Below are 115,343 nucleotides of genomic sequence, written 5' to 3' on the forward strand. Positions count from 1 at the left end.
CCGCGTCGAGCCCCACCCCGAGGTGAGCTGTCTTGAGAACCCTGCTGGCCATGAGTGTCTTCTTCGCCGTCGCGCTGGGCTGTTCCCGCGGCGTCCGCCCCACCGGTCCGGGCACCCATCCCGTGGCAAAGGGCACCGTCTACTCCGCCCCCAGCGGCGAGTCGGTGAGCGTCGTCCCGCTGCTGCCCCTGGAGGAGCGCAAGTACCTCATCCAGTTCCAGGTCCCCGGTGATGACCATGACGGGAAGGTGCTCCTCCACACCGCCACCGAGGACGGGACGGAGTTCTGGGCGCGCTGGCGCGGCCGGAACATGCGCCTCTTCCAGGAGCGCAAGAGCTTCCGGAAGAAGAGCGGCGACTTCATGATTTCGCGCGTCCTGAAGGACGACGTCATCCACGTGAAGCCCGACGCGGAGCGCACCGCCGCGCTGAAGTCCGAGGACGTCCAGGAGCTGTACCTCCGTCAGTTCGCGGACGGCACGCTCGCCAGGGGCGAGGCCTTCGACAAGGCCTTCTGGTCCAGGGACCACGACCGGCGGCTCGCCGAGGCGCTGAAGGCCCTCAACACGTCGTGCGGCGCCTCGGTGACGGCGGCCATCACCTGGGACGCCGTCCCCCAGAAGCTGCTCGATGACGGCGAGGCCATCGGCGACTACTGCGCCAGGCCGCTCGAGGCGCTCAAGTCGCTGTGCGACGAGTCGGAGGAGGCGCGGCGCACCGTGCAGGCGAAGGTGAAGCGCGTGGACTGCCGCGCCGGTGAGCGCTTCTCCGGCCACCTCGAGGCGGACACGGTGCAGTGGAGCATCGCCCCCGGCGCGGACAGCATGGGCGCCGAGCAGATTTCCCAGTTCTTCATGGACACCCTCTAGGCGGAGCCCGCGCATGTCACCCTCACGAGTCTTCGCCCTGGCGGTCCTCCTCTTTTCCGGCGTGTCCCTGGCCATGGAGCCGCCCTGGGGCCCGGGGAAGAACCTGGGTCAGCGCATGGTCCTCGAGCGCACCGCGCTGTGCACCGACGGCAGCGGCCACTACGTCACGGCCACGCCCTCCCCGGGGAAGTCCAACGTCCAGCTCTTCTACGGGGACGGGAAGCGCTTCAACGAGATGCCGCTGGCGCCCAACAGCCTCTGGATTCCCCCGGGCGCGTTCCTCGATCCACGCTTCGAGAACCCCGAGGCCAACAGCAATGTGAACAACAGCGGCCTCGACCTGCGGCCGTACTCGCGCGTCGAGGTGGACCCGAAGGCGAACACCTGTGCCGTCACCTGCGGCCGGCGCACCACGCCCTTCACGCTGGTGGCCCCCGCCCAGGCCCGCGAGCTGCTGCTCAAGGCCACGTACGAGCCGAGCCCGCTGAAGTACGAGCCGTATGCCCTGCTGCGGGACACGAAGGGCGCCTACTACCTCGTGGAGAAGAGCACGCCCACGTCCGGAGAGAAGGGCTACCGCGTCTCCATCGGCCCTCGCGGCCGGCTCAAGCCGCAGCGGATGCTCAACGTCGTCGCCGACTCGAAGGGCGAAATCTTCTCCACCAAGGGCGGGGACTTGCAGCTCGTGCTGGACCGCGAGCAGCCCTCCTTCTGGATTGTGAAGAAGCAGCGCAGGGAGCTGCGCCCCGTGCCCGTGGAGGACAACCGCCTGCTCATCTTCAACGAGCTGGGCGTCTACACCGGCGCGCGCCTGGGCACGCCCTGCGACGACCTGTAGCCAACCTCCGCACTGTCTGAGCCCGGACCTCACCCGACCTCCTGAGTCCGCCCGTGGACACCCCACGTGCGAACCGCTCGGGAGGTTGGTGCATTGCGTCAGTGATGACCTATCCTGATAGAACCGAATAGGATGGTTTACGCAATGTCCACCACCTCGCAGTCCAGGTCGGAGCCGACGCCGGGGGGCTTGCCTCCCATGGCGCCTCCGGGGCCGGGGCTCGTGGGGGTGGTGGGGATGCGCCCGTCGTACGGCCGCGCTCCATGTGGCGAAGGGTCGTCCGGGGCCCGGTCCCAGCCGGGACGGGGGGCCCGGCTGGGACCGGGGACCCCGTCGTGAAGTAGCATCTTCAACAGTCTGTGCCGGGGGGAGGGGAGCTGAGCGATGGTGATGGAGGCACCGGAACCCAGGAAGCTATGCGCCATCCTGTTCACGGGCATCGAAGGCCCGGGGCGGGACTCGTGGCGCGATGATGCGCTCCAACAACTCTTGCGGGACGAGCACGCCTCGCTGGTGCGCGAGCTGCTGCCTCGCCATGGTGGCCGCGAGGTGAAGCGGCTGGAGGACGGCTTCCTGCTGGAGTTCGAGGGCGGGCTGGCCGCGGTGGACTTCGGATTGGAATTGCAGCGCACGCTGGCGGCGCGCAACGGCGGCGTCGGGGCGGAGCGCCGCATGGTGCTGCGCGTGGGCGTGCACCTGGGCATGGTGGTGCACCGCGACGGCGACGTGTTCGGCGAGGGCGTCAACCTGGCGGCCCGCATCGAAGCGCTGGCCCGGCCCGGCACGCTGTACGTCAGTGAGACGGTGGCGCGGCAGGTGGAGGGCCGGCTGCCCAGGCCGCCGGTGCGGCTGGGGCGCGGAGAGATGAAGAACATCCGCCTGCCGGTGGCCGTCTACCGCATCGACCCGCCCGAGCGCCGCAACCGGGTGACGCTGCTGACACGGATGCGCTCGTTCCTGGGCCGCATGGGGCCGGCGAACTGAAGCGCGCGCGCACCGGGCCGGACGGCGTTAGGGTGCCGCCATGCCCCAGTCCCACGCCCCGCTCACGCTCGTCGTCGGTACGAAGAACTACTCCTCCTGGTCCCTCCGCCCCTACCTGGCGCTGGCCCACACCGGGCAGCCATTCCAGGAGGTGGTGATTCATCTCGGGGAGCCGGACTCCACCCAGAAAATCCTCCAGTACTCGCCCAGCGGGCGCGTGCCGCTGCTCAAGCACGGGGAGCTGTCCATCTGGGACTCGCTGGCCATCTGCGAGTACCTCGCCGAAACGTTCCCCGAGGCGCGCCTGTGGCCCGAGGACAAGGCGGCCCGCGCGGTGGCTCGCTCCGTGACGGCGGAGATGCACTCGGGTTTCGCGGCGCTGCGGCAGCACATGAACATGAACATCCGCGCCCGGAAGCCGGGCCAGGGCCGAGGGCCCGGCGTGGCAGAGGACATCGCCCGCATCCAGGCCATCTGGAACGAGTGCCGCGCCCGCTTCGGCAAGGGCGGCCCCTTCCTCTTCGGCGCCTTCTCCATCGCGGACGCCTTCTACGCGCCCGTCGTCACCCGCTTCGTGACGTATGACGTGACGCTGGACGCGGTAGGCGGCGCGTACCGCGACGCGGTGCTCGCCCTGCCGTCCTTCCAGAAGTGGCTCGAGGCGGCGCAGCACGAGAAGCCGGTGGCGAAGTACGACTGACGCGCCCGGCCTGGCGCGGGCGAGCGTGGCGGGCACGTCGCGGCGGCCCCTCGCGCGAGGCCCGTGCCGGCTTCAGCCGAGCGAGCCCTCGCGCACGCGCATGAAGAGCTCATCGTAGCGGCCCTCCGTGTAGGCCCGCGCCAGCTCCGGGTAGCGGCCCTGGCGCAGCTCGCGGAGGTACGCGTACTTCGCGGCGTGGTAGCCCGCCACGGCCCACGCCAGACGGGACGCGTCCGTGCCGCCGCGCCACAGCGCGCCCTTCAACACGCAGTCGCGCACCCAGGACGCCACGCGCTGCACGCCCACGGGCTTGAGCCGCCGGTGCTCGGCATGGGCGCGCAGGGCCCAGAGCAACGCGTAGCGCTCCTCCTTCACCGAGCGCCGTGCCACCGACGTCGCGAAGCGGTGCTCAATCGGCGCGTGCACCCGGCCGCCCGGCATCTTCGGCAGCGCCTCGTGGACAATCTGTTCCGCCCGCCACACCGCCCTGTCCCGGCGCACCAGGCGCGCGCGCCACTGCGTGCGGAAGAGGAAGCGGTGGCCGTCCAGCTCCGCCCAGTCCCGCCGGGGCAGCCGGTACACGGCCTCGGTGGGGGAGGACGCCTTCCACGCGCGCAGCGTCTCCACCGCCTCCGGCGCCAGCTCCTCGTCCGAGTCCAGGAAGAAGACGTAGTCGCACGGCTGCAGCGCCGCCACCGCGGCCTCGCGCGCCGCCCCGTAGCCACGCCACGCATGCGGCACCGAGCGTGCGCCCAGGGAGCGTGCCAATTCCACGGAGCCGTCCGTGGCCCCGGAGTCCAGCGCCACCACGTCGTCGCAGAGGGCCAACAGCCCCCGCAGGCAGGGCTCCAGCGTGTCGCGGTTGTCGCGGTGCAGGACGTAGCCGCCGAGCCTCACAGTCCCAGCCCCATCAACTGCGCGTCGAACGCGTCCGCGGTGGTGAAGAGGTGGCCGCGCAGGCCGAGCGCATTGGCCGTGTCCACGAACTCCTGGAGGTCGTCGAAGAAGGCGGCCTCGTGCGGGGCGCAGCCCACGCCCTGCAATGCGAGCCGGTAGATTTCCGGCTCCGGCTTCACGTGGCCCACCTCGCAGCTCATCACCACGCTGTCGAAGCGCTTCAGCAGCGGCAGCAGGGGCTTCAGGTACGCGGCGTGGAGCGCGTTGGTGTTGGAGACGAGCCCCAGCTTCACCCTGCCCACCAGCCCCTCCACGCGCGGCAGCACCGCCGTGTGCAGGGTGAAGTGGCTGCTCCACAAGGGCGCGAACTCCGCCATGGGCACGTCCACGCCGAGCGCGCGGCACACGTCCTGGCGGATGCCCTCGGCGTCCAGCAGGCCCCGGTTGGCGGCCGTCCAGCCCGCGCCGGTGAGCCGCTGGCCCACCTCCGGGCCGGTGAGCCCCGCGCGCGCCGCCAGCCGCGCGAAGAGCAACGCGTTGTCATGGAAGACGAGGACGTTGCCCAAGTCCAACAGCACCGCCTTCACCGCCGCCATGCAGCCTCCTTCAGATTCGGTAGGCGCGTGCCACGACCTGCATCTGCTCGGACACCTCGCGCAGGAGCGTCGCCGCCTTGGTGGTCGCCGCCAGGCCCTGCTGGGTGTCGTTCATCATCGAGGACAGGTCCGTCACCGCGCCGAAGATTTGGGCGATGCCCGCGTTCTGCTGGGCCACCGCGCCGGCAATCTGCCTCACCGCGGACGCGTTGTCCTGGATGATGGTGGCCAGCTCCTTCAGTCTGTCGCCGCTGCTGCGCACCTGCTCCAGGCCCGCCTCCACGCGCGAGTGGCCCGCCTCCGTCATCCGCGCGGTGGAGAGGATGGCGTTGCCCAGCTCGTTGAGGATGTCGCGCACCCGCACCGTGGAGTCGATGGACTGGTCCGCCAGGCTGCGGATTTCGCGCGCCACCACGCCAAAGCCCTTGCCGTGCTCACCCGAGCGCGCCGCTTCAATCGCCGCGTTGAGCGCCAGCATGTTGGACTGGTCCGCCAGATCTTTCACCGTCTGGGTGATGCCGCCAATCTGGCGCGTGCGCTCGTTGAGCTGGGTGATGCGCTCGGTCATCTGCCGGGACTGGTCCAGCAGGGACTGGAAGCCGCCGAGGCTGTCGCGGATGTCCTCCTCGCCCGCCTGGCCCACCTTTTCCGCGCGCACGGCCACCGTCAGCACCGCGTCCGCCTTCTCCGCGGCCAGCAGCGACGTCTGCTTGATTTCCTGCGCCGTCACCTGCGTCTCCTGCAGGGCGGCGGCCTGGCGCGCCACGTTGCGCTCCTGCTGGGCGGCGGCGCTCTGCAGCTCCGCCACCGTGTCGCTGAGCACGCGGGTGCCGCGGTGCAGGCTGTGCGCCGTGTCGCGTAGCTGCTTCACGAGCTGGCCGAAGGCGCCCGCCAGCTCGCCCACCTCGTCGTCGCCCGCCTTCACGTCAAGGGCCTGGGTGAGGTCGCCCTCGCGGACGAGGCGTGTCACCGCGTCGCGCAGGGCCAGCACCGGCCGGGTGACACTGCGCGCGAGCAGCCACGCGCCCGCCACACCCAGCGCCAGGAAGCCGGCGGCCAGCAGCAGCGCCTCCGTGCGCGCGCGGCTCACCGGCGCATAGGCCTCGTCCGGGGAGACCAGCGCCTCGAAGCGCCAGCCGTCGCCCACGTCCTTCACGTCCGTGCCGTTGACGGACGACACCGCCAGCAGCCCCGCGTCCGTGCCCCCTTCCGCGCCGCGCGAGTCGTACAGCACCGTGCCGTCCGACTGCCGCAGCGCCAGGGCGAAGCTCTTCAGGTCGCGCTGGCTCGCGCGGGTCAGCGAGGGGCGCACCAGCTCGTCCACCTGGGCCCAGTCGAAGGCGGCCATCAGCACGCCCAGGCGGTGGTTCGACGCCGGGTCGATGACGGGCACCGCCAGCGACAGCACGCGCACGCCGAGGATGGGGTCCTCCGCGGTGACGCCCTCGCCGGTGGTGCGGCCCTGCCGGGCCTCGCGGAACCAGGCGCTCCTACGCACCAGCTCCGGGTCGGCCGCGTAGGCGTCGCGCAGCGCCGGCATGCTGGCGGACACGGCGTGGCCCTCGTCGTTGAAGAGGACGATGCCGTTGAGGGTGAGGTAGCGGCGCTGGAGCAGCGCCAGCAGCACGTCCGCGGACTGGGTGTTGCCGGTGCGCAGCGCGGAGCGCACGTCCGAGTCCTCCGCCCAGTTGCGCAGGCTCGACTCGCGCTCGGCGAGCGTCGCCTCCAGCAGGTCCTTCACACCCTCGGCTTCCCGCAGCAGCGACGCGTGAATCTGCTCCTCCAACATCCGCCGCGCGTTGCGCGTCTGGAGCCAGTTGAGCGTCAGCAGCGGAACGACGGACAGCAGGGTGACGTACAGAGTCAAGCGCCCGCGAAGCGAGAGGGTGCCGAGGAGGCGAGGGGACATGTGTCTCGGGGCTCGGAGGACGGGGGCCCTCCGAGGAGGTTGCCCCCGCCCTATACACCAGAGCCCCGCGCGCGCGGGTGCCTTCCGCGCTTCCCTGCCTAGAGGACAGGCACCCGGTCAGGCAGGTCCCTGGCCGGCACGTTGGAGTAGTCCGCGTCCACGTCCAGCAGCACGCGCTGCTTTACCCGTGAGCTCAGCAACCGCCGCACGCGTCCGAGGAAAACGGGAGGCGCCGCGATGACGAGTTTGTCGAAGGCCTGGCGATCATGCCCCTTGTCCAGGTAGTCGGACAACTCGCGGGCGAAGCGGTCGTGCTCCAACTCCTTGCGGCCGTTGGGCTCGTTCTCCGGGGGCGGGCCGTGGAGCGTGCCCGCGTTGGGGTTGTCCGGCTGATTGAGCAGCTCGAAGGCCTTGGCGCGGCTCTCTTCGTGTTGGAACTCCTCCACCAACTGCCAGTCCCCCTGCGCCTTCGCGTCCGTCGCGAAGAGCCGTGCACGGCTCGCGTTCCCCACGAGAATCCAGAGCGTTCCATCCGCCATGTCGTTTCTCTCCTTTAGGAAGGGAGATGAGGACAGGCATGGCGCCCGGCAAGCTTCCGTCACCGAGCCGCGCCCCTGTCGTGCGCAGGGCAGGCGGCCATGTCCCACCCCGGTTGACAGGGTTTGCTCCCCGGTACGGAAGGCCGTGCCCGAGGATCATTCCGTTGTGGGGGGTGACAGGGTAGAACGTTCAGTATGCGTATTCCCGCCGCCTCCTCCGTCGCCCTGCTGGCGCTCGCGCTGTGGGTCCACCCCGCGTGGGCCCAGGAGCAGGGCGGACTGGGCCTGGACCTCAGCAGCGACACCTCGACGCAGGAGCAGCCGCCGGGCGACATGGGGCTGGACCTGCGCGCCGACGACCCGAAGACGGAGCTGATGCCGCGCTTCGTGCTGCTGGGGCTGGACACGCCCGAGCGGGCCGGCGCGCAGCAGTCGGCCGTCTGGCTGAAGGCGCTGGCGCGCGGGGCCATGTCCTCCGGCATGGTGACGCTGGGGGCCAACCTCCAGGATGCGCGCGAGCGGCTGGCGGACGGCTACGACGCGGCGGTGCGCTGCACGGAGGCCGCGTGCCTTTCGGAGCCGGCCGAGTCGCTGGACGCGGACCTGCTCACCACCGCGCGCCTGTCCCTGGAGGACGCGGGCTGGACGCTGCGGGCGTGGACGTATGACCGCGACCGGCGTGTGGTGCATGAGGACGTGGTGACGGGGCGCAACCCCAAGGACGCCGCCTTCCAGAAGGAGGCCACCACCAAGCTGTCCAACCGGATGATGGCCCTGGCCCGGCCGCGCGCGGTGCTGAAGGTGAGCGTCAACGTGTCGACGGCGGTGGTGAAGGTGGGCGAGCGCATCCTCGGCGTGGGCAGCGTGGAGGCGCGCCTGCCGCCGGGCACCGCGCAGCTCGAGGTGTCCGCGGACGAGTACAGCACCTTCACCCGGACGCTGAACCTCAAGCCCGGCGCGCGCGAAGAGGTGGAGGTGCGGCTGGAAATCTCCGGCCCTGCGCCGGAAGGCCCCGGCGACGACGCGGTGGCGAGGGCCTCCGGTCGGAGCGGCGGCGGCGCTTCCGTCTTCAAGCGGCCGGCGCTCTACACCGCGCTGGTGGGCCTGGCGGCGGTGGGCGTGGGCATGGTGATGGGCAAGAGCGCCAAGGACGTGGAGGCTCGGGCGGGCGACGCGGACGGGGACGGCATCTACGACGTGAGCCGCAAGGAGCGGCTGGACGCGCAGTCGCAGGCCAACCTCGCCACGGCGCTCATCGTCGGCGGCGGCGTGGTGACCGCGGGCAGCGTGGTGTGGCTGGTGGTGGTGCCCGCGCGCAGTGCCCCTTCTTCTTCCTCGCTGGAGCCGGGTGGGCGTGGCGGCGCCGCGTCCTCCACGGCGCTCCACCTCGTCGTCGGCGGGAGCTTCTGAGCCTCTTATGAAGACCTTCAATCCCTGGCTGCGCGCGCTCTGCGCCCTGCTGCTCCTGTCCGGTGCGGCGGGCTGCAAGGTGGAGTTCCCCAACGACGTGCCCTACACCTGCGACGCGGACGCGGACTGTGGCGGCGACGGCTACCTGTGCACGGCGCTGCCCAACGACGGGCCGAAGTACTGCTGCCTCCCCGAGGAGGGCGAGCGCTGCAACAACGTGGACGACGACTGCGACGGCGCCGTCGATGAGCTGGACACGCCCTGCTACACGGGCCCGGCGGGCACCAGCGGCGTGGGGACGTGCAAGCCCGGCCAGTCCGTGTGTGACCGCAACGGCGCCATCATCTGCGTCAACCAGGTGGTCCCGCGCAACGAGGAGTGCAACGGCAAGGACGATGACTGTGACGGCAGCAGCGACGAGGACTTCGACCTGCAGACGGACCCCGGCTACTGCGGCCGCTGCGAGACGGCCTGCACCCTCCTGCAGAACTGCGTGAATGGCGAGTGCGTCCGGCGCGGCGAGCTGGACTGCGGCAACGGCGTGGACGACAACAACGACGGCCCGGCCGACTGCGCGGACCGCGACGACTGCGACAACCAGGCGTGCGGCGAGGGCTGCGTGTGCCGCAACGGCCGGAAGACCGAGGCCAACTGCGGCGCCGGTGGCGACGAGGACAACGACGGGCTCACCGACTGCGCGGACCGCGACGACTGCGACAACAAGGCCTGCGGCACGGGCTGCGCGTGCGTGAATGGCCGCAAGGAGGAGACGGAGTGCGGCAATCAGACCGCGCAGAGCGCTCCCATCGACGATGACGGCGACGGTTCCGCCAACTGCGTGGACTCGGACTGCGACCGGCAGTCGTGCGGCGACGGGAAGATCTGCCAGGTCAATGCGTGCGTCGAGGGTGACTGCGCCAACGGCGTGGACGACGACGCGAAGAACGGCATCGACTGCGCGGACACCGCGGCCTGCACCGGCGAGCCCTGCGGCCAGGGCTGCACGTGCGGCGGCGGCAAGCGGACGGAGACGGACTGCACCGACGGCATCAGCAATGACGGCGACCCGGAAATCGACTGCGCGGACCCGGACTGCAACACCAAGGTGTGCGTGGCCGGCGAGTCGAACACCGCCTGCGTGTACTCCGCCACGACGCCCCGGTGCGCGGAGACCAACTGCCGCGACACCCGCGACAACGACGGCGCCGACGGCGCCGACTGCGCCGACCGTCTGGACTGCGACTACACCATCATCGTGCAGCCCTCGGGTCAGGTGCCCTCGCAGATGTGCATCGGTGGCTCGGCGCAGGAGACCAACTGCTCCAACAACGCGGACGACGACGGCGACGGGAAGATTGACTGCGCCGCCGGCAACTCGGACGAGAACTGCGTGAGCGGCGAGTGCGGCCTCGGCTGCAATCTGACCAACTGCGTCCGCAGGGAGACCCTCTGCGGCGATGGCCGGGACAACGACGGCAACAACGGCACCGACTGCGCGGACACCGCGGACTGCGACAACCAGTCTTGCGGCACCGGGTGCGTCTGCGCCGCCGGCGGCAAGAAGGAGACCCTCTGCGCCGACCGCGTCGACAACGACGGCAACAACGGCACCGACTGCGCGGACAGCGCGGACTGCCCGCAGGGCACCGCTTGCACGCGCAGCAACGGCGCGGCGGGCACGTGCCAGCCCAACAAGTCGTGTGGGTGACCGTCTGACGCGCGGCGGGGTCCTCTCCCGAGGCCCCACCGCGCACCCCCGCTGCCCACCCTGTTTCGACTTCCGAGCCCCCGCGTCGTGAATCCGTCACTCCCGCACTGTTCGTTGGCCGTCAGTCACCGGTGGGCGGACGCGGCCCCGGCATGGCGACTGGCGAACAGCCCCGGCGGGACGGGTGGGTGTTCCTCCGAGGGCGTTCCCTCGGAAACTCGCCGCATGAGGCATCGCGAATTCTCACAGCCCGACAAGTTCGCCGTCCCTGGGAAGACAGACTGTCGTGAGAGGGTTGCCGTTGGACCCGATCATGGAAAGTTCTTCCCATCATGGGCTCCGATGACCTCTTCGCACAGACCGTCCTGTCTACCGCCGGGGGCGCCGTGGCTGGCGTCGTGAACCGGTCCGACGTGGAGCTGCGGGAAGGCTCCACGCTCGGGAACTACCAGCTCGAGCGACTCCTCGGAGAGGGGTCCATGGGCAAGGTGTTCCAGGCGCGCCATGTGCGGCTGGGACGCCAGGTGGCGCTCAAGGTGCTCAAGGCCGAGCACGCGCGGGACAGCAGCTTCGTGCAGCGCTTCTTCCAGGAGGCGCGCACCGTCAATCAAATCAACCACGAGCACATCGTCGAAATCTTCGACTTCGTGGACGAGGGCGCGGGCGGGCACGTCTACTGCGTGATGGAGCTGCTGCGCGGGCAGAGCCTGTCGTCGCTCGCCCTGGAGGAGAAGCTGACGCTCGCGCGCATCCAGCGCATCGTCGTGCAGGTGTGCGCGGCGCTGGGCGCGGCGCACCAGGTGGGGGTGGTGCACCGGGACATCAAGCCGGACAACCTCTTCATCATCCACCGCGCGGGCCAGCCGGACTTCGTGAAGGTGCTGGACTTCGGCGTGGCGAAGCTCCTCACGGCCGAGGGCAACACCACGGGGACGATGGACGGCACCATCATCGGCACGCCCGCGTACATGGCGCCGGAGCAGGCCGCGGGCCTGCAGGTGGACCCGCGCGCGGACGTCTACGCGGTGGGCAACATCCTCTACGAGCTGCTCTCCGGGCGGCCTCCCTTCCAGGCTCCGGCCTTCGGCCAGCTGGTGGTGCAGATCATCACCCAGCCGCCGCCGTCGCTGCCCACGCACCTGCCTTCCGGCGAGCCGCTGCCGGCGCAGCTGTCCGCGCTGGTGATGCGCTGCCTGGCGAAGGAGCCGGAGGCGCGGCCGCAGAGCCTGGCGGAGGTGACCACGGCGCTGTTGCTGCTGCCCACGACGCCCGCGCAGCTGGCGGCCGCCGCCGAGGCGGTGGACCTCTCTGAGCGGCCCACGCAGCGGATGCGCGCGGCGGTGGGGCGTCTGCCTCCCCGCGTGGCGCTGGCCGCGGGCGCGGCGGTGCTGGCGCTGGTGTCCGGCGTGCTCACCTGGTCCGGGCTCCGGTTCGCGCGCGAGCCCTCGCCCACTCCGCTGATGGTGGGAGCGACGGCGATGGTGGCGGCGGCGGACACGACGCCCCCGGCCGCGGCGCACGGGCCCGTCACCCTCACGGTGCGCTCGTTCCCGGAAGGGGCGCAGGTGCTGCGCGCGGACACGGGTGAGGTGCTGGGCGTCACGCCGCTCATCAAGGAGTTCCCGGGGAGCAACGCGCCCATCGGCCTGCGGGTGGAGCTGGCCGGCTATGTCCCGCTGGAGCGGGTGGTGCGGCTGGACCAGCACGCGGAGCTGGTGGTGCCGCTCGCCAAGGCCCAGACGGCGCCGCGGCACACGCCGGGCTCCTCGCGGCCGGCGCCTCGGAAGGGAGGGGTGCGCGATGCGGTCATCGACCCGTTCGCCGCCCCGTAGCCGGCTGTCGCTGCTCCTGCTGGGACTGCTGCTGCTGGGGGCGCCGTCGTCCGCGTGGGCGGAGGAGCCCGCGGCGGTGTCGCCCGAGGTGGAGGAGCAGGCGCGCGCGCGCTTCGCGGAGGGCAACCTCGCGTATGACGTGGGCGACTTCGGCAAGGCGCTGAAGTCCTTCAGCGAGGCGTACCGGCTCAAGCCGCTGCCGGGCTTCCTCTTCAACATGGCGCAGTGCCACCGGCAGCTCGGCCAGTTCTCCCGCGCGGCCTTCTTCTACCGGCGCTACCTGTCGCTGATGCCGGACACGGCGTCCGCACCCGTGGTGCGCGAGCTGGTGCAGGAGATGGAGGCCCGCGCCCGCGAGCAGGAGGCGCGGCGGCTGGAGCGCGAGCGCGCCGAGCAGGACAAGCAGGTGCAACACGCTCGCGCGGAAGCGGCGAACGCCGAGGCCGAGGCCGCCGCCCGCCGCCGCGCGGAGCTGGAGGCCGAGCAGCGCGCGCTGGAGGTGCGCACCGCGCAGTCGCTCACCGGACCCGGGCCGCGGGGTCAGGCCCAGGGGGGCGCGAAGTGGACGCGCAAGTGGTGGGTGTGGGCCGGGGCGGGCGCGGCGGCGGCGCTCGTCACCACCGGCGTCATCCTGGCGACCAGCGGTCCGGACGCGCGACCCACCTCGCTGGGTAGTGTGGGGCGTCCCCGGTAGGCCCACCTCGCCGGGCGGCGTGAGGCGTTCGGCCAGGCCCGCTCCTACGGGTACGGCTCGGGGTCCGACGTCGGGGCTTCAGCGGGGCGCGACGGCCTGCGCCAGGACCTGCGCGGCGATGCGGCCGATGCGCTCGTTGAAGCCCTCCGCGTCATGGAAGGTGAGGCGCACGTCTCCCACCTGGAGCTGAAGGCCCGGGCGGAGGACGACAGGTTGCTCCGGCTCCAGCGATACGCCCTCCAGCGACACGGGGCGCGAGCCGGGCAGGCGCGTCACCTGCCACTGCCCGTCCGGCGTGGGGGCCAGGACGAGCTGCTCGCGGGACACCGTGGCGTCGTTGACGACCATGGCGTTGTGCGAGGAGCGCCCCAGGCCGATGGGGCCCCGCTCGGCCATGGCCACCAGCTCGAAGCACATGGCGTCCCCGGCAGGCAGGCAGTCGCGGAGGTCCGTCAGCGGCAGCCGCGTGGCGGCCACGTTGCCTTCCACCGTCTCAGGGACGTTCCAGGCGCCTGCCTCCCACACCAGCCACGGGTGTGGGTACTTGGCGCGAAACCTTTCCTTCAGTGCCATGTGCTGACGCACGAGCAGCGAGAGCAACAGAGCGCGGGCCATGAGGACTGCATAACCTCCCTCAGGGCGGCGTGCGGCACAAGGCGCAACAGGTTGTCCACGGGTCCACGAATGGGCGGAAGCGGGCCCGGGGACCCCCACTCGCGCGCGAGCCGGGGCCTGTAGTACACCTACCCCCACATGCTGTCGCAGGTCCCATGCGGCGCCTGCTGATCGCCCCTCCGTCAAGGCCCCCCAGCCTCCTGGAAACGTGATGCGCCGTCTGTCCGCCGTCCTGCTGTGCGCGGCCCTGTGGGCCGCCTGTGATGATTCCCCGGCTTCCGGAACCCCGCCGCCCCCGCCCTTCACCCAGACGTTCCCCGACGGAGGGACGGTGGACGCCGGGCCCCAGGAGCCCTCGGCGTGCCAGCGCGACACGGTGGTGCACGGCGCGCCCATGTCGCTCCTGTCGCAGCTGCAGTTGGAGATGAGCCGCGCGACGACGGGCGAGGCGCGCGTGGCGGCCATCGACCGCTTCGTGGCGGCGGTGGCCGAGCAGGGCGGCGCGCCGCTGGTGAATGACACCCGCTCCATCCGTCCCCGGGTGGCCTTCTTCGTGCGCGGCGACGCCGGGCGGGACACCTTCGTGGCGGGCGCCTTCAACGAGTGGTCCGCCACCGCCACGCCGCTGGTGCAGGTGCGGGACACGGACCTGTACGTGGCGGAGGTGGACATCCCCCGCACCGGCCCGCAGCCGTACAAGCTGGTGAAGGCCGGCAACTACTTCCAGGACCCGGCCGCGCACCACGTGGTGTGGGACGGCCTCAACCGCAACGACGTGGGGCAGTTCAACTCGCTGGTGTACCCGGGCCTGCAGGACACGACGAAGGGCCGGCTCACCGCGTGGTACGGAGTGCACGCCACCGCGCTGAACGATGCGCGCGACGTCTTCGTCTACACGCCCGCCGCCTACGACGGGGAGGACTGCCCGGCGCTGCCCGTCATGTACTTCCACGACGGCAACGAGAGCCTCACCCGCGAGTCCTTCGCGGACGCCGCGGACGCCTGGTACGCGGCGCACCCGGGGGACTCGGCGGTGCTCGTCTTCGTGGCGCTGCCCAACCAGAACGTGCGCCTGGCGCAGTACACCTTCCCCCCGAAGAAGGACCCGAACTGGCCCACGCCGCTGGGCAACGAGTACCTGGGCTTCCTGCGCGACGACCTGATGCCCCGCGTGGAGGCGGCCTTCCGGGTGAAGACAGGGCCGCAGGACACGGGCATCGCCGGGGCGTCGCTGGGCGGGCTCATCTCGGCGTACGCGGGCTTCCAGATGCCCGAGCGCTTCGGCTTCGTGGGCTGCCAGTCCGGCTCGCTCTTCTGGCCGCATGACGGGCAGGTGGACCGGGACGACGGCAACGCGATGATTGTCCGCGCGGGGCAGGACCCGGTGGTGGCGCTGCGCTTCTACGTGGACCACGGCTCGCCCACGGCGGGCTGCACCCGCGACGACGAGCCGGGCGGCGACGACTGCCAGTCCAGCCTCCAGTTCGTCGCGGCGCTCAAGGCCAAGGGCTACACCGTGGCCCACTGGAACGAGCCGGGCGCCGCGCACGACTGGTCCTTCTGGAAGAAGCGCCTGCCGAAGCTGCTGTGCTCCTTCCGCAACGCGGACCCGAAGGTGTGCGGCCTCTAGGCTGCTAACGCCTCACAGCTTCGCGGCGATGGCCCGGGCCAGCCGGCCCGGTGCCCCCGCGTCGAGCGAGAGGAAGAGGCGCGGCTCCGTCACCTCCACCTCCTGGAGCCGCGTGTGGCCGGCGTTGTCGGTGGCCACGTCCACGCGCGCGTAGAGCAAGGGCTGGCCGATGGCCTCCAGCACGGACTCCGTCAGCCGCGACTCGGTCGGGTTGTCGGGCGTGAAGGTGCGGGGCTCGGAGAAGCCGCGTGGCGCGCCCTGCAGCGTGGGCGGCCGGTGCACCGCGTGGCTGAAGGCCCCGTCGAAGTAGATGTAGCTGCGCTCGCCCTCCGTCTCGAAGGCGGTGAGGTAGGGCTGCACCATGACCTCGCACTCGGCGGCCAACTCGGTGACGCGGGCGGTGGCCTCCTTCGCGTCCGAGCGGGGGAAGACGTACGTCTTCAGCGCGCCCGCGGACACGGCGGGCTTGAGCACCACCGCGTCCCAGCCGCGCTCACGGGTCAGCGCGCCCACGTCCAGGCTGCCGCCGCGCTCCACCCAGACGGTGGGCGTCACCGGGACGCCCTTCGCCTCCAGCTCGCGCAGGTACAGCTTGTGCGTGTTCCAGCGCAGGACGTCGGCCGGGTTGTAGAGGCGGGTGAGGCGGCCCACGCGCTCGGCCCAGGCGACGAACTCGTCGCGCCGCAGGTGCGCGTCCCACGTGTAGCGGACCACGGCCACGCGCACGGTGCGCCAGTCCACGGCCGGGTCGTCCCAGACGACGGGGCGCGCGTCCACGCCCAGGTCCGCCAGCGCGGGCAGCAGCGGGGAGTCGAACGCGTCGAGCTGGGGCAGGCCGGAGTAGGTGAGGACGGCGACGTCCAAGGTGCGGGCTCCTGGTGGGGAATCGGCGGCGCCTTGATAGCGCGGACGGCGCGGGGGGCGCAGCGGTTTGCGCGCCTGCCCGCCCGCTCCTACCCGAGGGCCCGAGGACGGCGGACGTCAGGCCCGTGCGGTGAGTTTGCGGCTGGTGGGCACGTGGTCCGCCTCCTCCTGCGCCGCCACCGCGCGGCGCGCCTGCTCCTGCGCTTCGCGCGCCGCCTGCGCCATCAGCGCCTGCCCGCGGGGGAAGGGTGCAGCCGCGCCTTCCAGGGCAAGCAACTGCGAGCGCAGCTCCGCGCCGGTGGCGGTGCGGCGCGCCGGGTCCCTCTCCAGGAGGCGCATCACCACCGCGTCCAGCGCCGCGGGCACCTCCGGGTTGAGGCGCGAGGGCGGCTCCACCTGCTGGTCCACCGCCGCGCGGAGCAGCAGCTCATCCGTGGCGGCGTGCAGTGCGCGTCGTCCGGTGAGCGCTTCATAGAGGGTGAGCCCGAGCGCGAAGAGGTCCGCGCGCCCGTCGAAGGGCCGGCCCATGGCCTGCTCCGGGGCCATGTACCCCAGCTTGCCGCGCACGCTGCCGGCCATGGTGAGCTGCGCGCGCGCCGCGCCCCGGGCGATGCCGAAGTCCGACAGCTTCACATCGCCGAAGCGCGACACCAGCACGTTGGGCGGGTTGAGGTCGCGGTGCACCAGGTGCAGCGGCTGGCCGTCCGGGCCCGTCTTCCGGTGGAGGTAGTCCAGCGCGGACGCCAGCTCCGCGGCGACGTACGTGGCGGCCGCCAGTGGCAGCGGCTTGCGCCCCAGCGCCTTGGAGAGGCTGCTCAGCGGCAGCCCGTCCACGAACTCCATGGCGAGGAAGTAGGTGCCGCCGTGGCGGCCCAGGTCGAACACCTGGACGATGTTGGGGTGGTTGAGCGAGGAGCACAGCTCCGCCTCGTGGCGGAAGAGGGTGACGAACTCCTCGTTGTCCGTGAAGGCCGGGAGGATGCGCTTGAGGGCCACCGCCTTCTGGAAGCCGCCCTCGGGGCAGTAGGTGGCGCGGTACACCTCCGCCATGCCGCCCGCGCCAATGCGCTCATGCAGCACGTACTTGCCCATGACCTCCTGCTCGCGCAGGGCGGACAGCGCGCCCCGGGTGAGCTGGAGGAAGTGGCGCGCGAGGATGGCGGTGAAGACGCCGGCTGCGACGAAGAAGAAGGCGCGCGTGGCGATGAAGCGCGGGGTGAGGGTGATGAGCGTCTCGTCCGGCAGGAGCGGGCGCACGAAGAGGAAGTAGATGCCCAGGTACTCGGCGGCGACGAGGATGCCGGCGGACAGCGCCAGCCGCGGGTTGCTGCGCAGCGTGGCCAGCGTAATCAGCGTGGGCCAGATGACGAGCGTGGGCGCGGTGAGCGCGTAGACGGGCCCCTGGTAGCGCAGGTCGAAGGCCAGCACCACCGCGGGGATGCTCACTTCAATGGCCACGTTGATCCACGGCACCGCCGGGTGGAACACGCCCGAGCGCAGCACCCGCCACAGCACCGTGTAGTAGACGCACAGCACCGCCGACAGCCCCATCAGCGCCTGCGTCAGCCCCCAGCCCAGCGAGGGCCCCAGCGCCGCCGCCACCACCACCGAGGCACCGGACAGGCCCGCCATGAAGCGGGCCACGGACAGCTCCCGACCCTGCGCGTCCCGTCGCAGGTGGCTGTCGAGGAAGCGCGAGACGGGACTCGTCTGGGTGTGCGAGGTCATGGCGAGAGAACTCTATCGGGGTGGGAATGCGGGTGCTGTTGCACCTGGAGTGTGGTGACAACACACTCCAGGCTACATCCGCCCCGTTGCGACTCCAGGGCTCTGGACTCAGTACGTAAGGTGTCGCTGAAATGTTTCACGGGGTACGCTCCGGCGTGCCAAGGACCTGCCACCTTCCCCGTGGCGGTGTCCGCCGGGAGACTCACGAAATGCGAATGTCCCCACGCCTCTTGCTGGCCGCGCTCGGCGCGGTCCTGCTCTTCCACGCCGGATGTTCGGACGACCCTACCTGTAAGGGAGATGGCTGCGGCGTTGCCCCGCCCGTCTGCGGCAACAGCGTGAAGGAGGGAAGCGAGCAGTGCGACGACGGCAACACCACCAGCGGTGACGGTTGCCAGGCGGACTGTACGACGACGCCAACGGGGAGCGCCCAATGTGGAAACGGGCGCGTGGACGGCCTGGAGGTATGCGACGACGGCAACATCGCCGACGGTGATGCCTGCGCCTCGGACTGCTCTTTCGCCACCACCCGCTGCGCCGCCGCGTCCGCGCCGGCGCTTCCGGACGGGGCCACCTGCGCGGTGACGAAGGCCGGCAACGGCGCGCGCCTCTTCACGGGCGTGGTGCTGAAGGACGGCGAGACGCTGCTGGGCGGCCAGGTGCTGGTGGACGCGCAGGGCATCATCCAGTGCTCCGCGTGTGACTGCGCCGCCGCGGCCGGCGCCGCCGAGGCCACGCAGGTGTCGTGCCCGACGGGCGTCATCTCCCCGGGCCTCATCAACCCGCACGACCACATCACCTTCCCCGACAAGCCGTACGTCGGCACGGAAGAGCGCTTCGAGCAGCGCCAGGACTGGCGCCGGGGCCTGGGCGGGCACACCCGGGTGGACAACAACGGCAGCAAGACGGCCAGCGACATCATCGGCTTCCAGGAGCTGCGGCAGCTGATGGCCGGCACCACCTCCGTCGCGGGCGCCGGTGGCGCTCCGGGCCTGCTGCGCAACGTGGACGTCAGCACGGTGGCCCGCCAGGAGGGGCTCGAGGAGGGCTACGCGGACTCGGACACCTTCCCGCTGGGCGACTCCGGGGGTGAGACGCTGACCACGGGCTGCAGCTACCCGGCGCTGCCGTCATCCTCCGGGCTGCCGAAGGTGGCCGCCTACCTGCCGCACATCGCCGAGGGCATCGACGCCCGGGCCATCAACGAGTTCCGCTGCCTGTCCTCGGGCAACTCCGACGTGCTCTTCGCGCGCACGTCCATCATCCACGGCATCGGCCTGACGGCGAAGGAGATGGCCAGCATGGCGGCGCGGGGCACCGGCCTCGTCTGGTCGCCGCGCTCCAACATCGCGCTGTATGGCGACACGGCCATGGTGCCGGCCTTCAAGCACCTGGGCGTGAATATCGCCCTGGGCACCGACTGGATTCAGTCCGGCTCCATGAACCTGCTGCGCGAGCTGAAGTGCGCGGACTACCTCAACGCGACGTATTACGCGAAGACGCTGTCCGACGAGCAGCTGTGGCGCATGGTGACGGCCAACGCCGCGGACGCCACGGACATCTTCGAGAAGGTGGGCCGCATCACCCCGGGCAAGGTGGGCGACCTGTCCATCTTCCGGCTGCGCACCTTCGCCGCCTCGCCGCACCGCGCGGTCATCACCGCCAACCCGGAGGACGTGGTCCTCACGATGCGCGGCGGCAAGGCGCTCTACGGCGACGGCACCCTGGTGGACGGGCTGAAGGGCACGGACACCTGCGACACCCTGGACGTCTGCGGCGCCGCCAAGGCGGTGTGCCTCAAGGGCGAGGTGGGCAAGGACCTGACGGCCCTGAAGGCGGCCAACAGCACCGCCTACCCGCTGTTCGCCTGCAACGGCCCGCCGGAGAACGAGCCGGTGTGCGCGCCCCGCCGGGCCTCCACGGACGACAGGTGGCTGGCGTCCCGTAACAACTCCACCGTCTACACGAGCGAGGTGAAGGCGGACGACAAGGACGGCGACGGCATCGTCGACAGCGCGGACAACTGCCCGACCATCTTCAACCCGGTGCGCCCCATGGACAACGGCGCGCAGGCGGACTCGGACGGGGACCGCGTGGGCGACGCGTGCGACCCGTGCCCGCTGGCGGCCAACGCCACCACCTGCACCATCCCGAACCCCGCGGATGACGACGGCGACGGCGTGGCCACCTGGAAGGACAACTGCCCCTTCCTCACCAACCGCGACCAGGCGGATGGGGACTCGGACGGCAAGGGTGATGCGTGCGACGGCTGCCCCGCGCAGGCCGGCGGCACCTGCGACAAGACGGACCCCTCGGACCCCGACGCCGACGGCGTGCTGACGCCCGGCGACAACTGCGCGTACCTGGCCAACCCGGACCAGGCGGACGTGGACGGCGACGGCCAGGGCAACGCGTGTGACCCGTGCGCCGCGGCGAACCCCGACGGCGCCTCGTGCCCCACCACCATCCAGGAGATGAAGACGCCGGTGAACGGCGCCATTGCGCTGCTCAACACCAAGGTGGCGGTGTCCGACGTCATCGTCACCGCGCTGAACGCCACCGGCACCAGCGGCTACTTCGTCCAGGCCTCGCCGCAGGGCCAGAGCGCGGACTACTCCGGCATCTACGTCTTCGCCCCCAAGGCGGACGTCGCCGTGGGCGACCGGCTGGACATCAGCCAGGCGACGCTGGCGCTGTTCCGCGGCGTGCTGGAGCTGACGAACGTGACGTTCACCAAGCGCAGCGCGGGCAACACGCTGCCGGACCCCGTGGTGGTCCGCACCGAGGAGGTGCGCACCGGCGGGCCTCGTGCCGACAAGCTGGACGGCGTGCTCTTGCAGGTGCGCGACGTCACCCTCACCGGCGCCACCAACAGCTTCGACGAATTCATCGTCGACGAGAACCCGAGCGGCGACGGCGCCACCACGGGCCTCAAGGTGGATGACCAGGCCTTCGACTACCCGTTGCAGGCGCCAGGCACGAAGTACCTCTCCCTGACGGGCGTGCTGACCTTCGGCTTCAACGAGTACAAGCTGCTGCCGCGCAGCGCGCGCGACCTGCGCGTCCCGCTGCCGCCGCTGCCCGCGTTGACGGGCTTCACGGGCGGGGCCTTCATCCGCGTGGGCTCCGCCTCCGGGAACACCTTCCCGGCCGCGCTCACCGTGACGATGGCCTCCACCTTCCCCGAGGACGTCACCGTGGCCGTCAGCTCCAGCGACTCCACGGCGCTGACCGCGGTGAGCGGCGGCGTGGTCATCCCCGCGGGCCAGACGTCCGCGACGGTGAAGCTGAGCCCGGTGGCCCAGGCCGCCGCCGTCACCCTCACGGCCGCGCTGGGTGACTCCACGCAGCAGCACACTGTGCGCGTGCTGGGTGAGAACGAGCAGCCCACGGTGCACCAGCTCACCCCCGCTGCGGTGACGATGGTGCCGGGTGGCACGGCGACGCTGACGGTGGAGCTGGACCGGCCGGCGCCGGCCAACACCACCGTGGCGCTGAGCGTGGACCCGGCGACGGGCTTCGGCACCTTCGGGGTGGCGAACGCGACGCTGGCGGTGGCGACGGATGCCACCCAGGCGACCTTCACCTTCACCGCGGACGCGGACGCCACGGGCACCTCGGGCACGGTGACGGCGACGCTGGGCAGCAGCGGCGCCAGCACCACCGTGACGCTGGACCAGGACGCGCCGCGGCTGGTGTCCGTGGAGGCACTCACGGCGGGCCCGGTGCCCGCCGGTGGCACCCGCGGGTTCCGGGTGACGGTGGACCGGCCGGTGACGGCGGACCCCGCGGTGGCGCTGGCGGCCACGCCGGGCACGGCGGGGACGCACTACGGCTCGGTGCCCGCCACGGTGACGCTGACCACGGGCCAGACGGAGGCCACCTTCACCTTCACCGCCGACGCGGACGGTGGGGGCGCGGGCAAGGTGTCCGCCTCGCTGTTCGGCATCACCCGGCAGGCGGACCTCACGGTGACGCCGCCGCCGCCGAAGCTCGCCACGCTGTCTCCGGAGACGGCGACGGTGATGACGGGCAAGACGTTCACCTTCACGGTGACGCTGGACCGTGCCGCGCAGACGGACGAGACGGACGTGGCGCTGACGCTGGAGCCCGCGGCGGGCGCGGGCTCGGTGCCGGCCACGGTGCGCGTGCCGCGTGACGCCACGACGGCCACCTTCACCTTCACGGCCGCGAACGTGGATGCCCCGGCGCAGGTCGCCCTCAAGGCGAGCTTCGGCGGCGTGGAGAAGACGGCCCAGGTGACGGTGGACGTCCCCGCGGGCGCGGGCCTGGTCATCAACGAGGTGGACTACGACATGCCCGGCGCCGGTGACTCGATGGAGTTCGTGGAGATCTACAACTCGTCCTCCAGGTCTGTGTCGCTGACCAATCTGTTCCTCGTGCTCGTCAACGGCAGCAACATGACGAGCTACCAGAAGGTGGCCCTGTCCGAGGTGCCGGGTGGCGCGCTCGGCGCCGGGGAGTACCTGGTCATCGGCTCCGCCAACGTGGTCGGCCCCCTGGCCGGACGCGCCGGGGTGAAGACGCTGCAGAAGGGCACCACGGACTACATCCAGAACGGTGCTCCGGATGCCGCGGCCATCTACGACTCGGCGCAGGACGCGCTCGTCGACTCCATCTCCTACGAGGGCAACGTGACGCAGGCCACCATCGCCGGCTCGACGAAGAAGTTCGACCTGCGTGAGGGGACGGCGGACACGGCGAAGCTGGAGGACAGCGGCACGGTGGCCGGCTCGCTGTCGCGCGGCGCGGACTCCGCCGACACCAACGTCAACTTCGCGGACTTCCACTTCACCACCAGCATCACCCCGGGAGCGGTCAACGCCATCACCACGCCGCCTCCTCCGGCGCCGTGACGCTGGCGCGGCGTAGGTGCCGCGCGAGCAGGTGAGAGGAATTGAGACGGGCGGCCCCTGTGACTTCAGGGGTCGCCCGTTGCATTTCAGGCCCCCGATGCTCCGGGGCCCCGGGCTGGAAGAGAGGGATTGTGCGGCCTACCTCGCCTGCGTCCCGTCCGTCACCAGACGGTGCAGCGCGGCCACCAGCGGGGCGTAGTCCAGCGTGGCGCGGAAGAGGTTCTGGTGCACCAGCACGCCCATGTACCCGCCGAAGAGGCCGTGGGCCGCGTGCAGCGCGTCCACGTCCTGGCGGAACTCCCCCGTCTTCTGGCCGTGGCGGATGATGCCCTCCAGCACCTTCGCGTAGACGGCCAGCTTCTCGCGGATGGCGTCCGCCACCCGGTCATTCGACTCCGCCGCCTCGGCCGCCAGCATGGCGAAGAAGATGCCGTACTCGCGGTGGCAGCGGAGGAACTCCTGGGTGCGCTCGGTGAAGGCCTGGAGCTGCTCCCGGGCCGGCAGCTCGCGGGCCTCCTGGAGGTGGCTGGCGAACTCGCGGACGCAGCGCTGGTGCAGCTCCGCGATGGCCGCCAGCAGCAGGTCTTCCTTCGTGGGGAAGTGCCAGTACAGCGCCCCCGGCGTCATCCGGATGGCGCGGGACAGGTCCGCCATCGTCGTGGCGAGGAAGCCGCGGCGGGAGAACAGGGTGATGGCTGCCTCGAGGATTTCCACCCGCGTGCGCGCCGCCCGTTCCTGTTTGAGTTCCCGTTGTGCCGGTTCCCTACCCATATCAATGCAACTCTATACCTCATGCCATCAAGATGAGCTTGACAATCTCAGGCGGTGAACCGACGCGCAGCGGCGGACCCCAGAAGCCTGTTCCCCGGCTGACATAGAGATGGCTGTCCCCCTCCTGGAAGTGGCCCGCGTCGTGTCGCCAGATGGCGGACACTGCCAGCGTGAAGGGGAAGAACTGGCCGCCGTGCGTGTGCCCGGAGAGCTGCAAGCCCATGCCCGCCTTCGCCGCCTCCACCCAGTTCGACGGCTGGTGTGCGAGCAGCACGGAGGCGCGCTCCGCATCCCTGCCAGCGATTGCGGCGTCCAGGTTGTAGCCCTGCCGGGTGTTCCGCGCGGCCCAGTCATCCACGCCCACCAGGTCGAACGAGGCGGCCGCGTCGCCGATGCGCACGTGCCGGTTGCGCAGCACGTGGATGTCCATGCGCTCCAGCGCGTCCGCCCACGCGGCGGCGTTCCAGTAGTACTCGTGGTTGCCGGTGACGAAGTACGTGCCGTGGCGGGACTTCAAGTCCCGCAGCGCGGAGACGGCGGGGGACAGCGACGCCACGTTCCCGTCCACCAGGTCTCCGGTGATGCACACGAGGTCCGGGCGCAGCGCGTCGCAGCGCGCCACCAGCTCGTCCATGAAGCGGCGCTGGATGACGGGGCCCACGTGGATGTCGCTGAGGTGCACAATCGTGAAGCCGTCCAGCGCGCGGGGCAGGCCGGGCAGGCGCACCGCCACCTCGCTCACCACCGGCTCGTGGAAGGCGCGCCACATGCCGAAGCCCGTGACACCCCCCGAGGCGAGCAGCGCGCCGCCCGCGGTGGCCCGCGCGAGGAAGCGGCGGCGCTCCACGTCCACGGGGCGGGAGGGCTCCGGGGTGGGCTCCGGCGCGGCGACGAGGGCCACCGGGGCCACGGCCTCGGCGGGGACGGACGAGGTCAGCCGTTGCTCCATCGCGGTGGCGGTCGCCTGCGTCTGCCGGCTCGCACCCGCCATCACCGTCTCCGCCGCCATGGCCACCTGGGCCGGCAGCGCCGTACCCACCGCTGAAGCGCTCGCATCCGCCATCCCCACCCTCCGCGCCCGCGCCACCCACCCCGCCACCCGGCGGATGCCGCCCGCCACCCAGAAGGCGAACAGCAGGTAGATGGCCGCGCCCATCCACGTCCACACCGCGGTGGCCATGGCGAAGGTGGTGTCCACGGGGAGGAAGCGCGTCACGGACCAGGACAGCACGAGCGGCACGCCCAGCGCCGCCATCACCCACCCGCCCAGCCGCCGCCACCGGGGACTCTCCGACGTATCCACGAACAGGCGCCGGTACAGGTAGATGTGGGCGAGCAGCGTGATGAGGCCCGTCACGACGGCGAAGACGATGAAGCGAACCGGCGAATCCATGGGCCTCCAATAGCCAGCCCCCTGGGGCCCACCGCAATGCAATCCGTGTGAAGAAGTGTGGACCGCGAGCGAAATGGGGCTAAACGACCCCGCTCCTTCTGCAACCCTGAAACAGCTGGCTGCCTGGAGGGGCGCCGAGGGCCGTTCTCGCGGTACAAGTAGCTGAGGTTTGGCCGTATACACCGCCCCGCCGGACGGCCCCTGGCGCTTCGCCTCTCGTGAGACGGCGCGAGCCGCCAGTCGGACGTGCTCGCACACACCCGGAGGAAGAACCGATGCGCAAGGACATGAACGCGGGAGCTCGCGCCCTGTGGGGGTTGCTGCTCGGAGCCCTGCTGATGGCCGGCTGCGAGCGGGTGCCGGGCCCTGCTGGAGACGCCGCCACGCCCCAGGCCCCCACCTCCACAACGCGGGCCTCCCGGCTGGTGGTGCCCCAGGGCGACCTGCCCCGGCTGGCCGCGGGCGCGCAGCACTCGCTCTACATCGCCCCCGGGGGCACGGTGTGGGCGTGGGGTGGCAACACGGCGGGACAGCTCGGCGGGGGAGACGTCTCCTTCCAGCACCTGGCGGCGGCGCAGGTGCCGGGGCTGACGGACGTGGTGGCGGTGGCGGCGGGGGACTCGCACTCGCTGGCGCTGCGCTCGGACGGGACGGTGTGGACGTGGGGGAGCAACGCCTCCGGGCAGCTCGGCGACGGCACCCTCCTGGACCGCGCCGCGCCGAAGCAGGTGCTGGCGGATGTGGTGGCGGTGGCCGCGGGCGAGTTCCACTCGCTGGCGCTGCGCGCGGACGGCACGGTGTGGGCGTGGGGCATCAACTTCAACGGGCAGCTCGGCCGGGGCACCACCTCCAGCGCCGAGCTGGTACCCGGGCCGGTGCCGGGCCTGACGGGCGTGGTGGCGCTGTCCGCCGGCTATGACTTCACCGTGGCGGCGCGCAACGACGGCACGGTGTGGGCCTGGGGCGCCAACGGCTCCGGCCAGCTCGGGGACGGCACCTCCACCCAGCGCCTGGTGCCGGTGAAGGTGGCCGGGCTCACCGGCATCACCGCCGTGGCCGCGGGCACCTACCACACGCTGGCGCTGCGCACGGACGGCACGGTGTGGGCGTGGGGCTCCAACGGCTCCGGCCAGCTGGGGGACGGCTCGTGGATGGACCGGCCCACGCCGGTGCAGGTGCCGGGCTTCTCGGACGCGAAGGCGGTGGCCGCGCAGGACTCCGGCTCGCTGGCGCTGCGCAAGACGGGCACCGTGCTCGCGTGGGGCTACAACGCCTCCGGGCAGCTCGGCGACGGCACCACCACGGAGCGCGCCGCCCCGGTGTCCGTGCAGGGCTTGAGCGCGGTGACGGCCCTGGCGGCGGGGGCGCAGCACGCGGTGGCGCTGCGCGCGGATGGCACACTGTGGGGCTGGGGCGGCGGCGCGTCCGGCCAGCTCGGCCACGGCGGCTCCGAGCGGCACCTCTCCGCGGAGCCGGTGTTGCGGCTGGCCGGGGTGACGTCGCTCGCCTCGGGCAGCTTCCACTCGCTGGGCCTGCTCTCGGACGGCTCGGTGTGGGCGTGGGGGCGCAACACCTACGGCCAGCTGGGGGACGGGACGCAGACGGAGCGCACCGCGGCGGTGCGGGTGGCGATGTCCGGCGTCGCCATCGCCGTGGCCGCGGCCAGCCACCACTCGGTGGCGCTGCGCTCGGACGGGACGGTGTGGACGTGGGGGCGCAACGCCTCCGGCCAGCTCGGCGATGGCACGAAGACGGACCGCGCGGTGCCCGCGCAGGTGCCGGGGCTGACGGGCGTGGTGGCGGTGGCCGCGGGCGGCAGCCACGTGCTGGCGCTGCGCGGCGACGGCACGGTGTGGGCCTGGGGCTACAACGCGCTGGGGCAGCTCGGCGATGGCACGACGAAGGACCGCGCGGTGCCGGTGCAGGTGTCGGGGCTGACGGGCGTGACGGCGGTGGCGGCGGGCACGTACTTCTCCATGGCGCTGCGCTCGGACAAGACGGTGTGGACGTGGGGCGAGGGCTACGAGGGGCAGCTGGGCGACGGTGCCGGGGTGCAGCGCTCGACGCCGGTGATGGTGGCGGAGCTGACGGGCGTGACGGCGGTGGCCGCGGGCTCCGCGCACGCGCTGGTGGCGCGCACGGACGGCTCGGTGTGGGCCTGGGGTGACAACGCCGACGGGCAGCTCGGTGACGGCACGTGGTCGGACCGCTTCCGCCCGGTGAAGGTGGCTGGCCTGGAGGGCGTCACCGCCGTCAGCGGCGGGCGCTCCCACTCGCTGGCCCTGCTGGCCGACGGGACGCTGCGCGCGTGGGGCGCCAATGGCTATGGCCAGCTCGGTGACGGCACGCTCACCTCGCACTCCCAGCCCGCGGCGGTGCCGGGCGTGTCGGGGGTGAAGTCGCTGTGCCCCGGCTACCTGCACGTGCTGGCGCTGCGCCAGGACGGCACGGTGCGCGCGTGGGGCTACAACCGCTTCGGGCAGCTCGGCCTCGGCGTGGCCGGCTGGAGCCCGGTGCCGGTGCAGGTGCGCGGCTTCGGGCGCGAGGACCGGCTGGCGGCCGGCCGCGCGCACTCGCTGCTGGTGCGTCAGGACGGCACGCTGCGCGCGTGGGGACAGAATGCCTCCGGGCAGCTCGGCGACGGCACCAGCATCCACCGCGCCGCGCCCGTCTCCGTGCCCGGAGTGCCCTGCGTGCGCTCCCTCTCCACCGGGTTGCAGCACACGCTGGCGCTGGCCTGTGACGGCACGGTGTGGGCGTGGGGTGCGAACAACCGGGGGCAGCTGGGCAACGGCACGGCCTATGTGACGCGCTCCACGCCGACCGTGGTGGATGGCCTGTCGGGCGCGGTGTCCGTCGCGGCGGGCGGGGACACGTCACTGGCGCTGCGCGCGGACGGCTCCGTCTGGGCCTGGGGCAGCAACGTCAACGGGCAGCTCGGCGACGGCACCACGACGGACCGCTCCACCCCCGTCCAGCTCAAGCGGCTGAGCGGCATGGTGGCGGTGACGCTGGGCGAGACGCATGGCCTGGGCCTCGGCGAGGACGGCACGCTGTGGGCCTGGGGTGCCAATGCCTCCGGCCAGCTCGGCGACGGCACCACCGTCAACAGCACCGTGCCCGTGCGGGTGCAGGGGCTGGAGGGCGTCATGTCCGTGGCGGCGGGGCGGGCCTTCTCGCTGGCCATCCGCCTGGACGGCACCCTGTGGTCCTGGGGGACGAACCCGTCCGGGCAGCTCGGCGACGGCACCAACGCCAGCCACAGCCTGCCCAAGCAGGTGCCGGGACTGGAGGGCGTCACCGCCGTGTCCGCGGGAGCGCACCACGTGCTGGCGGTGCGCTCGGACGGCACGGTGTGGGCCTGGGGTGACAACAGCCTCGGCCAGCTGGGTAACGGCTCGTACACGTCCGCGGGCGTGCCGAAGCAGGTGCCGGGCCTGACGGACGCCGTGGCCGTGGCCGCGGGCGAGCAGTACGCCCTGGCGCTCCTGCGCGACGGCACGGTGCGCTCGTGGGGCAGCAACGAGTACGGCCAGCTGGGAGAGGTGCTCTCGGGCCCGCGCCTGGAGCCGGTGGAGGTGAAGGTGCAGGGGCCCAAAATCCGGCCGCCCGTGCTCGACGTGCGCGCCTGGCACCAGCATGCGCTGGTGCTGCTGGCGGACCACACCGTGCACGCGTGGGGTGACAACACCTACGGCCAGCTGGGGGACGGCACCACGGTGGGCCGCTCCTCGCCCGCCGCGGTGAGTGGGCTGATGAACGTGGAGGCGGTGGCCTCGGGCGTGTACCACTCGCTGGCGCTGAGCTCGGACGGCACGGTGTGGGCGTGGGGCGGCAACGGCTTCGGCCAGCTGGGCGACGGCACCACGTCCTCGCGGCAGCTGCCGGTGCGGGTGGAGGGCCTGTCGGACGTGAAGGCCATTGCCGCCGGCAGCTACCACTCGCTGGCGGTGCGCTCGGACGGCACCGTGTGGACCTGGGGCTACAACGCCTTCGGACAGCTCGGGGACGGTACCGCCGAGTCGCGCCTGATGCCGGTGCAGGTGGAGGGCCTCGAGGACGCGCGAACCGTCGCGGGCGGAGACCACCACTCGCTGGCGCTGCTCGACGACGGCACCCTGGTGGGCTGGGGCTACAACGCCAGCGGGCAGCTGGGCGACGGCACCACCACCACGCGCTACTCGCGGGTGCCGGTGCTGGCGCTGAACGGCGTGGTGGAGGTGCAGGCCGGCGCGTACCACACGCTGGCCCGGCGCGAGGACGGCACGGTGTGGACGTGGGGCGACAACGGCTTCGGCCAGCTCGGCACGACCAGCATCAAGCCCCGCCTGGTGCCGGGGGCCGTGGCGGGCGTGACGGGCGTGACGGCCATTGGCACCGGAGCCCGGCACTCGCTCGCCGTGAGTCCGGAGGGCGCCGTCTGGACGTGGGGCCGCAACTCCCACGGTCAGCTCGGCAACGGGGACAGCCTCCAGCATGCGGAGCCCGTGCTCGTGAAGGGACTGGCCTCCACCCGCCACGTGTCCGCCGGCAGCGACTTCTCCATGGCCATGCTGGAGGACGGCACCGTGCTCAGCTGGGGCAGCAACCTCTACGGCACGCTGGGTCAGGGCGTCCGGGGAACCCGCTGCTCTCCCGGCACAGTGGCCATGCCCTGAGTCTTGGGGCTGGGTGCGCGGGGGCCCACACGGTGCGCCCCGCGCGCCGCCATGGGGATGCGTCGGTTATCGGGGGACATGCGCAACCCCGTTGCATTGACGTGCGTCCTTCCTTCGCTCACCATGAATCGCGACAACCCCGTTTGTCCGAAAGCGAGGAAGGCCATGTCGAAGTGGATGGCAGTGCTGGTGGCGGTGCTCACCGCTGTGGGTGCGCTGGTGCCGGCGGTGGCGTGGGCGTACGGGCAGAAGGCCGGCCCCTGCACGGTGAGCGTCAAGTGCGTGGATGGCTCCACCGTGTCCTGTTACGGCGCGCGCGTCTGCTACTGGAGGGTGGACTCCCCCGCGGGCACCGGCTTCGTGGAGTGTGACTCCTACGGGAAAATCTACTGCGAGCTCCTGCTGGACGAGGAGGGCGAGCCCATCCTCGAGGTGGAGTAGCCAGGCCCCTCGCGCGGGGCTGTCAGAGCCGCAGCCCCGCGCCCAGCCGCTTGCGCACCGGCTCCAGCTCGCGCCGGTCCAGGCCCATGTCCATGAGCTCCAGCCGGCGCAGCTTCGGCATCGCCTTGGCGGTACGGAACGCGAGCGCTCCCTCCTCGCTCAGCTCGTTGCGGGACAGCTCCAGCCGCTCCACCTGGAGGAGCGTCTTGCTGGCCGCGAGCGACTGGGCGCCCTCATCGGACAGGCTGTTGCGGTTGAGGGCCAGCAGCCGGAGCGCGCCGAGCGCGGTGCCGCGTGCCAGTGCCTCGGCGCCCTCGTCGGACAGGCCGGTGCCGGAGAGGTAGAGCGCCTCCAGCGATAGCGCCCCCTTCGCCAGGGCTTCTGCGGACGCGTCGGACAGCTCGGCGCCGGAGACGCTCAGGGAGCGCAGTCCCGCCAGCGCCTTGCCACCAGCCACCGCCTGCACGGCCTCGTCGTCGGCGCCGGCCAGCATCAGCCTCGCGAGGTGGCCTGCGTGCGTCGCGGAGGCCAGCGCCTTCGCCGCGCGTGTCACGCCGGAGCCGGTGAGCCTCAGCTGGCGGATGCGCTCGAACCAGGGCTGCCCGGCGGCGAGCGCCAGGCCCTTGCCGTCCTTCGTCTCCACCGTCAGCCGGTGCAGCGGCTCGCGCGCCAACAGCGCCTCGCCGTGCTTCGCGAGGTGGGCCTCGGACAGGGTGGCCTCTTCGATGAAGCCCCGGGAGAAGGCCGCGTCGCTCGCGTGGGCCTCGTCGAGCGGCTGGCGCCACTTGCGGCCATGCTCGGACAGGAGCGTCTCCACGCGCTTCGTGAGGGCCTGCCTGCGAGCCGGGTCCATGCGCCCGCTCAGCGCCACCTGCGCGTGGATGAGCTCGACGCGTGCGTCGTCGGTGCCGCAGAGGACGTCCGCGCAGACCAGCCGCGCATCGTTGCTTTCGGGCTCGGCGGCCACGCGCGCCACCAGCTCCTGCCAGGTACTCATCGGGCGAGCAGCTCCTTCACCTCGCGCTGCCAGCGCTCCCCCAGCTCCGGGTGCACCATGCGCACGTAGGCGGCGTAGCCCTCCAGCCACTGGGGGAAGTCCGGGCGCCCGCGCGCCTGCGACTCCACGCCGTGCTGGCGGCAGTTGGCGAGGATGGCCTTGAAGCGGCGGCGCTCCTCGCGGGGGATGGAGACCTGCTGGTTGACGGTGAGGCCCGTCACCCGCTGGCGGCCACCCTGGCGCATGATGCGGCGCTTGGCGGCGTTCTCCGCGAAGCCCTCCTGCTGGAGGATGGCGTTCACCCACCAGAGGAAGCGGCCTGGCTTCTCGGGCTGCTTCTTGAAGGAGAAGGACAGGTCATCCGCGTAGCGCGTGTACGTGGCGCCCGCCTTCTTCGCCAGCGCGGTGAGGCGCGCGTCCATGCGGCGGCAGACGAGGTTGGCGATGGCGGGCGACGTGGGCGCGCCCTGCGGCAGCACGCCGGGCCACGCCACGGTGCCGTCCGGCAGCCGGGGCCGCCACGTGGTGAGGCCGGCGAGCACCGAGGCCACCTCGTCGCCGTAGCCGTGCGCCTCGAAGAGACCCTTCACGCGCCGGTAGTGCACCGTGGGGAAGAAGTCCTCCAGGTCCACGCGCACCACCACCGTGGAGCCCACGTGCGGGCTCGCGTTGGTCACCGTGGAGCGTCCGGGGACGAAGCCGTGCACGGCCGGGTGCGTGGGCAGGTGCGCGAGGAGCTTGTCGAGGATGGCGCGCTGCACGGCCTTGAGCTTCGCGCGCGGGGCACAGAGGCGGCGCACGCCTCCGGAGCGCTTGGGCACGTCGAACTCCACGTAGCCGGAGCCGGCCTCCGAGCCTGGGCGCATCAGCGCGTCCAGCTCCGCCACCGGCACGCCCACGAGCTTCGCCACGTCCGCGCGCGTCTTCAGCACGGGCAGGGCGGCGGTGAGCGCGGCCTTGCGCTTCACCGGCGCGTTCATGCTCGGGTAGAGGCCGAAGTTCCAGCCGGTGGGATTCCAGCCACCGATGGATGTGGCGCTGGGATGGCGCGGCGGGTCGGCGCGCGTGTCGGGCGGGGAGACGTCCGCCAGGCCCAGGCGGCGCACGGCGGCGCGGGCATGGGCGGCCACGCGCGAGTCCGGGTCCTTCACGCGGCGGCGGAGCTGCCCGGCGGCGCTGGCACGGGCGAAGAGCAGGGGGATGAGGCGCACGGCCTGGAGCCGCTCGCGCGGGTCCACGCTCTTGAGGCGGCGGGCGACGGGCTCCAGCCAGGAGCGGCTCACGTAGAAGCGGGCGACCTCGTACTCGGCGAGGCCCTGGTGGCGCTCCAGCAGCGCGACGATGCGGTCGAAGTTCGCCTCGGGGTCGGCCAGCAGGGGCTTCAGCTCGAGGATGAGGCCAACGAGGTCCATTCCGGCGCTCCGACCGCTGTGGAGGACTGCAGGCTCCTGGGGCCACCGCCACCTGCACGGCAGATGCGGGCGAGGTCGGGGAAGCCCGCCAGGCGGACCTCGCACCGCTTCGTCCTTCAATGGGAGTCACAGGCAGCCGCGACGTGACATCGCGGACGGAAGGCTGGCTGCACGCGGCCCCAGGAGCGAGGCGAAGCACACCACATCCGTCAGGAGGAGGGAAGGTCACCCGCGTCGGGAGGGCCGTCCTCCTCCAGCAGCGCGAGCAGTGCATCACGCGGCCCACCCGGAGCGCGGCGGACGAGCGCGTCGAGCTGGCGGCTCCGGGCACGCACGCGCTCGCCGTGGACGCGCATGGCGGGCAGGGCGTCCGGCTCCATGTACGGCCGGGAGAGCACGTCCAGGTTGTGGAGCAGCTCGCGGCGGCTGCGAGGCGCGGTGAGGGACGCGCTGACGCCGGGCTGCGTGAGGGAGTAGCGGTAGCAGTCCACGGCCGTGGGCAGCGGCGAGTCCGGCGGAGTGTCGGCGGCGGGCTGGAGGAGGCGGCCGTAGCAGGTGGCGGTGAAGGTGAGCACGCCGGTGCCTCGGGCATGGGCTTCCGGAAGGAACGTTCCTTCCGCGCCGGGATGCGCGGCGCTGTGGCGGGTCATCACCACGGGCCAGGGATGTTGGCGGAGGGCGTCGCGGGCGAGGTCTCTCAGGTGCGTGGAGAAGCCGAAGGTGCGGACCTTGCCCTCGGTGCGCAGTCGTTCGAGGGCGGCGAAGTCCTCCGCGTTGAGGCGCTCGGGGGAGCGGACCCAGAAGAGGAGGAAGACGTCGAGCCACGAGGTGCGAAGGCGGCGGAGCGCGGTCTCCACGTCGCGGCGGAGGGCCGCGGCGCCCGAGAAGTAGCTGCCGGCGACGATGACGAGCCCGTCGCGCAGGGTGCGGCCACCGCGGAGGAACTGGGTGAGGGCGGCGTAGCGCGGCTCCCAGAAGAAGGTGTTGAGGCCGGCCTCGTGCGCTTCGAAGAAGGGCTGGGGCGAGGTGAGGTGCGCGCCGGAGAGGACCAGCGGCGAGACGGTGAGGCCCGTGCGGCCCAGAGGGCGCGAGGACGTGTGGATCGGCACGGCGGGGCGCGGGGCGGGAGCGGCGCGCGGCTGTGCGGGGCGCGTGGGACGGTGGCGCGCGAGGGCGGGCTCGGAGGCGATGAGCTCGTCGGGGAAGACGAGGGTGAGGGCTTCGAGGTGGGCGACGACGCGCTCGGGCTCTGCGTTGCCGAGGAGGGCGGAGCGGAGGTGCTCGAAGGCGGAGGCATCCGCGAGGCGCAGGCGCCAGGTCCAGGCGGAGGTGCGCAGGGCTTCATCGCGCTCGCGCGTGGGGCCGTGCAGGAGGTCATCGAGGAGCGCGTCGAGCGTGGCGCACGACTCCAGGATGGAGGCCGCCGCCGAGCGGACCATGGGCGCGGTGTCGAGCGACAGGCGCAGCAGGGCGCGCAGCTCTTCGCGGCCACGGGTAGGGGAGAGCAGCTCGGCGGCGCGGGCGCGCAGCCATGCGTCGGGAGATTGAGAGCAGGCGAGGGCGGCGGTGCTCAGGTCCTGCTCTTCCGTGGAGTCGTCGGCTTCTTCGGTCCACGCTGCACCGTCGTCCTGTTCATCCAGTGCGCGTGAGTCCAGTGCGTGTGAGGCGTTTTCGGAGGGCCGCGTTGATGCTGTCTCGGTCCGCTTCGTGGCGTGTGCGGTGCGTCCCGCGAGCCGACGGCCCAGGGGCAGCAGTAGCTCGAGCGCGGTGCGGCGCAGCGTGGGGTCCGGGTCCTCCGCGCAGACTCGGAGCGCGGAGTCCGCGTCCAGCACCGCGGAGCGAAGCCACGGGTCCTCGTGCGCTTCGGCCTCCTGGCGCTCGGTCTCCGTGAGCAGGTCGAGCGACGCGAGTGCACGCAAGGCCACGGCACGCACGGCCGGGTCCTCATCGCGTGAGGCGTGGATGAGCAGCTCGGGCTCTTCCAGGAACATGGCCGCCACGGCCACGGCGCGCCGCTCGCGAGTCGTGGAGGCGCGGGGTGCGAAGCGCGCCAGTGCCAGCGCGAACGCCTCGGCGGTGGCGCGTGCTGGGGGCCTGCGCTCCCAGGCGGCGATGACCTCCGCGCGTACGCGCTCGTCCGGGTCTTCGAGCGCCGCGAGGACGGCCTCGAGACTGTCAGGATCGTAGACGAGGCCGGAGAGCGCCGCGCGCCGCAGGGCGGGCTCGGGGTGGCGCAGCAGGAGACGTACTCGCTCCAGCAGCTCGGAGTGCCCTCTGCCCACCGCGATGCGCGAGGCCCAGGCCACCGCGCCAGGGCGGGGTGACGCGGCGAGAATCCGGGATGCGAGCTCGACGTCTTCCACGTCGATGCGTTCGAGCAGCGCGTGGGCCTCCTCCGCCGCATGCGGTACGCGAGGCTCGTCCAGCCAGCGCATCGCGAGGAGCAGGGCGTCCACATCCTTCCGCTCGCGGAGGCGCCGACGTGCGAGGAGTCGCAGCGGCTCATGCGGGTCGCCCAGCCACTCCACCAACTCGCGAGCGGAGAGCGCGGAGGCGGGAGTGGCCTCCAGCCGCGCCGTCGTCACCGCCGGGTCTTCGTTGCTGACAGACTCCGAGCGCTCCGTGCGCGGTGCCTCGTGCAGCGCGGGTGCGTGCTCCGCTGCCTGGGCCGAAGGCGCCACATTCCACGCCGTCTCCAGCCACGCCACCGCGGAGCGCATGGGCTCCTGAGTAGTGCCATGCGTGGCCTCTCGCACGCGCTGCCGCGCGACAGGGTTGTCCAGCCCAATCCACGCCAGTGCCTGCACCGCCGCATGGCGCACGCGCCAGAACGGATCCTCCAGCGCGCCGAGCAGCACGTCCAGCGCACCCGAGCCCGCGACGGACGCAGACGCCCGCACCACCGCCCGGCGCACCCACCACACGGGCTCTTCCCGCACCGCGCGCACCGCCTGCGGCAGCAGTGCCTGTGCCCCCATCCGTGCCAGCGCGCGCCACGCCCTGTCCCTCACCAGCGGCATCGGGTCCGCGAGCGCATCGAGCAGTGCCTGCACGAAGCGCGCATCCCGCGTCCCACCGAGCCGCTGTGCGGCCGTGGCGCGCACCTCCGCGTCCTCGTCGGTGAGCAGGGCCTGCCGCAGGGCGTAGCGTCCCGGAAGCGCGGAGGTGTCGACATCGCCCACCGCCTCGCGCCGCACCGCGACGTCCTCGTCGAGCAACCGCACCGTGGCCGGGTCCAGGTCGGGCATTGCGGTGGACTCTATGCGCCCTGGTACACTCGACGACATGCCCGACATGCTGGCCATCATCAGCAAGGCGGTGTTCGAGAAGGAGGCCGCCGGCAAGAAGCCCGGTGACGTGCTTCCGATGGACCGCTACCGCAGCAACAGCAAGCACCTGGCGTCGCTGAGCTCGGGCGGGCGCCTCTTCCTCTTCACCGTGCGTCCGCCCAACGAGGCGCTCTGGCTGGTGGCGGTGCTCGAAGGACTCAAGTCCGACGCCGAGGGCTGGCGCTCCCGCCCCAACACCATTCCCATCACCGACGTCACCGCGCTCATCCCGAAGATTCGCTTCGAGTCCGGCAAGGGCATCCAGGCCGCGAAGGGCGCGCTGGGCATGTCACTGCAGACTCCTCGGGCGCTGTCCGCGGCGGACGCGGCGCTGCTGCTCCAGACAGCGGGCGGTGAGGACACCGGAGGCGGCCCCACCAACCTCACCTCGCACGAGGCGCAGCCGAAGCTGCCGTGTCTGTGCGGCCGTTGCTTCCCGAAGAGCCCCGAGCGCGCCGGGACGGGCGGCCTCACCTTCCTGCGCTCGAAGGTGGAGACCGACGGCAAGGTTCTCTACTACTGGCTGCCCGAGGAGCTCTCCGCCAACGCACGCGTCATCGCCCAGTCGGTGCGCGGTGCGCTCGTGGGACGCCTCGGTACCTGACGCGGAGGTGACGACGATGCCCGCTCCCACGCTTCGCGGTGCGCTGCTGCTCCTGTGGCTCGGCGCTCCGTAGCGCGCGTGCGGTTCTCACACCGAGCGGCGTGCAGGTCGCGTCCTTCCACCGCACCGGCTCGGAGGCGGCGGGCGGAGCCGGGCATGGTTCGGGCCCTGCGCGCGGCGCACCACGACAGGGCGGCAGGACGTTGGCGTCCGCCGGCCCAAAACCGAGCTTCGTCGACGAGGAGCGTGCATGAGGGGAGACGACGCGAGGCCGGGGGGCCCGCAGGAAGGAGGGGACGCGTTGCGCGAGCGGTGGAGGAGTGCCGGCTACTTCTTTCCGGGCGCGGCGGGCGCCGCCAGCTCGGAGCCGATCTGCTTCCACTCCTGCGCGTAGGCACCACGGGCGAAGGCCCGCAGTTCCTCACCCGTCACCGTGCCCCGCGCGAGCGCGGTGTCGAGCGCACGCACGACGGCGTTGCGGTGCGGCTGCTCGACGTACGGGTTGCCCTCGCGGAACACCTCGCCGAAGAGGGATTCCAGTCGGCCGTCCTGCTTCAGGCGCTCGACGATGCGGGCCTGCGAGGCAGGCTCGTTCGCGTGCGCGTGGAGCATCGCGGAGGCGAGGCCGCCCTGGGCGTCCGCCTGGTCGGGGAACTCGGAGAGCAATTCCAATTCGGCGTCGGCCCCGGCGGCGGCCGCGAGGTCCTGCGCCGCGGTGCCCGGTGAAGCCACGGCCGGTGTGGCGCGCGGCGTGGGACGGCGGTCCGGCTCGAAGTCGCTGCGCCCCTGGAAGGGCTGCACCGCGCGGTGCGTCTGGCCGCCCTTCGTCCCCGCGCCCGGCTGCGCACCCTTGGCGGCGGTGTCCGGACGCTCCGCTCCGGAGCGCTCCGTGACCGGGCCCTTGGGGGAGGACGAGCGGTTGCCACCATCAATGCGCGACATGGGGGAACTCCAGCAATGGAACCCTCTGGCGGACAGGGCCAGGGGAATTCACATGTAGGTTATCGGACGCGTGCCGGCGCCAGTTGCGTCCCTCCCGGAAGGGTGGGGCCGGTCCTGCCCCCGCGCACCCCCGGACCTTCACCACCTGACACTTGTAAACCGCAGTGCTTACCGGCGTTTGGCGGACGACACCGGGAAGATCCACTGCAGCCCCCGCCACAGGTCATCCCGCCACGCCGGGTAGTTATGGCCCGCGTTGTACTCCCGGTACTCCACGCGATGCCCGGAAGTCGCGAGCAGCGGTGCCATGCGCTGGTTGCCTTCCAGGAGCACCTCGAAGCGGCCGCAGTCCATCCACACGTCCAGCGGGCGGCGGGGCGTCTGCCGCGCCAGGTCGAAGACGACGAAGTCGCGCCCCTCCAGCGCATAGGCCCCGGACTGCGCCAGCACGCGGCCGAAGACTTCCGGCGCCCTCAAGCCCGTGAAGAGCGCCATCAGCCCGCCGAAGGACGAGCCCAGCACCGCGTGCGCGCCGGGCTCCTCCACCAGCGACAGGTGCTCGCGCGCCAGTGGCAGTACGCGCCGCAGCAGCAGGTCCACGGTGTACTCGCTGCACGTGTACTCCACGCTGCGCGCCTCGCCGCCGTTGGACACCATGGCCAGCGCCACCGGGCCCATCAGCCCGCGCGCCATCAGCGACTCCACCACCTCCGGCAGCTTCACGCGCTTGAGGTAGTCGTCCCCGTCGAACACCACCATCAGCGGCACCGGGCCGGGCACGGGCGGCGCGTAGAGCGCCACCGAGCGCCTTCCACCCACCGCCATGTCCTCCGTCTCCAGCATGTGCCGGATGACGCGGCCTCGCGGCGCTCCACGCGGGCGCTGGAGGATTTCGGGTGGGCCGCCGCCGGGCATGTAGAAGCAGTGGTTGAAGTCGCCGAAGCCGTTGTCCGACGTGCGCGGGTTGAAGGCGTCCTCCACCTTGTTCCCGCGCGAGTCCAGGAACACGTACTCCGCATACGCGTCCGGCGGCAGCGTCACCGTGCGTGCCCACAGGCCGGGGGCCACGCGCTCCAGCGGCAGCGGCTCGCCGCGCCAGTCCTGGAAGTCTCCCAGCAGCGACACCGGTCCGCGGCCGCGCCACAAGAAGGTGGCGGTGTCTCCCTCGATGACCGGTGTGCCTTCCGCGCGAGCCCGCGCCTCCAGCGTCTTCGCATCCATGCGGCGCACCCTATGCCAGCAGCTCCTTCAGCGTCGCCTCCAAGTCGGTGTGGCGGAACGTGAAGCCGGCCTCCTGTGCACGCCTGGGCAGGACGCGCTGTCCCTCCAGCGCGACCTTCGCCATCTCCCCCATCGCCGCCTTGAGCATGAAGGCCGGCACGTGCATCACCGACGGCCGGCCCAGCGCGTGGCCCAGCGCATGCGCGAAGACCTCGTTGGTGACGGGCGTGGGCGCGGTGGCGTTGACGGGGCCCTCCAGCGTCGGGTGCTCCAGCACGAAGAGGAGCAGGTCGAGCGCGTCCTCGCGGTGCACCCAGCTCACGTACTGCTTGCCGCTGCCCACCGGGCCTCCCGCGCCCATGCGGAAGGGCGGCAGCATCTTGTGCAGCGCGCCGCCCTCCGGGTGCAGCACCACGCCCATGCGCACCACCGATGTGCGGATGCCGGCCTCGCGCGCCCGCGTGGCTTCCGCCTCCCAGCCCCGGCACACCTGCGCGAGGAAGTCGTCCCCGGGCGAGCTCTCCTCCGTCAGCGGCTCCGCCCCGCGCGTGCCGCCGTAGTAGCCGATGGCCGACACCGACACGAAGCGCTTCACCGTGCCCGCGGCCTTCATTGCCTCTACCAACAGCCGCGTGCCCTGCACCCGGCTGTCGTGGATGCGGTGCTTCGCCTCCTTCGTCCACCGCTGCGCCACCGGCTCGCCCGCCAGGTGGACCACGGCCTCCACGCCCTCCAGGGCCGCCGGCGCCAGCGGCGTGACGGCGTCGTACACCGCACCCGTCACCCCTTCAGGAAGCCGGCTCAGGCTCCGTTCAACGTTGCGCGCGAGCACGTGCACGTCATGCCCCCGGGCCAGCAAACGTTGAACAAGACCTGGACCCAGGAACCCGGTCGCCCCGGTGACGGCCACCTTCATGGACGGCCTCCCGGAGCCGGGGGCGGCGGCGCCGCGGGCGTCGTCAGGTCCACGCCGACGAGCCGGCTGAGCGCGGCGAAGAACGCCTCCTGCTCCTCCGGCTTCATCCGCCCCGAGTGCCGGAAGACGACCGCCCCCGTCGCGTCCAGCAGCAGCACATTGGACGTCTTCTTCGGCAGGTCCCAGGGCGCGTCACCCAGCGTCCCGTTCAGGTCCACGAGGATGGGCACGCCCACCTTCTTCTCCTCGTCCCGGACGTACGAGAGGGCAATCTGCCGAGCGGGAAAGAAGTCGAACTTCTCCAGGTTGGCCACCGCCACCACCCAGGCGGAGTCCAGCAGGCCCTTCTCCTTGCCCCGGGAGAAGAGGGCTTCCTTCAGGGGCAGGTTGAGTGTCGTGGAGTCCTTGTCCTCGTAGAACAGGATGACCGGTTTCCCGCGCCACTTGGAGAGCCGCACCTCTTGTCCAGCCGAGGTGCGTAACGTCGCGTCGGCTGGCCCGTACGCAGGTTCGCCTCCGTACGCACTCCCTGCCGCCAGGGACACCGTCAACGCACCCGCGATCCACGCCTTCATGAGGGAACCCCCGTGTACAAGGTTCTTGCAAACCTTAGACATACCCTTGACAAGCTCTGGACGCAAACGCTACCTCTAGGAGTGAAGGGCACCGGCTTTCTGGAGGAACGCCACATGGCACTCTCGGTTCGCAATGCTCGGCCGCTGCCGGGAGCGCTTCCTCTGGAGCAGGCCTGGCTGCAGCTCGTGCAGACCGAGGTGGAGGCCTCGCTGAGGGCGCTCTTCGAGCTGCCGGATGAGTCCAATCTGGACCCTCGCTGGGCAGCGGCCATGGACCAGGCCCGCACGTACGCCCTGCGACCGGCCAAGCGGCTACGGCCGGCGCTGGTCATGGCGGGACACTCGCTGGCGCGGGGGAGCACCGCAGTGCCCTCCGGCCTGTGGACCTTCGCGGCGGGGCTGGAGCTGCTGCACACCTTCCTCCTCATCCACGACGACGTCGCGGACCAGGCGGAGCTGCGGCGCGGAGGGCCCGCGCTGCACCGCATGCTGTCGCCCGGGCGCGCGGGTGAGGACCTCGCCGTCGTCATGGGAGACCACCTCTTCGCCCGCTCACTGGAGGCCATGCTCGCCTCCGGTCTGCCCGGCGCGCCGCAGGTGATGCAGTACTACCTGGGCGTGTGCCGCCACACCGCGGCCGGGCAGTACCTGGACCTCGATTTGGGGCGTGCGCCGCTGTCGGAGGTGACGCTCTTCCAGACGCTGCGCGTGGCCTACCTCAAGACGGCGCGCTACGGCTTCTGCGCCCCGCTGGTGTGCGGCGCCATGCTCGGCGGCGCCGGCGCGGAGCTGCTGGACGGGCTGGAGCGCGTGGGCCGCCACGTGGGGCTCGCCTACCAGCTGCGAGATGACCTCATCGGCCTCTTCGGCGACTCGAGCGTGGCGGGCAAGGCCTCGGACGGCGACTTCACGCAGGGCAAGCGCACCTTCCCGGTGCTGGCCGCCTACGCGCGCGCCGACGCCACCGCGCGCGAGGAACTGGAGGCGCTCTGGGAGCTGCCGGTGGAGCAGAAGGACGAAGCCGCGCTTGCCCGCGCCCGCGCGCTGGTGGAGCAGTGGGGCGGCCGTGCGGCCTGCGAGCGCATGGTGGACCGGGCCTCGCGCGCCGCGCGGCGTTCGCTGCAGTCGCTGCCCAACCCGCACGGTGTGAGGGACTTGCTGGACGCCCTCATCGCCCGCCTGGCGCGCCGCGCCGCATGAGGACGCCATGACGAGCGCACGGACACAGGGCAGGCGGGTGGTGGTGGTGGGCGCGGGCGTCGGAGGCCTCGCGGCCGCGGCGCGGCTGGCGCACCAGGGCTTCGACGTCCAGGTCTTCGAGAAGACGAACGGGCCCGGCGGGCGCTGCAACCAGCTGCGCGCGAATGGCTTCACGTGGGACATCGGTCCCACCATCGTGCTGATGCCGGAGGTGTTCGAGGAGACCTTCCGTGCGCTGGGCCGCCGAATCGAGGACTACCTGACGCTGCTGCGGTGCGATCCGAACTACCGCGTGCACTTCCGCGACGGCTCGGACGTCACCTTCACCTCCGAGCTGTGCGCCATGGGGCGCGAGCTGGAGCGCGTGGAGCCGGGCAGCTACGAGCGCTATCTCGCCTTCATGGCCCAGGGTCGCGTCCAGTACCGCACGTCGTTGGATTATCTGGTGGGCCGCAACTACGACGGCATCTCCGACTACTTTTCGCCGAAGGTGCTCGCGCGCATCCTGAAGGTCCGCGCGCACCGCCGCATGTACGCGGACGTCAGCCGCTACTTCCAGGACGACCGGCTGCGCGCGGCGATGACGTTCCAGACGATGTACCTGGGCGTGTCGCCCTTCGCGTCGCCCGCCGTCTACGGCCTGCTGCCCTTCACCGAGCTGGGCGTGGGCATCTGGTTTCCGAAGGGCGGCCTGTATGCGATTCCGCAAGCGCTGGAGCGACTGGGGCGCGAGGAGGGCGTGAGGTTCCACTACGGCACTCCAGTCGAACGCATCCTCACCGATGGTGGCCGCACCACGGGCGTGCGCCTGGCCAGCGGCGAGGTGGTGGAGGCGGACGCGGTGCTGTGCAACGCGGACCTGCCCTACGCGTACGAGACGCTGCTGGACCCGAACGCCACCCGGCTCAAGCGCCCGGAGAAGCTGCGCTACACGTCCAGCGGCTACATGCTCTACCTGGGCATGAAGCGGAAGGTGCCCGGGCTGCTGCACCACAACGTGGTGTTCGGCCGGGACTACAAGGGCTCGTTCGACGACATCTTCGAGCGCTTCCGCGTGCCGGAGGACCCGAGCTTCTACGTCAACGTGCCCACGCGCACCGACGCGTCGCTCGCGCCCGAGGGCAAGGACGCGCTCTACGTGCTGGTGCCGGTGCCGCACCAGAATCCGGACGTGCACTGGAAGGAGGAGGGCCCGAAGGTGCGGGCGAAGGTGTTCGCCCGGCTGGCGGAGCTCGGCTTCCCCCGGCTGGAGTCGGACATCGAGGTGGAGCGCATCTTCACCCCCGACGACTGGGCGTCCACCTTCAACCTGGCGCGCGGCAGCGCCTTCGGGCTGGCGCAGAACTTCACGCAGATTGGTCCGTTTCGTCCGCGCAACCAGGACGCACGGGTGAAGAACCTCTTCTTCGTGGGCGCCTCCACGCAGCCCGGCACGGGGCTGCCCACGGTGCTCATCTCGGCGCGCCTCGTCACCGAGCGGCTCCTGAACTGGGCCCGTGACGCGGGCGTCTCCCTGACTCCGCGCGAGAGCGCGCCCCGCTCGCTGGAAGAGGTGGCCGCATGAGCTCGCACGAACAACAGGACCTCGTGGAGGACGGCTACCGGCGCGCGAAGGAGGTGACGCGCCACCATGCGAAGAGCTTCTTCTTCGCGTCGTATCTGCTCTTCGGCCAGCGGCGGAAGGCGGCGTTCGCCCTCTACGCCTTCTGCCGGCGGCTGGACGACCTGGTGGACGGGGACGAGCCCCACGTGGTGCCGATGGATTTGCCGGTGCGGCTGGCGAAGGCGCGGCAGATGGTGGCGGAGCTGTACCTGCCCATGCCGGAGCTGGCGTCGCAGGAGCTGGGCTCCCCGGCCGAGCGACTGATGGCGGCGGAGGCGCAGTCGCCGTGGGAGCCGAGCGAGTTCGCCGCGCTGAAGCACACGGTGCGCCACTACCGGATTCCGGAGCAGCCCTTCCAGGACCTCATCTCCGGCATGGAGATGGACCTGACGAAGAACCGCTACACGACGTGGGAGGAGCTGGACCTCTACTGCTACCGCGTCGCGGGCGTGGTGGGGCTGATGCTGACGCCGGTGCTGGGCTGCGCGGAGGTGAAGGCGTCCCAACCGGCGGCGGACCTGGGCCGGGCGATGCAGCTCACCAACATCCTGCGCGACGTGCGTGAGGATTTGGAGCGGGGCCGCGTGTACCTGCCCTCCGAGGAGCTGGCCGCCTTCGGGCTGAGCGAGGACGACCTGCGGCGCGGGAAGGCGGACGAGCGGTGGCGGGCCTTCATGCGCTTCCAGGTGGAGCGCGCGCGCGTGTACTACGCGCGGGCCGCGGCGGGGGTGCACTACCTCCAGGGCTTCGGCAGCCAGTCGATGGTGCGGATGATGGGCGCCATCTACGGCGACATCCTGCGGGACATCGAGGCGCGCGACTACGACGTGTTCAGCGCGAGGGCCCACGTGACCACGCGCCGCAAGCTGGCGCTGGCCACGGGCGTCTTCATGCGCCCCGGCGCGGCATTGCCCGCGCCCCGGGGTGACGCGGGCGTGCCGCTGCTGCCCACTGGGACGGGAGGGTGAGGACGCGATGAGCGACGACCGCGTGAAGAGTCTCCAGATAAAGCGCACCTCCCGCCTGTCGGGCTTCTACCGGCAGTCCCCGGAGCGCCGCCGCGCGCGGCTGGTGGAGGCGCGCTGGGTGGCTCCCGAGGACGCGGAGTCGCTGGAGGGGCTGGCCGGCTTCGACGAGGTGTGCGCGGACGCCATGGTGGAGAACGTCATCGGCCTCCACGGGCTGCCGCTGGGCCTGGCGCTCAACTTCGTGGTGGATGGACGGGAGCGGCTGATTCCCATGGCGGTGGAGGAGCCCTCCATCATCGCCGCGGCCTCCTATGCCGCGCGCCTGTGCGCGGAGGGCGGCGGCTTCGCAGTGGAGACGGACCCGCCCATCACCACCGCGCAGGTGGAGTTGCTGGACGTGCCCTCGCTGGAGGACGCGCGCTCGGCGCTGCACGCGCACGCCGCCCTGCTGCTGGCGGAGGCGGACGCGCTCATCCCCGCGATGTGCGCGCGAGGGGGCGGCACGCGTGAGCTGGAGGTGCGCGTGCTGGACGCCACCACGCTGGTGGTGCACCTGCACATCGACACGCGCGATGCGATGGGCGCCAACTGCGTCAACTCCGTCGCGGAGGGCATGGCGCCTCGGCTGGCGGAATTGGCCCGGGCTCGGCCGGGGCTGAAGATTCTCACCAACCTGGCGGACCGCCGGAAGGTGCACGTGCGCGCCCGGGTGCCGGCGTCGGCGCTGGTGTCCGAGCGCTTCTCGGACGGTGGCGCGGTGCGCGACGGCATCCTCGCGGCGCACCGCTTCGCGGAGCTGGACCCGTACCGCGCCGTCACCCATAACAAGGGTGTGATGAACGGCGTGGACGCCGTGCTGGTGGCGTGTGGCAATGACTGGCGCGCGGTGGAGGCGGGGGCGCACGCGTGGGCGGCACGCTCGGGCAGCTACCGTCCGCTCACCACGTGGCGCGCGGCCGGGGACGGCATGCTGGAGGGCGAGCTGCTCATGCCCCTGGCCACGTCCACCGCGGGCGGCGCGGCGCGCACGCATCCGGGTGTGCAGCGGGCGCTGAAGCTGGCGGGAGTGTCGGGCGCGCTGGACCTGGCGGGGCTCGCCGGGGCGGCGGGGCTGGCCACCAACCTGGCGGCGCTGAAGGCGCTGTCCACCGAGGGCATCCAGAAGGGCCACATGGCGCTGCACGCGCGGCGCGTGGCGGCGGAGGTGGGGGCGCAGGGCGAGCTCATCGAAATCGTCGCGGAGCGACTGTCGCGCGAGCGCGTCTACCGGCCGGAGCGCGCGAGGGAAATCCTCGCGGCGGAAGTCGCCCGGCGGAAGGAGGCCCGGGGATGAAGCGCACCCGCGTCGCGGTGGTGGGCGGTGGCATCGGTGGCCTCACGGCGGCCGGGCTGCTCGCGAAGGAAGGCCACGCGGTGACGCTCTTCGAGGGGAGCGCGTCGCTGGGCGGCAAGGCCCAGGCCGTCACCTTGGACGGCCTCACCCTGGACACCGGGCCCACGCTGCTGACGCTGCCGGAGTTGGTGCGCGGCACCTTCGAGAAGCTCGACGCGCTCGACTTGATGCCTCCGCTCACGGAGCTGGAGCCGCAGTGTACGTACCGGTTCTCGGACGGGTGCGGCCTCACCGCGTACAAGGACCTGGAGCGCATGGCCGAGAGCGCGTGCGACTTGCGGCCCAGCGAGCGGCGCGGCGTGCACGGCTTCTACGAGGAGTCCGCGGCCATCTGGCGCGCGGCGGGGGAGCCGTACCTGGAGGCCCCCTTCGAGGGCATGGCCGGCTTCATGGCGCGCGTGGCGAAGCGCGGCATCGGCGCGGTCATGGCGGGGATGAAGCTCAGCACCCTGCATGACCTGGCGGTGCGTCACTTCAAGACGGAGCATATGCAGCAGTACGTGGGCCGCTTCGCCACCTACGCGGGGGCCTCGCCGTACCAGGCGAGCGCGGCCTTCGCGCTGATTCCGCACATCGAGCATGCCTACGGCGTGCACCATGCGCGCGGCGGTGTGGGCGCGCTGGTGGAAGCGCTGGGGCGGGCGGTGCAACGGCTGGGCGTGACGGTGCACCTCAACACGCGCGCGCGCTTCGAGCGCAAGGCGGGCGGCTACCGCGTGGGGCCGCAGGGCGACGCGGAGCCGTACGACAGCGTGGTGGTGAACGCGGACCCGCTGGAGTCGCTGCACCGGGCCGACGAGCCGCTCGCGCTGTCGGGCTTCGTGCTGCTGATGGAGGTGGACGGGCGTCCGAGGCTGCCGCACCACACGGTGCTCTTCGGCGGGGACTACCGGCGCGAGTTCGAGGAGCTGTTCAACGGGCAGCTCGCGTCGGACCCGACGGTGTACTTCTGCAACCCGTCCGCGACGGACGCCACCATGGCTCCGCGGGGGCGCACCGGGCTGTTCGTCATGCTGAACGCGCCGCCGCTGCCCATGGGGCCGGCGGAGGCGGAGCGCGCCGCGCGTGCGTGGGAATTGGGGGCGGAGCGGGCGAAGGCGCAGATGTTCGAGAAGCTCTACCAGCACTTCCCGGAGCTACGAGGACGCACGCGTGTCATCGGTCAGCGCACGCCGGTGGACCTGGCGGCGCAGGGGGCTCCGGGCGGCTCCATCTATGGCTTCCTGCCTCACGGGAAGTTCGGACCGTTCCGTCGGCCTCGGATTCGTGGCTGCACGCCGGGCCTGTTCTTCGCGGGTGGAGGCACGCATCCGGGCGGCGGGGTGCCGCTGGTGATGCTGTCCGGACGCTTCGCGGCGGAATTGGCCTCGCAGCATCTGCGGAGGAGTGCATGAGGCCGCTGGGAGAACTTCCCGCGCTGCCCGACGCGGCGGGCGCGTATCGCTGGTTCTATGCGGACGTCACGGCGGGGCCGTTCAGCGCGGTGTGCATCTTCATGCTGGGCTCGCTCTTCTCACCGCGCTACTCGGTGGCGGCGAGGCGCGGAGGGCTGCCGCAGGAGCACAGCGCGGTGAACTTCGCGCTGTACCACGAGGGCGTGCGCCGGCTCTGGGTACTGAGCGAGTACCCGAGGGCCGAGGTGGTGTCGCCGGGGCAGCTGCGGATTGGCCGGTCCACGCTGACGTACTCGGGCGCGGGCACGGTGCGCATGGACGTGGACGACTGGACGGCGCCGTGGGGCCGACCGGTGCGCGCCAGCCTCACGCTGGAGCCGATGACCCCGGTGGGCGAGGTGGTACGGCTGATGCCGGAGTTGCCGCACTACTGGCAGGCGCTGGCGCCGCGCGCGCGGGCTCGGCTGGAGGTGCCGTCGCTGGGCGTGGAGGCAGACGGGCTGGGCTACCACGACACCAACCACGGTGATGAGTTGCTGGGCACGCGGCTGTCCGGTTGGCACTGGGCGCGCACGCACCGCGAGGACGCGACGGTGGTGGACTACCACCTGCCGGACGGAGTGCCGCCGCTGCGCGTGGTGGCGGAGGAGCGAGGGGTGCGGTGTGAGCGGGCGCCGGCACAGGAGGCACGGCCCACCAGCATGACGGGGTGGGGGCTGCGGGTGCCGTCACGGCTGCACGCGGGCAATGAGGTGGTGGGCGAGGCCCGGCTGCTGGAGTCGTCGCCCTTCTACGCACGGCTGGAGGCGCGCAAGGGCCGGTTCGATTCGCTGGGCGAGGTGGCGGACTTCCGCCGCTTCCACTCGCCCTTCATCCGCTGGATGGCGCACTTCCGTACGCGCGTGGGACGGGCTGCATGAGCGCGTGGGTCCTCATCTCCCTGTCGTGGGCCGTCATGGCCACGGGCTTCAGTGGCGTGGCGCTGGCGCGGCTGCTGCGCTCGCGTCGACCGGTCTCCACGGGGAGCACGCAAGTGCCCGTGCTGCTCCTTCGTCCTGTGGACGCGCCCACGCCTCGCGAGCTGGAGAACCTGGCCACACCCATCGACTACGCGGGACCACTGGAGCAGGTGGTGGTGTCTCCGTACCGTCCGCGTCTCGCTCCGGGCGTGCGCTGGCTTCCGAGCGACCCGCTCACCCCGAACCGCAAGGTCGGCCACCTGCTCTACGCGCTGGAGGTGCTCCAGACGCAGGGCCGCGTGGTGCTCGCGGTGGATGCGGACGTGGCGGTGACGGGTGCGCTGGTGGAGGGGCTCGCGGCCCCCGTGGCCTCGGGCGCGGCGCTGAGCACGGCTGCGCCCACGCCAGTGAGTCCGGAGGACGGAGCCAGCCGCGCCATGGCCGGCCTGCTGCGCTACACGCACCACAGCTTCCGCGCGCTGGACGTGATGAGCGCCGGAGCGAAGGCCGTATGCGGCAAGGCCCTGGGCCTGTCACCCGTGGCGATGGACGCGCTGAAGGAACTGGCGGACCACATCGGCGAGGACCTGGAGTTGTCGAAGCGACTGCATGCGCGCGGGCTCGAAGTCGCGCTGAGCACGGCCCCGGCGGTGGTGCCGCTGGGCACGGTGGAGTCCTGGGGAGCTCCGCTGGCGCGCTTCACGCGGTGGATGCAGGTGCTCGCGAGCCACCGTCCCGCGCTCTACCCCACGGTGCCGCTGCTCTTCACGCCCACGCTGCCGCTGGTGCTGCTGACCGTGGTGCTCGGCTCGCCGGTGCTCGCGGGTGCGGTGGCTGTGCTCGTGACGGTGCGCACGCTGCTCGCCCTGCGGCTGGCCGCGCTCAGTGCGCCCACCGGAAACACGGACACCGGCCGGCCCTACGCGCTGACGGACTGGCTGCTGGGAGAGGGGCTCTTGCTGGCGGCCTTCGTGTGCTCGCTGTGGCAGCAGGGCACGGTGACGTGGCGGGGCCGCACCTATGCGCTTCAACCCGGGGGCCGGATGGTCCGGGTGTGGCCGGAGCTGAGTGGAGGACCAGGATGACCTACGCACGATTCCTCGGCTTGTTCGTCGTGCTGCCCCTCCTCTTCCTGGTGTGGCGCTATCGGCGCACCTTCACCGCGCGCAGCCTGGCGCCCATGGGGCTGCTGCTCGTCGTCGTCTACGCGGCGACGTCGCCCTGGGACAACGCGGCGGTGAAGTGGGGCCTGTGGGGCTTCGACCCGGAGCGCATCTGGGGCATCAAGCTCGGCTACCTGCCGCTGGAGGAGTACCTCTTCTTCGGCCTGCAGACGCTGCTCGTGGGCCTGTGGGCGCGCGCGCGCCTGTCGCGGGCCTTGGAGCAGAAGCCCGCGGCCCGGCAGCCCGAGCCCCGCTCCGAAGGCCGGAAGCTCACGGCCCGGGAGGCAGCGCCATGATGGAGACGCAGTGGGCCTACCTCATCCATCTGCTCGCGTGGACGCTGCCGCTCATCCTCCTCCAGTCCATCGCGCTGGTGCGCCACTACAAGGAGCGCTCGGGCGCGGTGCTGAGGGCGGTGCTGCCTCCGGCGTTCGTCATCGGTGTCTACCTCTCGGTGGCGGACCACCTGGCCATCTCCACGGGCATCTGGACCTTCGGCGAGGGCCGGCACCTGGGCGTTTACCTGGGGCTCGTCCCGCTGGAGGAGGTGCTCTTCTTCCTGCTGACCAGCATCCTCGTGTCTCTGGGGCTGGCCCTGTTCACCGCGCTGCTGTCCAGGGTGCGGGAGGCGCGGGCGTCTTGATTCGCGATGCCAAAGGCGGCCCCTTCGGGTGGGCCCTGGACGCGTACATCGGGTGGAAGTTCCGCTCGGCGTTCCGTGGCCTGTGGGTGCGCGGCACGCTGCCCACGGGCGATGCAGGCCGGCTCGTGTACCTGAACCACTGCAACTGGTGGGACGGCTTCATGCTGCACCAGCTCGGCCGCGCGGCGGGCTGGGATTCCTACTGCCTCATGGAGGAGGAGAACCTGCGGCGCTACCGCTTCCTCGCGCGCATCGGTGCCTTCAGCATCCGTCGCAAGGATGCGGTGTCGTCGGTGGAGTCCCTGCGCTACGCCAAGGCACTGCTGCGCCGGCCGCGCTCCGCGCTGTACGTCTTCCCAGAAGGCGAGCACCGTCCCTTCGGCGTGCTGCCCCTGCAGCTGGAGCGCGGCGTGGAGCTGCTGGCGCGCGTGTCGAAGGTGGAGTGCGTGCCCATCGGCGTGCGCTACGCCTTCTTCGAGCACGAGCGCCCGGACGTGCTGCTGGAGGTGGGCACGCCGCACCCGCCGGGGCCGCTGGCGCTCTTCCAGAATGGCCTGGAGTCGGCGGTGAAGCGCGTGGCGGCGGCGACGTCGCTGGAGGGCTTCACGCAGAAGGTGTCCGGAGCGCGGGGCGTGGCGGAGCGCTGGGACGCGGCGCGGGGGCTGGCGCCATGACGTTGCGCATCCGCACCATCGCCCGGCTGACGGGCATCCGCGAGGCCACGCTGCGCGCGTGGGAGCGGCGCTATGGCTTCCCGCGCCCGCACCGCACCGAGGGCAACAACTACCGCGTGTACTCGCGCGACGAGGTGGAGGCCATCCGCCGCGTCGCGCGCCTCATCCAGCAGGATGGCCTGTCGGTGAGCGAGGCGATTGCGCAGGTGCGCGCCACGCCGCTGAGGGATTTGCCCCCGCCGGTGCAGCTGACCGAGCGCTTCTGGTCCGCCGTCATGGTGCTGGACGGGGACGAGGTGACGCGCGTGCTGGACGAGGCGCAGGCCGCCATGGACGTGGAGGCGTACTGCGACACGTTCCTCATGCCGCTCCTGCGGGAGATGGGCGTGCGGCTGGACATCGCGCGCGAGCACCTGGCGTCCGCCTTCATCCGCCACCGGCTGCGGCAGGTGCTGGACGCGGTGGAGCCCGTGGACGACGGGCCCCGCGCGCTGCTCGCGTGCCCGGCGAGGGACCACCACGAGGGCGGGCTGCTGGCGCTGGCGCTGCACCTCAAGCGCAAGGGCTGGCGGGTGACGATGCTGGGCGCGGACACGCCGGCCGAGGCGCTGCACGGCGCCTGCGCGCAGGTGCGGCCGGACGTCGTGGCGCTGTCCTTCGTGCGCCGGCGCGAGCCGGACGAGTTCCTGGAGGTGTTGGGGGACGCACTGCGGGCCTGTGCGCCCTTCCCCGTCGTGGTAGGAGGGGCCGGCGCCCGCGAGCACCTGAAGACGCTCTTCACGCTCGGGGCGCAGTACGCGGAGTCCTCGGAAGAGCTCGTCGCCATCTGGAACCAGGTGCGCAACGCCCAGAATCGTCGTACCTGACTTCACTCGCGACATGGCCGAGCGCACCTACCGAATCCACATCGCCGCCGAGCTCTCCGGAGTGCGAGTGGAGCTCATCCGCGCCTGGGAGCGTCGCTACGGCGTGCTCAACCCCCAGCGCACGCCGTCCGGCTACCGCGTCTACACGGACCGGGACGTGGCCCTGCTCAGGCGGCTGAAGAAGCTCACCGACGAGGGCGTGGCCATCAGCGAGGCGGCGAAGCTGCTGCCGCAACTGCGCGCGGAGCTGGGCGCGGAGTCGCCCGCCGTCACGAGCAGCGGCCAGGGCACGAGTGTGAACGCGTGGCTGGAGGCGGCCCTGGCCGCGGCCGACGCGTATGACCAGGCGCGGGTGTCGGCGGTGGTGGACGAGGTGCTCGCCGCGCTGCCGCCGCTGCGGGCCTTCGACGACGTGCTGGCCCCGCTGCAGCGGGAAGTCGGAGAGCGCTGGCACGCGGGGCAGCTGTCGGTGGCGCAGGAGCACCTGGTGACGCAGGTGGTGCGGGCGCGGGTGGTGAGCCTGCTGCACGCGGCGCCCAACAGCGGGCGCAAGCACGCGGTGCTGGCGTGCTTCCCGGACGAGGAGCATGAGCTGGGGCTGCTCGGCGTGGCGCTGCGGCTGCGGCACTCGGGGGTGCGGGTGACGCTGCTGGGGCAGCGCATGCCGGCGGTGGACCTGGGGCGCGCGGTGGCGGAGTTGCGGCCGGACTTCGTGGGCCTGTCGGCGGTGAACAACAAGGGCGCGGCGGTGTTCCAGGACACGCTGTCGCGCCTCGTGGAAGCGCTGCCCCCGGGCGTGCCGCTCTGGCTGGGAGGCCCGGCGGCGCAGGCCTGGCCGGAGGTGAGCCTGCGCCTGGGGGTGCACGTGTTCTCCGACGAGGAGGACTGGGTGAAGCTGGCGGAGTAGGCCGCTTCAGTTCCCGACGCCGCCGTCCAGCGTGTTGCTGGCGGACTCGTTGAAGACGTGGCTGCCGTAGACATCCTGCGCTTCGTCGGCGCTGTCGCAGATTTGCGAGCACTTGCTGGTAGGGCCGCCGTAGGTGCCATAGGGGTTGTACGGGTCCCGGCAGTCATTCTCGACGCCGCCGTCGTTGCCGTAGATGGGTGGGTTGAGCTCCATGCACTGCTGCGCGGGCAGGTGCTTCCAGCGCCAGTGGCTGAGGCACGCGGGGCCGATCGGGCTCCAGCCCGCCTCGAACGTCACGCCCTGCACCCCGGCATCCGCGGGCGGCACGGGGATGATGTTCGGCGTCAGGCTGTCCCAGGGGCGGATGGGCGTGCCGTTCTGGGTGAAGGAGGTGCCGTTGCCGCAGTAGTCCGCGCGCGCCATCCGGGTGCAGGCATGGTGTGCCAGCGTCACCTTCCCCGTCGACGAGCCGTCCAGCCACGGCTTGTAGCCCCAGCGGTAGCACTTGGCGATGACGCCCGACTCACACCCCAGCGTGAAGACGGTGGTGCTGTCGGTCCGGTTCCCTGTCACGCTGTTGAAGACCCCCTTGATGGGCACCGCCCACGCCCAGCCCGCCGGGCCCGCGCTCTGGGCACACAGCTCCGTGGTGGGCGTGCCATAGCTGGGCCCGTAGCGCACCCGGTACAGGAAGGTGTCACCGCTCGCGTCCCACGGGTCCCGGTCCTCGGGGCTGGAGACCGCCATGGCGTTGACGGCGTCGACCACTTCCAGGCGGAGGCCCGTGGTGGCTGCAGGCTGCGTCAGCATCTTCGCGCCAATCAGCTCCGTGCCGCGCAGCTCCTTGGTCGTCGCCGGGTAGCGGCCGCTGCTCGCCGCCAGTGACAGGGTCCAGCGCAGGGGGGAGGAAGAGGCCGCCCCGGCGAGCACCGTGTAGATGCCGCTCGCGGGGCAGACGAACGTCACATCCGGGCATGACGAGTTGCACGCGGAGGCATCGTCCCCCGAGCCCAGGTAGCCAGGGCCCTGGTACTCGCAGGGCTTTTCGCCCGAGCACACGCGCACCATCGGGTCACCCAGGCAGCTTCCAGCCTCGGTGCCACAGCCGCCGCTGGTGAGCCGGATGGTGAGGCCTGGCTTGCACAGACCCTGTCCCTCCACGCCCCAGCCACAGCTTCGCCTCACCCCCGTGGCTTGGAAGCCGGAGCAGGCCTGCAGGCTCGCGGTGGTGCCGGAGACCTGGAGCGGCATGGTGGCGACCATCTCTCCCTGGATGAGCCTCAGCGTGGCGCTCCGGTCGGTGCCCTCGTACTTCACGGTGGCCCCCGTGAAGGACACGGACGTCACCGGCGTGCCGTGGAGCTGCGTGCCCTGGGAGTGGAAGCCGTCACTGCCCGCGGCGAACGCCTGCGCCTCCAGCGGGGGCGAGGCCCCGTCCGGAGGCACGTCGCAGGCGGCGAGGAGACAGGCGCACAGGTACGTCGGCAGCAGGCGGAGGAAGGGCGTCACGTGGAGGACCTCGTTCTCTTTCTTTCGGGCAATCCCGGAGCATCCGGCATGCCAGCCACACCAACGCCCGAGACGGAAAGCCCTCGGTGCGGCAGGACTTGCCGGCATGGCGGTGCTCGCGGGCAGACCTTGCCGGCAAGGTTTGCCGGGGGGGCGGCGGCTCCTGCCGGAAGAGCCCTTCAGGGCCTTCAGGGGCGGGGCGTGGCGCACACGCGCAGGCCAAGGAGGGCCTCGCGCTGGGTCCGCTCCACCACGTCGCGGTTGGCGGCGTGCGCCGTCAGGTCGCTCTGGTACCAGCTTCCGCCCTGCGCGGAGGGCTGCTCCGGGTCCACGTCGGAGCGCGTCCACTCCCACACGTTGCCGGCCAGGTCGTCCACGCCGAAGGGGCTGCGCGAGCGTGGGTGGCTGCCCACCTCGTCCGGGCCGAAGCCCCCGGGCTCCCGGCCGTACGTCACGTCGTGGTTGGCGTCGTCGGGGGCCAGCCACTCGCCCGAAGGGTAGCGCCGCCCGTCCGCACCCCTCGCGGCCCGCTCCCACTCGCGCTCCGTGCAGACGCGCGCGCCGGGCACGCGCCCCGTCCGGTCCAGCCAGGCCAGGTACGCCAGCGCGTCCTCGAAGGAGATGGACGACACCGGGAAGCGTAGCCAGTCCTGCACGGCGCGCCGGTTGCGCTTGTCGTAGCGCAGCGGCTCACCGTCCCGCACGCTGTAGCTGGCGGAGGCCGGGCGGAGGTCGAGCCGCCACCGGCCATCCGCCTCCCGCGACAGGCCCAGCACGGTGAGCCGCAGGCGGTTGCCGGGCATGCGCGCGGCGCGCTCCGCGGGAGGGAGCGTCTCCAGGAAGGCGATATACTGGGCGAACGTCACCTCGTGCCGGGCGATGAGGTACGCGCCCGTCTCCACCGTGTGCAGGGGCGGCGCGAAGAAGAAGGAGCGGCGCAGGTACTCGCTCTCCGACGCGCCCTGGAGGAAGCGTCCCGGGGGCACGTAGACGAAGCCCTCCGGCACCGCCGCTGCCTCCGGCAGCGCCAGCTCCAGGGACAGGCGCTCGCCAGGTTCCAGCAGGAGGGGGACGCGGACGGGGAATCGCCCTGGCGCCTCCAGCACCAGCAGGTGCGAGCCCGCTGGCAGCTCCACGTCGCGCAGCGGCGTCTCACCTACGACGCGACCCGCCTCCTTCTCGGCGTCTGGCCCGGTGCCGAGCAGCCGCACCCGTGCGCCCGGGGGCGAGCTGCCCACCGAGACGCGCGAGGGCGCTTCCAGTTGCTGGCCTCGCAGTCCGGAGTCGTCGTACGCCGCCAGCCGTGCCAGCCATTGCGAGCGTTGCTCGGGCTGGCGCCGCCGTGTCGCCCACTCGACGCGCTCGGCCAGCAGGTCCGCCAGGGGCTCCTTCACCTGGGCGCTTCCCGGGTCCAGGCCCCACGCCGTCTCCAGCGCGGCCAGGGCTCGCAGCGCGCTCGCCTCCGCGCCCTGTTCTTCCTCCCGCACCCGGGACCACAGCGCCTCCGCGGCCTCGCGGCGGTCCCTTCCTGGCGAGTCGAAGAGGGCGAAGGCCTCGTCGCGGAGACGGTCCGCCTCGGCGCCTCGCGCGAGGGCGGCGTCACGGTAGCGACGTGCTTCGCCCAGGTGCCCGGTGATGCGGGCCTCCAGTTGCGCGCGGGCCTGCACGCGGGTGACGCCCACCGCCGACAGCAGCACCAGCGGCACCGCGACGGCCACCGCCCAGCGCGCGGCGCGGCGGCGGCGGAAGGTCTGCTCGGAGCGGGTGAGGAAGTCCTGCTCGCGCGCTCCCTCGATGGTGGCGCCTACGGCGCGCACCTCGGAGAGCTGGCGCTCGCCGTAGAGCAGCTCCACGGGGCGGCCCAGGCGCTCCCACTCGGTGGCGGCGCGCTCCAGGCGGTGGCGCGCTGCGCGGCGCTGCTCGTCCTGGCCCAGCCAGCCGCGCAGCGTGTCCCAGCCCGTCACCAGGCTCTCGTGGGCCAGCGTGTAGACGCCCTCTCCGCCTTCGGCCTCGCCCGCGGTGAGCAGCCGGCCGCGCACCAGTCCGTCCAGCACCGCGCGTCCGGTGTCGTCATCCGGCCCGCGCAGCAGCTCCTCGCGGGTGCGGCGCACGCGGGTGCCCTCGGGCGTGACGAGCTCCAACAGCAATGCTTGCGCACGGGGGCGTTGGTCCGGCCGCAGCCGCGCCACCACCGCGTCCGCGTGACGGGCCAGTGCGCCCTCGACGCCTCCGAGGGACTCCAGCGCGGCGGCGGGGATGAGGTGGCGCTCCCTGTCGCGTGCCTCCCATAGTGCCTCCAGCGCGAACTGGAGCATGGGCAGGCCCCCGTCGGCGCGAGCGGCGGAGGCGACGAGCGCGTCCACCATGGCGGGGGACTCGAAGCGCACGCCCAGCGCGCGGGCGGGGCCTTCCACGGCCTCGCGCAGGCCGTGCTCCGTCAGGGCCCGTACGAGGTACAGCGCGCGTGGGAGTTCCTCGCCCAGGCCGGGCAGTGCCACCAGCCGGGTGAGACAGTCGCTGCGCGCGGTGGCCAGCACGCGGACGCGCGGGGCGCGGCGCAGCACCAGGGCCAGCTCCTCGGCGAGCCGGGCGGCCTGGGCGGGCTCGGAGAAGGTGACCAGCTCCTCGAGCTGGTCGAGGAAGAGCAGCACGGGCGGAGCGCTCGCGGGACGGCGGCGCAGGGCGCGCGCGAGGGCACCGGGCTCCTCCGTGGCCACGCGGGTGAGCAGGGCGTCCGCGCCTTCATCCAGCAGGGGAGACAGTGCTTCCGCCAGTGCTTCCAGCGGGCGGCGCCCGGGCGTGCAGGAGACGACGACGCGAGGGGGTCCGCCTTCCTCCAGGCCGGAAGTCGCGGCGAGGGGCAGCACGCCCGCGCGGCACAGCGAGGACTTGCCCACGCCGGAGTCGCCCGCGAGCAGGACGAAGGCCTCACCGCGCAGCCGGTCCACCACCTCGCGCAGCTCGGCCTCGCGGCCGAAGAAGACGCCCCGGTGCTCGGCGTCGAAGGCGCGCAGGCCGAGGTAGGGGTTGCCGGAGGGCAGAGCGCCGGCGGGACGCTCGGGGACGGAGAGTGCCTCCAGCGCTTCGCGCAGTGCGTCCCCGGACTCGAAGCGGCGGGACGGCTCGGCGGCGAGGCAGCGGTCCACCACGGCGGCGAGTCCGGGCGGAAGTCCGGGCGCGAGCGTCGCGAGCGGCGCGGGCGCGTGTTCCAGCACCGTGCGGCCCAGGTCTTCGAGCGAGACGTCCTGGTAGGGCGGGGCGCCGGCACACAGCTCGTAGAGGACCACGCCCAGCGCGTACACGTCGCTCGCGCGGCTGGCGGACTCACCGCGCCAGAGCTCCGGAGCGAGGTAGAGCGGAGTGCCGGGCACCATCCTCCACGACTCCGGAGAGGAGGTGCGCGTCACGTCACCGGACGGCGCGGTGCCGAAGCTCGGCGGTGCGTCCTCGGAAGCGGAGGCGGACACGGGCCGAGGTTGCGTGTCGGGCGCGGCGGCGCTTTCAGCGTGCGAGGGGCCCGTCGAATGCGCCGCGCGTGGCGGAGCACGCTGCATGTCTCCCGGCAGCGGGCGCGTGTCCACCGCGGGCGAGCCAGGGGCGTCGCCCGCGTGTGCTGGAGCACGCCGCATGTCACCGGGCAGTGGGCGCGTGTCCACCGCGAGCGAGCCGGGAGCCTCGCCCGCGCGTGGTGAACCACGCTGCATGTCACCGGGCAGTGGGCGCGTGTCCACTGCAAGCGCGCCCGGAGCTTCGGCCCCCGCGAGTGGTGACTGCTCGCTTCCCTCGAGGACAGGCCGCGCTCCACTCCCATGCGCGCCCTCGGGCTCGGAGCCGGGCAGCGGGCGTGTGTCCACGGGCCGCGTCTCCCGCGCCTTCGCATCCACGGGCGCAGACGCGTCTCCAGGGAATGCACGCGAGGCCGCTCCGTCCAGGCGCTCCCGTGCCACCTCGCGCTGCTCCGCCAGTCCGAAGTCGAGCAGCTTCACCTCACCATCCTCGGAGAGGATGGCGTTCGCCGGCTTGATGTCGCGGTGAAGCACGCCACACCGGTGTGCGGCGGCGAGCCCCCGCGCCAGGCCCACCCCCAACCTCAACACCTGCCGTCCCTCCACGGGACGAACCAGTTGGTCCAGCGGCTCGCCGCGCACGAGCTCGGACACGAGGTACGGCTGCCCGCGCACCTCGCCCACGCGGTGGATGGCCACCACGTTGGGGTGCTGCAGGCGCGCAATCGCGCGGGCCTCCTGGAAGAAGCGCGCCCGGGCCGCCGCGTCCGGCAGCCTCCCCGCGGGCGTGGCGATGAACTTCACCGCCACCAGCCGCTCCAGCAGCGTGTCCTGCGCCAGGAACACCTGCCCCATGGCGCCGCGCCCCAGGGGGCGCAGCAGCCGGTACTCCTCGAACTCGCGAGGAGGCTCCAGCAGCCCGGGGCCCGCGCTCATCCGGTAGGCGGCCCCTTCCGAGAGGGACGCGCCTGCAAGCCCAGCTGCTTCAGCTTGAAGGAGAACGTGCGGATGGGCATCCCAATCAGCGCCGCCGCGCGTGTCTGCACGCCCTCCGCCTCGTCGAGCGCGTCCTGCATCCGACGGCGCTCCAGCTCCCGAATCTCCTGCGCCAGCGGCACCCTCGGCTCCCGCGACGTCTCCGCCACCGGAGGGGCGGGCGGCACCGGCGGTGCCGGCGCGGCCGTGGAGGCGGCCCCTCGCCCCAGCATACGCGCCGGCAGGTGGTGCGGCTCCACCACGTCCCCCGTCACCGCCGCCGCCACGTAGTCCATCAGGTTGCGCAGCTCGCGCACGTTGCCGGGCCAGCCATGGCGAGCCAGCGCCAGCAACGTCCCCGCCGCCAACTCCAGCTCGCTCCGCCCGAGCGCCCGGCACGCCCGCGCCAGGAAGTCGCGCGCCAGCATGGGCACCTCGCGTGGCCGCTCACGCAGCGGGGGCAGCAGCACCGTGGCCGCGCCGAGCCGGAAGTACAAATCCTCGCGGAAGCGCCCCGCCGCCACCTCCGCCTCCAGGTCGCGGTGCGTGGCGGCCACCACGCGGATGTCGATGGAGCGCTCGCGCACGTCGCCCACGCGGGTGATGCGGCGCACCTCCAGCGCGCGCAGCAGCTTGGACTGCGCGGAGGGCGGCAGCTCGCCCACCTCGTCCAGGAACACCGTGCCGCCCTGCGCGCTCTCCAGCAGGCCCGTGCGCGTGGTGGTGGCGCCGGTGAAGGCGCCGCGCTCGTGGCCGAACAGCTCGCTCTCCACCAGCGCTTCGGGCAGGGCGGCGCAGTTGACGGCGACGAAGGGCCCGGCGGAGCGCGGCGACCAGTGGTGCACCGCGAAGGCGGCGTTCTCCTTGCCCACGCCCGTCTCTCCGCACACCAGCACCGGCAGCTCGCTGGCGGCCAGCCGGCGCAGCAGCGCGTAGAGCTGGCCCATGGCGGGGTCCGCCACCAGCACGGTGCGCTCTCCTAGGGCAATCCGGGTGATGCCCTCGTCGGCGGAGGCCCAGGCCCCGGGCGCGGCCGTCTGCGCGGCGGTGCGCGCGGCGGCCACCAGCGACTCCACGTCGCAGCCATCCGCGGGACACGAGGCGAGCCCCAGCCGCGCCTGGGGACAGGCGCCCAGCAGCGCCTCCACGCGCTCGCCCAGGCCCTCCTCGCCCGGCTCGCTGGAGACTTCGGGCAGCACCCAGAGCAGGTGCGTGGCGTCCAGCCAGCCGGCGGCCTCGGCCGGGCCCGCGTCGGTGGCGAGCACCGCCTCCACCGCCTCGCGGCCCGCGGTGCCCGCGTCCGGTAGCGCGAGCACCAGCATCGTCAGGGGGCGGCTGTAGCGCAGCGCGCGCTCCACCTCCTCGCGCAGCTGCCCCATCAGCCGCTCCGCCTCCAGCGCCCGGCGAGCCGGCGTGGGCCGCGTGCGCGCGCGCACCACCGCCACCACCGCGCCGAAGGAGAGCACGTCCCCGGACAGCACCGGCTGCGCGCTGTCCACTGGCCGGCCGTTGATGGACGTGCCGTTGTGGCTGCCCAGGTCCACCACGCGTGCGCCGTCGTCCGTGAGGAGGATGCGGGCATGGCGGCGCGACACGCTGTCGTCGCGCAGCCGCAGGTCCGCCTGCTCGTCGCGGCCCACCAGCACCATGCCCTCGTCGGGGAGGGGGAAGCGCCAGGAGGAGTCGCCCTCCAGCACCAGCAAGTACGCGGCGCCAGACTCGGACGACTCCGATGTGGCCCCGAGGGGCCGGGTGTCGCGGGCGCTGGGGTGCGGGACGGACATCGCGCGGGCGTCCATGCTGGCACGCCCGCGACGAGAGGAGCAACCCGGGGGCGGCGGGGCCGCGCGCCGCCTCCAGGGAGGTGGGGCCGCGAAGCTCACGGGCGGGACGTCATCGGCAGGCGCTCACCCGTGCGTGACAGGTAGACGCGAGACGCCAGCCGGGTGCCGTCACCCGCGGGCCGTAGCACCGCCTGTGCCCCCCGGATTCCGGCCGAGCGCTGGAGCGACATCAACAGCTCCGCGCGGGCCTCCGGCGTGTCATGCTCCACCTCCAGCACGCACAGCTTCGTGCGGCAGTCCACCCGGGTCAGGTGCGAGCCGGCGAGCTCCGGCGCGTGGAAGGCACCACTGAGTTTCTCCTCGGTGTTCCCCGCCCACGTCGTGTCCCGGGCCTCCGTCTGGACGGCAATCTCCAGCCGGGCGTCCAGCTCCGCGAGCCGCTCCTTGCGGACCTCCTCCGCCGCGGCCCGCTCCTCCTCGGCGGACCGCTTGCCCGCCTCGGGCGGCGGCTGTGCTTCAGTCCCAGCCACCGGGGTGGGCGCCGACGCGGACTCCACCTGCCGCGTCAGGCGCCCCTGCCCCTGACGCAGCGACTCCAGCTCCGCGCGCAATGCGCGCACCTCACGCTCCAACTCCGCGGGGGCCCGGGCCTCGGTGGCCACCGGAGGCGCGGTGGCCGCTTCCGGCACATTCCCCCTCATGCTCCACGCTCCAGCGGCGGCCACCACGACGACGGCCGAACCCAGGACTCCCCAGCGGACCTGGCGCATGGCGGTTACTCGTAGACGACGAAGCTGGCGAGGACGGAGGAGTACTTCACGCCGGCGGTGGTGGACTGCGCCGGCAGCTCGCAGCGCAGGCTCAGGTAGCCGTTCGAGGACGCGTTCACCGAGGGCAGGTTGATGCTGAGCGTCCGGGGAGTGGAGAGGTCCGCCGTGCCCGCCGGGGTGCAGGCCTCGTCGTAGGCGAGCGTGGAGCCATCGTTGTCGGCCACGTAGCCGGTGCAGCAGACATCCGCGCTGAGGTGCGGGTCACTCACGGTGACGCTGACGGACATGTCCTCCGTGAAGTAGGGGGCGACGACGTTGCGCTGGATGGGGCAGACCACCTCGATGGCGCTGGCCGAGCTGTTGAGGAGGCGGCCGCTGCGGAAGATGGTCGGCGCGCCGAAGCCCGACACGGAGGTGCACAGCGAGCCCGGGTAGCTCGCCGTACCGGCGGCGGCGGGCAGGGCGCTCAGCAGCGAAAGGGCAATGACGGACTTCGACACGAAACCGTGGGTCTTCTTCATGGGGATGTTCCTTGAGCCGCGCGTCTCCCGTTTGAAGCCGCGTCATGCGGGCCGGGGATGCGTGCGTGCAGACCCCTAGAGCAACCGCGATGCCAACCCCGGAAGGCGCCCCTTCCCAGGGAGGGCCCCCCGCCTCCGGCAGGCCTTGCCGCGCCCGAGCCACCACGGCCCGGCAAGGTTTGCCGGCCCCGGCAGGAGTTGCCGACGGCGCCGGAGCCTACGGCGCGGAGCGGGGCCCCAGGCCGCTGACGGCGGCGCCGGGGTCCGGCTCCAGCGCCGGAGGCGAGGCATTCAGCGCCCCCACGTAGAGCCGCCCGTGGAAGCCTTCCTTCGAGGGGGCGGGGAAGAGCTGCACGCCCGCCGGGACTTTCGAGCTCTGCCGCGCTTCCTTCGTCGGGCTGATGGCGAAGGTGTTGCACTCGATGTCCTCCCAGACGCTCTCCCGGCAGGAGAACTGGGTGCCGCGCGTGAAGCCCACGTCCAGCGCGCGCACGGAGGGCAGCGCCTTCGCCAGCCTCACGCCGAGCGGCTCGAAGTCCTCATCCCAGTCCACGCTCGCGGTGCGCACGTGCGTGCCGCCGGCCAGCACCAGCATGCACGCGTCGGCGTGCTGCTTCCGGGCGTCCAGCAGGTTCTTCGCCATGAGCGCCTCGCGCTCGTTGCCCGTGGCCTTCTCCGCGTCGAAGGCCCGCAGTGACACGGCCTTGCCGGACGCCCGCAGCCTGCGCGCCTGCTCGACGAGCCACAGCATGGCGCGGCTGCTGCGCCCGTCCTGGTGCACGCGGCGCCAGAAGGAGCTGCCGGTCAGCAGCTCCTGCGCATCCCGCGAAGCGCCCGCGCTGGCCAGGTACGTGTCCAGCAGCGGCTGCTCGGTGACGGGCAGCGATACGGCCAGCACCACCGGGACGTCCTGGGCGGACGCCTCACACAGCATGCGCAGCGCGGCGGAGGGCAGCTCGCGCGTGCCCAGCGGGTCGGCCAGCAGCAGCGTCTGCCCCCGGGCCATCAGCGGCGCCGCGCCGTCCACCGGGGTGCCGCACTCGGGCTGGGGTGCGGGCGTGGACTCGCCGGCTTCCGTCCACCCTTCGAGCACCACGGAGCGGGCGGGCACGGAGGTGTTGCCGCCCACCAACTCCAGCGAGGGCACCATCTCCAGCCGCTCCAGCAGCGTGTGCTCGATGCTCAAGTCCCGGTTGCCGCGCACGAAGCGGAACTTCTCCAGCTCCCCCACGCCCTTGAACGGGTCCTTGTGGAAGTCGAAGGGGTGGAGCTCGTCGGCATCTTTGAGCTCTCCGGCGCGCGTGCCGGCGGGCCGGACGCCAATCTCCGCCGTGTCGTCCATCTCGTGGTACTTCAGCCGGAAGACGCGGACCACCGACTGGCGCGGTCCCATCCGCTCGCCCTTGGCGAAGTAGCGCTCGAAGGTGCGGGTGCCCGGCGGGTTCTTCCCGGGCTCGTGGGCGGAGGTGAACAGCTCCATCGGCTCGTCCACCCGCTCCATGACGTCGTAGCGCTGCTCCTCGAGGATGCGGCGGGTCATCATCACCGCGTCCTCGACGGGGACCCGGTACACCGTCTCCTCCTTCGGGACGACGTACTCCCCGGTCTCCTCGTCGAGCGCCGCGCCGAGGTCCCGGGACAGCGTCGCACAGCCCGTGCACGCCAGCCCCAGCCCCACCAGCACTCCGTACAACCGCATCACGTCCTCCGTGCGGCCAGGCCCGCTTCCGTTGCCTCGTTCACACGAGGCAACGCCCGGAAGACGCACGACATATCGCCCCGCGCGCCGACGCGGCGCCCTCCCGGAGCCCTACTTCTCGGGGCTCGCGGGAGCGCTGCTGACGGCGGCGGCGGTGGCCTGCAGCGCCGGGGGCGAGGCATTCAGCGCGCCCACGTAGAGTCGTCCTTGGAAGCCCTCCTGCTGGGACTCGGCGTAGAGCTGCACGCCGGGAGAGACGGTCGACGCCTGCTTCGCCTGCTTCGTCGGGCTGATGGCGAAGACGTTGCACTCCACGGCATCCCAGACGTTGTAGCGGCAGGAGAACTGCGAGCCGCGCGTGAAGCCCACGTCCAGCGCCTTCACCGACGGCAGCGCCTTCGCCAGCCGCATGCCGAGCGGCTCGTAGTCACTGTCCCAGCCCACGCTCGCGGTGCGCACGTGCGTGCCGCCGGCCAGCACCAGCATCCACGCGTCGGGAGTCTTGCTCCGGGCGTCCAGCAGGTTCTTCGCCATCTGCGCCTCGCGCTCGTTGCCCTTGCCCTTGTCGACGTCGAAGGCCACCAGCGACACGGTCTTGCCGGACGCGCGCAGCCGGCGCGCCTGCTCGACGAGCCACAGCATCGCGCGGCTGCTGCGCCCGTCCTGGTGCGTGCGGCGCCAGAAGGAGCTGCCCCGCAGCAGCTCCTGCGCGTCCTGCGACGAGCCCGCGCTGGCCAGGTACGTGTCCAGCAGCGGCTGCTCGGCGACGGGCAGCGAGAGGGCCAGCGTCACCGGCATGCCCTTGGACGAAGCCTCACACAGCATGCGCAGCGCGGCGGAGGGCAGCTCGCGGGTGCCCAGCGGGTCCGCCAGCAGCAGCGTCTGGCCCTGGGCCATCAGCGGCGCCGCGCCGTCCACCGGCGTTCCGCAGTCCGGCTGGGGCACGGGCTCTGTCTCGGAGGGCTCCGTCCAGCCCTCGAGCATCACCGAGCGGGCGGGGACGGAGGTGTTGCCGCCCACCAGCTCCAGCGAGGGCACCATCTCCAGCCGTTCCAGCAGCACGTGCTCGATGCCCACGTCGCGGTTGCCGCGCACGAGCTGGAAGCCCTCGATGCCCGGCGCGCCCGGGAACGGGTTGGCGTTGTAGTTGTGCATCGTCGCCTGCGAGCCGGGCGACGACTTGACGACGCGGTTGGCGTCGAACGGGTGGTTGGGGTCGTCGACGGCGCCCCGCGTTTCATCCGAGGGGCCCAGGGCCTGGTGCGGAATCTCCAGCACCTTGTTCGTCTCGTCGTAACGGAGCCGGAAGACGCGCACGAGCGACTGCCGGGGGCCCACCTTCTCGCCCTTGATGTAGTAGCGCTCGAAGGTGCGCGAGCCCGCGACGTTCTTCCCGGGCTCCTGGGCGGAGGTGAACAGCTCCATCCCGCCCTCCTTCTCGAGGACGTCGTAGCGTTGGTCCTCGAGGATGCGACGGGTCATCATCATCGCGTCCTCGATGGGGACCAGGTACACCGTCTCTTCCTTCGGCGTCTCGTACTCCCCCGTCTCGTCGTCGCGGACGGCCCCAAGCGGTCGGGTCAACGTCGAACAGCCCGAGCACGCCAGTCCCACCCCCAGCAGCATCCCGTACAGGCGCATCACGTTCTCCTTGGCAGCCGGGCAGGCGTCGGACCGCCTCGAGCCAGTGCCCTCATGCCGGGGCAACGCTCGAGGGCTCCCGACATATCGGGCCGTCCACCCCTGGCGGGTTGGTGCCGGGGGCGCGCCTGTAGTGAACTCCGGTCGTGCCCGCTTCCGCAACCACTCCCGCCGCGTCGCAAGAGCGTCCCGTTGGCCCGCTCCAGCTGCTGGCGCTCGGCGTCAACGGCATCGTCGGGGTGGGCATCTTCTTCGCCCCCGCCGAGGTCGCCGCCCAGGCGCCCGGCGCGGCCGCCATCCTCGCCTTCGCCCTCACGGGGCTGGCGCTGGTGCCGGTGGCCTTCGCCTTCGCGGTGCTGGGCCGCCGCTTCGACGCGGACGGCGGGCCGGTGCTCTTCGCGAGGACGGCCTTCGGCGAGCGAGCCTCCTTCCTCGTGGGCTGGGTGGCCTATGTCAGCGCCTTCCTCAGCACCTCCGCGGTGGTGGCCGGGTTGTCGCAGGCCCTGGCGCCCTCGCTGGGTCTTACGGGACCGCTGGGGCAGCGCGCCCTGTCGTCCGTCCTCGCCACGGTGCTGGCGGGCGTCGTGGCCTCGGGCATCCGCGTGTCGGCGCGGGCGTGGACGGCGCTCACGGTGCTGAAGCTTTTGCCGCTGGCCGCGCTGCTCGTGGCCTTCCTCGCGGTGGCGGGCGCGGGCCCCGTGCCGGTGGTGGCCGCGGGCGCCACCGACACTGCGTGGCTGCGCGCGGGGCTGACGGTGATGTTCGCGTACCAGGGCTTCGAAATCGTCCCGGTGATTGCCGGGCAGGTGCGCTCGTCCTCGCGCAGCGTGCCGCTGGCCACGGTGGGCTCGCTGCTGGTGGCGGTGCTCTTCTACGTGGGGCTCGCCTGGGCGTGTGTCGCGGCGCTGCCGGGGCTGGCCACGTCCCCGGCGCCGCTGGCCGCGTCGGCGGGCGTCTGGGGCGGGGCGAGGCTGCAGTGGTGGGTGGGGGCGGGCACCAGCATCTCCGCGCTCGGCATCTGCCTGGGGATGATGGTGACGACGCCGCGCTACCTGTCGGCCCTGGCGTCGGGCGAGCGCACGCTCTTCGGCCTGGACGGCATGTCCCCGTCGGGCGTGCCCGTGCGGGCGCTGGCCGTCACCTGGGCGCTGGTGCTGCTGTTCGTCAACCTGGGCAACCTGTCGGAGCTGTTCGCGCTCTCCAGCATCGCGGTGCTGATGCAGTACGGCGTCACCGCCGCCGCGCTGGCCACGCTGGCCTTCCGGCGCGAGCGCGGCCTGAAGCCGCTGCATGCCGTATTGGCCGTGCCCACGCTGGTGCTGGGGCTGACGCTGGTGGCGTACGGGGCCACCCTGCGAGAGGCCGCCACCACCGCGCTGACGGTGGTGGCGGGCCTGGTGCTGCTGCGCGTCGCGAGGCCCCGGAGCGCTGGAGCCTCGGCGACGGCGGGTTCCTAGAACTGGCTCCAGAGGTACTGGTTGGTGACCTCGTGGTGGAACATGATTTCGGCTTCCTTCACGCGGGTGCCCAGCTGCTTGGGGCAGCGCTCGGCGGAGGCCGTCTTCAGCTCGGCGAACTTGCCCTGCACGTTCTCACCCAGGATGCTGGTGATGAACTGGCTGCCCTTGAAGAGGCGGACGGCGTCGAAGATGTTGTCCGGCAGGAAGCGGGTGCGGCTGCGCTTCGTCTCCGCGTCCTCCTGCGGCTGCGGGCCCTCCAGGCCGGTGCGCAGCAGCGTGTAGAGCACCAGGTACGGGTTGGCGTCCGGGGCCACCGAGCGGCACTCGACGCGCGCGCTGCGCTCGTTGCCGTAGGGGATGCGCACCATCGCGCCGCGGTTGTTGGCGCTGGCCTTGATCTGGTTGGGCGCCTCGAAGTGCGGGTCCAGCCGGCGGTACGCGTTGACGCTGGAGTTGAGCGTCAGGCAGATGTCGTTCGCGTTGGTGAGGAGCCGGTCGATGAACTCCCAGCCCATGGCGCTCAGACCGTCCTGGCCGCCCTTGTCGTAGAAGAGGTTCTTGCCGCCCTTGGACAGCGACATGTTCATGTGCATGCCGTTGCCGTTGACGCCCGTCACCGGCTTCGGGAGGAAGCAGGCGGTGGTGTCCATCTGCGCGGCGACCTGGCGGCACAAGAGCTTGTAGAGCTGGATCTGGTCGGCGGAGATGAGCGCCTCGCTGTACGAGAAGTTCATCTCGAACTGGCTGGGGGCGACCTCGGGGTGGTCCTTCTCGTTCTGGAAGCCCATGGCGCGCTGGGCCTCGGCGGCCTTGTCGATGAAGGCGCGCAGCGGGTCGCCGGGCAGCGAGTGGTAGTAGCCGCCGGTGGAGAGGAACTCGAACTTGCCCGTCTCGTGGTAGTGGCGCTCGGCGTCACGGCCCTTGAAGAGGAAGCCCTCCACTTCCGGCGCCGCGTGGAACACGGTGCCGTCCTTCTGGTACATGGCCTCGGTGACGCGCTTGAGCTGGCCGCGCAGGTCGGCGTGGTACGGGGTGCCGTCGCGCTCCAGGACTTCGCTGAACACCAGCACCTTGCCGGGCCCGAAGATGTCCGAGGGCAGCCAGTAGAAGGAGCCCCAGTCGATGTTCAGGCGCAGGTCGCTCTCGGCCTGCTGCGAGAAGCCGCGGATGGAGGAGCCGTCGAAGGTGAGGTTGTCGGCGCTCTTGAGGAGGAACTTCTTGTCGTAGTCGAGCATGTGCATCCGACCCTCGAGGTCGGTGAAGCACACGGTGACGGCCTTCAGCTTGCGCTCGTCGGTGAGGTACTTGAGGCGCTCCTCGCGCACCTTGTCCGCCGACTCGTGCTTGATGCGCTGCTCCTTCACGCGGAGGTTCTTCTCCTCCAGCTCGTCGTAGGGAATCTCCAGGAACGTCCGCAGGCCCTTCGTCTCCATGTCCGTGCCTCCCAGGCCGGGTTCCACGCCGTAAACGCGGCGGGTCAAATCCGTGGGCGCAGGTATTTACATTTGGAGCGTGGAAATCAAGCCTAAAGTTCTGGCCACGAAGGCTTAAAAACTGGGTCCACAAAGCTTGTAGCTCGCTGGAAGACAGACCTACATGTCCGTCAGGGGCCTGGAGTGATGCCCTGTGGACAGAGGACGGGCTTCACGGGCTGTATGCCTGGCAGGGCAGCGTGCGAGTGAGCAGGAGGTCATGAGGCGAGAGGAACCACCCAGTCCCAGTCCTCCGGGTCGAGGGAGCGCATGGGCAGCCTCGCGAGCCACGGGCAGTACAGGAACCGCTCTTCCTTGCAGGGCAGGCCCAGGCGTTCCGCCAGGCGCAGCAGTGCGAGACCGTCGAACCAGAGGTAGCGGTACGGAGCGAGCTCCCGGACGGGCGTCGTGAAGGTGCCGGCGAGCTCCTCGATGAGCATGCCCTGGGCCACCACGGCCGCTTCGAACGCGGTGATGAAGGCCGCGGCATCCCGGGCCTTGAGGGCGCGGACCACTTCGATCCGCTCCGCGTGGGTGCGCGCGCCGGAGGTTTCGAGCCGCTGGAGCTGCTCGTCGAGCCGGTGGGGCGCTCCTGTCTCCGCGAGGACAAGCTCCTGGAGCAGGACGGCCCAGTCGAAGTCATCCGGGTACTCTTCCTCCTGACGCTCGTGGGTGGATGCGAGAGCGAGCGCTCGCGCGAGCTCCCAGTGTCCCGCGGCCATGGCCCCCAGCAGCGGGGTGTTGTCGGTGGCGGGAGGAGGCGGCTGGCCATGCGAGCGCAGATGGGTGAGCAGCCGGCGCCAGTTCTCCGCGGCGCGGCACAGGTTCAGGTGGAAGTCCTGGACCTGGCCTTCCAGAAGGAGGGTGGCCACGGCCACCGTGTGCAGGTGGAGGCAGACCTGCTTCACCTGCGTGACGAGGCGGTGGGCGGGGGCTCGTGGGTCGAAACCGTCGAGCAGCTCCTCCAGGTCTCGTGCCGCGTCCTCGCGCAGCTCGTGGAAGTAGATGCGCATGACTCCTCCACTACATGTCGTTGCCGTCCCAGCCGTCCGCGGGGAACAGCCGCAGGCCGGTGATGCCTTCCTGGGTGAACGCGTCGACGACGGACTGGTGGAGGAAGTAGCAGTCCATCATCGTCCTGGCCCGGAAGACCCGCGCGTCGGCGGGCACGGCGTGCGGTTGGAGGTAGAGCTTGCGGAGCCGGTCGATCTGGTCCGGGTTGTACCCATCCCGTTTGTAGTTCGACCGCTCCATGTCGATGATGTCCTCGCTCCGGAGCAGGTTGAGCACGAAGTGGTCTTTGCTGGCCAACCCGCCCTTGTGGTCGAGGATGGTGATGGGCAGGAACTCGCAGTCGTTCGGGCTGAAGGACTCCAGGATGCGCTTGATGCGGCCCGAGACGATGGGGATGCTCGACAGGCTCGTGACCGAGTCGAAGAGCTTCTTCTGGGACCGGAACTTCTTCGAGAACTGCACACTCCCATCCTGGGGAAAATGGTCCCGCATCCGTTGGCCGCTGAAGAAGCGGTACTCCTGCGGGCTGCCCTCGGGGAGTCCAAAGATGACGGCTCCCGAGTTGCCCCCGGTGCTGAGCACCCACCACGCCTTTGCATCCGTTGCGGTCATCCCAGCTTCACCCGTTGCCACAATGTCTTCCTCTTCGTTTCGACTCTTCTGAGCAGCCGGTCCTCATCCCGAACCACGTGACTTGAGTTGAGCAGTGAGGCCACGACATCACGGCCCAGGTCCCGAAGCTTGTTCCAGTAGTCGGTCTCTGCCTCGTAGAGCTTGTCCACCGCGACGTCGAGAAAGGCATCGTGCTTGCGGCTCGGGTCTTGTCGTACGGCGTCGATCTCTTTCTCTACGATGCGGTTGACCTTCTTCAGGTCCTTGAGGGCATAGCTGTTGAAGTTCGGGTGGCCGCCCTGGTGCGGGATGACGCAGTGATAGGCGATGTCATACGTGCTCCTGGGCGTGAGCATCAGGTTGTGGCCGTTGTTCACGTCATAGCCGGAGTCATTGATGGCCTGGACCACCTCTTCGGAGAAGGTGGGTAGGTCGCCTGTCCTGGTGCTGAAGGCCTCGATGGGAACGAGATGGTGGGGACTCCAGCTGTAGGGCAGGTGGAAGGACGCGAAGCCCTTGAGCACCCCCTTGATGTCGATGGGCTTGTTCCGGTCGACGTTGAAGAAGTGATTGGAGCCGGGGAAGGCGCCGCCTTCCGGGAAGCGGACCTCGTTCTTCCAGCCAGCTTCATCCTGGAGGAGCCGCCATGGCCTTGCACGAGTAGGAGTGGTGATGGCCTTGCCGCCCAGGAGCGGGCGCAGGTACTCCAGTGGATGGACGTTGTAGACGTCACGGCCACGGTGCAGGTGGACGTAGGCGGGTCCCCGGTACTGGCTGAAGCCGCTACGCTCCAAGCGCTTGCTGGGCACGCGGAGGTGCTTGCCGGTCTTCTGTCTCTCCTCCCGGAGCTTCTTGAGCTGCGCCGGGTAGTCCTCCGTCTCGCTCTTGAGCTCCAGGAAGAGGTGCTTGGGGATTTTCCTGGGAGGCATGTCGCGTCTCCTTTCATCCCTGCCGTTCCATGAGCAGGGCCGCCCGCTCCCCGCCTTCCGACGAGGACAGGACGATGCAGTGCCGTGACGGCGCGTAGCCGCGCTCGAAGGCCCGGGCCGCCACGCACAGGCCAATGGCCCCTGACGCGCAGCCCGTCTCTCCGAAGCCAATGGCGGGAAACCAGGCAGCGGGTGTGTCCCAGGCCGGGCGCATCGCCTTCATCCGGACTCGCAGCGAGCCCCACTCCGAGGCCCGGTTCTCCTCGCCCGTGTGGTCGCTGATCAGCGTCGGTGCCGCGGAAGCTGGCTCCAGAAAGGGGAGGAGTTGCTCCACGCAACTCGCGAGTGCCTGCCCGTTCCATTGCGTGGCGGCTGTTGCCGAGGCAATGGCCAGCCGTCGGAGGATGACCTTCGGCCCTGACCCCTTCGAAGCCCCGCTGATGGCCGGGTCCGGGCGCAGGAGAACCGCGACGCCCGCCTCTCCCGGGGTGAATCCCACCGGATGGTCCCGGGTCTTGAGCCGGCCCTCCATCAGCAGTCCCTCGCGCACCACCGGGTCCAGCAGGCTGTCGACGGCGACCACCAGGCACGAGCCCTGGCGCCTCCGCTCCAGTTCCTTCATGGCTGCCTCCAGCGCTCGGGCGAACGCGGTGTGGCCCCCGCTGAAGAAGCGCCAGTTCGCCTTCGGGTGGGTAAGCCCCAGGGTCTGGAGTGTCATGGCGAGGACACAGCGGCCGAGGGCGTCGGTGCGCTTCTTGGGAACGCCCGCGACCTCTGGCTCGACGGGAAGCTCCAGGTCGACCGGGTCTGGAAGGGCCAGGTAGACGCGGGTCTCCGGCTCCAGCGCCGGGGCACTCATGCCGCAGCAGAGGTCCACCAGGGTCTCATGAAGGATGGCTACGAGTCGGCCGATGCCGGAGAAGCCAAACGTCGACGATGGGATGGCGCACGCATCCAGCGGGTGTGCCTCATTGCTGTCCGCCGCGAAGTAGTCCGCATCGAGCGAGGCCCCTGCCAGGCGTATTCCCGCTCGGAACGCGGCACAGGCCGTGACAACAGGGCCCAGGCACGAGCTCATGCCCATGGCCATGACATGCGCATCCATCACATGCTCCCCCCGAGCGTGACTCCATGGGGGCCATGCTCGAGGACGTATGTTAATTCAAGACCGGAGCGCTGGTGGGATGGTGGATGAATGAGTTCGATGTGGGTCCTCGACACGCCTCCGCCCGCCGCGGATGCGCGGATTCCCTATGCTTTGCTGGAGCACCAGTTCGGTGACTTGAGGCTGCCCACCGGTCCGGGGCCGCATCCGGTGGTGGTCGTCATCCACGGCGGCTTCTGGCGCGCGAAGTATGACCTTGAGCACATCGGCCACCTCTGCGCGGAGCTGACCCGACAGGGCTTCGCCACGTGGAGCCTGGAGTTCCGCCGCGTAGGCCATGAAGGCGGCGGCTGGCCGGGGACGCTGGAGGACGTGGCGCTCGGCACGGACTTCCTGCGCACGCTGGCGTGCTCCCACCCCCTGGACCTTTCTCGCGTGGTGGCGATGGGGCACTCGGCGGGCGGGCACCTGGCCATGTGGCTCGGCGCGCGTCAGCGGCTGCCCGCGGGCGGACCGCTCCACCGCGTGGACCCGTTGCCCCTGCGCGGGGTGGTGTCCCTGGCGGGCGCCATGGACCTGGAGCGCGTCTTCGAGTTGCGGCTCAGCGAAGGCATCGTGGAAGAGTTCCTCGGTGGCTCGCCTGCCCGGGTGCCCGAGCGCTACCGCCTGGCGTCACCCGCGGCGCTCCAGCCGCTCGGATTGCCGCAGGTGCTCGTGCATGGCACGGAGGACGACACCGTGCCCGTGTCCATGAGCGAGGCCTTCCACGCGCGCGGCCGCGAATTGGGAGACCCCGTGCGCCTCGTCGTGCTCCCGGGCGCCGGACACTTCGAGGTCATCGACCCGCGCTCGCGCGAGTGGCCGCAGGTGGTGGAGGCGGTGCGCTCGCTGCTGTGAGGCCGGTGCTCCTCTTGCCGTGGACCCGCCGTGTCCCCACTTTCCACGCGGCGGGAAGGCCGGGCGGGAGTGGTGCGGGTCATGAGCAGATGGTGGACGGGGGCGGTGGGGCTGGCGCTGGGCGTGTGCACGGCGCTGGGGTGTGGCGCAGTCGACGAAGCGCGGGAGCCCGTACAGGACGAAGCGCCCCCGCCAGCGCCCATGCCAGTGGCGCAGCAGGACCCCCGACCCGATGTCGTCCCGGCCCCTCCATCAGGCAGCTGGCGCTCCGGTGACCCGTTGTGGTCGGTGCAGGTGTCGCTGCCTGGAGCGCAGGACGTGGTGGGCCTGGCCTCGGATGGCGCGGGAGGCTTCATCCTGCTCGCGAGGACGCATGTCGTGAGCGACGCGGGCTACACCGGCGTCGGCAACCTGGTGCTCACCCGCTACGAAGCGATGGGCATGCAGCTCTGGTCCCGCACCCTCATCGTCACGCCGGGCCCGAGCGGCACCAACCTGCCCCAGTCCTCCGCGCTCGCGGTGTCGCGCACGGGGGACATCTTCGTGGCCCTCCAGGTCTGGGGTGGCGGCACGCTCCTGTTGGGAGACAGCCCACCTGCCGGTGACCGCTTCATCGCGAAGTTTTCGGCGGATGGCACGGTCCGCTGGGCCCGGGACGGAGAGGCGTCGGCGCTGGCCGCGGACGGCGAGGGCGGCGTGGTGGCGGTGACACAGCGGGGCGCCGTGAGTTGCTACGACGCCCAGGGCGCGCGGCAGTGGACCTGGACGTCCCCGGAGGCCTCGCGCGTCTTCACCACGGTAGCGGTGGACCCCGAGGGCAACATCGTGGCGGCGGGACACGAGCTCGTCGACATGTCCTACGGCGCGGGCTTCATCCTGGGCCTGTCTCCTTCCGGCGCGGAGCGCTGGTGGAGTACCACGCCTCCGGAGGCGGGCTGGGCGAACTTCTCGGACCTGGCCATCCTGCCGGATGGCGTCCTGCTCCTGACCGGCACCGTCAAACAGAGCTTCCTGTGGGGGAACTACCGGGTGAACCGGGCCTGTGCCACCGGCGCTCCCTGCACCCCCGCCACGACGCTCCTCGCCGCGGATGCCCGGGGCCAGCCGCTATGGGCCGAGGAGCTGGAGGGCTACGCCATCAGCCCCCGTCTCGCGGTGTCTCCGGATGGCGATGCGCTGGTGTTCTGGGAGTCGTCATGCAACTCGCGGGTGATGCGGCTCTCACCCGCGGGCGAGGTGCGCTGGCGCTTCGAGGACCTCAGTGGCCCGTGCACCCAGGACATGCTCCTCCCGCGCGACATCGAGTTCCTGAGAGATGGCACCCTCGTCCGCGCCGGCGTGTTCCGGGGCCCGCGCACCTTCAGCGGCGGCGCGAGCTTCATCGCGGACGAGGGGGACCTCTACCTCCAGCGGCTGAATCCCTGACACGGCCCGGGCATGCCGCGGAGGCCCCCGGCAACGGCGGCCTCAGCGTCGCAGCAGCTCATTGCCAATGGTCCGCTGGGCCGCGAGCGTCTGGGGAATCGCGGTGGGGCTCTCCATGCTCCACATGCCGAAATTGAGGAGCCCCACGATGCGCGGGTCGGTGCGCGCCAGGTCGTAGTACTCCCAGTTCGCCCGGGCGAGCGCCGCATCCGTGGTGAAGGTGTTGACGCGGTACGACTGCGGTATCAGCCAGAGCTTCTGATTCGGAGCCAGGGTGGAGCGCAGCGTGTTGAGGTGGCTCACCACCTCCGACAGCGGGCCGTAATGGTCGAAGCCCACCCAGTCCGCCCGTGCCGGAGTCACGAGGGAGGGAGACAGTGACGGCACTGCGTGGACCACCATCACCGGGATGGATGGGAAGGTGTCCTTGATGGTGTTCACACACGTCGTGAGGTCCTGCACGGACACGCCATTCCAGTACGGCTCGTCGATGACGTAGAAGCCGCCCACGCTTCCCAGGTACGGGTTGATGGCGCTGACGAGGGCACCCCAGGCCTGCGGATAATCCAGGCGCAGCGCCGAGCCGTTGAAGAACTGCCAGCGCGTCTCCAGGAGGCACTTCACGCCGCGCGCGGCGCACACCGCGAGGTCCTCGGGGCGCTGGACGAAGTTGAGGTTGGTGTGGGCCGTCACCTCGTCCAGGTGGGATCCATATGCGCCGGACTGGGCCCAGTAGTAGCCGTAGTGCTTCAGGTGCTCCACGACGGGAGACACCACCACGTCATCGAAGCGGGTCACCTGGCCCGCGTCCACGTAGGCGCCCAGGTACAGGTACGCCGAGCCGGGAAGGGCGCTGGGGCCATTCAGGGGCGCGGAGAAGGACGTGCCGTTGACGGTGCCGAGCACCTGTCCATCTCGCACGGCCAGGCTCACCACGTACCGGTTCGCCGCGGGCACGCTCCCGGGCGTCACCGTCACCTGCACGCCGTTGTCGTAGACCGCCAGTCCCCCGTTGGAGCGGACAAGGAAGCCGAAGTCGAGGTCCGCGTTGGACACGAAGCCGCTGGAGGCGGACGACGCGCTGAGCATGACGGACGCCCAGTTGGAGCTGTCGCGAGCGTCCTCGACGACGGGCTCGGTCACGAAGGACAGTCGGAAGGCCCCCGAGGCGTCCCGGGAGAAGGACTTGTCCATGCGCAGCGCCGACGTGGACGCATGGAACGACAGCGTGTCCGGGTGCCAGATGTGGTTGACCTGGGCCCACCAGATGCTCGGAGGTGGCGCGGGGTACCAGAGGCCGGGGACTCGCGTGTACGTCGCCGGTGCCAGCGTGCCGGACTGCCGGGCCGCCAGGTTGTCGTTGAGGCCCGTGTTGTTCGCGTTGTTGGCGCCGTTGAAGGAGTCCCGGAAGGACTCGACGGGAACCACCGCCTGACCTTGTGACGTCAGCGCATCAGGTCCGGGTTCCGAAGCCGTGGCGCCACAACCGCACAGCAGGAGCGCCAGCCAGCGAAGTCTCGACAGGTGCATCGCTACCTCCGAGGAGGGCAGCCTTCATGGCTGCCACCCTCCCGGAGACTGACCGAACTACTGCGCCGGCCCAACCAATCCCTGCGTCACTCAGAACCCGCGCGCCGCCCCGCCATCCACCGCAATCGACTGGCCGGTGATGTACGAGGCCTGCTCGGACGACAGGAACGCCGCCAGCGCGGCCAGCTCCTCCGGACGTCCCAGCCGCCGCGCGGGAATCTGCGGCGCCACCTTCTCGTCCGTGAGCCCCAGTTGCGTCATCCGCTCCGTCGCGTGGAAGCCCGGCAGCACCGCGTTGAGCGTGACGCCGTGCTGCGCCACCTCGTTGCTCACCGACTTCACCAGCCCCAGCAGGCCCGCGCGCAGGCCGTTGGAGATGGTGAGGTTCGGCATCGCCTCGCGCGCGGCCAGCGACGTCACCAGGACGATGCGGCCCCACTTGCGCTCCTTCATGCCGGGCAGCGCCGCCTGGATGCCGTCCACCGCCGCCATCCACAGGCTCTGGAAGCCGAGCTGCCACTGCTCCGCCGACAGCGACTCGAAGCCGCCCGCCGGAGGCCCACCCGTGTTCACCACCAGCACGTCCACGCCGCCCAGCTTCGCGACAGTCTCTTCCACCAGCCGCTTCGCCGCCCCGGGCTGCGTCAAGTCACACGGCACCGCCAGCGCCGCGCCCAGCTCCTTCGCGGCCTTCTCCAGCTTGTCCCCGCCGCGCGAGCAGATGGCCACCGTGGCGCCTTCCTTCACCAGCGCCTGGGCAATCGCGTAGCCGAGGCCCGCGGACGCGCCCATCACCAGCGCGCGCCTACCCTTGAGTCCGAAATCCATCCGCGTGCTCCTTCATGAAAGGCACCAGCCGGCCGCGGATGAGCTGCCCCGCGCGCTCCAGATTCACATCCTCCGCCCGCGTCAGCCCCTCGGACAGCTCCGAGACGATGCCACCGGCAATCGCCCCCACCTCGTAAGCGAGCCGGTACGGCACGCGGCTGAAGCTCACCATCGTGTAGCGGCTGACGAACTCGCCAGGGAAGGCATTGAGCAGCACCTTCTCCACCGCCTTCTCCAGCAGGAAGCGCGGGCTGCCGGTGCTGTCGCGCATCTCGATGAAGTTCTCCACCGCCATGTCCGCGATGGCGTCCGCGTTCGTCTTCCGCAGCCGCTCGAAGTCCGCGAACACGTCCTCCCACTGTCCGCGCTTGTCGAGCAGCCCGTCCAGCACCACGCAGTCCTCGAAGCCGCAGTTCATCCCCTGTCCGAAGAAGGGGACGATGGCGTGCGCCGCGTCGCCCAGCACCAGCGCCTGCCCGCCCACTCGCCACGGTGCGCACTTCACCGTCACCATGCTGCCCGTGGGCCGCGAGAAGAACGCGTCCACCAGGTCCGGAATCATCTTCTTCGCGTCCGGGAACTGCTCCTCGAAGAACGCCTCCAGCCGCGCGGGCGTGTCGAGCGTCTCGAAGCTCACCGCGCCGCCCTTCCACGGGAGGAACAGCGTGCACGTGAAGCTGCCGTCCTCGTTGGGCAGGGCAATCAGCATGTACGTGCCGCGTGGCCAGATGTGCAGCGCGTGCTTCTCCATCTGGAACGCGCCGCCCAGGCCCGCCGGAATCGTCAGCTCCTTGTACCCGTGGCCGAGCTGCTCGTTCGATGCGTGGAAGCCCGGCACCCGGTCCAGCTCCTGCCGCACCGCAGAGCCCGAGCCGTCCGTGCCGAACAGCACGCGGCCCTCCTCGCGGCGCGTCTCGCCCGTGGCCTCGTCGTGCACCATGAGCGCGCCCGTCTGGAAGTCCGCGTGGGTGACGCGCTGCTTGAAGCGGATGCGGACGCGGCCGGTGCCTTCCGCCTCCGTCATCAGGAACTTGTTCAGCCACGCGCGCGACAGCGAGTTGATGTGCTGCGAGTCGTCCTTGCCGTAGGGCTGGTACGTCAGCTCACCCTTCGCGGAATGAATCATCCTTCCGCGCATGGGGATGGCGTGCTTCAGCGCCTCGGCCTCCAGCCCCACCTGCCGCAGCGCGTGCAGGCCGCGCGTGGAGATGGCGAGGTTGATGGAGCGCCCCGCGTCGATGACCTCGCGGCGCATGTCCGGGCGGCGCTCCAGCACCTCCACGGTGTAGCCCCGGCGGGCGAGGTACATGGCGAGCAGCGAGCCGACGAGGCCCGCGCCCACCACGGTGACGGCTTCCTTCCGGTCAATCTCGGGCATGGCCTTCGAGCGTCCTCACGAAGCGGTACACGTCAGTGTAGTTGCAGTACAGCGGCGCGGGCGCCGCGCGGATGATGTCCGGCTTGCGGAAGTCGCAGACGATGCCCGCGTCCGCCAGCCGCTTCAGCATGCCCTGCGCCTCGCCCTTGAACCGCAGCGAGAGCTGCGCCCCGCGCTGCTTCACGTCGCGCGGCGTGGTGATGCGCACGAAGCCCGGGGGCAGCTTGTCGAGCAGGAACTCCAGGTAGCCGGTGAGCCGCTCGCTCTTGGCGCGCAGCGCCTCCATGCCGGCCTTGTCGAACAGCTCCAGCGACGCGCGCAGCGCCGCGAGCTGGAAGATGGGCGGGTTGGACAACTGCCACCCCTCCGCGCCCGGCAGCGGGTCGAACGTCGGGCCCATCTGGAAGCGCGTCGTCTTGTCGTGCCCCCACCAGCCCTCGAAGCGGGGCAGGTCCTTCTCGTGAGCGTGGCGCTCGTGGACGAAGACGCCGCCCAGGGCGCCCGGCCCGCCGTTGAGGTACTTGTACGAGCACCACACCGCGAAGTCCGGTCCGTCGTCGTGCAGGGACACCTTGAGGTTGCCCGCGCCGTGCGCCAGGTCGAAGCCCACGAAGCAGCCCTTCGCGTGCGCCGCCTTCGTAATCGCCGCGATGTCGAACGCCTGACCGGTGAGGTAGTTCACCGTGCCCAGCAGCACCAGCGACACCTCGTGGCCGTGCTTCTCAATCGTCGCGAGGATGTCCTCGGTGCGCAGCGTCTCCTCGCCCGCGCGCGGCTTCAATTCGAGCACCGCCTCGCGCGCGTCGTACCCGTGGAAGCGCACCTGCGAGGCCACCGCGTACTGGTCCGACGGGAAGGCGCCGCCCTCGACGAGGATTTTGAAGCGCTCCTTCGTGGGCCGGTAGAAGGACACCATCATCAGGTGCAGGTTCACCGTGAGGGTGTTCATCACCACCACTTCCTGCGGCTTCGCGCCCACCAGCCGCGCGGCCAGGTCGGTGACGAGCTCGTGGTAGTGCAGCCACGGGTGGCGGCCCTCGTGGTGGCCCTCCACGCCCAGGCGGGCCCAGTCCTCCAGCTCCTCCTGGATGTAGCGCGCGGCGTTGCGCGGCTGGAGCCCCAGCGAGTTGCCCGCGAGGTAGACGACGGGCTTGCCGTCCGGGCCTTTGGGGAAGAGGAACTCGTCGCGGAAGGCGCGTAGGGGGTCCTCGGCGTCCAGCTTGCGCGCGAAGGCCTCGGTGTCCTCGAAGGGAAGCGGCGTCGTCATGGTGCGAAGTCCTCGCGCGAGCGTCCGAGCCACTCCAGGGCATTGCGCCAGAGCAGCCGCTCGCGCGCGGCCGGCTCCAGCTCCCTCAGGGACTCGATGAGCGTGCCCGGGCGGTCCTCGCCCAGGGGGAAGGGGTAGTCACTGCCGAGCGCCACCTTGTCCTGGCCGAACATCCGGACGATGAAGCGCAGCGCCTCCACGTCGTGGACCAACGAGTCCACCCAGAAGCGGCCCACGTAGTCCTTGGGTGCGACCTTGTTGTCCACCGCGACGAGGTCTGGCCGCGCCTCGAAGCCGTGCTGGATGCGGCCCAGCGTCATCGGGAACGAGCCGCCGCCGTGCGCGAAGGCGAAGCGCAGCTTCGGCAGCCGCTCCATGACGCCGCCGAAGATGACGGAGCAGATGGCGAGCGAGACCTCGGCCGGCATGCCCACCAGCCACGGCAGCCAGTACTTCTGCATCTTCGCCTCGCCCATCATGTCCCACGGGTGGACGAAGATGGCGGCGCCCAGCTCGCTCGCGGCCTGGAAGAAGGGGAACAGCGCCGGGTCCGACAGGTTCCATTCGTTGACGTGGCTGCCAATCTGCACGCCCGAAAAGCCCAGCTCCTTCACGCACCGCTCCAGCTCGCGCACCGCGAGGTCCGGCGACTGGAGTGGGACCGTGCCCAGCCCCACGAAGCGCTTGGGGTGCTCGCGGACGACACCGGCGAGGTGGTCGTTGAGGAATCGCGCCATGTCCGCGCCGTGCTCCGGCTTCGTCCAGTAGCTGAACATCACCGGCACGGTGGACAGCACCTGCACGTGGACGCCGTGGGTGTCGCATTCCTCGATGCGCTTCACCGGGTCCCAGCAGTTGCTCTCGATTTCACGGAAGAACTTCCCGTCGTCACGGAGCATGCGCGCGCGGCACGGCGCGTGGTGGTCCAGGGTGATGAAGCCGCCGTAGCCGTAGCGCTCGGCGAAGCGGGGGAGCTTCTCCGGCAACAGGTGCGTATGGATGTCGATCTTCAACGCGCCGGGCTCCCCTTGGTCACCTTCGTCCCGCACTTCTTGCACGTGCAGTGGTCGGGGTTCCCGTAGAAGTGCTCGAAGATGGGCGGCAGCTGCGTCACGAGGTTGGTGACGTGAACGAACTCCTCATAGAGCTTCTCGCCGCACTTCGGGCACAGCCACATGAAGCCGTCCATCTCCTTCGGCTGGCGACGGCGCTCCAGTACCAGCCCCACCGTGCCCGCGGGGCGCTGCGGCGAGTGCGGCACGTTGGGCGGCAGCAGGAAGATTTCCCCCTCCATGATGGGGATGTCCTGCACCTCGCCCTCGTCGATGACGCGCAGGGTGATGTTGCCCTCGAGCTGGTAGAAGAACTCCTCGCCCTCGTTGATGTGGAAGTCCGTGCGCGCGTTGGGGCCACCGACGACGGTGACCATGAACTCGCGATCGGCCCAGACCTGTTGATTGCCGACGGGCGGCTTGAGCAGGTGGCGGTGCTCGTCAATCCACTTCTTGAAGTTGATGGGGGTCAGGCGGCCCATTCATTCATCTCCGACGGTGGCGATGCACTTGAGCTCGATGGCAATCGGCGTAGGGAGCCGGTTGATTTCGAGTGTCGTCCTGCACGGCGGGTTGTCCTTGAAGTACTCCGCCCACAGCCGGTTGTACGTGGGGAAGTCCTTCTTCATGTTCGTCAGGTACACCGTCACGTCCACCAGCTTGTCCCAGGACGAGCCCGCGTCCTCCAGGATGTAGCGGACGTTGCGGAACACCGAGTGACACTGCGCCTCGATGTCGTACGAGGAGATGTTGCCCTCGGCGTCCAGCGTCACGCCGGGAATCCGCTTGGTGCCGCGCTCGCGCGGGCCCACGCCGGACAGGAAGAGGAGGTTCCCCACGCGCCGTGCGTGGGGGTACAGGCCCACCGGCTCCGGGGCCTTCTGGGAATCGACTCGCTCGCTGCTCACGATGCGCTCCTGACGGGTTTGCGGCTCACAGCTTGATGCAGACGTTCTTCGGCTCGGTGAAGAAGCGCAGCGCGTCCCAGCCGCCCTCGCGCCCCACGCCCGAGTCCTTCACCCCACCGAACGGCGTACGTAGGTCTCGCAGCATCCAGGTGTTCACCCAGACGATGCCGCTGTGCAGCCGCGAGGCGAAGCGGTGCGCGCGCTGCAAGTCCTTCGTCCACACGCTGGCGGCCAGGCCGTACTTCGTGGAGTTGGCCCAGGCGAGCACCTCCTCCTCCTGGTCGAAGGGAATGAGCGTGGCCACCGGCCCGAAGATCTCCTCCTGGTTGGTGCGGCACCCGGAGTCGAGGCCCTCGATGAGGGTGGGCTCCACGAACCAGCCGTTGCGGCACCGGCCCGGGACGCTGGCGCGCTTGCCGCCGGTGAGGACGCGGCCGCCCTCCTGCTTCGCGAGGTCCACGTAGCCCAGCACCTTGTCGAAGTGCTGCTGGGACACCAGCGCGCCCTGGTCCGTGCCCTGCTCCAGTGGGTCACCCACCTTGAGCGCGCGGGTGCGGGTGACGAGCGCCTCCTTGAAGCGCTCGTAGATGGGGCGCTGCACGAAGATGCGCGGGCCGCAGAGACAGATCTGCCCCTGGTTGGCGAAGGACGAGCGCACCGTGGTGGCGAGCGCCTCGTCGAAGTCGCAGTCCGCGAAGATGACGTTGGGATTCTTGCCGCCCATCTCCAGCGACAGCTTCTTGAAGGCGGGGGCGGCCACGCGGGCGATCTCCGCGCCGGTGCGCGTGCTGCCGGTGAAGGAGATGGCGCTGATGTCCGGGTGACGGCTCATCGCCGCGCCCACCTTGGGGCCCAGGCCGTGGACCATGTTGAGCACGCCCGGCGGCAGGCCCGCCTCGCGGCACACCTGGGACAGCAGATAGGCCGTCATCGGCGTGACTTCGGACGGCTTGGCGACGACGCAGTTCCCGATGGCCAGCGCCGGGGCAATCTTCCACGTGAGCAGATAGAGCGGCAGGTTCCACGGGGAGATGCAGCCCACCACGCCCAGCGGCGAGCGCAGGGTGTAGTTGAGGGCGACGTTGTCCGTCTGGTGCGCCTCGCTGGAGAACTGCGTGACGGCGTCCGCGAAGAACTCGAAGTTGAGGATGCTGCGCGGAATGTCGACGGTGGAGGCGACGGACAGGGGCTTGCCCGTGTCGATGGACTCCGCGCGGGCGAACGCGTCCAGGCGGGAGCGAATCGCGTCCGCGATGCGGCGGAGCATGCGGGAGCGGTCCACGGCCGGAGTGGCGGACCAGGCGGGGAAGGCGCGCGAGGCGGCCTCCACGGCGCGCTGTACGTCCGGCTCGTCCGAGTCGGGTACCTTCGCGTACGTCTCCGCCGTGGCCGGCTCGGGCTTGTCCAGCCACGCGCCGCTGCTGGCGGGCAGCAGCTCACCGCCGATGTAGTTGAGTACCTTCTCCATGGCCGGGCCCTCTGTGTGTGCCAACCCCACGGCCCGGCCACGGACTCCCGCTTCCCTGGTCGCTCGCAGGGGAGGGGGCCGCGCCGCGCTGTGCAGGACGCGGCGCAATGTATGAAACCGAGGGGGTTGTCACCAGCGCCACGGACACGCGCCGTCCACTCGTGTACCTGGGGATGACGCGTCGTCCCAGGACGGCTCCTTCTGAGGGGCAGCAGCCATGCTGGTGGGGGCCCCCGTCACATCCGCGGGCCGTTCTCCCCAAGAGGGAATGCGCTGCGGGGTTCGCGCGCGGGAGGCACGTGATGTCGGTACCACGCAAGGTGCTCGTAACAGGGGCCACGGGACAGCAGGGCGGCGCCGTGGCTCGCTGCCTGCTGGAGCGGGGCCACCGGGTCCGCGCGCTCGTCCGTTTCCCGGAGGCGCCCGCCGCCCGTGAGCTCGAGCGCCTCGGGGCAGTGCTCGTCCCGGGCCGCTTCGAGGACTTCGCGTCCCTGGTGCACGCCATGGCGGGCGTGGAGGCCGTCTTCGGTGTCACCACGCCCTTCGAGGGCATTGCCGCCGAGGCCATGAAGGGCCTGGCGCTCGTCGATGCGGCGCGCGAGGTCAGGGTCGCGCACTTCGTGCTCACCTCCGCGTGCAACGCGGACAGGGGCACTGGCGTCCCCAGCTTCGAGAGCAAGCGCCGCGTCGAGGAGCACCTGGCGCGCTCCGGCGTGCCCTTCACCATCGTCGCGCCGGTGTACTTCCTGGAGAATCTCCTCACGCCCTTCAGCCTGTCCGCCCTGCGTGCCGGCACGTTCTCCCGCTGGATGCCGGTGGAGCGGCGCGTCCAGTACATCGCCGTGGAGGACATCGGGCGCTTCTGTGCGCTCGCCTTCGAGCGGCGCGAGCCGTTCCTCGGGCGCAGGTTCGACCTCGCGGGCGACGAGCTCGATGGCATTCAGGCCGCTGAAATCCTCTCACGCGAGCTGGGGCACTCCATCCAGCCCGTCGCGCTGCCCCTGTCGTCCTTCCCGGCCCAGGGCGAGCAGGGGCAGAACGTCGCGGCCACCCTCGCGTGGATGGCGCGCACGGGCTTCAGCGCGGACATCGACGCCCTGCGACGGGAGTTCCCGGAAGTCGGCTGGCTTTCCTTCGAGGCGTGGGTCCACGCACACCGGGAAGCACTCCTCCGCGCCCCCAGCGCGTAGGCGGCGGTCAACCACCCGGGCTGAGCAACAGCGAGGAGAGGCCACCGAGCAGGGGAGCCAGCACGGCGAGGCCCTGCTGGAGCTCCTGGAATGCGGACTCCTGCATGCCGAGGTATGCGCGCGCGGCCTGCAGCTCCTCGGACCACGCCTTCCAGGGCGCGTGGGGCCCGAGGGATTGTCGGACGAGCCGCTCCGCGAGGGCCTCGCCCACGTTCCTCAGGGTCTTTCGGATCGGGACATAGACGCTGGCGATGAGCCCTGTGTAGTAGATGCCGAAGCCCACGACAGGTGCTGCCGGGAACAGCTCGGGACGCGAGGGAAAGGCTTCGTTGAGCAGGTTGCGCGAGATGCCGATGCTCAGCATCGACGTGCCGATGTTGAGCGCGGCGAGGCCCAGTAACAGTCTCAGTTGAGCCCGGAGTCGCAGGTACCGAGGCACGGCGTCATCGAGGTCTCCTGCCTCGGGCTCCCTCTCTTGGGACGGGGATGCTGGCGACAGGCGGAGAAGCTGGACGTGCACGCAGAACACGCCCAGGGCGTGCAGTGCCAGGACCGCCATCCCGAAGAGGGTCAGGATGTGCACCCTCGCATTGAACGCGGCTATCGGAGGGGTGCTCAGCACTTTCATGGCGGGGCTCCCCCGCCAGCTGAGGACCTGGGCGACGATGGGCAGGCTGAGGATGACGAGGGCGACGGAGGTGCAGAACAGGACCGCCATCCGCTCCCTCCGCGTGCCCGGCCAGACCGGACGGTTCTTGAATTCGCCCCAGAGGATGAAGCAATAGGCGACCCAGAGTGCTGGCTGAATCGAGAGGAAGATGTGCCAGACCCCCGGCTGCCGTGAGCCCAGGAAGGCCAGGTGCTGCAGGTTGGGACCCAGCAGGAAGAGGTCGGCCGCCAAGAAGGCCAGGGCGGTGAGGATGAAGAAGCCGAGCGACGAGCTGAAGACGAGCGAGAGGGCCGCGCGTGCATCCCGCCAGACGGACCGACGTGGGTCCCGAGGTGAAGCTTCCCGAGGGGAAGGAGCCTCCTCGTGCGGCTGCGACATGAGCGCCCCCTTCCCGTGACACGGCGGAGCCCAGGATGACCGAAGGCATGCCCGCCGGACATGCCCCCAGGCGCCTGTACCTGTTGAAGAGCGCTCAGGTGGCGTGTCCGTGCCTCGACGCGGACGAGGGAGAGTGGCCCCTGAGGACGCCGACCTTGCGGCGGGCTCCGGCTCGTAGTGCGGGACGCGTCACATCTCCGTCAGGTGCTGTCTGTCTTTAAAGGCCGTTGGAGGCCTTGCACATGCAGACGAGCGGCGAACGGACCCCTGGCAGGGAGGACACCTCCTCCCTGCTGCTGGAGGGGCGATTCCTGAAGCATCAGTGTCTTCACCAACAGGGAGCGCTCCAGACCTGGCGTGGGAAGGACCTCGTCACCCGTGCACCGGTGGTGGTGAAGACGGCACCGCTTCACGCGCTCAAGGTGGGGGCCTTCGAGCGCATGCTGCGAGACGACGACGCCCTACGCGAGCTCCACAGCCCCTGGCTCTCACCGCCCCTGCACAGCGGTCTTCAAGGGGAGTGGCTGTTCCGTGTGAGCCGTGACGCTCCCACCGGAACGCTGGCGGAGCGGCTGTCGAAAGGCCCGCTCTCGCTCCAGGAGACCCTCCTGCTCGGGCGAGGACTCCTGCGAGCGCTGCGCGAGGCCCATGCCCAGCGGGTGCCTCACCGCCACCTCAAGCCCTCCAACGTCGTCATCGCTCCGGAGGGGACGTTCGAGGATGCGACGCTCATCGACTTCGGGCTCGCGCTGGAGGACCTGCGGGAGCCCTCGCTGCTGGCGCTCCCCCTCACCGCCATCCAGCACCTCGCCCCCGAGCAGCTCGGGCTCGTGACGGCCGTGCCGGGCCCCGCCTCGGACCTCTATGCCGTGGGGCTGATGCTCTTCGAGAGTCTCGCCGGGGCGCTCCCATTTCCCGGGGAGACGCTGGGCAGGCTCCTGCGGCAGCACCTCCGCACCGTCCCGGAGCTGCGTGCCCGGGGACTCTCCGTGCCTCGCGCGCTGGAGCAGGTGGTGCAGCACCTGCTGCGTGAGGAGCCGTGCGAGCGCTACCAGTCGGCGGAAGGGGCGCTCCGAGACCTGGAGGAAATCTCCTCGGAGCTGGCGCGCGGCCTCACCGAGCCGGCCGTGGTGGTGGGCAGGACCGAGCGCCACCTTCGGCTCACCGAGCCCTCCTTCATCGGCAGGGCTCCGGAGGTGGAGGCACTGGAGGGCGCCCTGTCCTCGGCGGCCCGGGGACAGGGAGGGCTCGTCTTCGTGGAGGGCGCGTCGGGTGGCGGCAAGACGATGCTCCTCGACGAGCTGGCGCGCCGGGGGCTGTCACGCGGCGCGAGGGTCTTCCGTGGACAGGCCCTCGACCGGGCGGCTCCGCAGCCGCTGCAAACGCTGATGGGCGTACTGCAAGACCTCGCTTCAGCCGTGAAGAGGACACCGGCGCTGGCCAAGGCCCTGAGCGCGGGCGCGGGAACGCGCCTCGGTGCGGTCTGCGCCGGGGACCCGGAGCTCCGCGAGTTGTTGAAGCTGCCGGTCGTCGCGTGTCAGGCGGGAGGGCCCGAGGGCCTGGGAGAAGGTCGCGCGGTGCGAGCGCTCGCGGCGGTGCTCGACGTGCTGGGGGACGCGGAGACCCCGGCGCTCGTGCTGCTGGACGACTGCCAGTGGTCTGACGAGCTGACCTTGAAGCTGCTCGCTTCTCTCTCCGCATCGGCGGCGGAGGTACCGGGGGTCGAGCGTTTCTTCACCGTGGTGGCTGCCTTCCGGACGGAAGCGGTGCCCGAGGGACACCCGCTCCGCCGCATGGCGCCCATGCTCCGGGTTCCCCTGGCGCCGCTCGCCCCTCCGGACGTGCAGGACCTGGTGGAGTCCATGGCGGGGCGCCTTCCGGACGAGGCGATGGAGGTCGTGGTCCGGCTCTCCGAGGGCAATCCCTTCATGGCCGCCGCCATCGTACGAGGGCTCGTCGAGAGCGGGGCCCTGGAGCCCGAGGCTCCCGGGTGGCGCGTGGTGCCGGAGCGGCTCGCGGAGGTGCGCTCCTCGCGGCGGGCCGCGTCCCTGCTGCTCGGCCGACTGGCGCTCCTGTCGGAGGAGGCGCGGTCCCTGCTTGCGGCGGGGGCCATCCTCGGGAGGGAGTTCGAGGTGGACCTGGCCGCGGTGCTGGCGCAGCGGAGCCCGGAGCAGGCCGCCGTCGCGCTGGAGGATGCCCGGCAGCGGCACCTCCTGTGGGCGGTGCCGCCCATGGGGCGGTACACCTTCGCGCACGACCGCATCCGGGAGGCCCTGCTGGAGCAACTCCCTGCGGAGGAGCAGCGGGCGCTGCACCTCACCGCCGCGCTGGAGCTGGAGCGCCGGGCTCCCGAGGGGAGCTTCGAGCTGGCCTGGCACTTCGAGGCGGCGGGAGCGCCGGAGCGTGCGTGGCCCCACGCCTTGAAGTCAGCGGAAGTGGCCCGAAGCAAGCACACCCTGGACGTCGCCGAGCGTTACTACCGACTGGCCGACCGTGGTGCGGTGGAAGCGGACGACGCGACGAAGCTTGTCATCCTGGAGGGACTGGGTGACGTCCTGCGCATCCGCGGAAGCGAGGAGGCCGAGCCGACCTACGCGCGGGCGCAGTGCTTCGCCACGACACGCCTGGACCGGGCTCGTATCGAGGGACATCGAAGCAAGGTCGCGTTCACCCGGTTCGAAATGCTGGCCGGCTATGACAGGTTGGAACGAGCGCTCCGCCTCATCGGACAGCGAGTGCCGGCCGGACTCTTGTCCCGCGCCGTCCTCCTGCTCTGGGCGCTCGTCGTCCACATGGTACATGCGCTCCTGCTGAAGTGGCGGGCCCGACCGTTGCCTCCCCTGGAGGGGGAGGCGCTGCTCGCGGCACAACTGCTCACGCATCTCATGAGCGTCTATTCGACCCGGCGGTATTCGCTGTTTGCCTCCTGGTGGGCCCACATGCGCGGATTGAACATCGCCGAGCGGCATGCTCCCAGCCCGGAGTTGGCGACAGCCTATGCGAACCAGGGCGCCACGCTCGCACTGTCCACCCAGGCCATCCCCTGGGTGCCCACCTTACTGGCGAACCTCGCCCTGGCTCGGGGGAGGACGTATTTCCAGAGAGCGCTCGCCTTGCGAGAGGAGTTCGGTGATGCCTATCAGCACGCCGACACGCAGTACCTGTACCAGGTCACGCTGCTCCAGTGCGCACGGTACGCGGAGAGCGTCGAGGCCGGTCTGCGCTCCGTGCAGCTCCGCGAGCGCGCCGGCGCAAGTCATGAGTGGCGTGTAGGCAATGCGCAATACCATCTGGGGATCGCGTTCTACATGATGGGAGACCTGACGGCCGCTGTCGCGCAGGGGCAGGCCCAATACCGTACGGGCAGGGAACTCGATGACGGTCGCGTGTGCGGCCTCGCGCTCGCCCTCTGGTCGTTGGCATCGGACGGATTGATCCCGGGTGAGGTCATCGCGGCCGAACTCTCTCGTCCCGTCGAGGGCGTCGCGTATGGCCCCGGGCTTGGCAGGGTCTCACTGCTGCTCGCCGAGGGGGGCCGGCTCCTCCGGGTGCGAGAGCCCGGGCAGGCGGTGGCGGTCTTCGAACAAGCCATGCTGCATCTGAAGGACTTGAGGCTGACCATCCCCATGCTCCAGTCCTTCATCCAGGCGCAACGCGTGGGGGCGATTCGGGAACAGGCCGCCCATGTGCCGTCGTGGGCCTTCTCCGTCCGCGCTGGACTGTTGAGCCAGGCCAGGGCCATTGCCCGGAGCGAGTGCCGTCGCCCGCAGCCCCTCCAGAACAACCTCGCGAGCATCTTCCGCGAGCTGGGACTGATTGCGGCGATGGAAGGACGGAATGCCCGGGCCCGCCGGTACTTCGGCCGGAGCCTCGCCATCGCCGAGCGACTCGGCATGCATTACGAGCGGGCCCGGACGCTGCTCGCCCGCGCCCAGGTGGGAGCGGTCGTGGGGTGGCCCGAGGCAGCCATGGATGCCGCCGACGGCGAAGAGGCACTGCGGCCGATGCGCGCGGCGCTGGAACCCGCCACCGTCGCCGAGGCTCCCGCGAGCCTGTCCCTGGTGGACCGGTTCCCGCGCATCCTGGCGGCGGGGCGCACCATCGCCTCGGCACTGACGCGAGAGGCGGTCATCTCGGCCGTGCGCGAGGCCGTGTCGGGACTGCTGCGCGGCGAGGACCCGGTGCTCGTCGAAGTCACTCCGGAGGGCTCGTTCATCCCCGCTGTGTCCGATGACCGGCTCAGCTCCTTCATGCGCCGGGCCCTGGAACTCGGACGTCCCTTCATTCCTTCCACGGAGGAGCTCGAGCGCGCGGGCTGCGTGGAGGAGCGCTCGGTGCTGTGCGCCCCCATCCTGGTGCGAGGGGAGGTGGCGGCCGTCTTCCGCGTCACCAACCACAAGCTGGCCGGAGCCTTCGGGCCGGAGGAACTCCCCATCGCGGAGTACATCGCCACCCTGGCCGGCGCAGCGCTGGAGAATGCTCGGGGCTTCTCCGAGGTGAACGCCCTCTCCGAGGAGCGCGAGCGGCTGTACCAGCAGGCGCAGGCCGCGCTGCGCAAGCGCGACGAGTTCCTCGCCGTGGCCTCGCACGAACTGCGCACGCCCTTCACGCCCATGCGCCTCTACATGCAGGGACTGCTCGGCGCGCTGAAGAATCCGACCCGGGCCGCGAACGTGGAGTCCTGGGTGACGAAGCTGGAGACGGCCAACGCGCGGCTGCAGCGGCTGGCAAAGCTGGTGGAGGACCTGTTCGACGTGTCCCGCATGTCCGAGGGCCGGCTGCCCGTGCGCCGTGCACCGGTGGACCTGGCCGCGCTCACGGTGGAGGCGGTGGACCGGTGGAAGGACGAGCTGGCGCGCGTGAAGTGTGAATACACGCTGGAGGCACCCGAGCCGGTGGTGGGGAGCTGGGACGGGGTGCGCCTGGAGCAGGTGCTCGACAACCTGCTGGGCAACGCCATGAAGTATGGGCCCGGCAAGCCCATCCACGTCTCCATCCAACGACATGGGGAGCACGCGCTACTCGTGGTGCGCGACGAGGGGATGGGCATCGCCCCCGAGGACCAGCCCCGCATCTTCGAGAAGTTCGAGCGCGCGGTGTCGGAGAACTACGGGGGCTTCGGGCTGGGGCTGTGGATTTCGCGCGAGGTGGTGCGCGGGCTCGGTGGCCGCATCCTCGTGGACAGCATGCCCGGCCAGGGGGCGACGTTCACGGTGGAGCTCCCGCTCGCGGCGCCTCCCGGCCCCTGACGCGCCCCGGCGGCTCTCGTCACCAGCCCGAGCCGGCCACCTGCCGGGTGGGGACGTTGATGCGGTTGAACATGTTGACCATGGCGACGTACATGACGAGCTGCGCGAGCGCGGGCTCCTCGTAGTACCGCGCGGCCTCCTTCCAGACGTCGTCGGGCACCGGGTCCGGGCGGTCACTGAGCCGGGTGGCGGATTCGGCGAACGCCAGTGCCGCGCGCTCGGCGTCGTTGAAGTGCGGCGACTCCCTCCACGTCGCCACCGCGAAGAGGCGCTCATCCGTCTCGCCCGCCTTGCGGGCTTCGCGCACGCCCAGGTCCACGCAGAAGGCGCAGCCGTTGATTTGACTGGCGCGCAGGTGGACGAGCTCGAGCGTGTGTGCGGGCACGCCGCCCTGCTTCAAGGCCTTCGCCAGCGCCATCAGCGCCTGCAGGGCCTCGGGGTGGAGCATCGCGGGGTTCTTCATTCGTGCTTGCATGGCCATCTCCTTCGGGGTTCATCGGGCTTTCACAGGGATGACGAATCGCGAAAAGGAGATGTGACCGATGGACGAGCAAAAGGGGTTGGCGGAGCGATTCGAGGCGCACCGAACCCACCTGCGCGGGGTGGCCTACCGGATGCTCGGCTCGCTGGGCGAGGCGGAGGACGCCGTCCAGGAGTCCTGGTTCCGGCTCAGCCGCGCCGACACCAGCGGCGTGGAGAACCTCGGGGGCTGGCTGACCACCGTCGTCTCTCGGGTGTGCATGGACCTGCTGCGCGCCCGCGAGGCCCGGCGCGAGGAACCCCAGGGCGTGCACCTGCCCGAGCCCCTCGTCAACCGCGAGGGCGGAGCCTCCCCCGAGCAGGAGGCGCTGATGGCGGACTCCGTGGGCCTCGCGCTGCTCGTGGTCCTCGACACCCTGGGGCCCGCCGAGCGCGTCGCCTTCGTGCTGCACGACCTCTTCTCCCTGCCCTTCGAGGAGATTGCGCCCATCGTCGGGCGCGCCCCGGCCGCCACCCGGCAGCTCGCGAGCCGCGCGCGCCGCCGCGTGCAGGGCGCCGCCGCGATTCCCGAGGGCGAGCTCGCCCCCCAGCGCGAAGCCGTCAACGCCTTCCTCGCGGCCCTGCGCGCCGGGGACCTGGACGCGCTGCTCGCGGTGTTGGACCCGGACGTCGTGCTCCGTGCCGACAGCGCCTCCGTCCCGCCGGGCGTGCCGACGGAGCTTCGCGGTGCACGGACCGCGGCCACGCTGGCGCTCAAGGTGTCGCGCGGCGCCGTCTACGCGCGGCCCGCGCTCGTGGATGGGGCGGTGGGCCTCATCGTGGCCCCTCGCGGCCGGCTGCTCCGCGCCCTGCGCTTCACGCTCATGCACGGGAAGGTCGTACAGATTGACGTTGTCGCCGAGCCGGCGAGCCTTCGCGAGCTGGACCTGGGGGTCCTCGACACGCGATGAGTCCGCGGCCCGGGCGCGCCTGCCCGGCTGGTGGGCGGCCAGCCCCTTCCCGGCGCGGCCCTGGCGGAGGTGGACGCGTCCCGTGGGGGTTCTGACCCAAGGGGATTCGCTCAACATGCCCATGGAACCCGCCGTGCCCTTGCCGCAGGACCCGTCCAAGGAGGAAGGCCCACGGTCGCTCTCCACCGCGCCCACGCTCGAGGAGGCCCTCTTCCTCCTCGCGGAGACGGCGCGCGGTCTGGTCCGGGCACACCAGGCCACGGTGACGGTGGGGGCCGACGCCAGCCGGCCGCATGGCATGTTCGCCACGTCGCTGTCGAAGGCCTACCAGGCGTGGGGCGGCTACTCGGTTCCACCCCCGGGCTCCAGCATGCCGCCCCCTCGCACGGAGAAGACGCGGCTGCGGCTGGAGCACGGCGGGCGCGAGCCGCTCCCTTCCTGGGAGGCCCGCCCGGCCCCGTCGCGGGGCTGGCTGTCGGTGCCCCTGCAGGGCGCCACGGGCACCCTCCAGGTCTTCGACGCGGAGTCCGGGAAGGACTTCACGCCGGAGGACGAGGCCGCGCTCAACAGCCTGGTGGACCTGGCGGGCATGGCGCTGGAGGCCGTGCGGCTGCGCGAGGAGCGCGCAGCCCTGCGCAAGAAGCTCCACCAGTCCGAGGAGCGCTTCCAGGCGCTCGTCCGCGCGTCGAAGCAGGTGGTGTGGACGGCGGACGCGCAGGGCGCCATCACCCGGCTGTGCACCACCTGGGGCGACTTCACCGGGCAGGAGCATGCTCAGTACGCCGGCTGGGGATGGATGTCCGCCATCCACCCGGAGGACCAGGCCCGGGTGGCGGACGTGGTGCGCCGCACCGCCCTGATGGGCGGCAACTACGAGTGCGAGTACCGGCTGCGCCGCAGCGACGGCTCGTACTTCTCCACCCTGGCGCGCGGCGTGCCGCTGCTGAACGAGGACGGCACCGCGCGTGAATGGGTGGGCATCAACACCCGTCTCTCTCCGGCGCGCAATGGCGAGGGCGAGCTGGAGCGGCTGCTGCGCGAGGAGCAGGCGGCGCGCACCCTGGCGGAGGCCGCCGAGCAGCGCGCGGCCTTCCTCTCCGAGGCGAGCCGCGTGCTGACCTCCTCCTCGCTCGACCCGAAGGCGACGCTCGATGCGCTCGCGTGGCTCACCGTGCCCACGATGGCGGACTGGTGCTTCGTGGACGTCGTGGACGACTCGGGCATCGTGCAGCGCATGTCGGTGGCGCACGCGGAGGCCGGGGCCGAGGCGCTCGCCCGGGAGGCGCGCGACTTCCCGCCCGGCGCCCCCGGCTCCAATCACCCCACCACGCGCGTGGTGCGCAGCGCCGAGTCCGTGCTGGTGGACGACGTCTCCGACGCGTGGCTGCGCAAGGTGTCGGTGAGCGAGCGGCACTACGAGGTCATGCGCGCGGTGGGCTTCCACTGCATCATGTCCGTCCCGCTGCTGGCGCGGGGGCGCTCGCTGGGTGCGCTCACCTTCCTCGCGGTGCGGCCCTCGCGGCGCTACACGCAGGCGGACCTGGTCACCGCGCAGGACCTCGCGCGCCGGGCCGCGCTGCTGCTGGACAACGCCATCCTCTACCGCGAGGCCCGCAAGTCGGTGCTCCTGCGCGACGAGTTCCTCTCCATCGCCAGCCATGAGTTGAAGACGCCGCTCACGCCGCTGCAGCTGCGCCTCCAGTCGCTGCGGCGGGAGACGCAGAAGGGCACGCCCTCCATCCCCACGGCGACGGTGGCCTCTCAATTGGAAGTGGTGCAGCGGCAGGTGACGAAGCTGTCGGCGCTGGTCAACGGGCTGTTGGACGTGTCCCGCATCTCCAGCGGGCGGCTGACGCTGGACCGCGAGCCCATGGACCTGGCCGAGCTGGCGCGCGACGTGGTGTCCCGCTTCTCGCTCCCGGCCAACCAGGCCGGGTGCCCGGTGACGCTGCACGCGCGGGACGACATGCGCGGCAGTTGGGACAGGCTGCGGGTGGACCAGGTGGTGACCAACCTGCTCACCAACGCGCTCAAGTACGGCGCGGGCAAGCCCGTGCACCTGTCGCTCTCCGGAGACGAGGCGCACGTGCGAATCGTGGTGGAGGACTCGGGCATCGGCATCGCGCCCGAGCACCTGTCGCGCATCTTCGAGCGCTTCGGCCGCGCCGTCAGCGAGCGGCACTACGGGGGGCTCGGGCTGGGGCTCTACATCACCCGGCAGATTGTCGAGTCCCACGGCGGGGAGGTCCACGTCCACAGCACGCCCGGACAGGGCAGCCGCTTCGAGGTGGTCCTCCCACGCTGAGAAGCCGCGTCAGCTCCCCATCCGCGCCCGGAGGCGGTCCTTCACGCGGGGGAAGTCCTCCGGGGCCTTCACCGGCTCGAAGCGGCTGATGGCCGGGTCCACGCGCTCCACCTCGATGAACGTCACGGGCAGCAGCGGCTGGCCGTCCGGCCGGGTGAGGCTGCTGGCCTCCGCCGTCACCTGCTCCAGCTGAATCACCGACTGGCCGTCCACCTTCTTGGTGACGACGCGGTAGGGGATGGGGATGGCCTTGTCGAGCAGGGGCTCCAAATCGAAGGTGATGTTGTTGGTGGAGATGGTGGCGTGCTTCGTCGGGTCCACCTTCTCCACGAGCTGGAGCATGCCGTTGAGCCGCACCGGCGCGGCGCCCGCGTCCAGCGCGCCGCCGGGGTTGGCGCGCGGGGTGACTTCCACCGTCATCTGCTTGCCCAGCTCCTGGTGCATGCCGATGACGGCCGGGTCCAGCGTGGCGGCGAGGTTGTCCACGTTGGAGAAGTAGACGTGCCGCACGCCCTGCTTGCGCAGCGCCTCGCCCACGCCGCTCTCGCGCAGGGCGCGGAAGACGTCGCCGTGGCCCGACGGCGCGAAGGACAGCTGGCCTTCCGCGTCCCGCCACAGCTCGTGCGAGGCGGTGAGGCGCGGCAGCATCCGCTGGCGGAACAGGTGCACGTTCTTCGTCTGGCCCGTCTTCTTCAGGTGCTCCTCGATGCCGTCGTGCGTGAGGTACGACGTCATCACCGCCATGGGCACCGGGCGCCCGAAGCGCTCCTCCAGGCGGCGGCCCTCCTCAAGCTTGATGTCCAGGAAGGTGCGGTCGCCGTAGACGGGCACCAGCGCCTTCACCGCGCCGCCGAAGCGCGTGCCCGCGCCGCCGGCGACGATGAGGGCGGCCACCTGGCCCTTGCGGAACGCCTCCTCGCCGCGCGCGCGGTACTTCTCGTAGGCGGGCGTGCCCGGGCGGGGCAGGGGCTGGACGTCGCCTTCGTGGAGCGGCTGCAGCGCGCTGGTGGGCGCCGCGGCCTCGGCGAGCTCCCCGCGCTTGAGGCGGGCGAGCAGGTCGCGAAAGCTGGCGACGTCGAAGCCGTCGCGCGCGAGCTGGGGACTTTCGAGTTCCACGTCGGTCTTTTCAGAGGACATGGGGGAAGGCTTTCCCGCCCGCGTGCATGAATGCAATGCCAAAAGATATAAGGTGCCCCAGGAGGCAACACCATGTCGCGCAAAGTGGCTCTCATCACCGGCGCCTCGGCCGGACTCGGCGAGCAGTTCGCGCAGTGTTTTGCCCGGGACGGACACGACGTCATCCTGGTGGCGCGCGGCGCCGCGCGGCTGGAGGCGCTCGCGGCGAAGCTGGAGAAGGAGCACGGGGGCAAGGCCCACGTGCTGCCGGCGGACCTGGGCCAGCCGGACGCGCCCGAGAAGCTCTTCGAGGCGGTGCGAGCGAAGGGGCTGACGGTGGACTTCCTCGTCAACAACGCGGGCTTCGGCTCCGCCGGCCCGTTCCTGGAGCAGGACCTGGCGCGTGAGGCGGAGATGGTGCAGGTCAACTGCACCGCCCTGCTGAAGCTGACGCACCTGTTCGCGCGGCCCATGCGCGAGCGCGGCGCCGGGCGCATCCTCAACATCGCCTCCACCGCCGGCTTCCAGCCCGGGCCGTACATGGCGACGTACTACGCGACCAAGGCCTTCGTGATGTCGCTGTCGGAGGCGCTCGCGTTCGAGCTGAAGGGCACCGGGGTGACGGTGACGTGCCACTGCCCCGGCGCGACGCAGACGGAGTTCGCCCAGCGGGCGGGCAACGACAAGTCGCGCCTGTTCCAGCGCTCCGGCGTGGCGAAGGCGCCGGACGTGGCCGCCCACGCCTACGCGGCGATGATGCGCGGGCGCGTGCTCTCCGTGCACGGCGCGCTCAACTCGCTGGGCGCATTCATGGTGCGCTTCAGCCCCCGCTTCGCCGTGCGCTCCGTCGCGGCGAACCTCAACCAGCAGGCCTGAGGCGGGCGGCACGGGGCCGCCCCCCTCGTGCCGTCAGTTGAACGTCGCGGACAGGAAGACCATGCCGTTGACGACGTTCCACTTCAGGCTGTCGTCCTTCTCGGGCACCCGGCCGAGCGCGAGCTCGGCGCCGACGCCCAGGCCCCAGTTCTTGCTCACCCACCACTCCTTGCCGATGCCCAGGTGGAGGCCGCCGCCCACGTCCGTCTCGGCAATCTTCTCGCCGTCCTCGTCGATGGTGAGCTGGGCGAACGAGAGCGCGCCGGACAGGTACACGTTGGCGGGCATGAGGTAGTAGGTGAAGCCCACGCCGAGCGCCCCGTAGTTCTGGCTCACGTCTTCGTCCTGGCCCTCGATGGTCACGTCGCCCACCTCGATGTCCGGGCTGGGCACGGACGTGCCGAAGAGCTTCCCGTAGAGGATGAAGTTGCGCGTCAGCGCGGCGCCGACTTCGGCGTTGATGCCGGCCGCGCCGCCCTTGATGGCCAGGTCCTCGCCCACCACGGAAGCGCGGCTGTAGCCACCGCCCACCTGCAGGCGCAGGTAGAAGCCGTCGTGCTCGTGGTAGCCGTCACCGCCGTCGTGGCCGTCCTGGTCCCGGGCGCTCGCCGCGGTCGCCGTGAGCAGCACTGCCGAGACAATCCAAGAAGTGTGTCGCATGAAGAGATTCCTTGAGCAGAGTGAGCCCGCCCGGCCAGGGGCACCGACGTTATGCAGCAGGACGGTGGGCGAAGGCCAATATTCACGCGGAGCGCCGTGAGTCCTCCAGGCGTCTCGGGTAGCCTGCCTGCTCATGGTGACCCCCCCGGACGCGCGCGTGCTGGAGCCGCTGACCCTGGACCGGGTGGTGCCGTCATGAACATCGCCGTCCGGGGACTGCTCGTCGCGGCGGCGACCTTCGCGGGCAGTCTCTTCATCTCCGGTGCGTGGCTGATGGTGGGGCTGTTGATTGCGGGCAAGGCGATGGGCGCGCGCGCGGGCTTCGGGATGATGGTGACGCTCGCCCTGACGGCGGCCACCTTCCTGGCGGGCATCGCCGTCGTCTACCGGGGGCTGGGCCGCGTGGGTGTGCCGGGGAACGCGCGGCTCGTGAGCGTGGGGGCGTACGGGCTCGTCGCCCTGGGGACGCTGGCGCTTCTGGCCTTCATGACCCTGGTTGCCTTCAACCGCTGACAGTGCGGCACGGCGTGCTTGCGCGCCCGCGCGCGGGTGCCAGAAGCTCGCCGGCCACGTTTGACCAGAGAGAGGGACGGGGATGACCGCACCTGTGGACCACGAGGAGCTTGCCCGCGCGTTGGACTCCGCGCGCCTGGAGCGCCGCGAGGTGGCGCCGCTCACCCGCGAGCTGCCGCAGCTCGCGCTGGCGGACGCCTACGCCATTCAAGAGGGCGGCATCCGCCTGCGCCTGTCCCGGGGTGAGCGCGTGGTGGGCCTGAAGATGGGGCTCACGTCGGAGGCGAAGCGCCGGCAGATGAACCTGGACTCGCCGGTGTACGGCGTCCTCACGGACCGGATGCAGGTGCCGGCGGACGGCGTCATCCAGGTGGGGCAGGGCATCCACCCGAAAATCGAGCCGGAGATTGCCTTCCGCACCTCGCGCGAGCTGGGCGGGAAGGTGACGCGCGAGCAGGTGTTGGACGCGTGCGCGTCCGTCTTCGCGGCGATGGAAATCCTCGACTCGCGCTACCGGGACTTCAAGTACTTCTCCCTGCCGGACGTGGTGGCGGACAACTCGTCGTCGTCGCTGTTCGTGCTCGGCACGGAGGAGCACCCGCCGCGCGCGCTGGACTTGACGCGGCTGGAGATGAAGATGTCCGTCAACGGCGAGGTGGTGCAGGCGGCGCGCTCGGACGCCATCTCCGGGGACCCGGTGGTGTCGGTCATCCAGCTCTGCGAGCTGCTGGCGCAGCGCGGGCAGGTGCTGCCCGCGGGGAGCATCGTCCTGGCGGGTGCAGCGACGGCCGCGCACATGCTGCGGCCCGGGGACCGGGTGCAGCTGACGGTGGAAGGGCTGGGCTCGGTGGCGGTGTCGTCGGCCTGAGTCAGGGCTGTGCTTCGCCGCGGGCCTCCAGTTCGTAGAGGTAGCGGCGGATGAGCTTCACCACCGCTTCCGGCGCGTTGAAGTTGAGCGTGTGCCCGGCGCCGGGGACCTCCTCCAGGCGGCCCTGGGGGAGGCTTTGCACCAGTGCCTCGACGCGGGTGCGCGGGAGGACGCGGTCCTTCGCACCGCGCACCACGAGCACGGGCGTGCGGACGTGGGGGAGCTTCTGCTCGGGCACGTCCTTGCGCGCGGAGCGGATGGAGCGCAGGGCGCGGAGGAGTCCGAAGGTGCGGTAGTCCTGCGCCATGATGACGTTGAGGGACGGCGGCTCGCGCACGCCGTCCGCGAGCCAGCGCACCACCTGCTTCGGGGTGCCATGGTGGCGGGTGTCGAGCGTGGGCCCGAGCAGCACCAGCGGCCCGCAGCGCTCCGGGTAGCGCGACGCGAAGTCCACGGCGAACTGGCAGCCGGAGGAGTTGGCGACGAGGGCAGGGTGCTCGAGGTCGGCGGCGTCCATCCACGCGGCGAGCGAGTCCGCGAGGCCGGCCACGTCGAGCGGGCGGCGGGGCTTCTGGCTGCGGCCGAAGCCGGGCAGGTCCGGCGCGTAGACGCGGAAGTACGGCGCGAGGCCCATGCCGGTGGGCACCATGTACGTGCTGGATGCGACGAGGCCGTGGAGGAGGACGACGCTCCACGCGCGGCCCGGCACGGGTTGGGCGGAGACGCGCGTGTGGATGCGCAGGTCGTTCACCTGGTGCCACGTGCTGCGCAGCGCGCCCATGGGCAGCCCGCCCAGTCCTTCCAGTGCGCGGCGACTTCCCGCGCGCTCGGCGAGGCGCAGACTCGTGTGTGCCAACAGGCCCATGCTCGCTCCCCGGCTGTGTGAGGTCCGCCAGGAAGGTAGCCCTCGCGTCGCACCCGGACAGGCTGGCGGTCGCGGCCTGCCTGCCTGGGGTCGGAGGGGGCGAGGGAGCTCAGGCCGCGTGGCGGGTGATGACCTGGCTGACCTGCTGGCTCAGGAGTCGGAAGGGGTCCCTGCGGCTGGCGGCGGACGACGCGACGATGAGGTCTCCCAGCCCGGCGCGGTAGAGCAGGTCGATGGTGGGCTCGCCGCCCTTGAGTTGCTCGCTCAGCAGGAGCTGCGCGGCGCGCAGGTACTGGCCGACGGAGGTCTCCGCCTGGGCCCGGCTCCGTCCCTGCAACACGGCCTCGAAGGCGCGCTCCAGCCGGGGCGTGCTCGCGGAGGACGCGTGCCGGGCGAGCTCCATCTCGTTCAGGGCGTAGACGAGACAGACCTCGGGCGAGGCACGGTGGATGTCCGCGTAGGACTCGGACAGGTACGCGTCCACCTGCTTCGGCGGCACCGCGCGCGGCATGAGCCACAGGCGCACGGCGTCGTAGTGGCCACTGTCCGGCTCGAGCCTGCACGTGCGCTGGATGGCGTCCCAGGCCGCACCGGGACGGCCGCGCACATGCTCGATGCTGCAGGACGCCCACCAGAGCCACGGCGTCCCAGGGAAGCGCGCGAGCAGCAGTGCGACTTCGCGGGCGTAGCGCTGCCGCTCTCCGCCGCGCAGCAGGTCCAGGCTTCCGGAGTGCCGGGCCACGAGCGGCGACTTGCGCAGGGCGCCGCCGAAGGCGGACTCCAGGCGGAAGTAGCGGGGCTTCAGCCGGGAGAGCATCGGGGCCGCCACCGCGTCGGGCACCCTGCCCGCGGCGTCGAGCACGTGTCCCCAGGACCTCGCGGCCAGCACGGGGTCGAGCCCCTCCACGAAGCAGGCGCACTGCTCGACGGCGGAGGCGAGGCGCACCTCGGGCGTGGGGTGCTCCAGGGCGAGGAGCGCCCGGGCCTCGGCGCGCGCGGCGTCATGCAGGAGGGCGGCGGCTTCGAAGGTCCGCGCGCTGTCACCCTCGGCGAGCAGCGCGGTGGCGCGGAGTTTCAGCCTCCCCGACTCACCCAACCCGAGCTGATAGTGCTCCGCCCTCATGGCTTCACGTACTCAGTCGAAGTCCTGGTCCGAGTAGAGCTGCTCAAGTGGGTAGTCTATGACGAGCACGACGCGAAAGGTAGTGCGTGGGGCTGACATGCAGCCGCCCCGCGCACAGCCTCACGGCGTCTGCCGCACCCACGCGCCGGAAGGCACATCCGCCGTCACCCGCAGCGCCTGCTCCGCCAGCGAGGGCGCGCAGGGCTTGAGCCGGGCCTCGCCGAGGTTGCTGGACTCCAGCACGAAGGACCGGTGGGCCCGGCTCGTCACACGCTCCGGCCAGCGCCCCTCCTCCGTGCGCTTCAGGTCCGCTTCCACCAGCGCGATGAGTGCGTCGTGCTGGAGCCGGGCCTGGTCCACCCGCTCCGCGAACCTGCCGTAGTTGGCGCCACTCGGGCCCTCGACGGAGAACAGCTCGCTGGCGCTCCGTGCGTCGAACGCCTCGAAGGCCCGTTGCCGCGCCTCGGGCACGCGGTCCGCCGCCGGTATCAGCGCGTCGTACCCCTCCACCATCTTCCGCCACATGAGCCGGGCGGTGACGGGATTGGCCGGGGCGCGCTTCCCATCCGGCATCTTCGTGGCGACCTCCCGGGCTCCCTCCGGCAGCGCGGCCAGCAGCTCCGCGGGCATCAGCTCACCAAAGTACAGGAGCTGCATCGTGACGGACTCCTGCTTCAGCATCTCCGACCAGGGCAGGAAGCCCTCCGCCAGCCGCGACAGCTGCGCCACCGCGGCCCGCTTGCGCTCCAGGGGCGCCGCATCCAGCGCCTCCGCGCAGGGCCGGTACACGAGCCCATGTCCCGCCGCGGAGTGCAGCTGCCCTATCAGCCCCCCGCCCAGGGTCAGCTCCCGGCTCAGCGCCAACGTGTCCAGGCACGTGTCCACCGCCTGCGCCACCTGCCCCTCCGCGAGCCGCATCCGCGTCTCCAGCGCGGCCAACTGCAGCAGGTACAGCAGCGCCAGCCGGCCCTTGACCGCGTACGGGTGCTCCGGTGACGCCAGGTCTCCCAGCTCCTCCGGAAGCCCTCCCTCCTCCGCGTGGGTGGCCGCCAGCACCCGCGCCACCAGCTCCCGCCCCTTCTTCCACTCCTCGCGGCACGCGGGAGGCATCGCGGAGACGGGCTCCCGACCTTCGATGACGCCCAGGCACGGAGACCCGGAGGCCCCGGCCCCGAGTGCGCCGGGCCGCTCGGAGTACAGCCGCAGCACCTCTTCCAGCTCGGGGGCCACCTGCTGCGCGAACGTCCCGGGCACCGAGGGCGTCACATGCGAAGGCCGCGGGTAGCGGGTCCGGGCCATCGCCTCCACATCCCGCACCAGTCGCTCGGCCAGCGGCCGCGTGCGCAGCGTCGCGTACGCCACGCCTCCAAGGCTCGCGAGAATGATGGCGAGCACGCCGCCGGCAAGGGCGAGGAGGGGGCGGGGGGAGGACATGAGCGGGGGACTCCAGAAAGGCGCCCCGAGGGTCTCACGAAATGCAGTGCACCGGGACTTCGCACCTGTCTCCTGGTGCACTTCACCGCCTGTCCGGGCGCCCTCCGCACGAGCAGCGCGCCGGAAGTCCCGAGGCGCGTCCTCCCGCCCCCTTCATCCCGGCCCGCCGCTCACCGCTCCAGCGGCACCCCGCCGTGCTCCAGCTCCACCGGCGCGCGCGTCACGGGCGCGGGCCCCAGTCGCTGCAGCAGGTGCTCGGCCAGCGCCCGCGCCTGGGTGCGAATCTCGGGCACCGCCGTCGTCTCCCACAGCTCGCCCCGGCGCGGCGGGCCCAGCGTGTAGAGCCGCCCGGACGCCCGGCCACTCAAGTCCAGCAGCGCGCCGTCTCCGTCCGTCGCCAGCCCCATGCCCAGCACGTCCGGGCTCACCTGCCCCGCTTCCGCCATCGCCTTGAGCAGCGGGTGGCCCCGGGTGATGGCGCCCTCGGGCCCCGTACAGTTGACCACGTGTTGTACATGCAACACCGTTTCCTGGGTGTCCCCGCGCGGCCGCAGGCGTGCCTCCACGCCCGCCTCCTCCAGCCGGAAGCTCCGCACGCGCGCCGCGTGGAGGAACAGCCGGCCCTCGCTCCGCAGCCGCTCCACCGTGTCGCCGATGCTCGGCGCCATCCGGTGCCGGTGCACTTCCCAGTGTGAGCGCAGGTGGCGCAGGAAGCGCCGCCGCTCGCCCTCCGTCAGCCGGTGCCACAGGGGCACCGTGGCCGGGCGCAGCGCGTCCACCACCGTCCGCCAGTCAGCGCCCGCGTCCGTCGCCCGCTTCACCTCCTGGCGCATGATGCGCAGCACCGCGCGGATGCGGATGGGAATGGGGTGCATGCGGCCGTCGGCGCCCTCCCACTCCTCGCATTCGCGCATCACCTCCTGGCGCAGCGCGCGCAGCACGTCCCGGATGCCGGGCGACGCATACGTCGTCGAGCAGCTCAGCGCACCGCGCCGGTGCACGTGCGGCAAGAGCCCGTGCCGGGACACCGCGTGGATGATGCCCTGGTGCCCGCGCTCCTCCAGCGACAGCACCGTGTCCACCATGGTGAGGCCCGTGCCGATGAGCAGCACCGTGTCCCGGCGTCCCACGTCGAGCAGCGCTCCCGGTGCCCAGGGCGAGCGGTGGTAGCGCGCGCTCGCATACAGCCCGCCGTCCGGCACCCGCAGGTCCGCCGGCAGCGCGTTGCCCAGCGCCAGCACCGCCGTGCGCGCCTCCAGTTGTCCGCCGCCCGACAGCGAGAGCGTCACCCGGCCCGCGTCCTCCCGCACCGACACCACGTCCTCCGCCACCACCTCCAGGTGGATGCCCGTCGGCGCGCTCGCGACGAAGTCCCGCAGCACCGACTCCAGGTAGTGGCCGTAGCGCTGGCGCGGGACGAAGTCGCCGGGGGCCGTGTCGGGGGCCTCGCGCCGCATCCAGCGCAGGAAGTGCTCCGCATCGTCCGGAAAGGCGCCCATCCTCCCCGCGGGGACGTTGAGCAGATGCCGCGAGCTGTCCGTGGAGTACGCCAGGCCCCGGCCCACCCGTCCGCTCCGTTCCACCAAGGCGACGCGGAGAGGCGCACGCGCGTTCTTCAGGAGGTTCAACGCCAGCAGCGTTCCGCTGGCCCCTCCTCCTACGATGGCCACATCCCAACAACCCAGCTGTGCTCGCACGCCGCAATCGTATGTCGTGTCCGCCTCGGGGGCACCCTCGGAGGCTGCCCACTGTCCAGGCGTCACAGGTAACGAGGTGACAATCCACCCTGGCCAGGGTCGGAGACGATGCTCACACTCCGACGCACACCCGGGAGGTCACCATGCGCGAGCACTCCGGCGAGGAAGGAAGCGAGGGCTGTCCCAGGGCCGCCGACCTGCTCGGCTGGTCGCTCCCAGAGTATGCCCGCGACGTGCCCTCCCTGGACTGGCTGGTGGAGCGGCTCCGCTCGAGCCGACCCGACTGGCGGCTCCTCGAGTCGCTCGTCCGCTACGACGCGGCCGGCTATGCGCGGCGCGTCCTGGACCGGACGGACGCGTGTGAGCTGCTGCTCGTCTGCTGGCTGCCGGGCCAGGTGTCCCGGGTGCATGACCACGGCGGCTCCTCGGGGGTGTCCTGGGTGGTGCGCGGCCAGCTCCAGGAGACGCGCTACGCCTGGGGCGGAGATCGGCTGCTGCCCGACGAGCGCTCGGCCGCGGGGGAGGGGGACTTCCTCCTGGAGCGCGCGGAGACCATCCACCGCATCCACAACGCATCCCGTCATGGCGCCGTGTCGCTGCACCTGTACGCGCCACCCATGGTGGGGATGACGCGGTACGACGCGAGCGTGGCGCAGACGCTGGACGCGGAGCTGGCGCTCCGAGGCGTGCTCAGGCCGCCGCGTCCGCCTGGGGTCGCGAGGGTTGGGCGAAGGCGCCCGCCACGGGCAACGTGACGCGGAAGGTGCTGCCCTGGCCCGGCGCGCTGTCCACCGTCAGCGTGCCGCCCAGCGAGGTGATGATGCCATGGCACACCGCGAGCCCCAGGCCGGTGCCCACGCCCAGCGGCTTGGTGGTGAAGAACGGGTCGAAGATGCGCTCGCGGTGCTCGGGGGAGATGCCGCAGCCGGTGTCGCTCACCTCCACCTCCACGCGGTCGGGCAGGGCGGCCCGGGCCACCACGCGCACCGCGTTCTCCTCCACGTTGCCCGGGGCAATGGACTGCGCCGCGTTGAGCAGCAGGTTGAGGAACACCTGTCCCAGCCGCGAGCCGTTGCCCTGCACCGGCGGCACGCCCTCGCACTCCACCACCAGGCGCGCGCGGGGCCGCAGCTCGTGCGTGGCCATCTTCGCCGCCGTGCGCAGCACCGAGGCCAGGTCCGACGGGCCGGTGCCCACGTCCTCGGCGCGCGAGAGTGATTGCAGGTCACGGACGATGAGCCGGATGCGCTCGGCGCCGTCGCGCGTCTCCGCGAGGGCCTCCAGCACCTCCTGCCGCTCCTGCTCGGACAGCTGGGCCTTCTGCTGCAGCTCCTGGTGGATGTACTCGAGGTTGCTGAGGATGAAGGCGAGCGGGTTGTTGATTTCGTGACCGACGCCGGCGGCGATGCGCCCGAGCGCAATCAGCCGGTCCGCGAAGAGCAGCTGGGCCTGGGTGGCGCGAAGCTGCTCCAGGCTGCGGGACAGCTTGGCGTTGGCGGCCTCCAGCTCCGCCGTCCGCTCCCGCACCGTGTCCTCCAGCAGCGTGGTGTCCTCGCGACGGGGACGGCCGGTGGGGCCGTGCACCGCGTCGAAGGCACGCCGGAGCGTCCCGCGCCTCCGCGCCACCGCCGCCATCAGCAACACCCTCGCTCGTAGCGTCATCACATCCTGCTCCGGCGGTCGGTGCCTGCCTACAACGAGGCCCGGAAGTCGCGGCAGACCCGCGCAGTCAACACCGGGAAGGGGGTGGCGGCAAGGGAGCAGAGGTGAGGAACCAGCGTGCCCCCCGCTACCCTGCTCGGGTTCTTGTCAGGTGGTTCTCAGGCGGTGTGCCGGAGCGTTGTCGATGGGATGCTCCGGTGCCCCGTGGATGGAGGCGCGCGGGGACTCATGGCGTGGGGAGGGAAAGTTCCGGGAGGCGGGTGGGCTTCCGGTGCCGCGGGTGGTCGTAGAAGCACTCCGGGCCGAGCACGGTGATGAGGCGCTGCTCGGCGGCGTCCCCTTCCGGCGTCATCGCCTGGGTGGGGAGCGCGTAGGGCTGGACGAGGACGCGTCCGCCGCCGAGCTCCTGGTGGGTGTCTGGCGGTAACGACTGGAGGCGATCTCCGAACATGCGCACGAAGGGCGGTCCAAAGAAGTTGCGCCAGTAGAGTCCGGCGAGGCCTTCGCTGGGGTCTTGGACGGTGGAGGTTTCGATGGAGCCGAAGCCGTCAGGGCTGGGGATGAGCCGCAGGGTCTTTCGGTCCCTGTCCTCGGCCATTGCTGTTTGGGCCAGGGGGGAGTCCAGCAGCTTCATGACCTCGGCCACCTGATGCAGGTGCGCGCCTCTCCATCCAGGCTCCTTCGCCTCGGTAATGGAGGTTCCCCAGATGAGTTTTCCCGCAAAGGGCGGAGCGGCATTCTTCGCTGGGAAGACCATCACGTAGTCCCGGTCCGTGTGTGCGGTGATGGTGATGTTCTGGAACTCCTCGAAGTAGGTCAGGAGCGCGCTGTAGTCCTGGTCGGCGGCGTCCAGGCTTCCGACCATGAGTGCCCGTCCGAAGTGCACGGGTCGGAACCAGCGGTACTCGTTGAACATGAGCTCCACGAGCTCACGCATGACGTCCGAGGAAGGAGGTCCTGGTGGCAGCAGCAGGGAGGTGTGGAGGTGTCTGGGTGCCATGTCTGCTCGCTCAGGGATACCACCGGACCTGGACCTTGCCGCGACCGCTGAGCGCCATCGGTCTCTGGCTCAAGGGCTCCGTGAGCCACGGCACCCGCGCCACCTTGAAGCGCAGGTACACCTCTTCGGCTCCTCGCGCGCCAGCTGTTCCTCGCTCCGGTCATGCAGCCAGGCCAGCAGCTCCAGCGGGGCGGTAGCGCAGCGGGGTGCTCTCCAGCCACGGTTCGAGCCGCTGGCCACCCCAGCCCTGGCAGCCCGACAGCAGCACCAGCCCCACCAACGCCAACGCCGCTACGGCTCGGGCATCCACGCCACCTCGGTTGCAACCGCCGGCCATGCGCCTTCTCCCGGTAATTCTGGAGATAGTAGTAAAGCCCGATGCGTGGGAGTGGTGGCATCAGGCCCGTGGAGGGTCGCCTCGAGGGTGCCGCTCACGTGAGCGCAGGGCATTGGTGGACGGTGGTGGGTGCAGACAGGTCCCGGACTGACAGCGGCTGTGTCCGGGGCACGCGCCACACCTTGGCGGGCTTGTGGTTTCAGGGCTGGAGGCTCGGGCGTCTTCACTGGAGCCACGGCCGAGTCCCGGCCGGGCCGGGTGCCCGCCAGCTCCGAGAGCCACACGGAGGGGCGCCACTCGAGCGCCATCAGCACCGCCGTCACGAGCCCCACGGCCATGCCCAGCACCGCCGTGGCGCGGAACATGACGCTCGCTGGAGGCGTTCCCTCGGGGACCAGGGGCGCACGAACCCTCAACGCCGGCCTGTCCTCCAGCGGCACCGCTTCTTCCCACCGCCGCGTCCGCGCATGCCGGCCCCGTCGCGGAGGGCCGTCGCGGTCCGCGACCTCCTCCTCCCACGCCTCACGGGCCGGAAGCCACGCCTCCAGCGACTCGGGGTGGCCATCGGGAGAGGGCAGCTCCGAGTGCGCCTCGCACAGTGGCACGTCCCAGCGCGCATCCGCTCCGGCCAGCGCCACCTCCAGTGCCTCGCGCAGCGCCTTCGCCGTGCCGCGCGCCTCCGGCCGCTTCGCGAGCAGTCGCAGGCACAGCGCTTCCAATTCCCATGGCCCCCGCGCATTGAGCGCCCGGGGCGCGGCGGGCACAGCGGAGATGACCGCCTCCACCTCCGCAGGCGTCTCGGCTCCGGCGAACGGGTGGCGCGCGGTGAGCATCCAGTAGAAGACGACGCCCAGCGCATACAGGTCATCCGCGGGCGTGGCCACGTACCGCGCACCGGGGCGGCTGTCGCGCTGGAAGGCGAGGGCCTCGGGACTGCGGTACCTCGGCGTGCCCGGCGGCAGCACCCCGGCGGTGAGCCGCGGCGCTCCGGCGCGCGCACCCACGCCGAAGTCCACCAGCACCGGCTCGCCGTCCTCCTCCCGCACCACGACGTTGGACTCCTTGATGTCCCGGTGCAGCACCTCCGCCGCGTGCGTCGCCTCCAGCCCGCGTGCCAGGCCGAGCAACAACTTCGCCGCCCGCCGCGCGCCCGGGTTCTCCTCCTCCACCCAGCGCGACAGCGTGCGGCCCCGCACGTACTCCATCGCCAGGTAGCACCATTGCGGTGCTTGCGGCGGGTGCAGGCCGCACTCGCGAAAGCCCACCACGTTGCGGTGCTCGAGCCGGGGCAGGAGGGAGACTTCCCGCTCCGCCCACACCCCCAGGTGCTCCAGGGACTGGAGCTTCAGGGCCACCACCTCCGTGCCCCGCGTGGCCCGATACACCACGCCATACCCACCCACGCCCAGCAGGCCGTCCACCGCGAAGCCGGCGATGTCGGTGCCCGCCGGCGCTTCCAGCATGTGTTCCGTGCTCATCCGGCCCCCCAGGTGCTGGAGGCTTCGCCATACAACCCCAGGAATGCTCTCGACATATCAAAACCTGAGAGGTCTTCACCTGTCCCGTGGGGCATCGGGCGCGGGGGCAGCAGGGTGTTCGCAGCGCAACACGCCGGAGGGGCCGCTCCGACGGGAGTGCGCTTGTGATTGAGAGGACGCGGGCCCGCGCGGCGTCACGAGACACGCGGCGCGGGCTTGGAGGCACGCCAGGGCCTCGCACCGCTCAGGGTGGACACGTGCCACAGTCGGACTGGCAGCTGTTGTAGGCCGTGCCGGTACCGCACTTCTCGGTGAACTGGCACGTGCCGTCGCCACACCGGAAGATTTCCTGCGGCTGGATGCGCGTGACGATGGGCCGGTAGTTCTTCCCGCCGTACGTGCAGCGCAGGTAGTACGGCTTCGGGGCAGAGGTGGTGCCGGCCCGCTCGCACAGGCTCTCGCATGAGCCCACGTGGACGATGGGCGGGCACTCGGAGGACGTCGCGCTCGAGGACAGCCCGCATGCACGCGAGGTGCTCTCCGCGGCGCTGAGGTAGGCCCGGTCGTTGGCGGCGAAGATGCCGGTGCCGTCGAAGAGGTTGCCGAAGAAGCACGCCTCCTGCTCGCTGTACGTCGACAGCTCCGAGCTCGTGTAGGGGATGACCGCGCCCTGCGCGGTGCGGCCCTGCACGGAGATGGGGATGTGGATGCCGTACTTGTTGGTGTGCGCCGCGAGGCAGGCGGACACCACCTCCTGCTCCAGCTCCGTCGCTGTCGAGCCCGAGGCCCAGGCCGTCGCCAGCCCCAGGCTGCCCGCCCAGGTGTACGTCACCCCCGTCAACGGGTTGGTGAAGCTGCGCGTCTGCCCCGCCGGCACCGCGCACTTCACCACGTACTGCATCACCGCGTTGGCGGTGGTGACGTCCTGGTTGAACCACGTCTTGAAGCCATTGGTTGACAGGCCATTTGTCGACAAGCCATTGGTTGACAGGCCATTTGTCGACAAGCCATTGGTGGAGAGGCCATTTGTCGACAGGCCGTTGTCTGTCTGTTCTGCCGCGAGCACCACCCCGAGCTCGTCTCCCGGGCTCGCGTCGGGGCTTGTGTCGGGCACGTCCGCTGGGCCGCACCCTGCGCTTCCCACTCCCAATGTCAGTGCCAGGAGTCCCCAGGTGAGCCAGCGTTGGCTCCACTCACGGCTGACACGGCTTCCACGTACAGACTGCACTGCTGGTGTAGGACGCATGACTCCCCCCGCTTGAAGCGGCCGGCTTGTGGCCGGTCGCCGTGGCGCCCACCGGTTCCAGCGATGACAAACAAAAACGCTGTTGCTGGCAGGTAAGGGAAGTGTGACGAAGCGAGGCGGTGCGATGAAATGCGACCAGACGAAAATATTGCCGTCTGGGTTAAAACACAGACACCCGGTGTGTGTGGTGCAAAACGGGTTGTCTCGGACTCAGAGACTCACCTGTATTCCGTGGTGCTACTCAGGTTCCGGAAATTCCAGGGCGAGTGAGGCCGCGGGCGTGAGGGCGAAGCCGTCCGCGGCGCGCAGCCTCCAGGCTCCGACGTCGGTGACGGGGCCGCCCACGACTTCGGACTCGCCGGACTCGCCGCGCGTCTCGGCCTGGCCCAGGTGCATGCACAGGTGGACGTGGGCGCTCACGGGGTCCGCGAGCTTCTGCGCGGCCTGCTGGAGGATGCGCAGGGAGTTCTCCGCCTCGCGCAGGTACGCGGTGCGCTCCGGGCTGGGGGCGCCATTCTCCAGCGGGCGGACGGCGAGCAGCGTGGTGCCGGACTGGAGCGCGAAGAGGAAGCCTCCGCCGCGCAGGCCCTGCTCCAAGCCGTCCAGCACGTCCGCCAGCACGGCGTACACGGCGTCGTCGTCCTGGGCGGACGAGGCCAGCACCACCTCGCAGTGGACGGCGAGCGCCAGGCGGGTGCGGCGGGCGGGCTGCACGGGCTCTTCCGCGGCCTCGCTGAGGGCGGCGAGGAAGACGCCCACGCTGCCGTAGCGCCGGCCGCCGTCCTTCTCCAGGCAGCGCAGCACCACCGCGTCCACGGCCGGAGACACCGGTGCAATCGCACTGGGCCGGGGCGCGGGCGCCTCCAGGTGCAGCCGCTCCAACTCCATGCGGTCCTCGCACTGGAAGGGGTAGCGGCCGGTGAGCAATTGGTGCAGCAGCACGCCCAGCGCGTAGATGTCCGTGTGCGGGCCAATGGGGCCGCCGCGGAACTGCTCGGGCGCCATGGCGTGCGCGGTGCCCAGCCGCTGGCCGGCGATGGTGAGCCCCTCCTGCGACGGCTCCACGTACAGAAGCTTGGCGATGCCGAAGTCGAGCAGCTTCACCCGGGGGCGCTCGCCCTCTTCCATGACGAGGACGTTGCTGGCCTTCAAGTCACGGTGGACGACGCCGGCCTTGTGCGCGGCATCCAGCGCCGCGCAGACGGGCTCCAGGTACGCCAGCGCGCGCGACGCGGACAGCCTGCCGCGCTCCTGGACGACCTGGCTCAGCGTGCGCCCGGTCAGCAGCTCCATGACGTAATAGGGGCTGCCGTCCGGCATCAGGCCGAAGTCGTAGACGTCCACGATGTTGGGGTGGTGGATTTGATTCACCACCCGCGCCTCGCGCACGAAGCGCTTGAGCATCTCGCCCTGATCCGCCAGGTGCGGGTGCAGCACCTTCACCGCGGCCCGGCGCCCGAGGATGCGGTGCTCGGCCTCGTAGACGCTGCCGTGTCCGCCAGAGGCCAGCAGCGCCTTGAGGACGTACTCACCGGCCAGCGTTCCCGGGCCGCGCTCGGCCTTGGTCGTCTCTCCACGCTCCCGCTCGAAGGCGCCGAGGTCTGTCCGGGCCTGGATGCGGAAGGTGCTCTCGGAATCCGCCGCCATGGGTGGACGACTCTACCACCATTCCTCCAGGTATCCGCTGCACGGCCCGGGCCCCGGAGGCTCGTCCGGCTGCATCAATACCGTCCGTGCGTTCACCATCCACCAACCCGGTGCCCTGCGAGCAGGCCGGGTGTCGGCTGGCATATGCTCGGGCTTCCCACCACACCCCGGGGGATTGGACGGCAAGTGCCCGGGGCTGCTGGATTTCGGGACGTGGCGACACGCGCGGAGTCAGGGGCTGGGTGGGGGGTTCGGGGCCGTGGGTGGGCGCCGGGGGGAGTGGAAATGACGACGCTGGACGACCTCACGACGTGCGCGGGCCTTGCCTTGGCTCCGCCGTCTTCCACCGGTGCCTGCCTCATCCTCATCAGCACGACGACACCGGCCGCCATCGGCAAGGCGTATCGGTTGGAGCCGGGTGAGCACACCATCGGCCGTGGCTCCGAGGCCACGGTGCGCATCGACGACCACGGGGTGTCGCGCAAGCACGCACGCATCGTCCGCACCGACGACGGCGGCTGCCACGTCACGGACCTCGAGTCCACCAACGGCACGCTGCTCAACGGCGTGCCCGTCACCACCGCCGAATTGCAGGAGGGAGACAGGCTCCAGATTGGCACTGTCACCGTCTTCCGCTTCTCCAAGCGCGAGGTGCTGGAGCAGCGCGAGGAGCAGCTGCGCCAGGCGCTGTCCGCCGCGCGCGTGGGCATCTGGGACTGGAACGCGCAGAGCGGCCGGGTGACATGGAGCGAGCAGGTGGACCGGCTGCTGGGGCTCGCCGTGGGCAAGCTGTCCGGCCGGGCCATGGACCTGGACGAGGTGGTGCACCCCGGCGATTTGCCCCGCGTGCGCGAGGTGCTGCGCGCCGCGCTGGAGAAGAAGACGCAGGTGGATGTGGAGTACCGCATCGAACCGCAGGGAAGTGGATGGCGGTGGATATCCTGCAAGGGTGACGTGCTGTGCGACGCGTCCGGCACGCCCGCGCGGGTGACGGGCACGGTGATGGACATCACCGCGCGCAAGCAGGCGGAGCAGGAGCTGCAGCGCCAGTCGCTCATCTTCGAGAGCATCTACGACGGCGTGGTGATTACCGATTTGGGCGGCGGCATCATCGACTGGAACACCAGCGCGGAGCGCATGTTCGGCCGCAACAAGACCGAGGCGCTGGGACAGACGCTCTTCAGCGTGCTGCACCCGGAGGAGTCCGACAAGACCACCGCGCAGGTGCTCACCGCGCTGGAGAAGCAGGGGCGCTGGAGCGGGGAGCTGGAGTTCCGCCGGAGGGACGGCACCACGTGCTGGTGCGAGTCCGTGGTGGTGCCGCTGCGCGACAGCGAAGGGCGCGCGATTGCGAACATCATGGTCCACCGCGATACCACGGAGCGCAAGCAGCTCCAGGCGCACCTGGTGGTGGCGGACCGGCTGGCGTCGGTGGGCACGCTGGGCGCGGGCGTGGCGCACGAAATCAACAACCCGCTGGCCTACATGCTCGTCAACCTGCACCTCATCCGCGAGGGATTGGACCGGCTGGAGCACGTGGTGCCCGCGGCGCCCGTCGCATCGCTCCAGCAGCTGGTGCGCGAGACGACGGAGGGCGCCGAGCGCATCGCGACCATCGTCCGTGACTTGAAGGTCTTCGCACGCGGCGAGCAGGAGCAGCGGCTGATGCCGGTGGACGTGCGCCGGGCGGTGGAGCTGGCGTGCAAGATGGCGGACAACGTCGTGCGCCACCGCGCGCGGCTGGTGACGGAGTTCGAGCCGGTGGCCCCGGTGGAGGCGAGCGAGTCGCGGCTGTGCCAGGTGTTCCTCAACCTGCTGCTCAACGCGGCGCAGGCCATTCCGGAGGACGGCCCGCACGCCAATGAGCACGAAATCCGCGTCGTCATCCGCGCCGAGGAGCGCGGCCGGGTGGTGGTGGAGGTGCGCGACACCGGCATGGGCATGGCGCCCGAGGTACTGGGCCGCATCTTCGACCCGTTCTTCACCACCAAGCCGGTGGGCGTGGGCACGGGGCTGGGGCTGTCCATCTGCCACGGCATCATCGAGTCCATGGGCGGCTCCATCCAGGCGGAGAGCGAGCCCGGCCGGGGCAGCACCTTCCGCGTGGTGCTGCGCGCGGCCACGCGCGAGCTGGAGGTGCTGCCGCGCCTGGCCGCCGCGGTGCAGAACAACGCGCGGGCGCGCATCCTGGTGGTGGATGACGAGCCCAACGTGACGCTGGCGCTGCAGCGCTCGCTGGCGGCGGACCACGAGGTGGCGACGGCCAACAGCGCGCAGGCCGCGCTGCGGCTGGTGAGCGAGGGCAGCCGCTACGACCTCATCCTGTGTGACGTGATGATGCCCGGCATGACGGGCATGGACCTGTACAACGAGCTGGGCCGCTGTGCCCCGGAGCAGGCAGGACGCATGGTGTTCATGACGGGCGGCGCCTTCACCCCGCGCACGGTCTCCTTCCTGCGCGAGGTGCCCAACCTCAAGATTTCCAAGCCGCTGGACCTCACGCAGCTTCGCGAGTTGGTGGGCCGCTCCGCCGAGGCGGCTGCGCGATGAGCCCTCCCGTGCGCCCCTCCGCCTCCGGCCTCCCGGTGGCCGAGCCGGCTCCTTCCGACAGACGGCCGCTGCTGTCCTCCGTGGCCCCGACGCCGGAGGCGCCCCGGGAGCTGACGGCGCGTGCGCTGGGCATGGGGCTGCTCATCGGCGGGCTGCTGGCCGTCACCAACGTGTACATGGGGCTGAAGACGGGCTGGTGGGAGAGTGGCTCCGTCACCGCCGCGGTGCTGGGCTTCAGCGCGCTGGCGACGGTGTCGCGGCGGCGGGGCTCGCCGTACACGCCGCTGGAGAACAACGTCACCCAGACGGCCGCGTCCGCGGTGGGCGCCATGCCGGCGGCGGCGGGCCTCCTGGGCGCGCTGCCCGCGCTGAGCCTGCTGGGCCTGTCCGTGCCCGGCTGGGGCGTGGTGGCCTGGAGCGTGGCGCTGGGCGCGCTGGGCGTGCTGGCCGCGCACGTGCTGCGGCGCAGGCTGGTGGTGGAGGAGGCGCTGCCCTTTCCCACCGGCGCCGCCACCGCGGAGCTCATCACCGCCATGCACGCGCCCACCCAACCCGAGGTCCGCACCGGGCATCGCGGGTGGGTGCTGGCGGCGGTGGCCGGCGTGTCCGTGGCCATCACCGCGCTGCGGGACGCCTTCAAGGTGCTGCCGGGGATGACGGCGATGCCGGGCTCGCTGGGCAGTGTGCCGGCGGCGTCGCTGACGTGGGGCATCGGCTGGAGCCCGATGCTGCTGGCGATTGGGATGATGACGGGCCTGCGCCTGGGGCTGAGCATGCTGGCCGGGGCGGTGGTGGGGTGGGGCGTGCTCGCGCCGTGGCTGGAGGGCTCGGGCGTGCTGAAGGCCGCGGGCTACGAGGGCGGTCTCGACACGTGGCTGACGTGGCCGGGCGTGGGGCTGCTGGTGGGCTCGGCGATGGCGGCGCTGGGCGTGCAGGCGCGCGACTTCCTCAAGGCCGCGAAGGACGTGGGCTCGCTGGGGCGCGCGGACGCGCTGCCGCGCTGGGCCCTGGGCGTGGGGCTGGCGGCGTGCGCGCTGGCGGTGGGACTGGGCGCCTTCGTCTTCGGCCTGAGCGTGCCGTACATGCTGCTGGCGCTCGTGCTGGTGCTGCCGCTGTGCGCGGTGTGCGCGCGCGGCGCGGGACAGACGGACGTGTCTCCGGTGTCGCAGATGGGCCAGATTACGCAGGTGGTGTTCGGCGCGCTGCTGCCCGGGGCGATGGCGCCCAACGTGACGTCGGGCGCGGTGACGTCGGGTGCGGCGGCGCAGACGGGCGTCAGCATGTGGTCCCTCAAGTCGGGGCACCTGCTGGGGGCCACGCCACGCAGGCAGCTCGTGGCGCAGCTGATGGGCGTGCTCGCGGGCTCGCTGGTGGCGGTGCCGGCCTACCTGCTGCTGGTGAAGGCGTATGGGCTGGGCTCGCAGGCCCTGCCGGCGCCCTTTGCCACCCAGTTCCGCGCGGTGGCGGAGCTGGCCGTGCGCGGACTGGACGGTCTGCCCCCGCACGCGGGGCTGGCGGGAGGCGTGGCGGCAGTGGTGGGCGCGGCGCTGACGCTGGCGGCGAAGAGCCGGGCGGCGAAGTGGCTGCCGCTGCCGCTGGCCATGGGCATCGGCTTCATCCTCCCGGCCTTCTACGCGGTGTCCATCTGCCTGGGGGCGGTGGGCATGGCGCTGGCCCGCAGGCGCTGGCCGGACGCGACGGACCGGAACGTGGCCCCGCTGGGCGCGGGCGCGATTGCCGGTGAGTCACTGACGGGAGTGCTCATCGCCGCGCTGATGGCGCTGGGGCTCATGCAGCAGGGGTGAGGTCCCTCACGCGCTCCAGCGAGCGGCGGATGCGGCCCTCCATGAGGTTGGGCACGTGGATGGCGCGCTCCAGCGCCTCCTGAAGCACGCGGGCGGCCTCGTCGCGGTCACCCCGGCGCAGCGCCGCCAGCCCCATCATCTCCAGCACCTCCAGGGGCTCCTGCTCCACGGACACCTGGGCGGAGCGCTCTCGCAGCGCGCGCCAGGCCTCCGCCGTGGCCTCGCGCGTGGCCAGCTCCACCATGGCGAAGAGCACCTCCTCCGAGGGGCTCAGGTCCACGCCGTGCCGGCCATCCGCGAGCACCTGCCGCACCTGCGCCAGCAGCTCGCGCCCGCGCGCGTGGCGGCCCGTCCAGGCCATGGCCCGCGCCTGCAGCAGCAGCGCCCACGGGCGTGGTGCCACCTCCGGGTGCCGGCGCTCCAGCGCAATGGCGCGGGCGATGTGCGGGGTGGCGGCCTCCACGTCGCCGGCCTGGTAGTGCAGCTCGCCCAGGTTGTGCTCGGCGAAGTACTCCCAGCCCACCATGCCCAGCTCGCGGCCCAGGTGCATGAAGCGCTCCTGGTCCTTCAGCGCGCTCGCCAGGTCCTTCCGCGCCACCCAGAGGTTGCGGCGGTTGTTGATGGCGCTGCCCAGGTGGAAGCGGTCTCCGCGCTCGGTGCACGCGTCGATGACCTCCGTCAGCACCCGGTCCGTTTCGTCGATGTCGCCCAGGTTGGGGAGGATGACGGCGAGCAGCAATTGCGCCACCACCTGCGTCTCGTAGCCCGCGTCCCCCAGGCGGCGGGCGCGCTCGGCGGCGGCCTCCAGGGGCATGCGCGCCTCCTGCCACTCGCCCTTGCGGAACTGGGCGCGGCCGAGCGCCAGCAGCAGCCGGGCCTGCACGTAGGGGGACTCCACGCGGGAGGCCAGTCCCTGGGCGTCCAGTGCTCGGGCCTCGCTGCGCGCGTAGTCGTTCGTCCAGTCCAGCGCCATGGCCTCGTCCAGCAGCAGCTCCACCTCCGTGCGCGTGTCGTCCAGGCGGCGGGCCTTCTCGCGCGCGGCGGCGAAGTCAGCCAGCGAGTCGTCATACCGGCCAATGCGGATGCGCATCAGGCCCCGGCCGCGCAGCGCGGTGAGACAGCGCAGCTCATCCGTCGGCTCCAGCAGGTCCAGCGCGCGCGTGTACATGGCCTCCGCGTCGAGGAAGGCGTGGCGGCCGCGCGCGGACTCGGCGAGGTCGATGGAGAGCGCGGCGGCCTCATCCGTCAGGCCGGCGGCGGCGGCGTGCAGCGCCAGGCGGGGCAGGCGCTGGCGCTCGCTGGCTCCCGCGCTGCCCAGGTAGTAGCGGTAGGCGGCGTGGTGGATGCGCAGTCGCTCGGCGGCGGGCAGGGTGGCAGCCACCGCCTCGCGCAGCAATTCGTTGCGGAAGCTCAGGCCTTCCTGCCGGTGGGCCACCAGCAGGCCTGAGTCCAAGAGCCGCTTCGTGGCGTGGCCCGCGTCCAGCGGGAAGCCACCGGCGGCGCCGTCGCGCTCCAGCTCGCGCACCACGCCCTCCGCGGTGGCGGCGGTGAAGTCCGTGCCCAGCAGCGCGCAAAGCCGCGCGTGCGCGGCGAGCGAAGCGGGCAGCGCGCCCAACTCACGGTCCGCGAGCCACTCCACGAGGCGCAGCTCGGGCACCTTCTCCAGCCCGTCGGTGACGAGGTACCAGCTGCCGCCCGGCGCGCGCTGGCGCACCAGCCCCTGGCGCTTCAGCCCGCGCACCAATTCCACCACGTAGAGGGGCACGTGCTGGGCG

General features: G+C 71.4%; 89 protein-coding genes (1 of these 89 running past the window's edge). 38 read left to right on the forward strand and 51 right to left on the reverse strand.

Translation table 11 applies throughout. From position 1 onward, the window contains the following. Nucleotides 1-32 precede the first annotated feature (32 nt). From G4D86_RS05005 to G4D86_RS05020, 4 genes are all read left to right on the forward strand, one after another. Nucleotides 33-869 carry a hypothetical protein gene (locus tag G4D86_RS05005; RefSeq protein ID WP_163990013.1) on the forward strand — a complete coding sequence of 279 codons (837 nt, stop codon included), beginning with the start codon at nt 33-35 and terminating at the stop codon, nt 867-869. A 13-nt stretch (nt 870-882) separates the two neighbouring features. Beyond that, the gene (locus G4D86_RS05010) at nt 883-1,707 is read left to right on the forward strand and encodes a hypothetical protein (protein WP_163990016.1); all 825 of its coding nucleotides are present in this window, start codon (nt 883-885) and stop codon (nt 1,705-1,707) included. A 384-nt stretch (nt 1,708-2,091) separates the two neighbouring features. Continuing rightward, nucleotides 2,092-2,691: an adenylate/guanylate cyclase domain-containing protein gene (locus G4D86_RS05015; protein WP_163990019.1), complete on the forward strand. Its 600-nt coding sequence runs from the start codon at nt 2,092-2,094 to the stop codon at nt 2,689-2,691. A 40-nt stretch (nt 2,692-2,731) separates the two neighbouring features. After that, a complete protein-coding gene (locus G4D86_RS05020) occupies nt 2,732-3,391 on the forward strand; it encodes a glutathione S-transferase family protein (protein WP_163990021.1) in 660 nt (219 codons plus the stop codon). A gap of 72 nt (nt 3,392-3,463) precedes the next feature. Here the strand turns inward: G4D86_RS05020 and G4D86_RS05025 are convergent, their stop codons facing one another. From G4D86_RS05025 to G4D86_RS05040, 4 genes are all read right to left on the reverse strand, one after another. Then, complete coding sequence (locus tag G4D86_RS05025; RefSeq protein ID WP_163990023.1) at nt 3,464-4,288, reverse strand: glycosyltransferase; 825 nt, start codon at nt 4,286-4,288, stop codon at nt 3,464-3,466. Continuing rightward, complete coding sequence (locus G4D86_RS05030; protein ID WP_163990025.1) at nt 4,285-4,884, reverse strand: HAD family hydrolase; 600 nt, start codon at nt 4,882-4,884, stop codon at nt 4,285-4,287. The genes G4D86_RS05025 and G4D86_RS05030 overlap by 4 nt, the downstream gene beginning before the upstream one ends. 10 nt (nt 4,885-4,894) lie before the next feature. Further along, entirely contained in the window at nt 4,895-6,793 is a 1,899-nt protein-coding gene (locus G4D86_RS05035; protein ID WP_163990027.1) for a methyl-accepting chemotaxis protein, read from the reverse strand. Nucleotides 6,794-6,891: 98 nt separating this feature from the next. Continuing rightward, complete coding sequence (locus G4D86_RS05040) at nt 6,892-7,332, reverse strand: host attachment protein (RefSeq protein ID WP_163990029.1); 441 nt, start codon at nt 7,330-7,332, stop codon at nt 6,892-6,894. A gap of 195 nt (nt 7,333-7,527) precedes the next feature. Between G4D86_RS05040 and G4D86_RS05045 the strand changes: the two genes are divergently transcribed. The 4 genes from G4D86_RS05045 to G4D86_RS05060 all read left to right on the forward strand — a co-directional run bounded on the left by G4D86_RS05045 (nt 7,528) and on the right by G4D86_RS05060 (nt 12,976). Further along, nucleotides 7,528-8,742 carry a PEGA domain-containing protein gene (locus tag G4D86_RS05045; RefSeq protein WP_163990031.1) on the forward strand — a complete coding sequence of 405 codons (1,215 nt, stop codon included), beginning with the start codon at nt 7,528-7,530 and terminating at the stop codon, nt 8,740-8,742. 7 nt (nt 8,743-8,749) lie between these two features. Further along, a complete protein-coding gene (locus tag G4D86_RS52065) occupies nt 8,750-10,450 on the forward strand; it encodes a hypothetical protein (RefSeq protein WP_205519468.1) in 1,701 nt (566 codons plus the stop codon). A 332-nt stretch (nt 10,451-10,782) separates the two neighbouring features. Beyond that, nucleotides 10,783-12,282, forward strand: coding sequence for a serine/threonine-protein kinase (locus G4D86_RS05055; protein ID WP_163990033.1), 1,500 nt, complete (start codon nt 10,783-10,785; stop codon nt 12,280-12,282). Then, nucleotides 12,251-12,976, forward strand: a complete 726-nt coding sequence (locus tag G4D86_RS05060; protein ID WP_240360053.1) for a tetratricopeptide repeat protein — start codon at nt 12,251-12,253, stop codon at nt 12,974-12,976. The genes G4D86_RS05055 and G4D86_RS05060 overlap by 32 nt, the downstream gene beginning before the upstream one ends. Before the next feature lie 78 nt (nt 12,977-13,054). Here G4D86_RS05060 and G4D86_RS05065 read toward each other — a convergent pair whose 3' ends face one another. After that, a complete protein-coding gene (locus G4D86_RS05065; RefSeq protein WP_163990035.1) occupies nt 13,055-13,591 on the reverse strand; it encodes an FHA domain-containing protein in 537 nt (178 codons plus the stop codon). 211 nt (nt 13,592-13,802) lie between these two features. Here G4D86_RS05065 and G4D86_RS05070 point away from each other — a divergent pair, with 211 nt between their 5' ends. Then, complete coding sequence (locus G4D86_RS05070) at nt 13,803-15,221, forward strand: alpha/beta hydrolase (RefSeq protein ID WP_163990037.1); 1,419 nt, start codon at nt 13,803-13,805, stop codon at nt 15,219-15,221. A gap of 12 nt (nt 15,222-15,233) precedes the next feature. On the opposite strand, the gene G4D86_RS05075 is transcribed toward G4D86_RS05070, so the two are convergent. Both G4D86_RS05075 and G4D86_RS05080 read right to left on the reverse strand, forming a co-directional pair. Beyond that, nucleotides 15,234-16,085, reverse strand: coding sequence for an ATP-grasp domain-containing protein (locus G4D86_RS05075; RefSeq protein WP_163990039.1), 852 nt, complete (start codon nt 16,083-16,085; stop codon nt 15,234-15,236). A gap of 117 nt (nt 16,086-16,202) precedes the next feature. Beyond that, nucleotides 16,203-17,813, reverse strand: coding sequence for a serine/threonine-protein kinase (locus tag G4D86_RS05080; protein WP_163990041.1), 1,611 nt, complete (start codon nt 17,811-17,813; stop codon nt 16,203-16,205). A gap of 215 nt (nt 17,814-18,028) precedes the next feature. Between G4D86_RS05080 and G4D86_RS05085 the strand changes: the two genes are divergently transcribed. Continuing rightward, on the forward strand, nt 18,029-22,690 hold the full coding sequence (locus G4D86_RS05085) for an amidohydrolase family protein (protein ID WP_163990043.1): 4,662 nt from the start codon (nt 18,029-18,031) through the stop codon (nt 22,688-22,690). Between the two features lie 138 nt (nt 22,691-22,828). Here the strand turns inward: G4D86_RS05085 and G4D86_RS05090 are convergent, their stop codons facing one another. Together G4D86_RS05090 and G4D86_RS05095 are read right to left on the reverse strand one after the other, a co-directional pair. Further along, a complete protein-coding gene (locus G4D86_RS05090) occupies nt 22,829-23,461 on the reverse strand; it encodes a TetR/AcrR family transcriptional regulator (protein WP_163990045.1) in 633 nt (210 codons plus the stop codon). 19 nt (nt 23,462-23,480) lie between these two features. Then, nucleotides 23,481-24,854, reverse strand: a complete 1,374-nt coding sequence (locus tag G4D86_RS05095) for a metallophosphoesterase (RefSeq protein ID WP_163990047.1) — start codon at nt 24,852-24,854, stop codon at nt 23,481-23,483. A 275-nt stretch (nt 24,855-25,129) separates the two neighbouring features. Here G4D86_RS05095 and G4D86_RS05100 point away from each other — a divergent pair, with 275 nt between their 5' ends. Together G4D86_RS05100 and G4D86_RS05105 are read left to right on the forward strand one after the other, a co-directional pair. After that, nucleotides 25,130-29,512, forward strand: coding sequence for an RCC1 domain-containing protein (locus tag G4D86_RS05100; RefSeq protein ID WP_163990050.1), 4,383 nt, complete (start codon nt 25,130-25,132; stop codon nt 29,510-29,512). A gap of 165 nt (nt 29,513-29,677) precedes the next feature. After that, nucleotides 29,678-29,953: a hypothetical protein gene (locus G4D86_RS05105; RefSeq protein WP_163990052.1), complete on the forward strand. Its 276-nt coding sequence runs from the start codon at nt 29,678-29,680 to the stop codon at nt 29,951-29,953. A 22-nt stretch (nt 29,954-29,975) separates the two neighbouring features. Here the strand turns inward: G4D86_RS05105 and G4D86_RS05110 are convergent, their stop codons facing one another. The 3 genes from G4D86_RS05110 to G4D86_RS05120 form a co-directional block, all read right to left on the reverse strand. Next, a complete protein-coding gene (locus tag G4D86_RS05110; protein ID WP_163990053.1) occupies nt 29,976-30,950 on the reverse strand; it encodes a leucine-rich repeat domain-containing protein in 975 nt (324 codons plus the stop codon). Next, on the reverse strand, nt 30,947-32,362 hold the full coding sequence (locus tag G4D86_RS05115) for a reverse transcriptase family protein (protein WP_163990055.1): 1,416 nt from the start codon (nt 32,360-32,362) through the stop codon (nt 30,947-30,949). Before G4D86_RS05115 ends, G4D86_RS05110 begins: the two co-directional genes overlap by 4 nt. A gap of 209 nt (nt 32,363-32,571) precedes the next feature. Then, on the reverse strand, nt 32,572-35,610 hold the full coding sequence (locus G4D86_RS05120; protein WP_163990057.1) for a HEAT repeat domain-containing protein: 3,039 nt from the start codon (nt 35,608-35,610) through the stop codon (nt 32,572-32,574). Nucleotides 35,611-35,623: 13 nt separating this feature from the next. Here G4D86_RS05120 and G4D86_RS05125 point away from each other — a divergent pair, with 13 nt between their 5' ends. After that, a complete protein-coding gene (locus G4D86_RS05125; protein WP_163990059.1) occupies nt 35,624-36,295 on the forward strand; it encodes a hypothetical protein in 672 nt (223 codons plus the stop codon). Nucleotides 36,296-36,622: 327 nt separating this feature from the next. Here the strand turns inward: G4D86_RS05125 and G4D86_RS05130 are convergent, their stop codons facing one another. The 4 genes from G4D86_RS05130 to G4D86_RS05145 all read right to left on the reverse strand — a co-directional run bounded on the left by G4D86_RS05130 (nt 36,623) and on the right by G4D86_RS05145 (nt 39,832). Next, on the reverse strand, nt 36,623-37,237 hold the full coding sequence (locus G4D86_RS05130; RefSeq protein WP_163990061.1) for a hypothetical protein: 615 nt from the start codon (nt 37,235-37,237) through the stop codon (nt 36,623-36,625). A gap of 168 nt (nt 37,238-37,405) precedes the next feature. After that, nucleotides 37,406-38,458, reverse strand: a complete 1,053-nt coding sequence (locus G4D86_RS05135; protein ID WP_163990063.1) for an alpha/beta hydrolase-fold protein — start codon at nt 38,456-38,458, stop codon at nt 37,406-37,408. A gap of 10 nt (nt 38,459-38,468) precedes the next feature. After that, a complete protein-coding gene (locus G4D86_RS05140; RefSeq protein ID WP_163990064.1) occupies nt 38,469-39,374 on the reverse strand; it encodes a TIGR01777 family oxidoreductase in 906 nt (301 codons plus the stop codon). Then, nucleotides 39,371-39,832: a hypothetical protein gene (locus tag G4D86_RS05145; protein WP_240360054.1), complete on the reverse strand. Its 462-nt coding sequence runs from the start codon at nt 39,830-39,832 to the stop codon at nt 39,371-39,373. The genes G4D86_RS05140 and G4D86_RS05145 overlap by 4 nt, the downstream gene beginning before the upstream one ends. Nucleotides 39,833-40,063: 231 nt before the next feature. Between G4D86_RS05145 and G4D86_RS05150 the strand changes: the two genes are divergently transcribed. From G4D86_RS05150 to G4D86_RS05205, 12 genes are read left to right on the forward strand one after another with little or no spacing between them, the layout of a single operon-like run. Further along, complete coding sequence (locus G4D86_RS05150) at nt 40,064-41,149, forward strand: polyprenyl synthetase family protein (RefSeq protein WP_163990069.1); 1,086 nt, start codon at nt 40,064-40,066, stop codon at nt 41,147-41,149. A gap of 7 nt (nt 41,150-41,156) precedes the next feature. Continuing rightward, nucleotides 41,157-42,713 carry a phytoene desaturase family protein gene (locus G4D86_RS05155; protein WP_163990071.1) on the forward strand — a complete coding sequence of 519 codons (1,557 nt, stop codon included), beginning with the start codon at nt 41,157-41,159 and terminating at the stop codon, nt 42,711-42,713. After that, nucleotides 42,710-43,720, forward strand: a complete 1,011-nt coding sequence (locus G4D86_RS05160; protein WP_163990073.1) for a phytoene/squalene synthase family protein — start codon at nt 42,710-42,712, stop codon at nt 43,718-43,720. Before G4D86_RS05155 ends, G4D86_RS05160 begins: the two co-directional genes overlap by 4 nt. Before the next feature lie 7 nt (nt 43,721-43,727). Next, a complete protein-coding gene (locus G4D86_RS05165; RefSeq protein ID WP_163990075.1) occupies nt 43,728-45,053 on the forward strand; it encodes a hydroxymethylglutaryl-CoA reductase, degradative in 1,326 nt (441 codons plus the stop codon). Then, on the forward strand, nt 45,050-46,507 hold the full coding sequence (locus G4D86_RS05170; protein ID WP_163990077.1) for a phytoene desaturase family protein: 1,458 nt from the start codon (nt 45,050-45,052) through the stop codon (nt 46,505-46,507). The genes G4D86_RS05165 and G4D86_RS05170 overlap by 4 nt, the downstream gene beginning before the upstream one ends. Continuing rightward, nucleotides 46,504-47,427 (forward strand): carotenoid 1,2-hydratase, encoded by a 924-nt coding sequence (locus G4D86_RS05175; RefSeq protein ID WP_163990079.1) that lies wholly within the window; start codon nt 46,504-46,506, stop codon nt 47,425-47,427. Before G4D86_RS05170 ends, G4D86_RS05175 begins: the two co-directional genes overlap by 4 nt. Beyond that, complete coding sequence (locus G4D86_RS05180) at nt 47,424-48,551, forward strand: glycosyltransferase (protein WP_163990081.1); 1,128 nt, start codon at nt 47,424-47,426, stop codon at nt 48,549-48,551. The genes G4D86_RS05175 and G4D86_RS05180 overlap by 4 nt, the downstream gene beginning before the upstream one ends. Then, nucleotides 48,548-48,925: a lycopene cyclase domain-containing protein gene (locus G4D86_RS05185; protein WP_163990083.1), complete on the forward strand. Its 378-nt coding sequence runs from the start codon at nt 48,548-48,550 to the stop codon at nt 48,923-48,925. The genes G4D86_RS05180 and G4D86_RS05185 overlap by 4 nt, the downstream gene beginning before the upstream one ends. Beyond that, nucleotides 48,922-49,272, forward strand: a complete 351-nt coding sequence (locus G4D86_RS05190) for a lycopene cyclase domain-containing protein (RefSeq protein ID WP_163990085.1) — start codon at nt 48,922-48,924, stop codon at nt 49,270-49,272. The genes G4D86_RS05185 and G4D86_RS05190 overlap by 4 nt, the downstream gene beginning before the upstream one ends. Next, nucleotides 49,269-49,946, forward strand: a complete 678-nt coding sequence (locus tag G4D86_RS05195) for a lysophospholipid acyltransferase family protein (protein WP_163990087.1) — start codon at nt 49,269-49,271, stop codon at nt 49,944-49,946. Before G4D86_RS05190 ends, G4D86_RS05195 begins: the two co-directional genes overlap by 4 nt. Next, a complete protein-coding gene (locus G4D86_RS05200; RefSeq protein ID WP_163990089.1) occupies nt 49,943-50,812 on the forward strand; it encodes a MerR family transcriptional regulator in 870 nt (289 codons plus the stop codon). The genes G4D86_RS05195 and G4D86_RS05200 overlap by 4 nt, the downstream gene beginning before the upstream one ends. 13 nt (nt 50,813-50,825) lie before the next feature. Then, nucleotides 50,826-51,719, forward strand: a complete 894-nt coding sequence (locus tag G4D86_RS05205) for a MerR family transcriptional regulator (protein WP_163990091.1) — start codon at nt 50,826-50,828, stop codon at nt 51,717-51,719. Between the two features lie 6 nt (nt 51,720-51,725). On the opposite strand, the gene G4D86_RS05210 is transcribed toward G4D86_RS05205, so the two are convergent. The 7 genes from G4D86_RS05210 to G4D86_RS05240 form a co-directional block, all read right to left on the reverse strand. Next, nucleotides 51,726-53,228 carry an ADYC domain-containing protein gene (locus G4D86_RS05210; RefSeq protein WP_205519470.1) on the reverse strand — a complete coding sequence of 501 codons (1,503 nt, stop codon included), beginning with the start codon at nt 53,226-53,228 and terminating at the stop codon, nt 51,726-51,728. Between the two features lie 188 nt (nt 53,229-53,416). Further along, complete coding sequence (locus tag G4D86_RS05215; RefSeq protein WP_163990100.1) at nt 53,417-57,670, reverse strand: nSTAND1 domain-containing NTPase; 4,254 nt, start codon at nt 57,668-57,670, stop codon at nt 53,417-53,419. Further along, nucleotides 57,667-59,493 carry a sigma 54-interacting transcriptional regulator gene (locus G4D86_RS05220; protein WP_205519471.1) on the reverse strand — a complete coding sequence of 609 codons (1,827 nt, stop codon included), beginning with the start codon at nt 59,491-59,493 and terminating at the stop codon, nt 57,667-57,669. The genes G4D86_RS05215 and G4D86_RS05220 overlap by 4 nt, the downstream gene beginning before the upstream one ends. Before the next feature lie 95 nt (nt 59,494-59,588). Further along, nucleotides 59,589-60,194: a hypothetical protein gene (locus tag G4D86_RS05225; protein WP_240360055.1), complete on the reverse strand. Its 606-nt coding sequence runs from the start codon at nt 60,192-60,194 to the stop codon at nt 59,589-59,591. A gap of 74 nt (nt 60,195-60,268) precedes the next feature. Then, the gene (locus G4D86_RS05230; protein ID WP_163990104.1) at nt 60,269-60,784 is read right to left on the reverse strand and encodes a hypothetical protein; all 516 of its coding nucleotides are present in this window, start codon (nt 60,782-60,784) and stop codon (nt 60,269-60,271) included. A gap of 217 nt (nt 60,785-61,001) precedes the next feature. Continuing rightward, the gene (locus tag G4D86_RS05235; RefSeq protein WP_163990106.1) at nt 61,002-62,483 is read right to left on the reverse strand and encodes a TraB/GumN family protein; all 1,482 of its coding nucleotides are present in this window, start codon (nt 62,481-62,483) and stop codon (nt 61,002-61,004) included. A 111-nt stretch (nt 62,484-62,594) separates the two neighbouring features. After that, complete coding sequence (locus G4D86_RS05240) at nt 62,595-64,124, reverse strand: hypothetical protein (protein WP_163990108.1); 1,530 nt, start codon at nt 64,122-64,124, stop codon at nt 62,595-62,597. A 146-nt stretch (nt 64,125-64,270) separates the two neighbouring features. On the opposite strand from G4D86_RS05240, the gene G4D86_RS05245 reads away from it, so the two are divergent. Then, the gene (locus G4D86_RS05245) at nt 64,271-65,581 is read left to right on the forward strand and encodes an APC family permease (protein ID WP_163990110.1); all 1,311 of its coding nucleotides are present in this window, start codon (nt 64,271-64,273) and stop codon (nt 65,579-65,581) included. Here G4D86_RS05245 and G4D86_RS05250 read toward each other — a convergent pair. The 5 genes from G4D86_RS05250 to G4D86_RS05270 all read right to left on the reverse strand — a co-directional run bounded on the left by G4D86_RS05250 (nt 65,578) and on the right by G4D86_RS05270 (nt 70,716). Next, on the reverse strand, nt 65,578-67,017 hold the full coding sequence (locus G4D86_RS05250) for a glutamine synthetase family protein (protein WP_163990112.1): 1,440 nt from the start codon (nt 67,015-67,017) through the stop codon (nt 65,578-65,580). The genes G4D86_RS05245 and G4D86_RS05250 overlap by 4 nt on opposite strands. Nucleotides 67,018-67,274: 257 nt before the next feature. Beyond that, entirely contained in the window at nt 67,275-68,069 is a 795-nt protein-coding gene (locus G4D86_RS05255; RefSeq protein WP_163990114.1) for a hypothetical protein, read from the reverse strand. 10 nt (nt 68,070-68,079) lie between these two features. Further along, on the reverse strand, nt 68,080-68,682 hold the full coding sequence (locus tag G4D86_RS05260) for an imm11 family protein (protein ID WP_163990116.1): 603 nt from the start codon (nt 68,680-68,682) through the stop codon (nt 68,080-68,082). Further along, a complete protein-coding gene (locus tag G4D86_RS05265; RefSeq protein ID WP_163990118.1) occupies nt 68,679-69,611 on the reverse strand; it encodes an AHH domain-containing protein in 933 nt (310 codons plus the stop codon). Before G4D86_RS05265 ends, G4D86_RS05260 begins: the two co-directional genes overlap by 4 nt. A gap of 13 nt (nt 69,612-69,624) precedes the next feature. Then, nucleotides 69,625-70,716: a hypothetical protein gene (locus G4D86_RS05270; RefSeq protein WP_163990120.1), complete on the reverse strand. Its 1,092-nt coding sequence runs from the start codon at nt 70,714-70,716 to the stop codon at nt 69,625-69,627. A 90-nt stretch (nt 70,717-70,806) separates the two neighbouring features. Here G4D86_RS05270 and G4D86_RS05275 point away from each other — a divergent pair, with 90 nt between their 5' ends. Then, complete coding sequence (locus G4D86_RS05275) at nt 70,807-71,613, forward strand: alpha/beta hydrolase family protein (protein WP_163990122.1); 807 nt, start codon at nt 70,807-70,809, stop codon at nt 71,611-71,613. Between the two features lie 81 nt (nt 71,614-71,694). Next, complete coding sequence (locus tag G4D86_RS05280; protein ID WP_163990124.1) at nt 71,695-73,038, forward strand: NHL repeat-containing protein; 1,344 nt, start codon at nt 71,695-71,697, stop codon at nt 73,036-73,038. 42 nt (nt 73,039-73,080) lie between these two features. Here G4D86_RS05280 and G4D86_RS05285 read toward each other — a convergent pair whose 3' ends face one another. From G4D86_RS05285 to G4D86_RS05320, 8 genes are all read right to left on the reverse strand, one after another. Then, nucleotides 73,081-74,568, reverse strand: coding sequence for a hypothetical protein (locus G4D86_RS05285; RefSeq protein WP_163990126.1), 1,488 nt, complete (start codon nt 74,566-74,568; stop codon nt 73,081-73,083). Between the two features lie 90 nt (nt 74,569-74,658). After that, a complete protein-coding gene (locus G4D86_RS05290; RefSeq protein ID WP_163990128.1) occupies nt 74,659-75,396 on the reverse strand; it encodes an SDR family oxidoreductase in 738 nt (245 codons plus the stop codon). Beyond that, a complete protein-coding gene (locus G4D86_RS05295) occupies nt 75,374-76,774 on the reverse strand; it encodes an FAD-dependent oxidoreductase (protein ID WP_163990130.1) in 1,401 nt (466 codons plus the stop codon). Before G4D86_RS05295 ends, G4D86_RS05290 begins: the two co-directional genes overlap by 23 nt. Further along, the gene (gene kynU / locus G4D86_RS05300) at nt 76,761-78,041 is read right to left on the reverse strand and encodes a kynureninase (RefSeq protein ID WP_163990132.1); all 1,281 of its coding nucleotides are present in this window, start codon (nt 78,039-78,041) and stop codon (nt 76,761-76,763) included. Before kynU ends, G4D86_RS05295 begins: the two co-directional genes overlap by 14 nt. Next, complete coding sequence (locus tag G4D86_RS05305; protein ID WP_163990134.1) at nt 78,038-79,054, reverse strand: amidohydrolase family protein; 1,017 nt, start codon at nt 79,052-79,054, stop codon at nt 78,038-78,040. The genes kynU and G4D86_RS05305 overlap by 4 nt, the downstream gene beginning before the upstream one ends. Further along, nucleotides 79,051-79,575: a 3-hydroxyanthranilate 3,4-dioxygenase gene (gene nbaC, locus G4D86_RS05310; protein WP_163990136.1), complete on the reverse strand. Its 525-nt coding sequence runs from the start codon at nt 79,573-79,575 to the stop codon at nt 79,051-79,053. Before nbaC ends, G4D86_RS05305 begins: the two co-directional genes overlap by 4 nt. Then, the gene (locus G4D86_RS05315; RefSeq protein ID WP_420821843.1) at nt 79,576-80,004 is read right to left on the reverse strand and encodes a RidA family protein; all 429 of its coding nucleotides are present in this window, start codon (nt 80,002-80,004) and stop codon (nt 79,576-79,578) included. It lies immediately after the preceding gene. A gap of 22 nt (nt 80,005-80,026) precedes the next feature. Beyond that, entirely contained in the window at nt 80,027-81,469 is a 1,443-nt protein-coding gene (locus G4D86_RS05320; protein ID WP_163990140.1) for an aldehyde dehydrogenase, read from the reverse strand. A 302-nt stretch (nt 81,470-81,771) separates the two neighbouring features. On the opposite strand from G4D86_RS05320, the gene G4D86_RS05325 reads away from it, so the two are divergent. Continuing rightward, nucleotides 81,772-82,659 (forward strand): NmrA/HSCARG family protein, encoded by an 888-nt coding sequence (locus tag G4D86_RS05325; protein ID WP_163990142.1) that lies wholly within the window; start codon nt 81,772-81,774, stop codon nt 82,657-82,659. A gap of 7 nt (nt 82,660-82,666) precedes the next feature. Here G4D86_RS05325 and G4D86_RS05330 read toward each other — a convergent pair whose 3' ends face one another. After that, nucleotides 82,667-83,707 (reverse strand): hypothetical protein, encoded by a 1,041-nt coding sequence (locus G4D86_RS05330; RefSeq protein ID WP_163990144.1) that lies wholly within the window; start codon nt 83,705-83,707, stop codon nt 82,667-82,669. Nucleotides 83,708-83,949: 242 nt separating this feature from the next. On the opposite strand from G4D86_RS05330, the gene G4D86_RS05335 reads away from it, so the two are divergent. Next, on the forward strand, nt 83,950-88,956 hold the full coding sequence (locus G4D86_RS05335; protein ID WP_163990146.1) for an ATP-binding protein: 5,007 nt from the start codon (nt 83,950-83,952) through the stop codon (nt 88,954-88,956). A 19-nt stretch (nt 88,957-88,975) separates the two neighbouring features. On the opposite strand, the gene G4D86_RS05340 is transcribed toward G4D86_RS05335, so the two are convergent. Continuing rightward, nucleotides 88,976-89,431, reverse strand: coding sequence for a carboxymuconolactone decarboxylase family protein (locus G4D86_RS05340; protein WP_163990148.1), 456 nt, complete (start codon nt 89,429-89,431; stop codon nt 88,976-88,978). Between the two features lie 67 nt (nt 89,432-89,498). Here G4D86_RS05340 and G4D86_RS05345 point away from each other — a divergent pair, with 67 nt between their 5' ends. Further along, nucleotides 89,499-90,386, forward strand: a complete 888-nt coding sequence (locus G4D86_RS05345) for a sigma-70 family RNA polymerase sigma factor (protein ID WP_163990150.1) — start codon at nt 89,499-89,501, stop codon at nt 90,384-90,386. 115 nt (nt 90,387-90,501) lie between these two features. After that, nucleotides 90,502-92,691: a sensor histidine kinase gene (locus G4D86_RS05350; RefSeq protein ID WP_163990152.1), complete on the forward strand. Its 2,190-nt coding sequence runs from the start codon at nt 90,502-90,504 to the stop codon at nt 92,689-92,691. 9 nt (nt 92,692-92,700) lie between these two features. On the opposite strand, the gene G4D86_RS05355 is transcribed toward G4D86_RS05350, so the two are convergent. Beyond that, nucleotides 92,701-93,828: a UTP--glucose-1-phosphate uridylyltransferase gene (locus G4D86_RS05355; RefSeq protein WP_163990154.1), complete on the reverse strand. Its 1,128-nt coding sequence runs from the start codon at nt 93,826-93,828 to the stop codon at nt 92,701-92,703. 72 nt (nt 93,829-93,900) lie between these two features. Here G4D86_RS05355 and G4D86_RS05360 point away from each other — a divergent pair, with 72 nt between their 5' ends. Next, complete coding sequence (locus tag G4D86_RS05360) at nt 93,901-94,683, forward strand: SDR family NAD(P)-dependent oxidoreductase (RefSeq protein ID WP_163990156.1); 783 nt, start codon at nt 93,901-93,903, stop codon at nt 94,681-94,683. A 33-nt stretch (nt 94,684-94,716) separates the two neighbouring features. On the opposite strand, the gene G4D86_RS05365 is transcribed toward G4D86_RS05360, so the two are convergent. Further along, nucleotides 94,717-95,343 (reverse strand): outer membrane beta-barrel protein, encoded by a 627-nt coding sequence (locus tag G4D86_RS05365; RefSeq protein ID WP_163990158.1) that lies wholly within the window; start codon nt 95,341-95,343, stop codon nt 94,717-94,719. Nucleotides 95,344-95,538: 195 nt separating this feature from the next. Between G4D86_RS05365 and G4D86_RS05370 the strand changes: the two genes are divergently transcribed. After that, nucleotides 95,539-95,856, forward strand: a complete 318-nt coding sequence (locus G4D86_RS05370) for a hypothetical protein (protein ID WP_163990159.1) — start codon at nt 95,539-95,541, stop codon at nt 95,854-95,856. Between the two features lie 82 nt (nt 95,857-95,938). Continuing rightward, nucleotides 95,939-96,724 carry a 2-keto-4-pentenoate hydratase gene (locus tag G4D86_RS05375; RefSeq protein ID WP_163990160.1) on the forward strand — a complete coding sequence of 262 codons (786 nt, stop codon included), beginning with the start codon at nt 95,939-95,941 and terminating at the stop codon, nt 96,722-96,724. 1 nt (nt 96,725) lies between these two features. Here G4D86_RS05375 and G4D86_RS05380 read toward each other — a convergent pair whose 3' ends face one another. From G4D86_RS05380 to G4D86_RS05395, 4 genes are all read right to left on the reverse strand, one after another. Continuing rightward, nucleotides 96,726-97,589 carry an alpha/beta fold hydrolase gene (locus tag G4D86_RS05380; RefSeq protein ID WP_163990162.1) on the reverse strand — a complete coding sequence of 288 codons (864 nt, stop codon included), beginning with the start codon at nt 97,587-97,589 and terminating at the stop codon, nt 96,726-96,728. 109 nt (nt 97,590-97,698) lie between these two features. Continuing rightward, a complete protein-coding gene (locus tag G4D86_RS05385; RefSeq protein WP_163990165.1) occupies nt 97,699-98,712 on the reverse strand; it encodes a hypothetical protein in 1,014 nt (337 codons plus the stop codon). Nucleotides 98,713-98,832: 120 nt separating this feature from the next. Beyond that, nucleotides 98,833-100,146: a hypothetical protein gene (locus G4D86_RS05390; RefSeq protein ID WP_163990168.1), complete on the reverse strand. Its 1,314-nt coding sequence runs from the start codon at nt 100,144-100,146 to the stop codon at nt 98,833-98,835. Nucleotides 100,147-100,316: 170 nt separating this feature from the next. Continuing rightward, nucleotides 100,317-101,843, reverse strand: coding sequence for an FAD/NAD(P)-binding protein (locus G4D86_RS05395; RefSeq protein WP_240360056.1), 1,527 nt, complete (start codon nt 101,841-101,843; stop codon nt 100,317-100,319). A 143-nt stretch (nt 101,844-101,986) separates the two neighbouring features. Here G4D86_RS05395 and G4D86_RS05400 point away from each other — a divergent pair, with 143 nt between their 5' ends. After that, entirely contained in the window at nt 101,987-102,598 is a 612-nt protein-coding gene (locus tag G4D86_RS05400) for a cysteine dioxygenase (protein ID WP_163990170.1), read from the forward strand. Here the strand turns inward: G4D86_RS05400 and G4D86_RS05405 are convergent. The 6 genes from G4D86_RS05405 to G4D86_RS05430 all read right to left on the reverse strand — a co-directional run bounded on the left by G4D86_RS05405 (nt 102,534) and on the right by G4D86_RS05430 (nt 109,213). Next, nucleotides 102,534-103,505 (reverse strand): sensor histidine kinase, encoded by a 972-nt coding sequence (locus tag G4D86_RS05405; protein ID WP_163990835.1) that lies wholly within the window; start codon nt 103,503-103,505, stop codon nt 102,534-102,536. The two genes, G4D86_RS05400 and G4D86_RS05405, sit on opposite strands and share 65 nt — an antisense overlap. 226 nt (nt 103,506-103,731) lie before the next feature. Continuing rightward, a complete protein-coding gene (locus tag G4D86_RS05410; RefSeq protein WP_163990172.1) occupies nt 103,732-104,505 on the reverse strand; it encodes a hypothetical protein in 774 nt (257 codons plus the stop codon). A 160-nt stretch (nt 104,506-104,665) separates the two neighbouring features. Further along, nucleotides 104,666-104,815: a hypothetical protein gene (locus G4D86_RS05415; protein ID WP_163990174.1), complete on the reverse strand. Its 150-nt coding sequence runs from the start codon at nt 104,813-104,815 to the stop codon at nt 104,666-104,668. Further along, nucleotides 104,797-106,320, reverse strand: coding sequence for a serine/threonine-protein kinase (locus G4D86_RS05420; RefSeq protein ID WP_163990176.1), 1,524 nt, complete (start codon nt 106,318-106,320; stop codon nt 104,797-104,799). Before G4D86_RS05420 ends, G4D86_RS05415 begins: the two co-directional genes overlap by 19 nt. 244 nt (nt 106,321-106,564) lie before the next feature. Continuing rightward, the gene (locus tag G4D86_RS05425) at nt 106,565-107,566 is read right to left on the reverse strand and encodes a hypothetical protein (protein WP_163990177.1); all 1,002 of its coding nucleotides are present in this window, start codon (nt 107,564-107,566) and stop codon (nt 106,565-106,567) included. A 237-nt stretch (nt 107,567-107,803) separates the two neighbouring features. Further along, nucleotides 107,804-109,213, reverse strand: coding sequence for a serine/threonine-protein kinase (locus G4D86_RS05430; protein ID WP_163990179.1), 1,410 nt, complete (start codon nt 109,211-109,213; stop codon nt 107,804-107,806). A 285-nt stretch (nt 109,214-109,498) separates the two neighbouring features. On the opposite strand from G4D86_RS05430, the gene G4D86_RS05435 reads away from it, so the two are divergent. Both G4D86_RS05435 and G4D86_RS05440 read left to right on the forward strand, forming a co-directional pair. Further along, complete coding sequence (locus tag G4D86_RS05435; protein WP_163990181.1) at nt 109,499-111,763, forward strand: serine histidine kinase EspA; 2,265 nt, start codon at nt 109,499-109,501, stop codon at nt 111,761-111,763. Beyond that, on the forward strand, nt 111,760-113,568 hold the full coding sequence (locus G4D86_RS05440; protein WP_163990183.1) for an OPT/YSL family transporter: 1,809 nt from the start codon (nt 111,760-111,762) through the stop codon (nt 113,566-113,568). Before G4D86_RS05435 ends, G4D86_RS05440 begins: the two co-directional genes overlap by 4 nt. Here G4D86_RS05440 and G4D86_RS05445 read toward each other — a convergent pair. Next, a protein-coding gene (locus tag G4D86_RS05445; RefSeq protein ID WP_163990185.1) for a serine/threonine-protein kinase crosses the window boundary here: on the reverse strand, nt 113,552-115,343 show its final stretch. It continues 2,231 nt past the right edge of the window; 1,792 of the gene's 4,023 nt are visible here — the last part of the coding sequence; its start codon lies beyond the right edge, outside the window; its stop codon occupies nt 113,552-113,554. The two genes, G4D86_RS05440 and G4D86_RS05445, sit on opposite strands and share 17 nt — an antisense overlap.

Source organism: Pyxidicoccus caerfyrddinensis, from assembly GCF_010894405.1.
Classification (GTDB): domain Bacteria; phylum Myxococcota; class Myxococcia; order Myxococcales; family Myxococcaceae; genus Myxococcus; species Myxococcus caerfyrddinensis.

Coding starts and splice junctions, on each gene's coding strand:
- G4D86_RS05010 (WP_163990016.1), top strand. CDS start 883: ATGTCACCCTCACGAGTCTTCGCCCTGGCGGTCCTCCTCTTTTCCGGC.
- G4D86_RS05015 (WP_163990019.1), top strand. CDS start 2,092: ATGGTGATGGAGGCACCGGAACCCAGGAAGCTATGCGCCATCCTGTTC.
- G4D86_RS05020 (WP_163990021.1), top strand. CDS start 2,732: ATGCCCCAGTCCCACGCCCCGCTCACGCTCGTCGTCGGTACGAAGAAC.
- G4D86_RS05030 (WP_163990025.1), bottom strand. CDS start 4,884: ATGGCGGCGGTGAAGGCGGTGCTGTTGGACTTGGGCAACGTCCTCGTC.
- G4D86_RS05035 (WP_163990027.1), bottom strand. CDS start 6,793: ATGTCCCCTCGCCTCCTCGGCACCCTCTCGCTTCGCGGGCGCTTGACT.
- G4D86_RS05040 (WP_163990029.1), bottom strand. CDS start 7,332: ATGGCGGATGGAACGCTCTGGATTCTCGTGGGGAACGCGAGCCGTGCA.
- G4D86_RS05045 (WP_163990031.1), top strand. CDS start 7,528: ATGCGTATTCCCGCCGCCTCCTCCGTCGCCCTGCTGGCGCTCGCGCTG.
- G4D86_RS52065 (WP_205519468.1), top strand. CDS start 8,750: ATGAAGACCTTCAATCCCTGGCTGCGCGCGCTCTGCGCCCTGCTGCTC.
- G4D86_RS05055 (WP_163990033.1), top strand. CDS start 10,783: ATGGGCTCCGATGACCTCTTCGCACAGACCGTCCTGTCTACCGCCGGG.
- G4D86_RS05060 (WP_240360053.1), top strand. CDS start 12,251: ATGCGGTCATCGACCCGTTCGCCGCCCCGTAGCCGGCTGTCGCTGCTC.
- G4D86_RS05065 (WP_163990035.1), bottom strand. CDS start 13,591: ATGGCCCGCGCTCTGTTGCTCTCGCTGCTCGTGCGTCAGCACATGGCA.
- G4D86_RS05070 (WP_163990037.1), top strand. CDS start 13,803: ATGCGCCGTCTGTCCGCCGTCCTGCTGTGCGCGGCCCTGTGGGCCGCC.
- G4D86_RS05080 (WP_163990041.1), bottom strand. CDS start 17,813: ATGACCTCGCACACCCAGACGAGTCCCGTCTCGCGCTTCCTCGACAGC.
- G4D86_RS05085 (WP_163990043.1), top strand. CDS start 18,029: ATGTCCCCACGCCTCTTGCTGGCCGCGCTCGGCGCGGTCCTGCTCTTC.
- G4D86_RS05090 (WP_163990045.1), bottom strand. CDS start 23,461: ATGGGTAGGGAACCGGCACAACGGGAACTCAAACAGGAACGGGCGGCG.
- G4D86_RS05095 (WP_163990047.1), bottom strand. CDS start 24,854: ATGGATTCGCCGGTTCGCTTCATCGTCTTCGCCGTCGTGACGGGCCTC.
- G4D86_RS05100 (WP_163990050.1), top strand. CDS start 25,130: ATGCGCAAGGACATGAACGCGGGAGCTCGCGCCCTGTGGGGGTTGCTG.
- G4D86_RS05105 (WP_163990052.1), top strand. CDS start 29,678: ATGTCGAAGTGGATGGCAGTGCTGGTGGCGGTGCTCACCGCTGTGGGT.
- G4D86_RS05110 (WP_163990053.1), bottom strand. CDS start 30,950: ATGAGTACCTGGCAGGAGCTGGTGGCGCGCGTGGCCGCCGAGCCCGAA.
- G4D86_RS05115 (WP_163990055.1), bottom strand. CDS start 32,362: ATGGACCTCGTTGGCCTCATCCTCGAGCTGAAGCCCCTGCTGGCCGAC.
- G4D86_RS05120 (WP_163990057.1), bottom strand. CDS start 35,610: ATGCCCGACCTGGACCCGGCCACGGTGCGGTTGCTCGACGAGGACGTC.
- G4D86_RS05125 (WP_163990059.1), top strand. CDS start 35,624: ATGCGCCCTGGTACACTCGACGACATGCCCGACATGCTGGCCATCATC.
- G4D86_RS05130 (WP_163990061.1), bottom strand. CDS start 37,237: ATGTCGCGCATTGATGGTGGCAACCGCTCGTCCTCCCCCAAGGGCCCG.
- G4D86_RS05135 (WP_163990063.1), bottom strand. CDS start 38,458: ATGGATGCGAAGACGCTGGAGGCGCGGGCTCGCGCGGAAGGCACACCG.
- G4D86_RS05140 (WP_163990064.1), bottom strand. CDS start 39,374: ATGAAGGTGGCCGTCACCGGGGCGACCGGGTTCCTGGGTCCAGGTCTT.
- G4D86_RS05150 (WP_163990069.1), top strand. CDS start 40,064: ATGGCACTCTCGGTTCGCAATGCTCGGCCGCTGCCGGGAGCGCTTCCT.
- G4D86_RS05155 (WP_163990071.1), top strand. CDS start 41,157: ATGACGAGCGCACGGACACAGGGCAGGCGGGTGGTGGTGGTGGGCGCG.
- G4D86_RS05160 (WP_163990073.1), top strand. CDS start 42,710: ATGAGCTCGCACGAACAACAGGACCTCGTGGAGGACGGCTACCGGCGC.
- G4D86_RS05165 (WP_163990075.1), top strand. CDS start 43,728: ATGAGCGACGACCGCGTGAAGAGTCTCCAGATAAAGCGCACCTCCCGC.
- G4D86_RS05170 (WP_163990077.1), top strand. CDS start 45,050: ATGAAGCGCACCCGCGTCGCGGTGGTGGGCGGTGGCATCGGTGGCCTC.
- G4D86_RS05175 (WP_163990079.1), top strand. CDS start 46,504: ATGAGGCCGCTGGGAGAACTTCCCGCGCTGCCCGACGCGGCGGGCGCG.
- G4D86_RS05180 (WP_163990081.1), top strand. CDS start 47,424: ATGAGCGCGTGGGTCCTCATCTCCCTGTCGTGGGCCGTCATGGCCACG.
- G4D86_RS05185 (WP_163990083.1), top strand. CDS start 48,548: ATGACCTACGCACGATTCCTCGGCTTGTTCGTCGTGCTGCCCCTCCTC.
- G4D86_RS05190 (WP_163990085.1), top strand. CDS start 48,922: ATGATGGAGACGCAGTGGGCCTACCTCATCCATCTGCTCGCGTGGACG.
- G4D86_RS05200 (WP_163990089.1), top strand. CDS start 49,943: ATGACGTTGCGCATCCGCACCATCGCCCGGCTGACGGGCATCCGCGAG.
- G4D86_RS05205 (WP_163990091.1), top strand. CDS start 50,826: ATGGCCGAGCGCACCTACCGAATCCACATCGCCGCCGAGCTCTCCGGA.
- G4D86_RS05215 (WP_163990100.1), bottom strand. CDS start 57,670: ATGAGCGCGGGCCCCGGGCTGCTGGAGCCTCCTCGCGAGTTCGAGGAG.
- G4D86_RS05220 (WP_205519471.1), bottom strand. CDS start 59,493: ATGTCCGTCCCGCACCCCAGCGCCCGCGACACCCGGCCCCTCGGGGCC.
- G4D86_RS05225 (WP_240360055.1), bottom strand. CDS start 60,194: ATGAGGGGGAATGTGCCGGAAGCGGCCACCGCGCCTCCGGTGGCCACC.
- G4D86_RS05230 (WP_163990104.1), bottom strand. CDS start 60,784: ATGAAGAAGACCCACGGTTTCGTGTCGAAGTCCGTCATTGCCCTTTCG.
- G4D86_RS05235 (WP_163990106.1), bottom strand. CDS start 62,483: ATGCGGTTGTACGGAGTGCTGGTGGGGCTGGGGCTGGCGTGCACGGGC.
- G4D86_RS05240 (WP_163990108.1), bottom strand. CDS start 64,124: ATGCGCCTGTACGGGATGCTGCTGGGGGTGGGACTGGCGTGCTCGGGC.
- G4D86_RS05250 (WP_163990112.1), bottom strand. CDS start 67,017: ATGGAGACGAAGGGCCTGCGGACGTTCCTGGAGATTCCCTACGACGAG.
- G4D86_RS05255 (WP_163990114.1), bottom strand. CDS start 68,069: ATGCGCATCTACTTCCACGAGCTGCGCGAGGACGCGGCACGAGACCTG.
- G4D86_RS05260 (WP_163990116.1), bottom strand. CDS start 68,682: ATGACCGCAACGGATGCAAAGGCGTGGTGGGTGCTCAGCACCGGGGGC.
- G4D86_RS05265 (WP_163990118.1), bottom strand. CDS start 69,611: ATGCCTCCCAGGAAAATCCCCAAGCACCTCTTCCTGGAGCTCAAGAGC.
- G4D86_RS05270 (WP_163990120.1), bottom strand. CDS start 70,716: ATGGATGCGCATGTCATGGCCATGGGCATGAGCTCGTGCCTGGGCCCT.
- G4D86_RS05275 (WP_163990122.1), top strand. CDS start 70,807: ATGAGTTCGATGTGGGTCCTCGACACGCCTCCGCCCGCCGCGGATGCG.
- G4D86_RS05280 (WP_163990124.1), top strand. CDS start 71,695: ATGAGCAGATGGTGGACGGGGGCGGTGGGGCTGGCGCTGGGCGTGTGC.
- G4D86_RS05285 (WP_163990126.1), bottom strand. CDS start 74,568: ATGCACCTGTCGAGACTTCGCTGGCTGGCGCTCCTGCTGTGCGGTTGT.
- G4D86_RS05290 (WP_163990128.1), bottom strand. CDS start 75,396: ATGGATTTCGGACTCAAGGGTAGGCGCGCGCTGGTGATGGGCGCGTCC.
- G4D86_RS05295 (WP_163990130.1), bottom strand. CDS start 76,774: ATGCCCGAGATTGACCGGAAGGAAGCCGTCACCGTGGTGGGCGCGGGC.
- kynU (WP_163990132.1), bottom strand. CDS start 78,041: ATGACGACGCCGCTTCCCTTCGAGGACACCGAGGCCTTCGCGCGCAAG.
- nbaC (WP_163990136.1), bottom strand. CDS start 79,575: ATGGGCCGCCTGACCCCCATCAACTTCAAGAAGTGGATTGACGAGCAC.
- G4D86_RS05320 (WP_163990140.1), bottom strand. CDS start 81,469: ATGGAGAAGGTACTCAACTACATCGGCGGTGAGCTGCTGCCCGCCAGC.
- G4D86_RS05325 (WP_163990142.1), top strand. CDS start 81,772: ATGTCGGTACCACGCAAGGTGCTCGTAACAGGGGCCACGGGACAGCAG.
- G4D86_RS05330 (WP_163990144.1), bottom strand. CDS start 83,707: ATGTCGCAGCCGCACGAGGAGGCTCCTTCCCCTCGGGAAGCTTCACCT.
- G4D86_RS05335 (WP_163990146.1), top strand. CDS start 83,950: ATGCAGACGAGCGGCGAACGGACCCCTGGCAGGGAGGACACCTCCTCC.
- G4D86_RS05340 (WP_163990148.1), bottom strand. CDS start 89,431: ATGCAAGCACGAATGAAGAACCCCGCGATGCTCCACCCCGAGGCCCTG.
- G4D86_RS05345 (WP_163990150.1), top strand. CDS start 89,499: ATGGACGAGCAAAAGGGGTTGGCGGAGCGATTCGAGGCGCACCGAACC.
- G4D86_RS05350 (WP_163990152.1), top strand. CDS start 90,502: ATGCCCATGGAACCCGCCGTGCCCTTGCCGCAGGACCCGTCCAAGGAG.
- G4D86_RS05355 (WP_163990154.1), bottom strand. CDS start 93,828: ATGTCCTCTGAAAAGACCGACGTGGAACTCGAAAGTCCCCAGCTCGCG.
- G4D86_RS05360 (WP_163990156.1), top strand. CDS start 93,901: ATGTCGCGCAAAGTGGCTCTCATCACCGGCGCCTCGGCCGGACTCGGC.
- G4D86_RS05365 (WP_163990158.1), bottom strand. CDS start 95,343: ATGCGACACACTTCTTGGATTGTCTCGGCAGTGCTGCTCACGGCGACC.
- G4D86_RS05370 (WP_163990159.1), top strand. CDS start 95,539: ATGAACATCGCCGTCCGGGGACTGCTCGTCGCGGCGGCGACCTTCGCG.
- G4D86_RS05375 (WP_163990160.1), top strand. CDS start 95,939: ATGACCGCACCTGTGGACCACGAGGAGCTTGCCCGCGCGTTGGACTCC.
- G4D86_RS05380 (WP_163990162.1), bottom strand. CDS start 97,589: ATGGGCCTGTTGGCACACACGAGTCTGCGCCTCGCCGAGCGCGCGGGA.
- G4D86_RS05385 (WP_163990165.1), bottom strand. CDS start 98,712: ATGAGGGCGGAGCACTATCAGCTCGGGTTGGGTGAGTCGGGGAGGCTG.
- G4D86_RS05390 (WP_163990168.1), bottom strand. CDS start 100,146: ATGTCCTCCCCCCGCCCCCTCCTCGCCCTTGCCGGCGGCGTGCTCGCC.
- G4D86_RS05400 (WP_163990170.1), top strand. CDS start 101,987: ATGCGCGAGCACTCCGGCGAGGAAGGAAGCGAGGGCTGTCCCAGGGCC.
- G4D86_RS05405 (WP_163990835.1), bottom strand. CDS start 103,505: ATGACGCTACGAGCGAGGGTGTTGCTGATGGCGGCGGTGGCGCGGAGG.
- G4D86_RS05410 (WP_163990172.1), bottom strand. CDS start 104,505: ATGGCACCCAGACACCTCCACACCTCCCTGCTGCTGCCACCAGGACCT.
- G4D86_RS05420 (WP_163990176.1), bottom strand. CDS start 106,320: ATGAGCACGGAACACATGCTGGAAGCGCCGGCGGGCACCGACATCGCC.
- G4D86_RS05425 (WP_163990177.1), bottom strand. CDS start 107,566: ATGCGTCCTACACCAGCAGTGCAGTCTGTACGTGGAAGCCGTGTCAGC.
- G4D86_RS05430 (WP_163990179.1), bottom strand. CDS start 109,213: ATGGCGGCGGATTCCGAGAGCACCTTCCGCATCCAGGCCCGGACAGAC.
- G4D86_RS05435 (WP_163990181.1), top strand. CDS start 109,499: ATGACGACGCTGGACGACCTCACGACGTGCGCGGGCCTTGCCTTGGCT.
- G4D86_RS05440 (WP_163990183.1), top strand. CDS start 111,760: ATGAGCCCTCCCGTGCGCCCCTCCGCCTCCGGCCTCCCGGTGGCCGAG.